The sequence below is a fragment of the Micromonospora sp. NPDC093243 genome (genome assembly GCF_044753725.1).
Classification (GTDB): Bacteria; Actinomycetota; Actinomycetes; order Mycobacteriales; family Micromonosporaceae; genus Micromonospora.
In genome coordinates, this window is the sequence record NZ_JBIVNT010000010.1 from 1 (window position 1) to 115,343 (window position 115,343).

A 115,343-nucleotide genomic window follows, 5' to 3' on the forward strand; every position below is an offset into this window, starting at 1 on the left:
GCGACGGTTCACTCCCGCGCTGATCACCAGTCACGGTCATCTGTGTACTCCTTCAGCTCACGCTGATCTCGTTACACAGACCATCTGACACGCCCTCCCGGCGGGCGGGGGTCGATCCCCGGGGCCGGCACGGCGGCGAGGCCGCGCGGCACGTCATGTTCAACGACCCGGGCGCCGCCATGATTCCGCCACCGGGGTGGCCCCGCCCACGGGACAACCACCCCGAACCGGACACCGCACCCAACCGGGCAGCCCACGAACCGGACAGCCGGCTCAATCGGGACCGACCCGGCGACCGGGCGAGCCGGCGGGCATCAGGGTGATCGACTCCAGATCGCCGAAACGGGGGTATCCGACGCGCGGCGATACCCCCAGGTCGGCGAACTAGAGTTGATCACTCACCCCGCCCGCCGCACCCGCGCGCCGCACGACGAGGCTGATCCACCCGGGCTCCGTGAGGTCGGAGGTGTCCCCGGTGCCTGGATACCGCGAGACGGAGCCCGGGTCGATCACGGGGCGCGCCCGGCGGCGGCGGGGGCGTCGTCATTCGCACCAACCGGGCATGTATTGACAACTGTCGACATCGGGGTGAGTCTGGACGTGAGAGCGCTCTCTCACACGGGCACAGCCCCCACCACCAGTCTGGCCAGGGATCTCCGACGTCTTCGGCGGCGGCGCCGGAGGTGTTCCTGACCCGTACCCCGACAGGAGTCACGAGATGGACAGGGCCGCACCCCTATCCGGCACCCGCCGCCGGCTGCGCCTCGCCACGGCGATCGGCGCCCTGCTGGCACTCCTCGCCACGTACGTCGCGTCCACCACCACCCGGGCCGACGCCGACCCGGGCCCGAACGTCATCCGCGTCGCGGAGTTCCCCGCCGACTGCACGTACAGCCACCGACTGCCGGACGACCCGATCATCTACCCCGGGCTGCCCGGTGCCTCGCACATGCACAGCTTCTTCGGCGCCACGGTGACCAACGCCCACACCACGCTCCCCGACCTGGTGCGCTCGCCGACCACCTGCAACCCGCGAGTGGACGTCTCGTCGTACTGGGTGCCGACGCTCTACAACAACAATGTGCCGGTCGAGCCCACCATCGTCACGTTCTACTACCTGGGCGAGGGCGTACGCGCCGACGTCGTCGCGAACACTCAGCCGATCCCGCAGGGGCTGCGGATCGTCGCCGGCAACGCCCGGGCCACCGGGCCGAGCGAGAGCATCGCCCGCTGGTCCTGCCTGCACGCCGGTCAGGTACCGCCGTCGAAGGACTTCGTCACCTGCCCGGCCGGCACGATGATGGAGTCGTACCTGGACTTCCCGCAGTGCTGGAACGGCCGTGACCTGGACTCGCCGGATCACAAGAGCCACATGGCGTACCCGGTGAACCAGGCCTGCCCGGCGACGCACCCGGTGCACGTGCCGAAGCTGCGGCAGGTGCTGCGCTACCCGGTCAACGGCAACCCGGCGGCGTTCCGGCTGGCCTCCGGGGCGGGCTACACGATGCACGGCGACTTCTTCAACGCCTGGCCGACGGCGGAGATGGCCCGCCGGGTCAACGACTGCATCCGCCCGGTCATCAAGTGCGGCCACGACGGCCGACCGATCTGATCCGACGGACCGTCCCCCCGGGAGCGGGCCCGATGGCACGGGGCCCGCTCCCACCGGGACGGAGAGGAGGCCAGGGTGCGCGTCGTGATCACCGCACCGTTCGTCCTAATCGCCGCGACGCTGCTCGTCGCGGGCTGCGCGAACGACGCCGGATCGCCCTCGCTGTCCGCCAGCACCGCGCCGATCCCCGGCGCCGCGCCGAGCGCCAGCGCCGCGCCGGTCGGCACGGCCCCTGGTGGTACGACCATCGGAGCCTTCAGTGCCACCGACGTCGCCTGGCTCCAGCTGACCGTGGCGATGAGCGAGCGGCTTCTGCCCGTACTGGACCTGGTGCCGGACCGGACCACCGACCCGGCCTGGCGACGGCTGGCCGCCCGCGTCGGCGACGCCTGCGAGGCCAACCTGGCCCGCTCCCGTCGGCTGCTGGCCGAGTCCGGCGCACCAGAGACCAACCCGCACGAGGGCCACGACATGCCGGGCATGGTCACCGCCGAGGAGTTGGCCACGCTACGCGCCACGACCGGCCCGCGGTTCCACCGGCTGGTCGCGGCGCACCTGCGCGCGCACCTGACCCAGGCCGTCCGTATCGCCCGCGCCGAGCAGCAGGCCGGTGCCAACCCGGCGACCAGGGCGCTCGCCGCCACCGTGGTCGGCGACGGCACCGCCGAACTCGCCCGGCTCGACTGAGGCGTGTTCCATAAGCGGGTCAGAGCCATTCGGAGATGATCGCGATGGTGAAACGGCTTGGAAGCGGACGGCGAGCTTCGAGGGCGTGCACGGCCCCCGGAACCTGGTGCTGCTCCCGCCACCCTGGGCCGGACGCCGACGGCCGCCGCTCCGCCGGCGGCAAGTCCCTGTGGGACGCCACCGGGGCGGCGGGCCCGCCGCCACCCGGTCACCGTGAAGCTGGTTCGCCCGTGACGAGGTCGAGTGCCGCGATGTGCTCCGGGTCGGCCACCGCCTCGATGCCGATGATCCGGTCGCTGACGATGAAGGTGAGCACGATCCGGACCCGCCCACCGATCACCACGACCGCGCCCGGCGCGGCGTCCACGTACGCGGGCACGGCGCCCTGCGCCCGTCCGTTGAAGAAACCGGCGACGGCGGCCGAACCGCGGGTCTCAGTATGCGATCCCAGGCCGACGGCCACCGGGTCGGCCCGCAGCACGACGTGCGGGTCCAGCAGTGTGACCAGGTCGTCGAACCGGCCCTCACGGGAGGCGGCGAGGAACGCCTCGACGACCTGCCGCTGACGCGCCGGATCCGTCTCCCGGACGGTCCCGCCGAGCTGTATCCGACGGCGGGCCCGGCTGGCGATCTGTCGCACGGCCGCAGGGCTGCGGTCGACGACCGACGCGATCTCGTCGAAGGAGACCGCGAACATGTCGTGCAGCACGAACACGAAGCGCTCGGTGGGCGCCAGGGTGTCCAGGACGACCAGAAGCGCCCGGCCGACCGACTCGGTGATCACGGCCTCGCGCTCGGGGTCGACGGGCTCGCCATCAGCCGGGCCGGGCTCACCCTCACTCGCGTCCCACGGCTGCTCGGGCCGCGTCGTCCTTGCGCGCAGCCGGTCCAGACAGACCCGGCCGACCGTGGTCGTCAGCCAGCCGGCAAGGTTGTCGATCCCGTCGACGTCGGCCCGGCTGAGCCGGAGCCAGGTGTCCTGCACGGCGTCCTCGGCCTCGGCGCCGGAGCCCAGCACCCGGTGGGCGACCGCGCGCAGGCGCGGCCGGTGCTCCTCGAAGCGCTTGGCCAGCAGGTCCGCGTTGCGCATGGTCTCCCCACCCCGTTTGCCGTGCGAGTGCCGATGTGACCGCGGCCACGTCTGTCACGCCGTTCGGCCGGCTGCCGACATACCGGTGAACCCACCGGGACGTCGCGCCGCGACGGCCCGGCAAGCCTAGAGGACAGGACGGACGACACATGACCATCGAACCGCGTATCGCCAACCCCGCCGGGCTGCTGCCGGATGCCGTGAAGGCCGTCAACCTGCTGTACAAGGCGGCGCACTCGGCCGGCGTGCCCGAGAGCACCCTGGAGTTGGTGCACCTGCGGGCCAGCCAGATCAACGGGTGCAGCGCCTGTGTCGACTCGGGGGCCCGGGCGATGCGGAAGGCCGGCGAGACCGACGACCGGCTGTTCGCAGTGGCGGTCTGGCGGGAGACGCCGTACTTCACGGACGCCGAGCGGGCCGCACTCGCGCTCGCGGAGGCCGCCACCCGGCTCGCTGACAAGGCCGACGCCGTGCCGGACGACATCTGGGCGGAGACGGCCCGGCACTTCGGGGAGAAGGAACTGGCGGCGATCGTGCTCTGGATCGCCACCACCAACTTCTTCAACCGACTCAACGCCACCACCCGTCAGCCGGCCCCCCAGAACTGGGGCTGACCCGCCGCGGCTGACCGGGACGGGCGGCGGCTTTCGGCCGCCACCCGCCCGGTCCGCCGGCGGACCGGGCGGCGCCCAGGGTCCCCACCGCGGTCGCGTGACCGCCGTTTCGTGCCGGCTCAGCCCTGGGCGGCGAGGGCGCGCGGGGCCGCCGTGACGAGCGGCGGTGATGCTGGCCGACATCCCGCCCACCGCTCATGAGGTGGGTGCGCTCAACGGTCAGGTCAGGCCGGCAGACACGGTAGTCATCGTGGGTGCAGATCGAACGCCGACCCGTCGGGGACGCTCGTCACGCCAAGCGGGCGGCCAGGTCCACGACGCGCTGCGCGGCGGCGACCATCGCCCGGTCGGCGAACCGTCCGTCCGGCAGCACCACCGTGCCCGAATCCCGCCGCTGAGCGTCGGCGACCGCGGCGAGCAGCTCCACCGCCCGGGCCACCTCCCGCTCGGCCGGCCGAAACGCCTCGACGATCACCGGGAGCTGGCGCGGGTGGATCGCCGTGCGGCCGAGGAAGCCGAGCCGCCGGCCCACCGCACAGGAGGCGGCCAGGCCGTCGACGTCGGCGACGTCGGCGTACACCGACATCGCCGGCGGGGCCAGGCCGGCCGCGCGGGCCGCCACCACGACCCGGCCGCGCGCCCAGGCCAGCCCGTCGTCGTCGCTCACTCCGAGATCGGAGCGCAGGTCGGCCTCGCCGAGCCCGAGCGAGGCCACCGCCGGGTGGGCGGACGCGATCGCGTACGCGGCCTCCAGCCCGAGCGCCGACTCGACCAGCGGGTGCAGTGGCGCGTCGACCCGATCGGCGAGCGCCGTCACCGTCGCGGCCGACTCCACCTTCGGCAGCCGCAGCCCGGCCAGCCCGGGCCGACCGGCCACCGCGGTGAGGTCGGCACCGACGTCCGGCCCGGTCAGCTCGTTGACCCGGACCTGCACCGGCACCGGGTGCGCCTCGGCGAGGAACTCGGCGACCGCGTCCCGGGCGTACGCCTTGCGCCCGGCGACCACCGCGTCCTCGAGGTCCAGGATGACCGCGTCGGCGCCCGAGGCGACCGCCTTGGCGAACCGGTCCGGCCGGTCGCCGGGCACGTAGAGCCAGCTGATCAGCATCAGAGCACGCCCCGCTCGCGCAGCGAGTCCAGCTCCTCGGCGCTCAGCCCGAGCGCGCCGAAGACCGCGTCGGTGTCCTGGCCGTGCCGGCGCCCGGCGTGCCGGATCTCGCCCGGCGTTTCGGCGAGGCGGAACGGCACGTTCTGCATCCGCACCTCGCCGAGCTCCTCGTCCGGCACGCTGCGCACGGTGCCCAGCGCCGCGTACTGCGGGTCGGCGAGGATGTCCCGCACGTCGTAGACCGGCGCGACCGCCGCCTGCGCCGCCTCGAAGGCGGCCACCACCTCGTCGCGGTCCCGCTGCGCCACCCAGGCGCTCACCGCCGCGTCCAGCTCGTCGGCGTGCGCGGCCCGGCCGCTGCCGGTGGCGAACCACGGCTCGGCGACCAGCTCGGGGCGGCCGACCAGCGTCAGCACCCGCTCGGCGATGCTCTGCGCGCTGGTGGAGACCGCCACCCAGCGCCCGTCCGCGCAGCGGTAGGTGTTGCGCGGTGCGTTGTTGTTGGACCGGTTGCCCAGCCGGGGCTGGATGTAGCCGAGCTGGTCGTACCAGGTGATCTGCGGGCCGAGCATCGCCATGATCGGCTCGATGATGGCCAGGTCGACCACCTGCCCGGCGCCGGTGGCGTCCCGGGCCCGCAGGGCCAGCATCACCGCGTACGCGGCGGCCAGCGCGGTCACCGAGTCGGCCAGTCCGAACGGGGGCAGGGTGGGTGGGCCGTCGGGTTCCCCGGTGGCTGCGGCGAAGCCGCTCATCGCCTCGGCGAGGGTGCCGAAGCCGGGCCGGCGGGCGTACGGCCCGACCTGCCCGAACCCGCTGATCCGGGTGATGACCAGCCGCGGGTTGACCGCGTGCAGCTCGGTCGGGCCGAGCCCCCACCGCTCCAGCGTGCCCGGGCGGAAGTTCTCCACCAGCACGTCGGCGTCGGCGAGCAGCCGGCGCAACAGGGCGGCGCCGTCGGGGTCGGAGAGGTTGAGGGTGACCGTCCGCTTGTTGCGGCCGAGCACCTTCCACCAGAGCCCGACGCCGTCCTTGGCCGGGCCGTGCCCGCGCGACGGGTCCGGCTTGACCGGATGCTCCACCTTGATCACGTCGGCGCCGAAGTCGCCGAGGAACGCCGCCGCGAGCGGCCCGGCGAAGAGGGTGGCCAGGTCGACCACCTTCACCCCGTCCAGGGGGCCCGGGGCGTTCGGATTCGCGCTGGTCACGGCGTTCCCTTCGTCGGGTCGAATGCGGCGAGGAAGACGTCGCCGTTGCCGAGGGCGCCGCCGCCCACCGGCGCTCCGGCGGTGAGCCCGCTGACCAGCAGCCGGCCGTCGGCGCCGAGGGTCGCGTAGACGTTCTCCTCGCCGAACGGGTCGGCCGCGTCGTCCCGGGCGGTGCCGTACTGGGCGACGCCGAGCTGGCGTCCCCGGGCGTCGAGCCGCACGGTCAGCACGTCCGCGCCGCCGACCGGCAGCCCGAGCGTGCTGCCGGTGAACCCGACCACGGCGACCGCGCCGTCGGGCAGTGCCACCACCTCCGCGCCGGCATCGGCCCCGCGGCCGCCGGTCACGGTCCGCCAGCGTTGCCGACCGGCCGGGGTGTACCCGACGGTCAGCACGTCGCTGCCGCCGGCGGTGGCCTCGCCGCCGGTGGAGCCGGTGGCCACGAGCGTGCCGGTGGAGTTGATCGCGAGGCCGCCGAGCAGGTCGTCGCCGGGGCCGCCCACCGAGGTCACCCAGCTGCGGGTGCCGGCCGGGTCGTAGCGGGCCAGCCAGCCGTCGGCGGCGCCGAGCGCGGTCGTGCCCGGCAGGCCGGCCGTGGTTCCGCCGGCCACGTACACGCCCTGCGCGTCGGCGGTCACCGCGTACGCCTTGTCCTCGCCGGACCCGCCGAACTGCCGGCTCCAGACGACTCGCCCGTCCGGGCCGATCCGGGCCAGCACGGCGTCCTTGTCACCGGCGCCGGTCTCGCCGGCGAACGAGCCACTGGTGTAGCCGGCGACGTACGCGCCGCCGTCCGGCGCCGGCGCGACGGCGTAGAACCGGTCCGCCTTCGTCGGGTCACCGGCCTGGGTCAGCCAGGCCCGCTGCCCGGACCCGGTCAGCCGGGTCACGAAGGCGTCGTCGGCCGGGCTGCCGGGGTGCGTTCCGTCCAGGTCGCCGCGGGTGTAGCCGGCGGCGATGACCCCGCCGTCGGCGAGCGGCACCAGCCCGTAGAGACGGTCGTTCGCGGCGGTGCCGAACTGGGTCGTCCACCGCGCGGTCGTGCCGTCGGTGGCGAGCCGGCTCACCACCGCGTCCAGCCCGCCGGCGTACGGCTGGCCGTCGACCGGCCCGGACGCGGCGTAGCCGATGGTGCTCGTGCCGCCCGGGTGGGCGGCGACGCCGCCGGCCCAGTCCGTGCCCGTGCTGCCGTGCACCGGCCCGGGCAGCCCGGCCGGCGGGGTGACGCTCAGCGTGCCGGCGAGGTGCTTCAGGCCGTCCACGAAGGCGGGTCGCCACACGTCCCAGTCGTGCCCCCCGTCGAGCACCCGCAGCTCGGCGGCGACCCCGTCGGCGCGGCGCACCGTGTTGTAGAGGGTGGCCGCTTCGTAGTCGAGGTCGTGCGCGGCGTCGGCCGGGTCGGGGTTGGCCCACTCGTCGTCGCCGACCGCGACGTACATCCGGACCGGGGTCTCCGGATCCAGGCCGGGCAGCAGGGCGGGGTAGTTCAGCCGCTGGTAGACCTCGTCGGAGAAGCGCTGCGCGCCGGAGCCGAAGGCGCCGTACTCGCGCGCCGACGAGTCGGCCGGCGGCAGCGGCCGGTAGACCGCCGGGCTGAGCACTAGCGCGTTGGCGAAGAGGTCGGAGTGCGCGAGGGCGTAGCGCAGCGCGCCGGCGCCGCCCATCGAGTAGCCGCCGACCAGGCGGGCGCCCCGGTGCGCGGCGGTGCGGTAGGTGGCGTCGACATGCGTCACCAGGTCGCGGGTGAGCGCGGTCTCCACGGGCCGGCCCGGGTCGTCCGCGCCGGTGTAGGCGGAGTCGACGTACCAGTTGCCCCGGCTGCTCCACGGCGCGTCGGGCAGCACCGCGATCACCGGGGGCACCTCGCCGTCGGCGATCATCCGGTCCAGGTCGGCCTTCACCCGGGTCCACGCCTGCATGGTGTCGCCCCGCCCGTGCAGCAGGTACAGCACCGGGTAGCGGGTGGCGGTCGCCTTGGCGTACCCGTACGGCAGATAGACGGTGTAGTCGATGGTCCCGTCCAGCGCCGGGGACGGCGCGGAGGCGGTGGTCAGCGTGCCCGCGCGGAGGCGCTCCGCGCTCGCCCCGCCCGGCACCGCACCGGCCAGTCCCAGCGCGAGGAGTACGGCGGCCACGCCGCCGCCGATCCGCCAACGTCTGCCCATCAGGTCACTCCTCGGTGGTCGGCAGGTCGGCTGCGCAACGGAAGCCGACCTGGTCGGAGCGGGTGAGGCCGGCCCCGGTGAGCAGCAGCTTCACCGAGACCTCCGGCGGCTGCGGGCCGCCGTCGAGGTACCAGTCGGAGCCCTCGGCGCGGTACGCGGCCCCGCCCTTGAGGATGGCGAAGCGGGTGCGCCCGTCGGAGTGCTCGCTCTCGGTCAGGTTCCACACCAGCGGCTCCCGGCGGTCCAGCAGCCCTGCCTCGGCGGCCACCTGCCACTCGTCCTCGGTGGGCAGCCGCAGCCCGGCCCACGCCGCGTACGCCCGGGCGTCGGCCAGCTCGACCCCGGTCACCGGCGCGTCGGCCGGCCCTCGCCCCGCGGTGAACCGTTCCGGGCGCACCGGCCGGTAGCCGGTGGCGCGCAGGAATCCCGCGTACTCGGCGTGGGTGATCTCGTGGGTGGCGATGGCGAACCGGCCGAGCGAAACGCTGCGGCGCAGGGTGCCGGTGTGGTGCAGCCGGGGTGGCAGCGGCTTCCACTCGTCGACGTAGGGCGTCTCGCCGTAGAGCCCGGTCTCGCGCACCCGGTGCCGGACGACGAGGTCCCGCCGGCCGGCATCGACGGCCACCATTCCCGCTGGCAGCTGCGGCCGGGGCGCCCACGGGGTGCGGACGCGCACCGCGGCGCGGGCCGGGAACGACGGATCGCCGGTGGGCGGCTCGTGCTGGTCCACGGCGGCGTCGGTGACGGCCACGGCGGCGATCGCGCCGGCCGGCAGCGCGCCGCCCACCGTCACCCGGCCGTCGGCGGCCTCGGTGACGGTCAGCTCGACGCCGGTGACCAGGTCGACGAAGCGCCGGCCCGGCCGGGCCTCGGTGACCAGCCACGGTCCGTCGTGGTCCGCGCCCCGGTTCGCCACGGTCCAGAGTGGCTCGCCGTCGTGGGTCCAGCGGGACGCGTACACCTGCCCGGAGCCGGGGTGGTCGGCGAGCGGAACCCAGTCCTCGGCGCGCAACCACGCCGCGTGGCTGGTCTGCACCCGACGCATCGCCCGCAGCACCGCCCGGTCCCGCTCGTTCCAGCCGACCCAGACGCCGAAGACGCTCTCCCAGACCAGCACCCCGACCCCGTTGAGCCAGGCGGAGTGCAGCTCGTCGAGGTGGTCGCGGTGCCAGCGGCGGGTGTGGTGCAGCACGTGCCGCCGCTCGAACCACTTGGCCCGCAGCACACCGGGCACCTCGGAGTCGGCGAACCACTGCGCCCAGGACATCGCGTGGTCGGCGATCCGGGCCAGCGGCACCCGGCTCTCGCCTTCGAGGACCAGGCCGGGCCGGGCCGCGTCCAGCGCGGCGCGCAGCTCTCCGGCGCCCTCCTTGAGGGTGTCCAGGAAGACCCCGTCGACGCCGAGCTTGCCGGCCAGCGCGGCGACCTCCTCGGCGTCGCTGCCCGGCTCCCGACGGGTGCCGGTGTCCCACGGGTTGTAGTCGACGAACACCCGCACACCACGCTCCTGGAACGCCCGCACGACCTCGGGCAGCTCCGGCACGTCCCGGTACCAGTCGAACTGGTTGCGGTCGTCCAGGCCGATCACCGGGTAGGCGTGCCAGAGCACCACCCCGTCGAAGCCGCCGAAGTCCCGCCCGGCGGCGTCGAGGAACTCGTCCACGGTGAAGACGCCGCGCTCGTGGTCGTAGAGCGTCTCGTCCCAGAGCCAGGCCAGGCAGACGCTGAAGCAGTCGCCGGTGATCTCGTCGTAGTGCTCGCCGGTGTAGCCGATCCGGGCCCGGGCGTCGGCCCGCCAGTGGGCGAGCTGCTCCCGCCAGGCGGGCCAGTCGGCCGGGTCGTCCGGCGCGGCGAAGATCTTCGCCTCGTCCAAGGTGGTCAGGTCGGCGTGCGCGCCCAGCGGAACCTCGGTCGGCCGGTCGATCGGGCGCGGGACATAGGGGTTGAAGCTCACGGGGTACCTCGGTAGGTCGCGTCGTGGAGGGCGTCGATGGCGGCCCGCTCGGGCAGGGCGGTGGACGCGCCGGGCCGCTGGGCGCAGGCCGCGCCGGCGGCGCAGGCCCAGCGCAGGCTCGCCGTGACGGTGTCTTCGGTGACGGCGCCGCCGCGCTCGGCCCAGCCGACGGCGAGCGCGCCGGTGAACGCGTCACCCGCGGCGGTGGTGTCCACCGCGTCGATCCGCGGCGCGGGGACCGTCAGCCGCAGGCCGCGCCGGTCGCCGTACGCGGCGCCGCGCGCCCCCAGGGTGAGCACCACCCGGGGCACCAGCTCGAGCAGGGCGTCGAGCAGCACCGGCGGGTCGGTGGAGAAGACCCCGGCCACGACCGCGGCCTCGTGCTCGTTGACCACCAGCACGTCGACCAGCGCCAGCAGCTCCGCCGGCAGTACCGCGGCCGGTGCCGCGTTCAGCACTACGGTGGTGCCCTCGGCCCGGGCCCAGTCGGCCGCGCGCACCACGGTGGACAGCGGCACCTCCAGCTGGAGCAGCAGCACGTCGGCGGCGGCGATCGCCGACCGGTCGGCGGCGTCCAGTTCGGTGAGCGCGGCGTTGGCGCCGGGCGCGACCACGATGAAGTTCTCCGCGTCCCGGTCGACGGCGATCAGCGCGACGCCGGAGGCGCCGGGAACGGTGCGCAGACCCCGCACGTCGACCCCCGCCCCGACCAGGCTCGCCCGCAGCTGCGTACCGAACGCGTCGTCGCCGACCGCGCCCACGAAGTCGCAGCCGGCGCCGGCCCGGGCGGCGGCAACCGCCTGGTTGGCGCCCTTGCCGCCGGGCACGGTCCGGAAGTTCTCGCCGAGCACCGTCTCACCGGGGCGGGGCAGCTGCGGCGTCGTCACCACCAGGTCCAGGTTGGTGCTGCCCACCACCACCACGTGCGCGCTCATCCCCTGCTCCCTTCGGTCCGCCTCGCGGCCGCCGGCATGCACCCGCCGGACGGCCGCAACCCGATCACTCCCCCGCTCCGGCCAGGGCGCGGGTCCGCTCGGCCAACTCGTCGAAGCCGATGCCGTCGAAGCCGCCGATGCTGCTGGCCAGCCGGTTGCGCAGCGGGGCGACCCAGCGCGCCGGCAGCCCGGACGCCCCGGCGAGGGCCCCGGTGACCGCGCCGACCGTCGCGCCGGTCGAGTCGGTGTCCCAGCCGCCGCTGACCACCGCGGTGATCGACCGTTCCAGGTCACCGCGGCCGTACGCGAGCGCGGCGGCCACCAACGCGGCGTTGTTGCGCACGTGCACCCAGTGCAGGTGTCCGTGCCGGGCGTACAGCTCGTCGACAACCGGTTCCCAGTCGTCGGCCCCGGCGCCGAGGGCGCGCGCCTCGCGGACCGTGGCGGCGAAGCGGCTGCGCGGCGGCAGCACCGCCTCGGCGGCGTCCAGCACCTGATCGACGCTCGCGGCGACCGGCGCCGCGGCGGCGAGGGCCGCGGCCCAGAGCGCGCCGTGCACCCCGCCGCGGACGTGGCTGACGGTGGCGTCCCGCCAGGCCAGCTCGGCGGCCCGGTCGGGCCGGCCGGGATTGACCCAGCCGTACACGTCGGTGCGGATCTGCGCGCCGATCCACTCCCGGAACGGGTTGTGCCGACGCGCGGTCTCCGGCGGGGCCAGCCCGAGCAGCAGGTTCCGGTAGGCCACCCGCTCGGCCGTGAAGACCCGCCCGCCGGGCAGCCAGTCCAGCCAGGCCTGCGCCACGTCCGCGCTGGTGAAGTCCCGACCGTGCGTCTCCAGCACGCGCAGCGCCAGCAGCGCGTAGTTCAGGTCGTCGTCCTCGGGCATGCCGTCGATGTTCTCGGCGAGGCTGGTCGGTGCGCTGCGCCGGTTCCACGGCCAGCGGGCGGCCACCTCGGGCGGCAGCCCCTTCGCGGTGAACCAGTCGCGCAGCGGCCACCGGCCGGTCGCGGTGAGGATCTCCCGGATCCCCTCCCGGGGGATCTTCTCCACCGGCTTGCCGAGCAGGCAGCCGACCGCCCGACCGAGCCATGCGCCGTGCAGCCGGTCGTACGACACGTCGGTCGGCAGCGACCAGCCCGCCGGCCAGCCGGCCCGGATCGCGGCCAGGTCGTCCGGCTCGTCGTCGGCGGCGACGGTGGGCAGCGCGTCGGCGGCGTCCAGCAGCTGCGCGGCGAGCGCCCGCAGCGCCGGTGACGCCGGGGTCGGCGACGCCCCGCTGACCGGCGGGGTGGGATCCCCGCCGGCTGCCGTCCACCGCTGGGCGAGCGCGGTCACGTCCCGCCCCTCGTCCCGGCTGGCCGCCAGCTCGTGCGGCAGCAGGTCCTCCGGCTGCACCCAGGTGATCCTCACCGGGTCGGCTCCGCGTCCCGACGGTCCGCGCCGCTCGGCGCCCGGGTCGCGCCACCGGCCAGCCCGGCGAAGCGCTCGGCCCGCCGGGCGAACCGGACCTGGTCCCGGTCGAAGACCTCGCCGGCCACCGCCGCGAGGACGTGGGCCGGCTCGACCAGATCGGTCCGGGAGGCGGTGGCGACGGTCTCGGCCCACTCCGCCGGCACCGCCGCCGAACCGCCGAGCGCCCCGGCGATGGCGCCGGCCATGGTGGCGGTGGAGTCCGCGTCGCGGCCGTAGTTCACCGCACCGAGCACCGCCGGACGGAACTCGCCGCCGGCCACCACGAGCATGCCGATCGCCACCGGCAGCTCCTCGATGGCGTGCAGTCGGCTGGGCCGCCGCGCGCCGAGGCCGGGGCTGCGGTACTCCTCCCCCACCGTGTCGTAGGGGGCGACCGCGGCCCGCAGCGCCGGGATCGCCGGCTTCCAGTCGTGGTGCCCCCGGGCCTCCTTGACCACCGCGTCGATGGCCGCCCGGGTGCCGTCGCGGGCCAGGTCCAGCGCCGCGGCGACGACATCCTCGACGCCCGCGCCGGGGGTCGCCGCCGCGGCGACCGCGGCCGCGAAGACCGCGGCGGCCTCCCGCCCGTAGCTGTGCTGGTGCGCCCCGGCGACCTCCACCGCCTCGGCGTACGCCCCGGCCGGATCGCCCGCGTTGACGATGCCGACCGGGGCCATGTACATGGCCGCCCCGCAGTTGACGATGTTGCCGACCCCGGCCTCGCGCGGGTCCGCGTGGGCGTGGTGCAGGCGGGTGACCAGCCACCGCTCGGCGGCCGCGAGCCGGTGGAAGGTCACCCCGTCCCGCTCCAGGTCGGGGATGTGCACCACCCGCTCGATCAGGTCGGGGACCAGCAGCTCCACCACGTCGTACGCGTCGAGGTGGTCTCGCTTGGCCGCGTAGGCGCGGACCAGGGCATGGGTCATCAACGTGTCGTCGGTGATGTGCCCGTCGCCCTTGTGGTACGGCGCGAGCGGCCGCGCGGTGGCCCAGTCCGCGTGGTACGGGGGCACGATGCCCTCGACCCAGCCGCCGAACCGGGCGCGGATCTGCTCGGGCAGCGCCGTCTCGGTGGCGCCACCGAGGGCGTCTCCGACCGCGGCGCCGACCAGGCAACCGACCGACTTATCGAGCAAGAGTGACATGTTCTACCTCAGAACCTGCTTGCCACCGTCGACCAGCTGCGTGCCGAGCTGGTCGAGGGTGATCTTGTTGGCGAAGTACTGCTGGAGAGCCGGGGTGGCGTACTTGGTCTTCCACTCCGGGTAGCCGTCGGCCTGCTGGAACGGGGCGACGGTCAGGTCCGCGGCGCTGTCCGCGGCGACGTCCCAGCCCTGCTTGCCGTTGGTGAGCTTGACCAGTTCCTCGTTGGCCTGTTTGCCGGTCGGTACCAGCCAGTCACCCTTGGCCAGTGCGGCCATGTTCGTCGGGTTCAGGAAGTACTCGAGGAACTGCGCGGCCTGCTTCTTGTGCTTGGAGTCCTCGGAGACCGACAGCGTCTGCGGGTTCGCCGCCTGCTTGGCGGAGAGCCCCTTGACCGGCGGCAGGGTGACCCACTGGAAGTCGGCCGGCGCCTGCTCGACCATCTGCTGGCGCAGCGACACCGAGCCGGGCAGCATCGCGTACTTGCCGCCGAAGAAGCCGGGCAGGGTGTCCGCGCCGCTCATGCCGAGGGCCTCCGGGGAGGCCGACTTGGCGGTGTAGATCATGTCGTGGATCCGCTTCGGGATTTCCTTCTCCGCGTCACCGATCTTGACCTCGGTGCGACCGCCGTCGGTGTAGAAGAACTTCCCGTCGTAGTTGAGCGCCAGGTTCAGCACCCGGTTGGTCGGCGACTTCAGCGCCCACGCCACGCCGTACTGGCCGGGCTTGGTGAGCTTCTGCGCGTTGGCCTGGAACTCGTCCCAGGTCCAGCCGCCGTCGGCCGGCGGCACCGCGACGCCCGCGGCGTCGAGCAGCTTCTTGTTGGCGATGACGACCTGCGACTCCAGCAGGAACGGCACGCCGGTGACCTTGTCGTCGGTGGTGACGGTGTCCCAGACGCCCTGGTCGATCTGGCCCTTCAGGTCGTCGGAGAGCAGCCCGGAGAGGTCGGCCAGGTAGCCCTGCTTGCTGAACTCGCCGATCGCGGACGCCTCGTAGTGCACGATGTCCGGCGCGTCGCCGCCCTCGAACGAGGTGAGCAGCTGGTCGTGCACCGAGTTCCAGTCGCCCTGGACGTACTCGACCTGGATGTCCGGGTGCTCGGCGTTCCACTTGGCGACCAGGTCCTTGTTGACCTGCAACGACTCCTTCTGCCAGGCGAGGCTGAGGAAGCGCAGCTTCACCGGGCCGGACGCGGCCTCGTCGTCGCCGCTGTCACCGCACGCGGCGAGCGCGCCGAGGCCGACGACCGCGACCGCGGTGGCCGCGGCGAGTCGACGGAATCGGGTAGGGAGCATGGGGGGTTACCTCCTTGGTGGTGGATGGGGGACGGTTCAGCCCTTGACCGCGCCGGCGAGCGACCCGGACGAGAGCCGGCGTTGCATGAACGCGAAGAAGATCAGGCTGGGCAGCGTGGCCAGCAGCGAGCCGGCCGCGAGGGGCCCGAGACGGGCGGTGCCCTCGATGCCGACGAACCGGGCCAGCGCGACCGGCAGGGTGGCCAGCTCGGGGGTCTTGATCAGCACCAGGGCGAAGAAGAACTCGTTCCAGGCCGAGATGAAGGAGAACAACGCGGTCGCGACCAGGCCCGGGGCGAGCAGCGGGAAGACCACCCGGCGCAGGACCTGCACCCGGGTCGCCCCGTCCACCGAGGCGGCCTCCTCCAGCTCGCGGGGGATGTTGCGGACGAAACCCTGCAGCATCCAGAGCGCGAACGGCAGCGCCCAGACCACGTAGATCAGCACCAGTCCGGCATGCGTGTTGGCCAGGCCGGCCTGGCGCAGCACCAGGAAGATCGGGATGATCAGCAGTACGAACGGGAAGAGCTGGGAGAGCAGCACCCAGCCCAGCGCGGCGGTGCCGAGCTTCGAGCGGAACCGGGCCAGCGCGTACGACGCCGGCATGGCGACCAGCACGGTCAGCACCGCCGAGGCGAGCGAGACCTGCAGGCTGTTCAGCGCGGCCCGCCCCAGCTCCTGCTCGGTGAAGGCCTGGACGAAGTTCTGCACGGTCGGGTTGGTGGGGATCAGCGTCGGGTGCAGCTGCACCAGCTCGCGCGGCGGCTTGAACGCCGTGGAGACCAGCCAGATCAGCGGAAACCCGAGGAAGATCAGGTAGCCGGCGAGCGCCACGTACTGCAAGGCCCGCCCGGTGCGGCTCGGCTTACCAAACATCTCAGTTGGCCTCCCTCAACCGGCGGCGGAGATAGACGGCGAGCAGCGCGACGATGATCACGACCATCACGTTGCCGAGCGCGGCGGCGTAGCCGTAGTTGCCGTAGCGGAACGCCTCCTCGTACGCGAAGAGCATCGGCAGCATGGTCTTGCCGCCCGGTCCGCCGGCGGTCAGCACATAGACCAGGCCGAACGAGTTGAAGTTCCAGATGAAGTCCAGCGACGTGATCGCCACGATCACCGGGGCCAGCGCGGGCAGCGTGACGTGCCGGAACCGGTGCCAGGTGCTCGCGCCGTCCACCGCGGCCGCCTCGTGCAGCTCCTGGCCGACCCCCTGCAGGCCGGCGAGCAGCACCACGGTGGTCTGCGGCATGCCGGCCCAGACCCCGACGATGATCACGGCGGGCAGCGCGGTGCTGAAGTCGCCGAGCCAGTTGGCGCGCAGGCCGTCGGCGCCGATCCGGTGGAAGAACTCGTTGAGCAGGCCGGCGTCCGGGTGGTAGACGAGCTTCCAGAGGATGCCGACCACGACCGGCGGCATCGCCCAGGGCACCACGGCCAGCACCCGCGCCACGCCCCGGAACCGCAGCTGCTGGTTGAGCAGCAGGGCCAACCCGAGGGCGAGCAGGAACTGCAGCACGGTCACCCCGAACGCCCAGAGCAGCCCGATCTTGAACGAGTTCCAGAACAGGTCGTCACCGAGGAGTTCCCGGTAGTTCGCCAGGCCGGTGAAGCTGACCTCGGCGTTGCGCCCGGCCCGGGCGTCGGTGAAGCCGAGGTAGATGCCGCGCAGCAACGGGAAGACCGACAGCAGCAGGATCGGCAGCAGCGACGGCAGGAGCAGCAGGTAGATGGCGGTCCGGTCGGAACGCGACCGGTTCGGGCGGCGGGTCTTGCCGGCCGGCTCGACGTCCGGCCGTTCGGCCAGCGTGGTCATGAGATCACCCCTTCGCTGGACGGTCGGGAGGGCGGTCGCGGGGCCGGCAGCGTCGGGCTGCTGGACGCGCGGACGGCGAGGCTCGGCAGCACCTGCTCGCGCCGCGGCGGCAGGGCCGGCTCGGCGATGCGTTGCAGGAGCAGTTCGGCGGCTCGGCGACCTCGCTCGGCCGAACCGAGCGAGACGCTGGAGAGCTGGGGAAACATCATCTGGGCCAGCTCGGTGTCGTCCATGCCGACCAGGGCGACGTCCTCCGGCACCCGGCGACCGGCAGCCAGCAGGGCGTGCAGCGCGCCGACCGCGATCAGGTCGTTGGCACAGACCAGGGCGTCCGGGGCGGTCCGGGCGAGCAGCCGCTCGGCGGCGGCGCGGCCGGCCGCGTACTGGAAGTCGCCGACCTCGATCAGGTCCTCGTCGAGCGTGATGCCGTGCCGGGCCAGGGCGGCCCGGAAGCCGGCGTCGCGGGCGGCGCCGGGGACGGTGTCGAGCGGGCCGTTGACGAAGCCGATCCGCCGCCGTCCCGTGGCGACGAGGTGGTCCACGGCCAGCGCCACGCCCTGCCGGGAGTCGGTGCGCACGTTGTCCACCGCGGCGTCCGCGCCGAGCTGGCCGACCACCACCACCGGCACCGGGCTGGCCACCAGCGCGGCCAGGTGGTCGTCGGTGACCCGGATCGGCGAGACGATCATGCCGTCCACGTAACGGTTGGCCAGGCGGCGCAGCAGGGCGGTCTCGTTGTCGATCCGCCCGCCGGTGGCGTGCACCAGCAGCTGCCGTCCGGAGGAGGCGACCACCGCTTCGATGGCGCGCATCATCTGCACGTAGACCGGGTTGCCGATGTCCTCCACGGCGAGCGCGACGAGGCCGGTGCGCTGCGACTGCAGTGACCGGGCGATCGCGTTCGGCACGTAGCCCACCTCGGCCGCCGCGGCGCGTACCTTGCGGACGGTCTCCGGGCTGCCGCCGACGCCGTTGAGCACCCGCGAGGCGGACGCGATGGAGACACCGGCCCGGGCGGCGACGGTGTGCACCGTCGGTCGGCCGTCCGCCGTCTCCTGTAAACGTTTACGACCCACGCCCTGGCACCTCCACCCGATAGCTGTAAACGTTTCCGGGAGTCTGCGCCGTGGATGGCGGAGAGGTCAAGGGCTCGTTACGAAAACGTTTCCAAGCGGGATGAGGGCCGGCGATCCGACCCACGCGGTGGGTCGGATCGCCCTCGACGGCCGGTCAGCGGCGACCGAGGACCTCGGTGATCCGAATGAACCCGTCGCCGCCGTGTCCCAGCCCGATGGTGCGGCGGGCCAGACCCTCGGCCGCCCGCATCACGCTCGCGTCGATTCCGTGCGCCTCGGACGCCTGCACGATGTGGGCCATCGACGAGACCGCGGAGGTGATCGGATTGTCCTCGCCGGAGAAGCTGCCGCTCTCCACGTCCTCGGCCAGCTCCTCGAAGAGCGGCGGGATGATCGCGCCGATGCCCTTGGCGAAAGGTGCCAGCTCCCGGGCGGTGACGCCCTCCGCCCGCGCCACCGCCAGGGCGTGCGCGTAGCCCGCCATCGTCGTCCAGAAGATGTCGAGCAGGGCGATGTCGTAGGCCGCCGCCCGGCCGATCTCCTCGCCGAGGTGGGTGTGGACGCCGCCCAACGCGTCCAGCACCGGCCGGTGCCGCCGGTAGAGCTCGGCCGGGCCACTGTGGATGAACACGGCGGCTGGCGTACCGATCGTGGTGGTCGGCGTCATGATCGCGCCGTCCAGGTAACCGATGCCGTGTCCGGCTGCCCAGTCGGCGGTGTCCCGGGCCCGGTCCGGCGTGTCGGCGGTCAAGTTCACCAGCACGCGACCCTTCAGCGCACCGGTGACCGCCTCCGGTCGCAGGATGGCGTCGCTGGCGTCGTAGTTCACCACGCAGACGACAGTCAGCCCGCTCGCCGCGACCGCCTGCTCGGCCGATCGGGCGAGGACCGCGCCACGCGCCACCAACTCCGCGCCCCGGCCGGGCGTCCGGTTCCAGACCGTGGTCGGCAGACCGGCGGCCAGGAACGCACCCGCCAGGGACCGGCCCATCGGCCCCAGCCCGAGAACGGTGACAGACTTCTCGATGTCCGAGGACATGCCTCAACTCCTCATCGGTAAGCATCAACAAATAGGGATGAACAGGACGAAGATGACGCGCAGTCGTGCCCAGGACCCGAACGTCTGCGGAGTGACCGCCGCGATCGCCGTGATCGACGGCAAGTGGAAGACCGCTCTGCTCTGGCTGTTGGAATCCGGTCCGTGCCGCCCCGGCGAGCTGCGCCGGAAGCTGCCCGGCCTCACCGAGAAGGTGCTGACTCAGGCCCTGCGCGAGATGGAGTCGGACGGTCTGGTGCACCGCGAGGTGCACGACGTGCTGCCCCTGAAGACCGAGTACTCCCTGACCCCGTTCGGCCGCGACCTCTCCGAGGCGCTGACACCCGTCGCCGACTGGGGCCACCGCCGCCTGGCCAAGCTCACCGGGGAGCCCACGTCCTCCTGAAACACCGACGACCCCCCGCCCTGCTCGGTACCGGCGGTCCCCCGACCGCTCACGACCAGCTTCACCCCGCCCGCCGTGGCCGCCAAGTACCCACAAAAAGGTGGCCAGGCCGCCCGGGCCGCCCGGACCGGGCGGCGGCCAGGGCGACCGGCCTAGCCCTCAACCAGTGAGCGAGCGCCAGAACGCCACCCGGTGGTCGCGGGCGAACTCCGTCCGGCCGATGCCGGCGTGCCCGGGAGCGAGCCGCTGCACGTATTCCGACCGGACGTCGATCCGCGGCCAGGACGGCAGCCCGGACCGGTTGGGGTCACCCCGGTGCGCGAACGCGGTCCAGTAGCCGACCATCGCGTCGGACAGGCGCTCCTGCCCGGCCGAGAACGGTCGCACGTAGTCGACGGTGAACAGGTAGGGCAGCTCCGCCGTGTGGTACGCCCCGGTCGGGAAGGTCACCGGCGCTGCCTCGGCGAAGAACGGAGCGTCGCGGTCGGCGAACTCGTACAGGTAGGTCGGCACGTACCGACTGAACGCCAGCGCGGTGTCCAGGACCGGTTGTGCGTACTGGAAGCCGGTCATGGCCGCGGAGAGCGCCTCCGACGGCGTATTGAAGTCGGCCAGCGGATAGCGGGCGAGGACCTGCGGCGCCCGCACGCCGAACGCCGCCCTGATCTGTTCCCGGTACTGCCGCGCGGTGAGCCCGCACGGCCTCTCCTGGTCGGGTGCGCAGAGCATGTCGGTGCGCTCCATGCCCCACACCTGCGCGCGGTACTCGTCACGGGTCACGCCGACGAGTACCGGCACCCGATGGAAACGGCCCGTGGCGACCGCCTCGGCCGGGTCGACCGGAAGCACCGGCCCAGCGGCGACCGGGCCGGCCTCCCACGCGGACTGCCCCGGGTATCCGGCAGCGGCCACCAGTTCCTGCGCCGAGCGGCGACGCAGGCAGGCGGCGACGCCCGCGCCGTCATCCTCGCAGCCGACCGCCGTGACCAGCGCCCGCGTGCCAGCCAGCGCGTCTTCGCGGCTCGGCAACGGCGTGACGCACGAGTTGCCTGCAGCATCGCGCGGTGGAACAGCCCGACCGAGCCGGGTGCCGCGAGGTGGGCGCAGACGCTGGTGGCACCGGCCGACTGCCCGGCGAGCGTGACGTTGCCCGGGTCGCCACCGAACGCCGCCGCGTTGGCCTGTACCCACCGCAGCGCGGCCTGCTGGTCCTCCAGCCCGAAGTTGCCGGACCCGCCCACGTCGGGCTGGCTCAGGAACCCGAGCGCGCCGAGGCGGTAGTTCATCGTCACCACGACGACGTCGCCGTCGACCGCCATCCTGCGCCCACCCCAGGTGTCGCCCTGCCCGAGGAAGAAGTGCCCACCGTGGAGCCACACCAGCACCGGAAGCGACCTGCTGTCGTCGCGTACGGCGGGTGTGGTGACGTTCAGGTACAGGCAGTCTTCGGCCGCGCTCTGCCGGTCCATCGGCAGGCCGGCCGGCTGGGCGCACCCCGGTGCTGGCTTGGTGGCGTCGCGTACCCCGGTCCAGGCCGCCGCCGGTCGCGGTGACCGCCACCGCAGCTCACCGACCGGCGCGGCCGCGTACGGGATGCCCAGGAACGAGCGGTGGTCCGCGGCGACCACGCCACGCGTCTCCCCGTGCGTGGTGCGGACCACCGCCGGCGCACGCGCCGGCTCCGTCGGGCCGGCCACTGCGGTGCCGACGGGGAGCAACGCCGCGCCCACCACGGCCGCGGCGATCCAGGATCGCATTCTCGACACGTCCATCCGGTGCCTCCAGTCTCCCTGTGTACGCGGTACGCGTACCGACCTGAGCATCCGGGCGCCTGTTACAGTCCTCAACCTGGGCACTAGTGCACCCCGTCGAGCCATCCTGGACGGTGCCCTGGCGCACTAGTGCGGTGGAGGTGGATGCGGTGGGGATCGACGAGGCCGGGCCGGCGTCCGCCCGCATCGCCGCGCAGCTGCGCGGGCGGATCGCCGCCGGCGACCTCAAGCCCGGTGACCGCCTGCCCTCCACGCGACAACTCGTGAGCGAGTGGGGGGTGGCGATGGCCACGGCGAGCAAGGCCCTCGCCGCGCTCCGGCTGGAGGGCCTCACCGAGGCCGTGCCCGGCGTCGGCACCGTCGTCGCGGCCGGGCGCGGTCGCCGCACCGGCACCCCGCGCCCCGTGGGTCAACACGGTCGCCGCGACGCGGACGAATTCCGGGATCGAATCGTGCGCGCCGCCACCGCGATCGGTGACGCCGAAGGGTTGGCCGCCACCACGATGCGCCGCATCGCCACCGATCTCGACGTGGCCACCATGGCGCTCTACCGTCACGTGCGGGGCAAGGACCACCTCGTCATGCTGATGGCCGACGCGGCCTTCGCCGAGCATCCACTGCCCGACCGGCCGACCGGCGACTGGCGGGCCAAGCTGGAGTTGCTGTGCCGCACCCAGTGGGCGATGTACCAGCGTCACCCGTGGCTCGCCCACGTGGTGTCCTTCACCAGGCCACTGCTGACACCCCACGCCATCGCGCACACCGAGTGGACAATGCGCGCGGCCGCCGACCAGGGACTCGCGCCCACCACCCTCATCCACGTCGCCGCCACCGTCGCCAATTTCGTCCGCGGCACCGCCGTCAACCTGGAGCGAGAGGCCGAGGCGGTGCGGGACACCGGCATCACGGACGACGAGTGGCTGCACGCCCAGGGCCAGACGCTCGCCGCGACCCTGCGCAGCGGGGCGTTCCCGATCCTGGCCGGCATATCGGCTCGCACCGACGTGGACCTCACCCTCGACACGCTGTTCGAGTTCGGCCTGCAGCGCATGCTCGACGGCATCGAGCCGCTCTGCCGAACGCGCTCAGGGGTCGAACGCTGACGGGTGCGGGCACCCGCGCCAGCCAGGGATGAGCGCCGCCGGTGGTGAGTTCCGGCCGCGTCGGACGACCAGCCACCGGGGCGATGCGCCCCGTGGCGTCAGGAGCGACGTTCGCGCTCCTGGGCGAGCCGCTCGTCCAGCCGGCCCAGCTCGTAGATCGCGTTGAGGTTGGTCGGCAGCCGGGTCACGTTGTCGGCGCTCAGCTCGGGATCGCCCGGCGGCACGGGGCCACCGGCCACGACCGGGGACGCGGCGGCCGGCGCCGGCTGACGCCGGCGGACGAGCAGGATCAGCGGCACCGCGATCGCGCCGACCGCGATCACCAGCACCGCCAACCGCATCAGGTCGTCGTCGCCGGCTGCGGGCGCGGCGAGCTGGTCCGGGCCGACCGGAGCGCCGTCGCGAGCGCCGGGTTGGGGCGCCAGCGGAACGCCGACCAGTGAGTCTTCGGCGTCGCCCTGCGAGCCGACCCGGGCCGGCATGCGGGACGTCGGGTCGGACGACCCGCTGGGCAGTGGCACGGCGCCCGGCGAGCCGGGCGGCCCCGACGGGCCGGGCGGACCGGAGGGACCGGGCGGGCCCGACGGGCCGGGCGGCCCGGTTGGCGCCGCGCTCGGGGTCGCGCTCGGCGTGCCGTCACCCCCGCCGAGCAGGCCGTCGACGAGCTGCCCCAGGCCGCCGAGCAGGCCACCGACCGGGCCGGTGGACGCCGGCGGCGACGTGGACGGGGAGGGCGCGGGAGCCAACGCGAGGGTCAGGGCGAGCGCGGCGACGGCAGACATGGGCCACCTCAGAAGGGGTCGATATGTGAGGCACCGTACCGCACGGTGGGTGGCTGCGGGATGACCCCCGGCGCGGCGACGCGTCGGCGGGCGACGGCGGAGCGGAGGGGTGCCGCCGCAGCCCTCCGCTCCGGGTCCCGGGTGGCGTCCGGTCAGGACGGCAGGCCACCGACCTGGGTGTTGATCCAGGACCGGATCGACGACAGGTCGCCGTAGATGGACGGGCCGGTCGCGCAGGTCGAGTTGTTGTTACCGGCTCGGCTGGTCGCGCCGATCAGGTTCCACACTCCGTTGATCCGCCGCACCTGGGGGCCGCCGGAGTCGCCGTAGCAGGCGCCCGAGTTGCCGTTCGTGTTGTTGGTGCAGATCTCGTACGGGCCGTTGATGCCCGAGCAGCGACTGTCCGACACGATCGAGGTGTCCAGTTCGTTGGCGACCGCGGGCGCGGATCCGCAGCCTCGGGGAGCGCAGGTCTGCCCCCAACCGATGATCCGGGTCGCCGTGCCGACCGCGCCCGAGGTGCTCGGGATCGGCGCCGGCGCGTAGCTCACCGAGCTGGCCAGTTGCAGCAGCTTGACGTCAATGCTGGGGTGGTTGACTCCCCGCGTCACCCGGACCACCGTGCCGCCGCTGGTGCGGTTGGTGCTGCCCACCCGGACCGAGGAGGGGGTCGGGCAGTGCTTGGCGGTGACCGCCCAGTTCGCCTTGATCAGCGATCCGGTGCAGCCGGAGACGTACACCATGAAGGGGTAGTTCTCGGTGGCCGGCCGACCACCGACCACGAGCGGCGCGACGTCCGCGCCGTCCTGCCAGGTGTAGGTCCGGGTGTCGGCGGGGGCGGCCAGCGTGCCGGCGAAGAGCGAGTTCACCTGGGTCGCCTCGGCGGAGCTGGGGTAGGCGTTCGTGCAGGAGACCGGCGCGCTGCTGCCGGACATCAGGTCCGAACAGAGGCCGGTACGCCGGTCCGGCAGGCCGAGGATGTGACCGAACTCGTGGGTGGCGATGCGGGTGCGGTGGTAGCCCTGGTTGACGGCGGTGCGGCCCATCCAGATCCGACCCGAGCCGAGCCCGGTCACCTGCGCCCGGGGCCAGCCGTCGTCGACGTAGACGGTGATGCTGGCCGGCGTGCCGGGCAGCAGCCGCACGGTGCTGACCCGGCTGTTCCAGATCTGCGCGGCCTGGTCGAAGTTGGTGCGGAACTCCCCGGTCCGGCTGGCGTCGTAGTAGAGGGTCCGCACGGCGGAGGCCGCCGTGCCGGTGGCGACCCGCATCCCGGTCGCCGCCAGGACCGCCACCAGTACGGCGATCGCCGCACGTAACAGTTGTCGTCGGATCATCACGCACTCCCCTGGTTCCGGACGGCCGTGCCGCCGTCCATTGACATGCGTGAATGTTAATCGGCCGCTGTCGATATGCGACATAGCGGATACGTCATACCGCGTGCCGTCAGCGGGTGGCAGCGCCGGTCGCGGCGAGCAAAGCCTCCGCGGCTGTGGTCCGGGCGTAGAGCACGAAGCGACCGGCCCGATGGGCGCCGACCAGCCCGGCGTCACGCAGCGCGCCTAGATGCGCGGATACGGTGCCCGGGGTCAGCCGGCAGCGCTCGGCCAACTCCGTGGTCGAGGTGGGCACCGCCAGCTCGTGCAGCAGTGCGGCCCGGGTCTTCCCCAGCACCCGGGCCAGCCCGCGGCCTGGCGATAGCGGGTCCCGTTCCCAGAGCGTGGCCACCGCGCGGGCCGGGTAGCGCAGCACCGGCTGGCCCGGCGAGCCGAAGTTCGACCAGACCCGCGGGCCGCAGAAGACCGAGGGGACGAGCAGCAGCCCTCGCCCGTCCAGCCGCACCGCACCGGAGAGCACCAGGTGCTCCACGTGCAGGGTGTCGCCGTCCAGCCGGACGTACGGGTCGAGGTGGTTCAGCAGGCCCTGCACCCCGTCGGTGGCCATTCGTCGCGCCCCGAGCAGCACCTCCCGCTCCAGCAGCGTCCGCATCCTCGGCCAGTACGGCCCGATGGCGGCATCGGCGTACGCCCGGACAACCTCCGCCAGTCGACGCAGGCCCTCCGTCGGGCAGTCGTACAGCTCGGCCACCCGAGGCGACCGTGGCCCGGGCACGCGGTCCAGCTCGGCCCGGACCACCTCGGCCGGCGTGGCGGCGAGGGCGGCCAGCTCGACGTCGAGCGTCGGCTGTGAGGTGGACGGGGGTGGGCACACGAACCCCGGGATGATGCCGGTGGGCATCGACACCAGGTCGGTGAGGAGCCGCCAGTCCACGGTGGCCAGGCGCGGCCGGGCCCGCTCGACCCAGGGCAGGTGCTCCGGGAACCACTGGGGCCGCGTGATGATCCGGACGCTGCCGACCGCCTCCCACAGCGGCGACACCGCGAACCGGGTCGTCGCCAGGTCCCGCGCGTCCAGTCCGACCAGCAACATCGGCGCCTCCGTTGGATTTGACAGGCGCCAAATCTATCGCCGCCGGCAGGCCGGGCCGGCACGGTGGGCGGCATGACGACCGCCTCCACGGCGACGGCTGCCGGCCACCGTCCGGCCGGCCGCTGGCCGCGCCCCTTTCGGTTGCTCTACACGGCGACGGTCGTGCACGACGTCGGCTTCCACGTCAGTCACCTGGCCGTGCCGGTGCTCGCCGTCTCCGTGCTCTCCGCCAGCCCCGGCCAGGTGGGGTTGCTCGGCGCGCTGAGCACCGCCGCGTTCCTGCTGATCGGCCTACCGGCCGGGGTCTGGATCGATCGCTGGCCCCGCCGTACCGTGCTGGTCGGCGCGGACCTGCTGCGCGCGGCACTGGTCGCCTCGGTGCCGGTGGCCTGGTGGGCCGGTTGGTTGACCATTCACCAGCTCTACGTCGTGGTGGCGCTGAGCGGTGTCGGCGCCGTCTTCGCGGACGTGGCGGCGCAGAGCGTCCTACCCGAGCTGGTCGGCCGGGACCGGCTGGTCGCGGCGAACTCGCTGCTGATGACCACGAGCGGCACGCTGCAGATCGCCGGACGCGGGCTCGGCGGTCTGGTGGTGCAGGCACTCACCGCGCCGGTCGCGATCGTGGTGGACGCGGTCGGCTTCGCGGTCGCCGCGGCCGTCCTCCGCCGGATCCCGACGCCGCCGCGAACGGCGCCGACCCGGCGACGCGGCGGATTCGGTCGGCAACTCGGCGCCGGCGTCCGGCACGTGCTCGGCAACCCGCTGCTGCGCCCGCTCGCCGTCTCGACCGCGAGCACCAACCTGACCATGCAGCTGACCACCACGATGCTGCCCGTCGTCTTCCTCCGCGACCTGGGCCTCGGTCCGGCCACACTGGGGCTGTTCCTCGCCGCCGGCGGGGTCGGCGCGCTGCTCGGGGCGGTGAGCGCCCGACCGATCGCGCGGCGGATCGGCCACGGTCGCGCGCTATGGCTGCCCGGACTGCTTGTCGCGCCGCTCGGCCTGCTCGTCGCACTGGTCGACACCGGCCCGATGCTGTGGCTGGCCGGCGTCGGTTGGCTCGTGCTGGCCTGGCGGACCGGCATCGGCAACGTCGTCGGGGTGAGCCTGCGGCAGGGCGTCACCCCCGACGCGCTGCTCGGGCGGATGAACGCCACCTTCCGGTTCCTGCTCACCGGGGCGCTCACCGTGGGCGCCGCGGTTGCCGGGTTGCTGGCCCAGTACGTCGACGTGCGCACCTCGCTCCTGGTCGGCGCGGTCGCCAACGGGCTCACCTGGCTGCCGGTCCTCTGCTCGCCGCTGCGGGCGCTGCGCCACCCCCCGGCGGCGACGACATCGGACGTCGACTGACCAGGTGCGTTGTTACCCGGGTGTTACGGCACGGCGAAGCTGCTGCCGCGCAGGGCCTCCACCGTGGATCCGACGACGCCGGCGACGAGGCCGGACACCGCTACGGAATCGAGGGGAAACGACGATGAGGATCAGGAGCGCACTGACTGCACTGGCCGTCCTGGTCGCCGGCCTGGTGGCCGGCGCGGGCACCGGCACGGCGGCCACCACCAGCCGGGCGGCGGCCACCGGGGCGCCGTACTGCGGGATCACCTGGGGCAGCGGGGAGAAGGCGGCCGGCACGCTGAGCAGCGCCCCGCTGACCGACGTGCGTACCGGCCGGCACGAGTGCCACGACCGAGTGGTGTTCGAGTTCGCCGGGCCGGTGAACGGCTACACCGTGGGCTACGGCGAGACGTGGACCGAGGGCGAGGGGCTGGCGCTGTCGCCGTACACCGCTGGCGGCGCGCTGCTGCGGGTCTCTCTGCAGGCCCCGGCGTACGACGACGCGCACGTGGGCACCGTGCCGTACCGGGTCGGCGAGCACGCGGCCAACGTGCTGCGCTACCAGACCCTGCGGGACGTGGTCTTCGGCGGCAGCTTCGAGGGCTACAGCACCTTCGCCGTCGGCGTGCGGGCGCGGCTGCCGTTCCGGGTCTTCGTCCTGGCCGGCCCCGGCACGCACAGCCGGATCGTGCTGGACGTGGCACACCAGTGGCAGGAGTGAACCACCGCGCGGACGAGGGTCCGGCACCGGCCGGACCCTCGTCACCGTCCGTTGCGCCAGGGCTCCCCGGCGTCGCCCGGGGCTACGCTGGTGGCGTCATGGACGGCCGCGTGCTGCTGGTCGAGGACGATGCCTCCATCAGGGAGGTCACCGCCCTCGGGCTGCGCCGGGCCGGTTTCCGGGTCGACACCGCAGTCGACGGCCGGGCGGCGCTCGCCGCCTGGCGGGCGCAGCCGGTGGACCTGATCGTGCTGGACGTGATGCTGCCCGGCCTCGACGGCCTGGAGGTCTGCCGCGAGGTGCGGCGCAGCAGCCCGGTACCGATCCTCATGCTCACCGCCCGCACCGACATCATCGACGTGGTCGTCGGCCTCGAGTGCGGCGCCGACGACTACCTGCGCAAGCCCTTCGACCTGCCGGAGCTGATCGCCCGGGTCCGGGCGGTGCTGCGCCGGGCCACCGCGCCGGCCGAGCGCGGCACGCTCACCGTCGGCGACCTGGAGATCGATCCGGCCAGCTTCGTGGTCCGCAAGGACGGCCGGGAGCTGCCGTTGACCGCCACCGAGTTCCGGCTGCTGCTGGAGCTGGCCCGCCGCCCCGGCCAGGTCTTCACCCGCGAGATCCTGCTCGACCGGGTGTGGAGCCACAGCTATCTCGGCGACTCCCGGCTGGTCGACGTGGCCGTGCAGCGGCTGCGCGCGAAGGTCGAGCAGGACCCGGCTCACCCCCGGCTCATCCGGACCGTACGCGGGGCCGGCTACAAGCTGACGACGCCGTGAGTGTGACGCGATGGCCGCGGACCGCGTACCCCCGGGCCGGCTCCGGCGCCGGCTGACCATCGCGTTCGTGCTCGTCGCCGGGGTCTCCGCCGGGCTGCTCGCCGGCGGGTCGTACCTGCTGCTGCGGCAGACCCGGCTGGACGCCTCGGTCCAGCAGGCCGCGGCCGACGCCCGCTACCAACTCGTGCTGGCCGCCCAGTTCCAGCCGCTGACCGCGCAGCGCCGCGCCGAGCTGTTGCGCAGCTTCGAGGCGAGCGGCCGGCACGTCCTGCTGGCCGACGGCGACGACGTGCGTGCCGCCAACCCCGCGTTCGCGCCGGCGCTCGGCGCGCCGCTGCGGGCCACCGTCGCCGCCGGCGAGCTGGGCTACGAGCGCTCCGCGCCGTCGGCCCGGCCGCGCCTGCTGGTGGTCGGCGGCCGGATACCGGGGTCGAGCAGTGAGCTCTACGTGGTCACCGCCGAGGAGGAACTGCTCGCCGACCTCGACCAGCTGCGCACGGCGCTGCTCGCCGGCTGGGCCCTGGTCGTGCTCACCGCGGCCGGCGTGGGACACACCCTGGCCCGGCGGACCCTGGAGCCGGTCGGGCGGGCGAGCCGCGCCGCGCAGGCGGTCGCCGAGGGGCTGCTCGCCACCCGGCTGCCGGTCCGTGGCCGCGACGAGTTCAGTGTCTGGGCCGCGTCGTTCAACGGCATGGCCGAGGCGCTGGAGGCGAAGATCCACGCGCTGTCCCAAGCCCAGGCCCGGGAGCGGCGGTTCACCGCCGACGTCGCCCACGAGCTGCGTACCCCGGTGACCGCCCTGGTGGCGGCGGCCTCGCTGCTGTGCGACCACCTCGATCAGCTGCCCGGCGACGCCCGCCGCGCGGCGGAGCTGCTCGTCGCCGACGTGGTCCGGCTGCGCCGGCTGGTCGAGGACCTGATGGAGATCTCCCGGCTGGATGCGGGGCAGGAGCCGCTCGCGGTCCAGCCGGTGGAGCCGCTCGCCCTGCTGCACGCCCTGGTCAGGGCGCACGGTTGGCGTGACCGGGTGGTGGTCGCCGGTGGGCCGGCTCCGCTGCGCACCGACCCGCGACGGCTGGAGCGGGTGCTGGCGAACCTGGTCGGCAACGCGGTCGAACACGGCGGCGGCGAGGTCCGGGCCGGCGTCGAGCGGGACGGGTCGAGCGTCGTCTTCGACGTCGCCGACCGCGGACCCGGCATCCCCGCCGCGCACCTGCCCCGGATCTTCGACCGCTTCTACAAGGTCGACCCGGCCCGCTCCGGCCGGGGCAGCGGGCTCGGGCTCGCCATAGCGCAGGAGAACACCCGACTTCTCGGCGGCCGGCTGACCGTCCGCAGCGAGCCGGGACTCGGCACGCTCTTCCGTCTCACGCTGCCCGCCGCCGGCCCGGACGCCTCCGACCCGCCCGCCGGCACGCCATCCGCCGGCCCGCCCGCCGGACCGCACGAGCCCCGGGACGGCGCTGTGGCGCCGCAGCGGTCCGCGGCCGGCCGGGAACGGTCCGGCGACGCCGGCCCGGACCTGCGGGAGGAGGCCCGATGAGACGACCACTCGCCAGCCTGCTGCTGATCTGCGTGCTGCTGCCCGCCGGTTGCGCGCCCGCGCGCTCCGGGTCGCTGGGCCCGGCCCCCACGGCGGCACCGCCGACGTCCGCCCCGGCCACACCGACCCCCACCGCCGACGGGGTCACGTCGCCGCCCGCCCCGGCCACGTCCGGCGCTCCCCCGGCACCACCGGCCCCACCGCCGGTCGGTGGCGACCCCGCTCCCGCCGGCACGATCACCGTCGAGCTCTGGTTCGTCCGCGACGGGCGGCTGGCACCCACCCGACGGACCCGGCCGAGCACCCCGGCCACCTCGCGGCTGGCGCTCGCCGAGCTGGCCGCCGGGCCGACCGGCGCGGAGGCGGCCACCGGGCTGAGCACCCTGCTGCCCGCCGGCGCCGAACCGATCGGGGTGGCCGGCGGGGTCGCCACCGTTCGGCTGCCGTCCGCGACCGGCGACCCGGCGACCCGGCGGCTGCGCCAGGCACAGGTGGTGTGGACGCTCACCCAGTTCCCCACCGTGCGGCGGGTGCGCTTCGACCCACCGGCCGAACCCGCCGACGGCCCGGTCGACCGCACCGACTACGCCGATCTGCTGCCACCGATCGTGGTGACCGGCCCGACCATCGGCCAGCGGATCGACAGCCCGCTGACCGTCGCCGGGACGGCCGACGTGTTCGAGGCCACGGTGAGCGTCCGGCTCCTCGACGCGGACGGTCGGGAGATCGCCACCACCTTCACCACCGCCACCTGCGGCACCGGCTGCCGAGGGGACTACCGGGTGGCGCTTCCGTGGCGGGTCACCCGAGAGCAGCGCGGCACCGTCGAGGTCTACGAGGTCTCCGCGCAGGACGGCTCCCGGGTGAACGCGGTCAGGGTGCCGGTGACGCTCGTCCCCACCGGCCGCTGAGCCGTCGGCGGATGACCCGGTTGGACACCTTGCGGCACGGATATCCCAAGCCGCTGCGCGGACCGGATGCGGCCCGCTAGCGTCGGATCCGAAGTCGTTTCGCGGGTCCGGCGCCAACGGGGTGGGCAGCCGCGGGCCCAGCCCCGCCCGCCGACGGGACCTCGCTGACCGGGGTCGTCCGTGCCTCCCGCTCCGCCCCGCCTGACCGTCCCCGACGCACAGAGCCGGCACCGAGTCCGCACGGAAGGCTTCACCATGCCCGGAGCAACCTCGACCTCCCCCGGTGCCCCCGACGCCGAGACAGCGACCGGGGGGCACCCGCGGCGCTGGGTCGCGCTGGCGGTCATCGCGATCGCCCAGCTGATGGTCGTGCTGGACGCCACCATCGTGAACATCGCGCTCCCCCACGCCCAAGCCGACCTGCGCATCAGCGACGCCGACCGGCAGTGGGTGGTCACCGCGTACACGCTGACCTTCGGCGGGCTGCTGCTGCTCGGCGGGCGGATCGCCGACTACTGGGGCCGTAAGCGGGCCTTCCTGGTCGGCATGGTCGGCTTCGCCATCGCCTCCGCCATCGGCGGCGTCGCCAACACCGGCGAGATGCTCTTCGCCGCCCGAGCGTTGCAGGGCGCGTTCGGCGCGCTGCTCGCCCCGGCCTCGCTGGCGCTGCTCACCGTGCTCTTCAGCGAGACCCGGGAACGGGCCAAGGCTTTCGCCGTGTACGGCGCAATCGCCGGCGGGGGCTCGGCGGTCGGTCTGCTCCTCGGTGGCGTGCTCACCGAGTACGCCTCCTGGCGCTGGTGCCTGCTGGTGAACATCCTGATCGCCGCGGTGGCGCTCGCCGCCGCGATCCCGCTGGTGCCGGAGAGCCGGGCACACGGCAACACCCGGTACGACGTGCCCGGCGCGGTCGTCGTCACCGCCGGCCTGGTCAGCCTGGTCTACGGCTTCACCAGGGCGGCCGAGGACGGGTGGAGCGCCACCAGCACGCTCGCCTTCATCGCGGTCGGCCTGGCCCTGCTGGCCGCGTTCGTGGTGATCGAGCTGCGCTCCGGGCACCCACTGCTGCCGATGCGAATCCTGCTGGACCGCAACCGCGGCGGGGCCTACCTCACCTCCACGCTGATCGGTGCCGGCCTCTTCGGCGCGTTCCTCTTCCTGACCATCTACTTCCAGGTGGTGCTCCGGTACACCCCGCTGGAGGCCGGGCTGGCCTCGCTGCCGGTGACCGCCGGCGTGCTGATCGCCGCGGGCGGCGCGAGCCAGCTGCTGCCCCGGATCGGGGCGAAGCCGCTGATGCTGTCCGGCGCGGTCCTCGCCGTCGTGGGCATGGCGGTGCTCACCCAGGTCGAGGCGGACACCTCGTTCGTCACCCACCTGCTGCCCGCCCAGTTCATCCTCGGCCTGGGCCTCGGCTTCACCTTCGTGCCGTTGTCCAGCCTCGCGCTGTACGGGGTGCCCGAGCACGACGCGGGCGCGGCCAGCGCCACGCTCAACGCCACCCAGCAGGTCGGCGGCTCGCTCGGCACCGCGCTGCTCAACACGATCTACACCAGCGCGGTGGCCGGGTATCTCACGAACCGGGTGCCGGACCAGACCAACCAGGTCAAGGCGTTGGTTCACGGCTACTCGACGGCTTTCGTCTGGGCCGCCGGCCTGATCCTGCTCGCGGGTCTGGCCACCCTGGTGCTGGTCCGGGTCCGCCGCGAGGACGTCCCCACCGGCGGCGCGGTGCACATGGGCTGAACCCCGCGGCGTCTCGACACTCACCCCCGCGCGCTGGTGGTCGCCGGGGACGCGGCTCAGACCGAGTGTTGCAGCACCGGGACGATGCGGAAGTCGACGCTGCCCTGGTCGATCGTCGCGTGCACCGGCGAGGCGGCCATCTCCGTCATGATCCCGGACGCGCTGCGCCGCCCGTCGGCCGCGGTCTCCCAGGCCACGATATCGATGATCGTGCCGTCGTCGCCCTGCGCCATCCGACGCCAGCGGAAACCGGGCTGGCGCCGGAGGTAGTCGTTGATGTCCGCGTTGGCCGCGACGAAATCGGCCCCGGTGCGGCCGGCGACAAGCCGGAACGTGGTCACTTCGAGCGCTTCAGCCATGGCAGTGCTCCTTCTCCTGGACGTCGTCAGCCCTGCGCGGTGGGGCGGACGACCAACTCGTTGACGTCGACGTCGCCGGGCTGGGCAACCGCGTAGCCGATCGCGTCGGCCACCGCGGCGGCCGGGATCGCCAGGCTGTCGGAGGCGGCCCGCACGGCGGCCCGCACCTGCGGGTCGCCGCCGTGTTCGAGGAGTTCCGACCGGGTGTAGCCGGGGCTGACGACGGTAACCCGGATGTCCCGGTTCTCCTGGCGCAATCCTTCCGACAGCGCCCGGACGGCGTACTTGGTCGCGCAGTAGACCGCGGCCGTCGGGTCGACCCGGTAGGCGGCCGTCGAGCCGACGTTGACGACGTGGCCGGCACCCCGGGACCGCATCAGCGGCAGGACGGCCGCGATGCCGTGCAGGACGCCCCGCAGGTTCACATCGATCATCTGGTTCCACTCGTCGACCCGCCCGGCGTCGAGCGTCGACAGGGGCATCACGCCGGCGTTGTTGACCAGTACGTCGATGCGGCCGTGCCGCTCGTACGCGCCATCGGCGAAGGCCCGCACGCTGTCCAGGCGGGTCACGTCGAGCTCCTGGTGCTCGGCCCTGCCGCCGGCGGCGCGTAGCTCGGAGACCAGGGCGGCGAGCCGGTCGACCCGCCGGGCGCCGAGCACGACGTGGTGGCCGTCGGCGGCCAGCCGGCGCGCGGTGGCCTCGCCGATGCCGCTGCTCGCGCCGGTGATGAGGACGATCTTGGATGCTGGGGTGTTCATGGGGACTCCCGATCGGTTCTGCCAGCTGTGGGGTGGCTCGGGCCAAGGATCAGTCGGTCGCCGGGGCGCGAGAAGGCCGCGTCTTCCTGGGTGCGCCGCACCCTGGCAGTTGGCCGACGAGGCGACCTACGCTGGTCGGATGCCAACCGCCACCAGCAGGCTCGGGGAGTTCCTGCGGGCTCACCGCGCCCGGGTCGACCCGACGGAGGTCGGCATGCGCGGCGGTGGCGACCGCCGGGTGCCCGGGCTGCGCCGCGAAGAGGTCGCCGTGCTGGCCGGGGTGAGCGTCGACTACTACGCACGCCTGGAACAGGGCCGGGAACGGCACCCCTCGCCGCAGCTTCTCGATGCGATCGGGCGGGCCCTCCGGCTCGACGGCGACGCCCGTGGTCATGTCTTCCGGCTTGCCGGGCTCAATCCCAGCCTTGCCACGAGCAGCTCCCGGGACCTCGTCCACCCGGCGTTGCGGCAACTGTTGGACGCCTTTCCCGCCTCGGCCGCCTACGTGCTCAGCGCCGCGTTCGACGTGCTCGCCAGCAACGGCGTCGCCGCCGCGCTGCTCTCGCCGTTCCCCGGCATGAACAACATGGTGCGGGTGCTGTTTCAGCACCCGCAGGCGCGCGCCGTGTTCGTGGAGTGGCCGACCCTGACGGAGAATGTCGTCCACGCCCTGCGGCTGAACGCCGGCCGGTTCCCGGACGATCCGGACATCCGCGCGCTCGTGGCCGAACTCCGGCAGACCTCACCACGGTTCCGGTCGCTGTGGTCGGATCAGACCGTCCGCGGGCTGACCCGACTGTTCAAGGTCTTCGTCCACCCCGAGGTCGGTCGGGTCGAGTTGACCTACCAGAGCTTCGACGTCCGCGACGCCCCCGGTCAGCAACTGCTCGTCGGCACGCCGGAGCCGGGGAGCCACAGCGCCCAGGCCCTCACCTACCTGGCCGGCATGCACGTCGCGGCCTGACCAGGCCGGTCCCGTCGACCGACCTGGCCCGCCGCGCCACGAGCAGGCACGGGTGGCAGCCGTAGCCGCCAGCCGGCTCAACCCTTCACGCAGACCACCTGCTTGAGGTGTGCGACCACCTCGACCAGGTCCTCCTGCTGGGCCATCACCTCGGTGATGTCCTTGTACGCGCCGGGGATCTCGTCCACCACCCCGGCGTCCTTGCGGCACTCCACGCCGGCCGTCTGCGCCGCGAGGTCGGCGGTGCTGTAGGTCCGCTTCGCCTGCGCCCGGGACATCCGCCGACCCGCCCCGTGCGAGGCGGAGCAGTAGGCGTCCGGGTTGCCCTTGCCGCGCACGATGTACGACCCGGTGCCCATCGAGCCCGGGATGATGCCCAGGTCTCCCTTGCCGGCCCGGATCGCGCCCTTGCGGGTGACCAGCACCTCCACCCCGCCGTAGCTCTCCTCCGCGACGTAGTTGTGGTGGCACGAGATCGGCTCGTCGTAGCCCACCTGCGGGAAGCGCTCGCGGACCACCTCGCAGAGCACGGCGAGCATCATCGCCCGGTTACGCCGCGCGTACTCCTGCGCCCACCACAGGTCCCGGCGGTACGCGGCCATCTCCGGCGTGCCGGCGAGGAACACCGCCAGGTCCCGGTCGGGCAGGTCGGCGTTGTGCGGCAGCCGCCGGGCCACCGCCATGTGCCGCTCGGCCAGCTCCTTGCCGATGTTGCGGGAGCCGGAGTGCAGCATCAGCCACACCCGCCCCTCGTCGGCCCCGCCCTGCTCCAGGCAGACCTCGATGAAGTGGTTGCCGCCGCCGAGGGTGCCCAACTGCCGCTGCGCCCGGACCTCCAGCTGGGCCACGCCACGATCCAGGTCGGCGAAGCGCCGCCAGAAGTCGTCCCAACCGCGCTGCTCCAGGCCGCGTACCCGGCGCGGGTCGACGGGCCGCTCGCGCTGGGCGAACCCGACCGGGATGGCCGCCTCGATCGCGGAGCGCAGCCCGGCGAGGTCGTCGGGCAGGTCGGCGGCGGTGAGCGAGGTCCGCACGGCGGACATCCCGCAGCCGATGTCGACGCCGACCGCCGCCGGCGACACCGCCTGCCGCATCGCGATGACCGAGCCGACCGTGGCGCCCTTGCCGAAGTGCACGTCCGGCATCACCGCGACACCCTCCACCCAGGGCAGCGTGCCGATGTTGCGCAGCTGCCGGGCGGCCTGCGGCTCGATGCCGTACGGGTCGGTCCAGACCCGGACCGGCGCCCGGGTGCCGACCAGCGGGCTGTAGCCCATCGTCGTCTCCTTCTGTCGTGCGTGACGGTGTCGGAGCGGCTGGCCGGATTCGAACCGGCGATCTTCACCCTGGCAAGGTGACGCGCTGCCTGGCTGCGCTACAACCGCGATGCGGTACGACGCCCTTGTGGCGTGGTACGCGTAGGCCGTACGGGATTCGAACCCGTGACCTCCCGGGTGAGAACCGGGTGAGCTTCCGCTGCTCCAACGGCCCGTGCCCGGGCGGGGGACCCCCCGCCCCGCCCGGATCCGGGGTCACGGACGAAAAAGCCGCCCGGACCCCGGTGGGGTGGGCGGCTGCGCGTGCGCGCTGGCGCTAGTCGCGCCGCCTCCCCCGACGCCGGCCCGAACCGGACCGGCGCCCACCCAGGGCTGGTTCGCCGGTGAGGCCCGACGCACCACCGCACGGCACAAGCCGTGTGGTTCGGGTATTGGTGCGCTGCGACACGACGTACTCCCTGGGTCTGGTCAGTTGACCTTGCACGGATGACGGTATGCGGGCCGACGGACCGCGGCAATCGATATTCGCCACGGCGACGTTTCGGCCGGGACCGCACGGTCCGGCGGCTAGCGTGCCCGGGTGGCGGTGCTGGTCCGACGGGGAGGCGATGATGGATCTGAAGCAGCAGGTGGACGACCGGTTCCGCGAGGTCAACGGGGACCATCCGATGACCATTGCGGACGACGCGTACGTCAGCCGGCAGTTCGTGGTGCTCGACGACCTCTGCGCGGCCCACGGCCGCGACCCCCGAGAGGTACGCCGGCTGATGCTGGACCGGCGGTTGCCGCTGCCGGGATATCTCCGCTCGGACGGCGCGCAGATGGTGCCCGCCGACCTGTTCGCCCTGGCCGACCAGGCCGGCGGTCCGGAGCGGCTGGCCGACTGGTTCGTCGGGCACTGGGCGGATCCGGCCGTCGGCGAGGCGGAGTGGAACGACTACCTCAACGGTCATTACGTATGTCTGCACTCGGTCACGCCGGGCGCCATCGTCCGGAAGTCCGAGCTGGTGGCCGCGATCTCGGCCGCCGCCGCCGAGTTGGACGCCAACCCGGTGCGCGACGCGGGCACCGACGACCGCCTGGCCCGGCTCCACGCGCTGGTCGACGAACTGGACGCTCTGGAACCCGCGTTCACCGGATATGACCGGCTCCGGTTCGGCGGCCCGACCTCGCGGGACCGTTGCATCGACGCGGTCCGGGTACGCCACCCGCGCCGGCGCTGAGCGCGGCGCCGGGCCGGTGGCTCAAACCACCGACCCGGCCGGGCTCACCGCCCGGATCGCGCGGCGAGCATCTCGAGGTAGTGCGGATTGCGCATGACGCCGAGGATGTTGCCGAACGGGTCCACCACCGAGGCGGTGACGAAATCTCCCTCGCCGCGCGGGGTGGGCGGCTGGTGCTCGCGGGCCCCGGCCTTGAGCAGGGTCGCCACCGTGGCGTCGAGGTCGTCGACGTGCCAGTAGGCGATCGCGCCGCCGGGCGCGGCCGGCGGCCCGTCGGGCGCGTAGCGGCTGTCGATCAGGCCCAGCTCGTGCTGGTGGTCACCGAGCCGGAACTCGTAGTACGCCGGCCGGCCCGCGCCGTCGCGCACCTCGTAGTACGGCTCGACGCCGAACAGGTCCGCGTACCAGTTCTTCGCGGCGGTCAGGTCGGCGGCCCAGAAGCTGACGGTGGCCAGTCCTCGCAACTGCATGGGATTTCCTCTCGTCGGTCGATTCCGCTGACCTCGACGCTACGGGGGCTTGCGGAACGTGCGGTTCCGCAATTGCTGGCAGACTCGCCGACATGCTGGAAACCTCGGTTCGACTGCTGCGGCTACTGGCCCTGTTGCAGGACGGGCGGGACCGCTCCGGCCCGGATCTCGCCGCCCGCCTCGACGTGACCACGCGGACCGTCCGCAATGACGTCGAGCGCCTGCGCGTCCTCGGTTACCGGATCGACTCCCAGCCGGGCACCGGCGGTGGCTACCGGCTCGGGGCCGGCTCGGAGTTGCCGCCGCTGCTGCTCGACGACGACGAGGCGGTCGCCGTCGTGGTCGGGCTGCGCGCCGCGGCCGCCGGCACGGTCTCCGGCATCGAGGAGACCTCGCTGCGGGCGCTGGCCAAGCTGGAGCGGTCCCTGCCGTCCCGGCTGCGGCACCGGGTGGACGCCCTGCGGGCGGCGACGGTCTCCGCCGCCGGCGGCGGACCGACCGTCGACGCGGCCACGCTGACCGCCGTCGCGACGGCCATCCACCGCCACGAGCGGCTGCGCTTCGACTACGTCGGGCACGACGGCGCCAGCAGCGTGCGCACCGTGGAGCCGCATCGGCTGGTCTACACCGGACGACGCTGGTACCTGCTCGGTTGGGACCCGGACCGCGCCGACTGGCGCACCTTCCGGGCCGACCGGCTCCGGCCGCGGATCCCGACCGGTCCGCGCTTCGCGCCCCGGGAGCCGCCGGGCGGGGACGCCGTCGCGCACGTGCTGCGCGGCGTCGGCTCGGCGGCCTGGCCGCACCCCGCGCGGGTACGCCTGCACGCCTCCGCCGCCGTGATGGCGCAGCGGCTACCGGCCACGGCGGGGGTGCTGGAGGCGGTCGACGAGCGGAGCTGCCTGTTGCAGACCGGCGGGGAGTCGCTGGCCAACCTGGCCGCCTTCCTGGGCACCCTCGACGTGCCGTTCGAGGTGCTCGACCCGCCGGAGCTGCGGGAGCTGCTGCGTCAGCTGGCCGGCCGCTACGCCGCGGCGGCCGACGCCGGCCCGTCGCGCTGACCGCCGCCGCGGCGACTACCGTTGGCGGTCGTGGCCCTGATGCGCGTCGACTTCTACTCCGAGGTGCTGACCCTCAGCACGTCGATGACCGTGATCCTGCCGCAGCGCACGTCGTCCCAGATCGGCCTCTCCGGCGGGACGACCGGCGGCGACCCGCCGGTGCTCTATCTGCTGCACGGGCTGACCGACGACGACACCATCTGGCTGCGCCGCACCGCCATCGAACGGTACGTGGCGCCGCTCGGGCTCGCCGTGGTGATGCCCCGGGTCGCCCGCAGCTTCTACAGCGACGAGGCGCACGGCAACCGCTACTGGACCTTCCTCAGCACCGAGCTGCCGCAGCTGTGCCGGTCGTTCTTCCGCCTCTCCGACCGCCGCGAGGACACCTTCGTCGCCGGCCTCTCGATGGGCGGCTACGGCGCGGTCAAGTGGGCGCTGCGCGAGCCGGCCCGGTTCGCCGCCGCGGCCAGCCTCTCCGGGGCGCTGGACGTCGCGCACCGGCATCGGCACCCGACCAACCCGATCGATCCGGCGGTCTGGCACACCGTCTTCGGCGACCGGCCGGTCGCGGGCAGCGACGACGACACCGTCGCCCTGCTCGACCGGGTGCCCGACGCCGACCGGCCGGCGCTCTACGTCGCCTGCGGCACCGAGGACTTCCTGTACGAGGACAACCTGCGCTTCGTCGACGCGGCGCGGGGGCGGGGCGTGCCGCTCACCGTCGACTTCTCCCCCGGCAGTCACGACTGGGCGTACTGGGACGCGAAGATCCAGGACGTGCTCGCCTGGCTGCCGCTGCGGGCCGCCCCGGACACGGCCGCCGCCACCCAGGTCAGCGGCGCGACGGACTGAGCCGGCGTCAGGCCCCGACGGTGCCGTCGATCGCCTCGCGCAGGAAGTCGGCGTGCCCGTTGTGCCGGGCGTACTCGTGGATCAGGTGCAGCATCACCAGCCGTAGCGACACGTCCTCGCCGGACTTGGCGTGGTGGGCGGTGACGTCCAACGACTCCGCCTCCCGCTCGATCCGCCGGGAGTGCTCCACCTCCCGCCGCCAGGCGGCGAACGCCTCCGTCCGGCTCGCCGAGCGGGCGTCGTACGCCTGCTGGAAGTCGCCGGTGCTCGACCACACCAGCGGGATGTCCTCACGGTTGATGGTCCGCCGGAACCAGGCCCGCTCCACCTCCGCCATGTGCCGCACCAGCCCGAGCAGGGAGAGCGTCGAGGGTGGCGACGACTGCATCCGCAACTCCTCGTCGGAGAGCCCGTCGCACTTCAGCGCGAGCGTCGCCCGGTGATAGTCGAGGAAGGCACGCAGCATCTCCCGTTCCCCGCCGGTCACCGGTGGGCCGATCCGCTCGGTGGTCACTGTGCTCCCCCTTCCATCCGGCCGGGTCGTCCGACCCCGGCGTCACGCAGCCGATCATGCCGGGTCCCCGTCGTGCCGGCGGGGCCGGTCGGTTCAGCCCACCGAGGACCGGGCCACCGGGGCGTCGAAGTAGCGCTTCGGGTGCGGTTCGTCCTGGAGGCGGTAGTGCCACCACTCGCGGTCGTAGTTGACGAACCCACCGGCGGTCATCAACCGTTTCAGCAGCATCCGGTTCTCCCGGGCGGTGCCGGTGATCCTCGGGTCGGCGGTGTGCGCCCGGCTGTCGAAGCAGTCGAAGCCGGTGCCCATGTCGACGCTGTTGTCCGGGAAGCGCTGGGCGCGTGGCGCGGTGCACGCCACCAGCGGCTGGCCGGGCACGTACGGCGGCTGGCTGGCGGCGGGCACGTCGACCAGGGTCAGGTCCAGCGTGCTGCCCCGGCTGTGCGCGGTCGGCGCGCCGATGTAGCCCTCGTCGAAGAGCCGGGACTTGGCCACCCGCGGATAGAACTCGGCCTTCGTCTGCTGCTCGCCGGGGCGCTTGGCCCAGGCGACGAAGTCGTCGACGGCCGGCACCGGGCGGTAGCAGTCGTACACCTTGAGGCTGTGCCCGCCGGCCAGCGCGGCGTCCTGGACCCGGCGCAGCGCGTCGGCCGCCTCCCGGGTGAGCAGGCAGAGCGGCTCGGCGTAGCCGGTGATCGGCCGGCCGACGAAGTTGTGCGGGGTCGCGTAGCGGATGTCGCTGCCGATGCGGGGGTCCGCGTCGCCGAGCACCACGAAGCCGGGCAGTCTGGCCGCCGGCCGGCTGGTGGCGGCCGAGGCGGACGGGGTGGGTGCGGCCGGCGTCGGGGCGGCCGGCGTCGGCGCCGGGCGGGGCTCCGGTCGCGAGCAGCCGGTGAGCGGCACGGCCAGTGCGAGCAGGGCGACGGCGGCCCGGGTCCGCAGCGGCAGTGGACCCCGGCGGGCTGTCGCCGCGCCGGGGTCCGCCGGGCCGCGCAATCGGTCTGACCTGCGCACCCGTCCTGTCTACCAGTCCATCCCGGGTGCTGCGCCGGGTCGGCGACGACCAGCCCCGACACCCGACACCCGACACCCGGTGTCGCCGGGTGAACCGCGACGAACTCGGCGCGGCAGCCCGGGCGCGAACGGCCGCTAGGCGTCGGAAGCGTGGTTGAGGATCCGAGCCAGCCAGTCGTTACGGGTCCGGCGCGCCGCGGCCGAAACCTGCGCCTGCGGGTACAGCGCGTCGAACCCGTGGAAACCGCCCGCCCAGATGTGCAACTCCACCTGGCCGCCGGCCGCCCAGATCCTGCTGGCGTAGTCGACGTCCTCGTCGCGGAAGACCTCGGCCGAGCCGGCGTCGATGTAGGTGGTCGGCAGGCCCGAGAGGTCGTCGGCCATTGCCGGTGACACGTAGCTGGGCACGTCGGCGTCGGCGAGGCCGCCGAGGACCGACCGCCAGGCGAACTCGTTCATCTCGCGGGTCCAGACACCGGAGTCGCCCGCGTACTGCCGGCTGGAGGTGGTGCTGTTGCGGTGGTCGAGCATCGGGTAGATCAGCATCTGGGCCGCGATCGCCGGGCCGCCGTGGTCGCGCGCCATCAGGGTGAGCCCGGCGGCGAGGCCACCGCCGGCGCTGGCGCCCGCGACGACGACGCGGCTGGGATCGATGCCCAGCTCCTCGGCGTGCCCGACGGCCCAGCGCAGACCGTGCAGGCAGTCGTCGACCAGGGTCGTGCCGGTCGCCTCCGGCGCCAACCGGTAGTCCACGGAGACCACGACGGCGCCGAACAGGTCGAGCCACTCCAGCGGGATGTCGATGTTCGAGAAGCGGTCTCCCATGACCATGCCGCCGCCGTGGATCCAGTAGACGCACGGGGCCGCCGTGGCACGATCCCCGGCGGGAGCGAAGATCGACAACGGGATCTGCGCGCCGTCCGGGCCGGTCACGATGACCTCTCGCCGGTCGACCGCGCGACCGTTCAGGAGGGTGTCGACCGGCGTCGGCGGGAGTTGGCGGAGCTGCGCGAGCACCTCGGCGTCGAGCCGGGGCATGAGCTGCATGTCGGCGAGTAGCGGGCGCAGCTCGGGGTCGATGTCGGGTCGGGCGAGTTTCACGCTGGGTTCCCTTCGAGGGGTGATCAGGGAAGAAGGAGGATCGATCTGCCGGTCAGCGGTCTGCGAAGGCGGCCTTGCCGCCGACCGGCACCTCGTCGAGGTACCGCGACTCGCCGGCGAGCAGCGGCTGGAGCTTCGCGACCAGCGCGGTGGCGCCCTCGGTCGCGAAGAACCTGCGGTGGGCGGCTTCGCTGGTCCAGCCCTCGGTGACGTGCACGACGTCGCGGTTGGCGGCGGAGCGACCGACCAGGAAGACGACGCAGTCCTCGTGGGTCATGGCGGGCGCGTCGAGCAGGAGTTCGACCAGCTCGTCGCCCTTGCCAGGCTGGGCGGTCATGGTGGCGTGGAAACCGTGGTGGACGGGCATCGGAGCAGATCTCCTCGATCGTGGAGCCGCTGTGCGCTCCTGGGATATCGACTCACCCATCAAACCGCCACGACCAGTGGAAACCCTAGATCGATGCTCCTTGCCTCTTGCCTGATCCTACCTTTGAAGGGAGTAATGACGACTCAGCGGCGGGTCAAGCCCAACTGCTCGTCGAGGAACCGCAGCGCCGCCGCGTCGTCGTCGATCCCACCGCCCTCGTGGCCGTTGTACCGCCATACCGACAGCTCCGTCGGCCCCGCGTGCGCGTTGACGGCGGCGAAGACCGTCGACGGCGGCACCACTTCGTCCATCAAGGCCACCGAGTACCGGGCCGGCACCCGGCACCGCCGGGCGAAGTTGACCCCGTCGACGTACGCCAGGGTCGCCAGCACCCGTTCCTCGGCGTCCCGGTGGATCGCCAGGTAGTCGCGGACCTCCCGGTACGGGCGGGCGTCGGTGACCACGACGGCGCGCGGGATGTCGCAGAGGAACGGCACGTTGGCGACCACAGCCCGCAGGTCGGGCGCGAGCGCGGCGGCCGCGAGCGCCAGTCCGCCTCCCTGACTCTGCCCGAGCACCGCGACCCGGGTCGGGTCGACCAGCGGCAGGGTCCGGGCGGCGTCCACCGCCCGGACCGCGTCGGTGATCAGCCGGCGGTAGTAGTAGGTGCGCGGGTCGGTGATGCCGCGGGTCATCACCCCGGGCGCCTGCGGACCGGCGGCGGCGGCGTCCGGGGTGTCGCCGCGGCTCCACCCCGAACCCTGCCCCCGGGTGTCCATCTGCAGGTGCACGAACCCGGCTGCCACCCAGAGCAGGTTCTCCAGCGGGTGCCCGCGCCCACCGCCGTAACCGGCGTACTGCACCACCGTCGGCAGCGGGGCCTGGGCGCCGCGGGGCACCCGCAGCCAGGCCCGGACCGGTTGGCCGGCGAAGCCGGAGAAGGTCACGTCGAGGACCTCGATGCCGGCCAGCCGGGTGGCCACCGGCTCGGTGTGGACATCCGAGCCGGCGGCCCGGGCCTCGGTCAGGGTGTCCGACCAGAACCCGTCGAAGTCGGCCGGTTCCCGCACGTCGCCGCGATACCCGCGGAGCTGCTCCTCGGGTAGATCGGTGTACATCGGGCGTTCAGCCCGCCACCGGCGTGGCGGTGATCACCGGGTGCATCCGCCGGGTGTGGTCGACGTGGCGCGCCGGCCCGCGCAGTGCCACCTGCGCCACCAGCCGGGGCTCGGTGCTGGACGCGGCCAGCCGCAGCTCCAGCTCGCCCGGCTCGACGACCCGCCGCCCGTCGCGTCCGGTGAACGAGAACACGTCGGCCGGCACGGCCAGCGCGACCCGGCAGGACGCGCCGGCTTCGAGCGGCACCCGCAGGTAGCCGATCAGTCGCTGCACGGGCTGCACCACCGAGGCGACCGGGTCGTGCGCGTAGACCTGCACCACCTCACTGCCCCACCGGGCGCCGACGTTGCGCAGCGTGAACGCCAGTCGCAGCTCACCGTCGGTCTGCGCGACCGCCCGTTCGACCGTCAGCTCCGACCAGTCGAACGTGGTGTAGGTGAGCCCGTGCCCGAAGCCGTACGCCGGGGAGGGGTCGACGTTGGAGACTTCGCTGGCCTGCCCGAGCCGGGCGGCGAGGTAGGTGGTCGGCTGGCCGCCGGTGCTGCGGGGCACGCTGACCGGAAGCCGCCCCTGCGGCTCGACCCGCCCGCTGAGCAGCCCGGCGATCGCCGGAAATCCCTCCTCGCCGGGGAAGAAGGACTGCACGATGGCCGCCGCCTCGTCGAACGCGCGGCCCAGCGCGTACGGCCGGCCGGCGACCAGCGTCACCACCACCGGCGTGCCGGCGTCCACCAACGCGTCGAGCAGCTGCTGCTGCACGCCGGGCAGGGCCAACGACTCCGCGTCGCATCCCTCACCGCTGGTGCCCCGGCCGAAGAGCCCGGCCCGGTCGCCGAGGGCCGCGATCACCACGTCGGCGTCTCGGGCCGCCTCGACGGCCGCGGCGAACCCGTCGGTCTCCGGGCCGTCGACGCTCGCGCCGGCCGCGACGACGATCTCGCTGCCCGGGAATTCGGCACGCAGCGCCTCGGCGAGGGTGGGCAGCTCGATCCCGACCGGAATCTCCGGGTGGTGGGCACCGACGTGCAGCGGGAACGAGTAGCAGCCCAGGACGGCCGTCGGGTTGTCGGCCTGCGGCCCGACCACCGCGATGCGCGCGGGCCGGGACAGCGGCAGGGCGCCGTCGTTGCGCAGCAGGACGACGGCCTGCTCGGCCACCTCGCGGGCGAGCGCCCGGTTGGCCGGCGGGTCCAGCTCGACGCTGCCCCGCACCGCCTCGGGGTCGGTGAGATCGATGCCCTCGAGCGCCGGCGGCACCGGGTCCCACCCGGCGTCGAGGAGCCCGAGCTGCGCCTTCTGCAGCAGCACCCTCCGCAGTGCCCGGTCGACCAGCGCCTCGGGCACGTGACCGGCGGCGAGCGCCGCGTGCAGCGGCTGACCGAAGGTCTTCACCGTCGGCAGTTCGACGTCCACTCCGGCGGCGAGGGCGGTGCCGGCCGCCTCGCTCCAGCTGCCGGCCACCCCGTGCAGGGTGTGCAGGAAGGCGATGCCGAAGTAGTCGGCGACCACCGTCCCGGTGAACCCCCAGGTCTCCCGGAGCAGGCCGGTGAGCAGCTCCTCGTCGGCCGCCGACGGCACCCCGTCGGTGTCGGTGTAGGCGTGCATCACCGATCGCACGCCACTCTCCCGTACCGCCATCTCGAACGGCGGCAGCATCACGTCGGCCCGCTCCCGCGGACCCATCCCGACCGGCGCGTGGTTACGCCCGGCTCGGGAGGCGGAGTAGCCGACGAAGTGTTTGAGGGTGGCCACCACGCCGGCGGACTCCAACCCCTGGATGTACGCGGTGGCAACTGTGCCCACCAGGTACGGGTCCTCGCCGACGGTCTCCTCGACGCGCCCCCAACGGGCGTCGCGGACCACGTCGAGCACCGGTGCCAGCCCCTGGTGCACACCCAGGCGGTGCAGGTCCGCACCGATGAGGGTGGCCATCCGCCGGATCAGACCCGGGTCGAAGGTGGCCCCCCAGGACAACGGCACCGGGTACGCGGTCGCGCCCCAGGTGGCGAAGCCGGCCAGGCACTCCTCGTGGGCCAGGGCCGGGATGCCGAAACGGTTCGCGGCGGCGATGCGTTGTTGGGTCCGCACCAGCGAGAGCGCGCCCAGCGCCGGGTCCACCGGTGCGGTGCCGAACGGCCGGGTCAGCTGCCCCAGCCCGGTGGCGAGCAGCTCGTCGAGGTCGACTGGCTCCTCCATCTCGTGCTGGTGGGGCGCGACCTCACCGCCGTCGGCGGACGCGCCCACCCACACGCCGTAGAGCTGCGCCACCTTCTCCGCGAGGGTCATCTCGGCGATCAGGGCGTCGACCCGGGTGGTCGGGTCGAGTGACGGGTCGTTCCAGATCGCGGTGCCAGGTTCGATGTCCAGAGTCACGTTGTCGGTCACTTTCCTCCGACGCCCATCGGCCCCCGTAGGAGGGCCCGCCGGGCGAACAGGTAGACGGTCATGCGGTGTTTCACCTCTGCGCGTACCGGTGCTGTTCAGCCCTTCACCGCACCCTGCAGGCCACCGACGATCTGCTTCTCGGCGAAGGTGAAGAACAGCAGCGCCGGCAGCATCGCCAATGACGTGAAGGCGAGGATTCCGGCGGTGTCGGAGGTGTACTGGCTGGAGAAGTTCTGCACGCCCAGCGGCAGGGTGTGCAGGTCGGCGTCGCCGAGCACGAGCAGGGGCAGGAGGAAGGCGTTCCAGCTCGCCACGAACGCGAGGACCCCGACGGTGACCAGCGCGGGTCGGGACAGCGGCAGCATGATGCGCCACAGGAAGCCCAGCCGACCCGCACCGTCGATCGCGGCGGCGTCCTCCAACTCGCGGGGGACGGCGGCCAGGAAGGGACGCAGGATCACGATCGTGAGCGGCAGCGAGAAGGCGACCTGCGGGAGGATCACCGCGTAGTAGGAGTTGATCAGGTTGAGGTCGCGCAGCATGAGGTAGAGCGGCAGGATCGCCGCCCCGGAGGGGAAGAGCAGGCCGAGGGTGAAGAAGGTGTAGAGCGCCTCCCGGCCGCGGAAGGCGTACCGGGCGAGCACGAACGCCGCGCAGACACCGAGCAGCACGACGCCGAGCGTCGTGCCCAGTGCGATCACCGCGCTGTTGAGCGCCTGCTGCCAGAAGTCGCTCTGCGTCAGCACCCTGGCGTAGTTGTCCCAGACCCACGGGTCGGGCAGCCCGGCCGGGTCAGCGATGATCTGCGGGGTGGTGCGGAAGCCGCCGACGATCACGTAGACCACCGGGGCGATCGAGACGGCGGCGATCGCGAGGGCCAGCCCGTAGGTCAGCGGACTGCCCCATGAGAACGGACGGCGGTTCCGCGACGAGGGGGACGTCAGGGCGTTCTCGGCCACGGTCAGTTCCTCCTTCCGGTGACGGCGCCCTCGATGTCGCGACGGAGGAGGAAGCGCTGGAACAGCAGCGCCGCGATGAACGAGATGGCGAACAGGATCACGGCGACCGCGTTGCCGTAACCCCACAGCCGGGCGAAGAAGCCGTTGTCCACCATGTAGGTGGCCATGGTGGCCGAGGCGCCGAGCGACCGGACCGCGGGCACCGACGTCACCCAGATCACCTCGAAGGCCTGCAACGAGCCGATCATCGACAGGAACATCCAGATCCGGATCGTGGGGCCGAGCAGCGGAAACATCACGTGGCGCTGCGTCTGCCACCAGCTCGCGCCGTCGATCGCAGCGGCCTCGGTCAGCTCGGGCGGCACGTTCGACAGGCCGGCGAGCAGGAGGATGATCGCGAAGCCGACGTATTTCCAGGTGAGGACGAACAGCATCGTCCAGATCACGACGTCGAGGTCGGCGAGCCACGCCTGCACGAAGCTGCCCAGGCCGATCTGCTTCAGCAGGGCGTCGACAGTGCCGCCGCCGGTGAGCAGCAACTTCCACATGATGCCGACGGTGACCTCGGCGAGGACGTACGGCACGAACACGAGCAGGCGGAACACGGCGCGCCCGCGGAAGCGCCGGTTGAGCAGCAGGGCCACCGCCAGGGCGAGAGGGCCCTGGATCACCAGCGAACCCACCACGATGTTGGCGTTGTTGCGCAGCGCGTCCAGGAAGACCGGGTCCTGGAAGGCGAGGACGTAGTTGTCGTAACCGACGAACTCGGTCGGGGGTCCGACTCCGCGCCAACGGAAGAGGCTGTAGTAGACAGCGAACCCCATCGGCACCAGCACGAACATCACGTAGACGACGATCGCCGGGGTGGTGAGCCCGATGATCTCGTACCACTTGCGTCTGGTCTCGGCCGCCCGGGCGGACGAGCGCCGGGCCGGCCGGGGGCCCGCCGGCGGCGCGTCCGCGCCGCCGACGGGGGTCCGGGTCGGGTTGGTGGAGGTCACTTCTTCGCGGCCGCCTTCATCGCCTCGACGACCTTCTCCGGAGTGCCGTTGCCGGCGAAGATGGCGACGACCGCGTCGTTCATCGCGTTGCCGACGGTGCTGCCGAAGGCCGTGTCCAGCCAGAGCTGCACGTACGTCGCACCGGAGGTGGCCTCCAGGATGGACTTCAGGGCAGGGTCTGCCACGCCGGACTCCGCACCCTTGGCTACGGGCAGGCCGGTGCCGGTTTCGGCGTAGCCCTTCTGCACCTCGGGGCTCACGATGTACTTGAGGAACTCGACGCACTCGGGCGGGGCGTTCTTGGCGCAGGCGAACCCGTCGCCACCGCCGAGGGCCGCCTTCGGGTCACCGGCCGAGCCGGCGATCGCCGGTACGGGGAACCAGCCGAGGAACTTCTTGAGCGCCTCCGGGTCCTCGGCGACGGTCTCCAGGGTGCCCCGGTTCCAGTCGCCCATCAGCTCCATCGCGGCCTTGCCGTTGGCGACCAGCCCGTTGGCGCTGGTCGGGTCGTTCTGGCCCGGCGTCGCGATGAAGTTCGGCTGGAACGGGTTGGTGCCGATGAAGGTCTTCAGGTCCTGGCCCGCCTTGACGAAGCACGGGTCGTCGAAGACCGGGTCGACGGACGCCTTCTTGAGCGTGTCGACCGAGCAGGCACGCAGCGCGAAGTTGTACCACCAGTGCGCGGCGGGCCACTTGTCACCGGCACCCAGCGCGATCGGGATGACGTTGATGGCCTTGAGCTTCGTGACCGCCTGGTTGAGCTCCTCGAACGTGGTCGGAGGAGCGGTGATGCCCGCTTTCGCGAACATGTCCTTGTTGTACCAGATGCCCTCGATCCCCATCCGGTACGGCAGGCCGTACTGCTTGCCGTCCACCTGCCAGATCTCGGTCGCGCTGCCGATGTTGGCGACATCGTCCTTGACCTGGTCGGTGAGGTCCTTGAGGTAGTCGGCCTCCACCTGCTCACGCATCTCGCCGCCGCCCCACGCCTGGAAGATGTCCGGCGGGTCGCTCGAGAGCAGCGCGGCGGGGAGCCGGGTGCGCTGGAGTTGGTTGGTCTCGATCGCCTCGATCTGGATCGTGACGGTCGAGTGCAGTGCGGAGAAGTCCTTCGCGACCTTCTCCCAGTACGTCTTGCCAGGCCCGTCCTGGGAGGCGTTGTGCCACCAGGTCAGGGTCACCGGGTTCTTGTAGAGCTCACTCTCGGCGGGTGCCTCGCTGTCGCCGCCGTTGCACCCGGCGACGAGCAGTGCGGTGGTCACGAACAGCGCCAGGGTGGCGCCCGCGCGGTGCTTCATCGCCATCGACACGTCTCCTCGACTAGCAGTGGCGGTGCTTAGGTGCGGCGAGTTTTACAGTCCTGTAACGGAGTGTCAACCGTTGTCGATAACGTTTTCGACTCCCTCGCGACGAGTCCCAGGTGGCCCTCTATCATCATCGGCGTGACCTTCCCGGAGCGTGTCAAGATGTCGGACGTGGCCCGTACGGCCGGCGTCTCGGTGGCGACCGTTTCGAAGGTCGTCAATGGTCGCTACGGCGTGGCGCAGGCGACCGTCAAGCGCGTCCGGGAGGTCATCCACGAGCTCGGCTACGAGGCCAGCCTGGGAGCGCAGAGCCTGCGCAGCCACCGGACGAACGTCCTCGGCATCCTGGTCGCCGAGTTCGAGCCGTTCTCGACCGAGCTGCTCAAGGGCGCGTCGAAGGAGGTCGCCGGCACCGGTTACCAACTGCTGGCCTACTCCGGCGGCGATGGCGACGGCACGGCCGTCGGCTGGGAGCGTCGCTCGCTGGCCCGCCTGTCCGGGACGCTCATCGACGGGGCCGTGATCGTCACGCCGACGGTGGTCGAGACCAAGCAGGGCTTCCATGTCGTGGCCGTCGACCCCCACACCGGCCCGTCGGGGCTGCCCACCGTCGACTCCGACAACTTCGCCGGTGCGGTGCTCGCGACCAACTACCTGCTGTCACTCGGTCACCGCCGCATCGGCCACATCAGCGGTCGCCCCGACCTCGAGTCGGCGCGCCTCCGCGAGGCCGGCTTCCGCCGGGCCATGGCCGACGCGGGCGTCGCGGTCGACGAACGACTCGTCCGTGTCGGCGGTTTCCGGGTCGAGAGCGCCGCCGCCACGGCCACGGAACTGCTGGCACCGCCCGACCGGCCGACCGCCGTCTTCGCCGGCAACGACCTCTCCGCGATCTCCACGATGGACGTCGCCCGGACCATGGGCCTCACGGTGCCCGACGACCTGTCCGTGATCGGCTTCGACAACATCCCCGAGTCGGCGCTGGTCACCCCGCAGCTCACCACGATCGCGCAGCCCCTGCAGCGCATGGGCGCCGAGGCGATGCGGCTGCTCATCGACCTCGTCGGCGGCGTCGAACGCGACCCGCACGTCCGGCTGCCGACCGAACTGGTCGTCCGGTCTTCCTGCGCCCCGTATCCGCCGTCCCCCGGGCCCGGCCGGCCGCCGTCGGCCGCGGGGGCGGCGAGCGGCTGAGCGGCGAGTCACGGGGGCTTCGCCGGGCCCGGCGACGCGGCGGCCCGTGCCGATCAGCCGGACTTCCGGGAATTCTTGGCAACTTCCCGGAACACGGTGGCGATCCGCCCTGTCGCCAGCCTCCGGTCCGTGCGGCAAGATGACCGGGACGGGGCAGCGGCGACGGGCCTTCCGGACCCGGCCCGCCGGGTCCGGCGCCGAGCCGGGGAGGGAGACGCCGGTGGACGCCGACGAGGGACGCAGGGTGACCATCACCGCCATCGCCCGGGAGGCCGGGGTCTCGGTGCCGACCGTGTCGCGGGTGCTCAACGGACGATCGGACGTCGCGCCCGGCACCCGGGAACGGGTCGAGGAGCTGTTGCGCCACCACGGTTACCGGCGTCGGGCCACCCGCGCGGTACGAAGCCCCGGCCTGCTCGACCTGGTCTTCAACGACCTTGACAGCCCCTGGGCCGTGGAGATCATCCGCGGCGTGGAGGACGTCGGCCACGCCGCCGGTCTCGGCACCGTCGTCTCGGCGATACACCGACAGTCCACCGCCGCCCGGCAGTGGCTGCAGAACCTGCGCGCCCGGGCCACCGACGGTGTCATCTTCGTGACCTCGCACGTCAGCCCCCCGCTCTACGCCCAACTGCGGCGGCTGAACGTGCCCGTGGTGGTGGTCGACCCGGCCGGCGTGCCCGCCATCGACGTGCCCACCATCGGAGCCACCAACTGGGCCGGCGGGCTCGCCGCGACCGAGCACCTGCTCTCGCTCGGGCACCGGCGGATCGGGTTCGTGGCCGGGCCGACGCACCTGCTGTGCAGTCGGGCTCGGCTGGACGGCTACCGGGCCGGGCTGGAGGCCGCCGGCGTGCCGCTGGAGGAACACCTGCTCCGGCCGGGCGACTTCTACCACGCGTCCGGCTTCGCCGCCGGGTCCTCGCTGCTCGACCTCGACGAGCCGCCGACGGCGATCTTCGCGGCGAGCGACCAGATGGCGTTCGGCGTCTACGAGGCGATCCGGCAGCGCGGACTGCTGGTCCCGGGCGACGTCAGCGTGGTCGGCTTCGACGACCTGCCCGAGGCGCGGTGGGCCTCACCGCCACTGACCACCGTGCGGCAGCCGCTGGTCGAGATGGGTCGGCTGGCCGCGCGAACCGTCCTGCGGCTCGCCCAGGGCGAGGCCATCGACTCGCCCCGGGTGGAGCTCGCCACCGAACTGGTGGTCCGCGACAGCACGGCCGCGCCGCCGGTCGGCTCGTCGCGGTCGTCGTGACGGCCCGAACCGTGTCCGGCGGGCTCCCCGAGCAATCGTCCGGCCTCAGCTCACGGTGAGCAGCAGCTTGCCCGAGTAGGAGGTCTGCAGCCGGCGATGCGCCTCCGCCGCCCGCCCGAGCGGGAACTTCTCGGCGACGTGCACCTGGAACGGTCCCGCCTCGATCAGCTCGTTGAGCCGCCGCAGCTGCCCCGGTCCGGTCTCGCCCTCGTACGCCTCGACCGTCACGCCGGGTCGCTCGTTCGGTGCCGGCTGCACACCGTTGGGGTACGCGAGCACGGCACCGTCGCGCAGCGCCTCGGCGAGCCGGTCCAGCGTCTTGCCCCCCGCCATCGCCAGCAGACCGTCGACCCCGTCCGGAGCCACCTCCCGGATCCGCGCCAGCACCTCGGCGATCTCGCCGTGGCCGTCGAGCGCCACGTCCGCGCCGAGGCGGGTCACCAACGCCACGCCCTCGGCCCCGGACGCCACGGCGATCACCTTGAGCTCCTGCCGTTTGGCCAACTGCACGGCCAGATGCCCCTGGCCGCCACTCGCGCCGAAGATCAGCAGCCACGCGCCGGCCGGCAGGCCCAGGAGATTCAGCCCCGACAACGCGGTCAGCGCGTCGGTGGGCATGGTTCCGGCATGTTCCACCGGCACTCCCGCCGGCAGCTTCGCGACGTACTCCGCCTTCGTCGCCGCGTACTCCGCGTAGAAGCCGCCCTTCGGCCGGGTGTGGGCGTACGCGTAGACCAGGTCGCCCACGGTCACGTTGGTCACCTGTCCCCCGACGGCGGCGATCGTCCCGGCCGCCTCGGCACCGGGAACGATCGGGAACGACGCGCCCTCGGGCACCAGCTTGCCCTCGCGCTCGGCGGCGTCCCACACCCCCACCCCGGCGCTCCACACCTTGAGCAGGACCTCGTCGTCGGCGATCTGCGGCACCGGCAGGATGCGCGGGGTGATCACCTCCGGACCGCCGAACTCGTCGAAGGCCGCGGCCTGCATCCGCTCGGGCACGTCGCCGTCTGGCATCTGGAATTCCTCTCCGCCCTGCTGTCTCGGGGGCACCGGTCGGCCGCGGGATGGCCGTGGTGCGAGCCTCGCGGCTCGGCGCCGCCGCCCGGCCGTCGTCGAGTCGGATGGCGAGCGCGACGGGTGCCGACAGCCGCGGGTGGACCCGGTGTCCCCGGCCGCGCCGGCATCATCGATCGCAGCATGCCGCACCCCCACCCCGGCTGGTCGGCGCTCTGCGCCGTTCACCCGGTCGGGGTACCGCGCCCGACGCGTGGCGAACGGCTCCGCGGGCTGCCCGCCGCGCTGGAGACCGGCGGCTATGAGCGGATGGCGCCGTTCGGGTGCGCCCGGCCGAGGAAGTCGCGGGCCAGGACGACGATCTCGTCCAGGTTGGTCTCCAGTGCCCAGTGCCCGCCGTCGAGCAGATGCAGCTCGGCGTCGGGCAGGTAGGCCCGGGCCGCCGCGGGCGGCATGTAGCCGTCGTGCGGTCCCCACACGATCAGCGTTGGCGGCCGGTGCTCCCGCAGGTACGACTGCATACGGGGAAAGTCGGCCAGGGTGTTGGCCTGGTCGGTGAAGATCCCGAGCAGGATCTCCGGCCGCGGTGGGGTGCTCAACTGCGCCCAGGCGAGCGTCCAGAGGTCGGGGCTGACCCGCTCCGCCAACCGCGCGGGCAGCTCACCGATGAACTCGTCGCGGAACCCCGCCGCGCTGACGTTGCCGGCCAGTTCGGCCCGCCCCTGCGGGGTGGGGCGCGACCAGTAGCGCAGCAGCGGGGCGTACTTCGGGCCGAACTCGTCCCGATAGATGTCGCCGTTCTGGACGATCAACGCGGCGACCCGCTCCGGCGCCGACATGGCCAGCCGGAAGCCGTGCTGCGAGCCGTAATCGTGCAGGTAGATCGCGTACCGGGGCAGGTCCAGGGTGTCGACGAAGCGGCGCAGGAAACGGCCGTAGCCGGCGAAGGTGTAGTCGAAATCCGCCGGGTCGGGGGTGGCGCTGTAGCCGAAACCTGGCAGGTCCGGCGCGATCAGCCGCCAGCGGTCGCCCAGCGCGGCCATCAGGTTGCGGTACTGGAACGACGAGCACGGGTAGCCATGCGGCAGCAGCACCACCGGCGCCTGCGCCGGCCCGGCCTCCCGGTAGAAGACGTCCACGCCGTCCACCGACACCCGCCGGTGCCGCACCGTTGCCGCCACCACCCGCACCTCACTCCCCCGCCGTGGCCAGGTTGATGCCCGCTCTCGCGCCGGTCATGCCGGGCGAGCAGGCACCGGCCGGTCCCGCGCCGGTGGTCCCCTACTGCGCCGGCCGTCCGGCGCCGGACCCTCGGCGACCGGCAGCGCCGCGCCGGCCGGATCGGTTCCCGGTCGGCGCGGCGCGGACGTGAGCCGTCAGCGGTGGTGGTGCCGAAGGGCCTTGCGGATGTCGACCGGCAGCGCGGGCGCGCCGTCGACGGGTGCCGGGTCCTCCTCGGTCGGGGCCACTCCCCCGGCGGCGATCCGGTCGAGCGTGGCCAGCCCGGCGCGGTCGACCGAGCCGAAGACGGTGTAGTTCGGCCGCAGCGCCGAGTCGGCGTAGACCAGGAAGAACTGGCTGCCGTTGGTGTCCGGGCCGGCGTTGGCCATGGCGAGCGTGCCCCGGGCGTAGAGCCGGCGCTCGCCCGTCGGGTCGGTGGGCGCCGGCGGCAGGTCGGTCGGCAGCTCGTCGGCGTAGCGGTAGCCGGGCCCACCCGAACCGGTTCCGGACGGATCTCCGCACTGCAGCACGCTGAGCGTGGGATACGCGGTGAGCCGGTGGCAGGAGGTCCGGTCGTAGAAGCGGTGGCGGGTCAGGTGCAGGAAGCTCTGCACCGTGCACGGCGCCGCCGCCCGGTCCAGGAGCAGCCCGATCGGGCCGTGGTTGGTCCACAACGTCACCCGGACGATGCCCCGGTCCGGCGTACGGCGGGGATCGGGCGGCAGCGGGACCGGCCGGGCCGCCGGCTCCTCCGGGGTGGCGAGGTAGCCGCACGGGCCGTGGGTGGCGCCCGAGCCGGCCGGGGCGACCGCCGGGGCGGCGGAGCCGGCGGGGGCGGCCACCGCGGCGGCGCCGGCGGCGGCGACCAGCGCCCCGGCGACCAGCGCCACGCTGGCGAGCCGGGTCAGCGTACGGGTCGGACGGCGCGCGTCGGGAATGGACTGCGGTCGTGGTTCACGCGACACGGGATCCTCCTGGACTCGTGGTACCAGAGCGACCGGAGTCTATGGATACCGTCGGTGCTTGTCGATCCGTGGCCGACCGCCCGGCGACTGGTCCGCCCGGCCGGGGTACCTGCCCGGTGCGCGCTACGCGCGGGTCAGGGTGCCTGCCTGCGGGCGACCCGACGGCGCCACACCAGCCCGGCGAGCAGCAGGACGGCCGCCGCGCCGGCCAGCCCGGCCACCGCCCAGAAGCCCGACGTCCCACCGCCCACCGGCCCGCTCGCGGCGGCCGGTCGCGGCTGGCCGGGCACTGCCGGCGGGGACGGGGTGGCCGACGGCGTCGCCGACAGCTCCCCGGGCTCGACCAGCCGACCGACCGAGGCCGACCGGGGCAGCGCGAACCCCCAGTCGAGCAGCGCCGCGCCCTGCTCCCAGCCGCGCATCGGCTGCGGCTCACCGCCCAGCAGCGTGACCACCAGCCGGCGGCCGTCGCGCTCGGCGGCGCCGACGTAGGTGTGCCGGGCCAGGTCGGTGAAGCCGGTCTTACCGCCCAGCGCACCCGGGTAGCGGTAGATCAACTGGTTCTCGTTCTGGATCTGGAAGCCCTTGGTCCGCTGCGCCGGCTGGGCGGGGATCTGGGTCAGCTCGGTCAGCGCGTACCGGCGGAACGTGGGGTCGGCGAAGCAGACGCGGGCGATCAGGGCCAGGTCGTACGCGCTGGTGAACTGCCCACGCCCGTCAAGCCCGGAGGGGGTGACCGCGTGCGTCTGGAGCGCGCCGAGCCGGCGCGCGTACTCGTTCATCGCCCGCACCCCGCCGGCCGCGCCATCGGCGCCCCCGCCCAGTCGGGCCAGCACGTTCGCCGCCTCGTTGCCCGAGTTGAGCAGCAGCCCCAGCCAGACCGTCTCGACGCTGTACCGGCCCCCTTCGACCAGTCCGACCGCCGACGAGCCGGGCTCGATCCGCATGTCCGCCGCGGTGACCGTGACGACCTGCTTCGGGTCCAGCCGCGGCAGCATGGTCGCGGCCAGCAGCAGCTTCTGCACACTGGCCGGGGTCGCGTACTCGTGCGGGCCGCAGCCGCCGAGCACCTGCCCGGTGTCCAGGTCGGCGACGAGCCAGGAGGTGGCGGTGATCTTCGGCGGCGCGGGCACCCCCACCGGCACGGCCAGCCCGGCGGTGTCCAGCTCCGGCCCGCCGACGACCCGGTCCTCGGGCACCACCGGCGGTGGGGACGGGCGCGGCGGGCGGGAGACCGCCGGGGCCGCCACGCGCGGGCAGGGCACGGCCCGCGCCGCGCCGCCCTGGCGCAGCACCGACCCGCCGGCCACCCCGGCGGGAGCGACCCGCTCCGAGGCCCCAGCGCCGGCGGCCGGGGCGGTCACGACGGCGGAGAGCAGGACGGCCGTCGCCGTGGCCGCCAGCAGCCGAACTCTCATGCCAGCACCCTAATCGGGGACCGGACCTCGCTGCCGGGCCATGGCGAACGACGATCCACTCCGGGCGTTCCGCGAGATCTTCACCCAGAGCTGCGACATGAACAGCCAGCCGGGAGGGCCGCGCCGTCGGCCGGGGCCTCGGCCGCCGCGGGGTCAGGCCGGGCCGAGCGATTCCCGGTGGCGCAGGTAGTCGTGCAGCGCGGCGGAGGCGCGCAGCCGCCGCAGGCTGCGCCGGTGCAGCTCCTGCTCCCGCCGGCCCAGCTCGGCGCGGACCCGCTGGGCGCTGCCGGTGGTGCGCAGCTCGGCCAGCACCGCCGCGATGATGTCGAACGGATAGGCGCCTCGGCGCAGCAGCGCGACCACCTGCGCCGCGCGTAGCTCGGCGTCGTCGTACACCCGGTAGCCGGTGCCCCGGGCCCGGACCGGGCGCAGCAGGCCGCGCTCCTCCCAGAGCCGAAGCTGCGAGGTGCGGACGCCGACCAGCGCGGCCACCGCGCCGATCCGGGCGCCACCGCGGGGCGCGGGCGCGACCGCCGCCGGGCTGGTCACCACCGTCTCGAACGCGCCGAGAACCCGACGTATCTCGGCCCGCTCGCGGTCCAGCTCGGCGTGCCCGCCGTCGAGCGCCGCCAGCGCGGCCGGCAGGTCGTCGCGGTGCACCGCGGCCATGATCTCCCGGGTACGCGCCCAGCCGTGCCCCTCCGCCATCCGGCGCGCCACCGCCAGCGCGCGGGCGTGCTCGGCGGTGAAGATCCGGTAACCGCTCTCGGTGCGCCGCACCGCGGGGAGCACCCCCAGGTCCACGTAGTTGCGGACCTGCTGCACCGAGATCCCGGCGGTCGCCGCCAGATCGACCGCTCGCAGCCGCTCACCGGTGTGCACGGCGACCACTGTACCGGTTACCACGTCGTTTGAGACTTTCCCCCCTATCCCGCCGCCCGCCACGCTCGGTAGTTCGCGAAACCCTCTACGAGGGCTTGAATGAGAGAATTGAAGCCGTCAGACCCCGATGCCAGGGTGGGCGTTCGCCTGCCCCACCGATCTCGTGAAGGGTTCGCATGCCGCAGCCAGCACGGTCCGTCGCCGACAGCCACGACATGATCGAGGTACGCGGGGCGCGGGAGAACAACCTCGCCTCCGTATCGGTGGACATCCCCAAGCGCCGGCTCACCGTCTTCACCGGTGTCTCCGGATCGGGCAAGTCGTCGCTCGTCTTCGGCACCATCGCCGCCGAGTCGCAGCGCCTGATCAACGAGACCTACAGCGCCTTCCTGCAGTCGTTCATGCCGAACGTGAGCCGGCCGGACGTCGACTCGCTGCGCAACCTCAGCGCCGCGATCGTGGTCGACCAGGAGCGGATGGGGGTCAACTCCCGCTCCACCGTGGGCACCGCGACCGACGCGTACGCCATGCTGCGGCTCGTGTTCAGCCGGCTGGGCACCCCGCACGTAGGTGGCGCCGGCGCGTTCAGCTTCAACCTGGCCGAGGGCATGTGCCAGACCTGTGAGGGGCTGGGCCGGGTCTCCGACCTCGACGTGCACGAACTGGTCGACATCGAGCGGTCACTCAACGACGGCGCGATCAAGGTGCCCAACTTCGCCGTCGACTCCTGGTACTGGCAGACCATTGTCGGCTCCGGCCTGTTCGACCCCGACGCCAAGCTGCAGGACTACACCCCCCAGCAGTGGGAGGACTTCCTGCACAAGCCCGCCACGAAGATCAAGATGGGCAGCAACAACTGGACGTACGAGGGTCTGGTGGTGAAGGTCCGGCGGCTCTTGCTCGCCAAGGACCGCGAGTCGATGCAGCCGCACATCCGGGCCTTCGTCGACCGGGCGGTCACCTTCACCACCTGCGCCGCCTGCGGCGGCACCCGGCTCAACGAGGCGGCGCTCTCCTCCCGCATCGCCGGCCGCAACATCGCCGAGTGCTCCTCGATGCAGATCAGCGACCTCGCCGAGTTCGTCCGCGGCATCGACGACCCGGCGGTGGCACCGCTGACCGGCAACCTGCGCGGCCTGCTGGAGTCGCTGGTCGAGATCGGCCTCGGCTACCTCAGCCTCGACCGGGAGTCGGCCACCCTCTCCGGTGGCGAGGCGCAGCGGGTGAAGATGGTCCGGCACCTGGGCTCCAGCCTCTCCGACGTCACGTACGTGTTCGACGAGCCGACGGTCGGCCTGCACCCGCACGACATCGCCCGGATGAACGGCCTGCTGTTGCAGCTGCGCGAGAAGGGCAACACGGTGCTGGTTGTCGAACACAAACCGGAGACCATCGCGATCGCCGACCACGTGGTCGACCTCGGACCGGGCGCCGGCACGGCCGGCGGCCAGATCTGCTACACCGGCGACGTCCCCGGCCTGCGCCGCTCCGGCACGCTCACCGGGCGCCACCTCGACCACCGGGTCAACCTCCGGACCGACGTACGCCGGCCGACCGGGCAGCTGCCGATCCGCAACGCCGACCTGCACAACCTGCGCGACGTCAGCGTCGACATTCCGCTCGGAGTGCTCAGCGTGGTGACCGGAGTCGCCGGTTCGGGCAAGAGCTCACTGATCCACGGCTCGCTGCAGCGGCGCAACGGGGTGGTCATCGTCGACCAGTCCCCCATCCGCGGCTCCCGACGCAGCAACCCGGCCACCTACAGCGGCCTGCTCGACCCGGTGCGCACCGCGTTCGCCAAGGCCAACGGGGTGAAGCCCGGCCTGTTCAGCGCGAACTCCGAGGGCGCCTGCCCGGCCTGCAAGGGCATCGGCCTGATCTACACCGACCTGGCGATGATGGCCGGGGTGGCGACCGTCTGCGAGCGGTGCGAGGGCCGGCGCTTCACCGACGAGGTGCTCACCTACACGCTGCGCGGAAAGAACATCAGCGAAGTGCTCGCCATGTCGGTCGTCGAGGCGTACGACTTCTTCCCCAGCGGTCCGGCCCACGTCATCCTGGGCCGGCTGGTCGACGTCGGGTTGGGCTACCTCAGCCTGGGCCAGCCGCTCACCACCCTTTCCGGCGGCGAACGGCAACGGCTCAAGCTCGCCATCCACATGGCCGAGAAGACCAGCACCTACGTCCTGGACGAGCCCACCACCGGCCTGCACCTGGCCGACGTCGACCAGCTGCTGGCGCTGCTCGACCGGCTCGTCGACGCCGGCAACACCGTCATCGTGATCGAGCACCATCAGGCGGTGATGGCACACGCCGACTGGTTGATCGACATGGGCCCGGGCGCCGGGCACGACGGCGGAAAGGTCATCTTCACCGGTACGCCCGCCGAGCTGGTCGCGCGCGGCGACACGCTGACCGCCCAGCACCTGCGGGAGTACGTAGCCGCCTGACGCCTCTCCTACCCGGCGGTGAGCAGGCCGGGACGCCCGGCCTTTCGGTTTCGCGCTCCTGGGTGGGCAGCCACTGAACCCGGGCGCTGGGCGCCGTCAACCCAGCCGGCGCAACCAGCGCCGTTGCCAGGGGGTCTCCACGGCCCGCGGCCGATAGCTGGCGCGTACCCAATCCACCGCCCGCTCGGCGGGCAGACCGTCCAGCACCGCGAGCGCGGCCAGGGCCGTACCGGTACGGCCCTGGCCGCCTCGGCACGCCACCTCCACCCGCTCGCCGGCATGCGCCCGGCGCAGCCCCTCCCGTAGGGCGTCCAACGCGTCGGCCCGGTCCAGCGGCACCCAGAAGTCCGGCCACCGGATCCGCCGGTGCGCCCACGCCGGCGCCGGACCATCTGCCAACAGCAGGGCGAAATCGGCCGGCGACGCCACGTCGGCGATCCGGCGCCCGCGCACCGGGGCCCCGCTCGGCAGCATGACCACGCCCGGCTGCTCCGACCACGCCACGTCCACGCTCATCCCGGCATTCTCCCCCGGGAACTTCACGTCTCCCTGCCGGGACTTCACGTGTTCTCTGCCGGGACTTCAGCTGTCCCTGGCGGCCCGAAGACAGTGCCGCCCCCGGCCGGGTGGCCGGGGGCGGCACTGGGGTGTCGGTGTGCAGGTCGCCTCGCGGCGAGTGGCACGAACGCGGCTCCAGCCGAACGGTAGTCCGCGACGGCAATTATCAGGTGAGGCCCGGGGACACAGGACACACCGACACCCCGTACAACCTACCCACGCCCGCGACCATTCCCACCCCGCTTCTTCACATCCCCGACCACTCACCGTCCGCCGCCGCTACCATCCCCCACCGCCCCCGGTTGATGGCCGCGACGATCCGCTCGGTGTGCCGACGCCCGTCCACAGCGCGTGCCGGGTGCCGGCGTCGACCACCTCGACTCGCCCCGCGCGACCCCTTGGCGCCGCACCACAGCGACCCGCCCGCTTGTCCGCCGCCCGCAGGTCCACCGATCCGCCGCCCGCGCGTCCGCCGGTCCGCCACCCACCGGTCCACCGCCCTGCACGTCCGCCGCCCGCAGGTCCACCGATCCGCCGCCCGCGCGTCCGCCGGTCCGCCGCCCACCGGTCCGCCGCCCTGCGCGTCCGCCGCCCGCAGGTCCGCCGCTTGCGGGTCCGCCGCTTGCGGGTCCCCCGCCTGCGGTCGGCCGGAGCCACCCCGCCCTCGCCCCCGGGTGAGCTCTCCATAGCCCGAGATCTTGGACAGTTTCCGTTAGGTCCTAACGGAAACTGTCCAAGATCTCGCCTCCGCGAGGCCAGGCAGGCCCGGGCCGGGGTCGTGTCGCCGTCCGAGTGCAGCTCGTTCGGCAACCGCGATCAGGAAGTCCCGCCCAGAGGTCCGCCGGGCGGGCCTGCGGCCGGTGGCGAGAGGCGCCCGATCCGCCGGCCGCCGGATGCCGACAATAGGGTGCCGTCACCACGGGACTCCTGGCCGACACCCGAATCGGGCTGCCGGCCCAACACCGCTCTGGAGGCGCTCCTGGCCGGCACCCGGGTGGGGTGCCGGCGGATGTGACCGGGATATGACGCCGGCCGGCGACCCCGGGTGGGGTGCCGGCCGAAGTGTTCGGGATACGCCGCTGGCCGGCACCCGATACGGGTGCCGGCCAGCGGTCAGATCGTGCTGTGTCAGCTGTTCCAGTGCTGGGCGACGAGGTCGGCGGCCTGCTGCTCCCACTGGGCGTAGGCGTCCGGGTAGGCCGACACCTGCACCGTCTGGGCGGCGTCGGTCAGCGGCATGTCCTGCCACCCGTCGACCTGCTTGAGACCCTTCTGGAACGCCATCGTCGAGTACTCAGGATCCGTGATCTGCTCCGGCGTACCCCAACCCGAGGACGGGCGCTGCTGGAACAGACCCAGCGAGTCATGATCATTCATGTCGCCGAGGTGGCCCAGGTTCTCCAGCTTCGACTCCTGCAGGCTCGTCGCGATCGAGATGACCGCAGCCCGCTCGTCCAGACCCGACTTCTTCGTCGCGGCGATGATCGCCTTGACGTTGGCGGTCTGCTCGTCGTTGAGGTCGATGTGCGACTGGGTGCCCTGGGTGCCGTGCGGGATCAGCTTGGCGGTGTCCACACCCGGCTTGTCGACCTGCACCACGGCTACGGGCTTGGCGTCCACGGCCGGCGCGGCGGCGTGGGCGGCGACGGGGCCGGCGAAGATCCCACCGGCGAAAGCCAGACCAGCAACACTCAGAACGCTCTTACGCATGATCGTGTTCATCGGGAAGCTCCAATTCGGGGGTAGACACCCACCGCCGACAGAGGTCGGCATACGTGCGTGGGTGTGCGGCACCTCGACAAGGCGCTCATGAATCAAGGGGGAAGTCTTCAAGGCCGGGCCACACGTCAGGGGCTCATCGACCAGGGGATCCGACGTCCGGGGCGGGGGCCTCACGGTGCCGGGTCCAGGTGTAACGACCGGCGGCCCACCATCATTCCGGGGTCGGCTCGTCGGCCGGGTCCAGGTGTAACGACCGGCTGCCCGCCATCATTCCCGGGGCGCCGGGCCACCGTCAGCGACCGGATGAACCGGCCGACCGAACGGGCTGCTACCTCGGCCGTCGGGGGTATTCAACGACGCCCGGCCGCCCGCCATTCCGGCCCCGGGATGCCACCGGTCACACCCCAAACCACCCACACCCACCCAGCCGACCGGCATCGGCGTACCCACCCGGACGGATCGGACCGGACAATCACCCCAAACGCGCCGGCAAGCAAGCCTCTGGACCTGCACAGCCGGCCCCCGTCCTCATGGATCACCGGCCGAAGCCGCCGACGGTCGAATGATCGACTCGAGATCTGTGAAGTCGGGGAGATGGAGCCGAGGGACACCCCGACTTCACGGAACTCGAGTCGACCAACCCCGACAACCCGCCTGATCCACTCCAGATCGCCGACATGGCGGTATCCACGCGGCCGGAACACCGCCATGCCGGCGACATGGCGGAAGGCCGCCGCCGCGGGCCCCATGGACGGCGGCGACGGCGGGTCGGCGGGGCCGAGGGGCGGGATCCGGCGAGGGGTCCAGCGCGGATCCGGCGCAGGGTCCGGACGCGGAACCCGGCGCAGGGCCCGGACGCGGAACCCGGCGCGGAGCCTGGCGCAGGGTCCAGGCGCGGAGCCCGGCGCACGGTCCAGGCATGGCGCGGACTCCGCGCCCCGGGGCGCAGGGTCCGGACGCGGAGTGGACGCGCGGGATCCAAGGCGCGTGGGGCGCAGGGTCCGACGTTCGGGGCGAATCCGGGGCGCGTGGTCGGTCAGCTGCCCAGGTAGCGGAGGATGGCCAGGACGCGTCGGCTGTAGCCGACCGCGCCGGACAGGTCGAGCTTGTCGAAGATGGCGTTGACGTGCTTTTCCACCGCGCTCAGCGACACGTGCAGTCGTTCGGCGATCGCGGCGTTGGTGTGGCCCTGGGCCATGTGGTGCAGGACGTCCTGTTCGCGCGGTGTCAGTCGGGTGAGCGGGTCGGCGCGGTCCGAGCCGGCCACCACCTGACGGACCACCTCGGGGTCGAGCGCGGTCGCTCCGGCGGCCACCCGGTCCAGTGCGTCGAGGAAGTCGTCCACCTGGGCGACCCGGTCCTTGAGCAGGTAGCCGACGCCCTCGGGACGGTCGGCCAGCAGCCGGGCGGCGTACCGCTTCTCGACGTACTGGGAGAGCACGAGAACCCCGGTGGTGGGCCGGCGTCGGCGGATCTCCAGCGCGGCGCGCAGACCGTCGTCGGTGTGGGTGGGCGGCATCCGGACGTCCGTGACGACGACGTCGGGATGTTCCTGGTCGACGGCGGCGACCAGTTCGTCGGCGGTGCCGACCGCAGCGACGACGTGGTGGCCCTCCTCGGCGAGCAGCCGGACCAGACCCTCGCGCAGCAACGTCGAATCCTCGGCGAGGACTATCCGCACGGCAGTTCCGCCAGCACGGTGGTCGGGCCGCCGGTGGGGCTCTGCACCCGCAACTGCCCGTCGAGAGCGGCCACCCGGCGGGCCAGCCCGGACAGGCCCCGCCCGGAGGGGTCCGCCCCGCCCGCGCCGTCGTCGCGCACGCGCATCCGGACCCGCCCCTCCCGTACGTCGACGTCGATGGTGACCAGGGTAGCGGCGGCGTGTTTCGCGGCGTTGGTGAGCGCCTCGCAGGCCACGAAGTAGAGCACCGTCTCGATCTGCCGATCGGGGCGTACCGCCAGGTCGTAGCGGATCCGCACCGGAACGGTCGAGCGCTGCGCGACCATCCCGAGCACCTCACCCAGGTCGCTGTCGTCGAGCGCCGACGGGTAGACCCGCCAGGCCACCTCCCGCAGCTCCTGCACCGCCCGCTGGACGTCCTCGTGGGCCTGCGCGATGAGGGCGGACGTCCGCTCGGCGTCCCGGCTACGCCGGGCCCGGCCGAGCAACATGCCGAGCGCGACGAGTCGCTGTTGCAGCCCGTCGTGCAGGTCCCGTTCGATGCGCTGGCGTTCGGCGTCCACCGCGGCGATCGCCCCGGCCCGGCTGGTGGTCAGCTCGCGGACCCGCGCCTGCAGCGCGGCGCGCGAGTCGGGGTTGAGCAGTCGCCGGGCCAGCCGGACGTCGAGCGCGCCGACGCTGGCGATGGCCTGCACGTTGAGCAGCAGCAGCACCGCGCCGACGACGAGTTGCAGCAGGGTGTCGGTCACGGTCAGCTCACCGCGTACCGCGGCGCGCACCACGATCGAGGCCAGCACCGTCCCGACGGCGAGCACCGCGAACGCCAGCCCGCCCAGCGCTCCGGGCAGCAGCCGGGCCACGAGATAGCCGACCTCCCGCCCGCCGACGGTACGCACCGGCGGCACCTCGTCGCCCGCGGCGAGCAGCCCGGCCAGCCTGCGGCGTTCCCACCGGAGCAGCGTCACCGCGTACCGCGGGATCGCCGCCGCAACCCGGCGGCGGGCCGCCGGTACCGGCGCGGACCCGGCGGCGACGACCGCCGCGGCCAGCAGGAAGAGCAGCTCCCCGACCGCGGTCAGGACGCCTGCGGCGACACCGAGGACGACCCGTCCGCTCGGCACGGTCAGCGCGCCCCGCCGCCGGTCCGCTCGTCGGCGCCCCAGGAGCCACTGCGGTAGATGGTGCCGCGTCCGCCGGGATCGGGCACGCCGAACGACGGCCCGGCCGGGTTGGGCGCGGCCGGCTCCTCGGGGTTGCGGGCGGCCCGCCGGGCGCGGAGCACCCGGGACACCACGAACCAGCCGACCGCCGCCACGCAGACCACGATGACGATGTTCTGCAGGACGCCGACGTAGCCCTCGACCAGGTGCCAGTTGTCGCCGAGCAGGTATCCGGCGAGCACGAAGGTGGTGTTCCAGATCAGGCTGCCCAGCGTCGTGTAGAGCGCGAAGGTGGCGACCGACATGCGCTCGACACCCGCCGGGATGGAGATCAGACTCCGGAAGATCGGGATCATGCGGCCGAAGAAGACCGCCTTGACGCCGTGCCGGAGGAACCACGCCTCGGTCCGGTCCACGTCGCTGAGCTTCACCAGGGGCAGCCGCGCGGCGATCGCCCGGATCCGGTCCCGGCCGAGCGCCGCACCGATCCAGTAGAGGGCGAGGGCGCCCACCAGCGAGCCGAGCGTCGTCCAGAAGATCGCCCCGATCACACTCATCCGCCCCTGGCCGGCGACGAAGCCGGCGAGCGGCAGGATCACCTCGCTCGGGATCGGCGGGAAGAGGTTCTCCAACGCCACCGCCAGTCCGGCGCCCGGGCCGCCGAGCCGTTCCACCAGGTCCGTGACGTAGCCGACCAGTCCATCCTGAGGTGGCTCGGCGTCCGCCGCGAGGCTTCCGGTGGCGAGCAGGACGTGCGAGGTTCGAATCATGCCCCCACGCTACGAACCGATCCTGAGAGGCCACCATGAGGCCGGCCCCCCGACCGGTCGGCGGGACCACACCCGCAGGGGTGCGGAAAACCGCACCCCGCTGCGGCTCGCGGTGGCGCAACCGCCCTGCGTACCGAAGGACGTCGCGGCGAACGCGGAGACGCACGCCGCCGCGGTCCGGGCGGCGGGCGCCCGGGTGGTGGTCTTTCCGGAGCTGTCGTTGACCGGGTACGAGCTGGATGCCGCCGTCGTCGCGGCGGACGATCCCCGGTTGGCGCCGCTGGTCGAGGCCTGCGCCGAGACCGGGACGCTGGCGCTGGCCGGCGCGCCGGTGCCCGGGGAGCACATCGGGGTGCTCGCGGTCGACGGCGACGGGGCCGCGGTGGCGTACCGGAAAATGTGCCTCGGCGGGGACGAGGGCCGCCGCTTCGTCGCGGGCGACCGGCCCGCGGTGCTCGACGTCGACGGCTGGCGGTTGGGGCTGGCCGTCTGCAAGGACACCGGCGTGCCGGAGCACGCCGCCGCTACGGCGGCGCTCGGCATCGACGCCTACCTGGCGGGCGTGGTCGAGGCGGCACAGGATGCCGCGGTGCCGGACGAGCGAGCGCGGCGGATCGCCACCGAACACGGGGTGTGGGTGGCGGTGGCCAGCTTCGCCGGGCCGACCGGTGGCGGCTACGCCGAGACGGCCGGCCGGTCCGCGATCTGGACGCCGCAGGCGGCGTTGGCGGCCCGGGCGGGCAGCGCGGCAGGCGAGACCGTGCGGGCCGTCCTCGACTGAGCGGCCACGTGGCATCGGACCCGTCGACGGCCCGGCCAGGTCAGTCGTCGCGGTCGCCGGGCACGTCGAGCCGGTCGAGCAGGGCGTTGAGGCGGTCCGCGGTGTCGTCCGAGAGCTGTCGCCGCTCGACCTGCTCGGCGATCCGCTCCCGCAGGTCGTCGACCCGCTTGGCCCGGTCCTTCGGCTTGCCCCGGCCGAGGTCGGCCAGCTCGTCGCGCAGGTCCTCGACGGCCCGTCGGTCGATCTCGCCCCGCATCTGGGCCTGGGCCAGGATCGCGGCGAACTCGGCGGCCATTTGACGCAGCCCGACCGGGGCGGGCGCGGCGGTGGTCGGCGCCGGTGCCGTGCTCGACGGCGGCACGGATTCCGGGCTGTCGGCGGTCACCGGCGCCTGCGGTGCAGCGCTCGTCGGGCCGGCCACCTGCGGGGTCCGTGGGTCGTCGTCGCCGAGGGTGAGCGCCGCGCCGAGGCCGAGCAGGAGCGCGAGGCCGGCCGCCACGAGGGCGACGAGCGGGCCCCGGGACCGTCGGGTCGGGCGCTCTGGCGCGGCGGCGGCCGGACGCGGCGTGACGGGTGTGCGGTCGATCAGGGTGGGCGGGTGCGCGGACGCGCCGATCGTGCGTCCGGCGGGCGGGGACACGGGTGCGACGGCCGCCCGCCCGGCCGGCAGGGTGGGCAGGATCGCGGTGGGCGGGTCGGCCGGCGGGCCGGCGCCGAGCCGGCTGGCGAGCTGCGCCGCGGTCGGCCGCCGGGCCGGGTCGGTGGCCAGACAGGCGAGGGTGAGGTCGGCGATGTCGGCCGGCAGGCCGGGGATCCGCAGCGGTGGCACGGGGGTACGCCGCTCCCGCACCTCCAGCGCGTCCTCCCAGGTCTGCACGGGCAGCGGGGCGCGCCCGGCGAGCGTGCGGTAGAGCAGCGCGCCGAGGGCGTAGATGTCACTGGCCGGGTCGGGCGGCCCGGCGGCGAGCCGCTCGGGGGCGAAGTACGCCGGGGTTCCCATCAGCAGCTCGCCGGTCTGGCCGGCGAGCGGGTGGTGCGGCCCGGCGAGCGCGGCGATGCCGAAGTCGAGCACTTTCGCGCCGGTCTCGGTGAGCATCACGTTGCCCGGCTTGATGTCGCGGTGCACCACCCCGATCCGGTGGGCGGCGGCGAGCGCGGCGGCGACCTGCCCGGCCACCCGGACCGCGTCGGGCCAGGCGAGGGGGCCGCCGGTGAGGCGGTCGGCCAGGTTGCGCCCCTCCACCAGCTCCATCACCAGGTACGGCACGACCTCGCCGTCGGGCAGCGTCGCCTCGCCGTAGTCGTAGACCTGGGTGATGTGCGGGTGGGTCAGCCGAGCGGCGGCCCGCGCCTCGCGCTGGATGGTGGCCCGCAGGTGCGGGTCGGTGCCGAACTCCGCGACGAGCGCCTTGACCGCGACGGAGCGTCCGAGCACTTCGTCGTCGGCGCGCCACACCTCGGACATCCCGCCGAGGCCGATGCGCTCACGCAGAACGTATCGATCGTGCAGTCGGAGGGTGGGTGTGAACGGCGACATGGGCATCCAGTGTGCCTGCCGCGGGCGGTGGCCCACCACCCGCCGTGCCGGATTACGCGCCTCACGGCGCGGTGCGTGCCCGGATGATCGGTTCCGGACGTGGTGTGGGTCACTCCGGCACGGCGGACGGTTCGGTCAGGAGCACTGGGTCACGGTCGGCGCCGGCCGGGGCTGGATCCGGTCGGCGAGGCGGCGCAGGGCGCCTGCGGCGGCCAGTCGGGTGGGCGCGAGGCGGGCCGGTCGGGGGCGTTCGGCCTGGATGGGGGCGTTCGGCCGGGCCGAGTTGACGTGTCGGTGCACCGCGTCGATGGCGGAGATGAAGCCGGCGGGCTGTTCCATGGTCAGCTCCTCTGGACGGGTCCGGTGGAGGTCCGGACGACGAGTGTGGTGGGCAGCAGCACGTGCCCCGCCGCGGGATCCGCGGGTGGGTCGAGCAGCAGTTCGGCGGCGATCCGGCCCTTTTCCTCGGCCGGCTGTCGCACCGTGGTCAGGCCGACCGCGGCGGCTTCGGCGATGTCGTCGAAACCGGTCACCGACAGGGACGACGCCCCGGAGGCGGCCCGCTCGGTCAGGGCGTCGAGGACGCCGAGCGCGAGCACGTCGGAGCAGGCGAGCACGGCCGTCGGTGGATCGGGGCTGTCGAGCAGGCCGGCGACCGCGGCGGCGGCGGCCGGCCGGTTGTTGCCGGCGGCGCTGAGGACGGTGAGTTCGGGCCAGGTCACCCCGACGGCGGCGAACGCGTCGGCGAACCCGGCGAGCCGGCCTCGGGTGGTCGGATGCGGCACCTCGTCCACTCCGGACAGTCGCACCGGCCCGGCGGGCAGGTTCGGCAGCACAGCGTCGGCGAGCAGCGCCACCCGTCGGTGACCGAGACCCGCCACGTGCGCGGCGATCCCCCGGGCGGCGGCCCGCTCGTCGATGCCGACGTAGCGTTCGGCGTGCCCGCCGTCGACAGGTGCGGCGGTGGTGACGAAGGGCAGGCCCCGAGCACGGATGGCGTCGACAGCCCACTCCTCGTCGCCGACACAGTAGACGCAGAAGCCGTCGACGGCGGCGTTCTCCACGGCCTGCCGGGCCTCGGCGTGCGCGCCCGGCATCGGCACCAGCAGCAGGCTGGTGCCGTGCCGCTCGGCCGCCGTGCTGAGCCCGGCGAGGAAGCGCACCGCGAACGGGTCGGTGAAGGCGTACGACAGCTGCGAGGTGAAGAGCACGCCGATCGAGCCGACGAAGCCGCGGCGCAGCGAGCGGGCGGTCGGGTTGGGCCCGGGGTAGCCGATCGCCTTGGCGGTCTCCAGGATGCGCTGCCGCAGCGCCGCCGAGAGCTGGTCGGGGCGGGCGTAGGCGTTGGAGACCGTGCTGCGGGAGACGCCGACGGCGTCCGCCACGGCTTGGAGCGTCGGCTTCACCGATTCCCCCTTCTGTATCGATCCAGTTTCTGTATCGATCCAGAGACTAGCCGGAAACGTCGATGTCGGTCAACACCGAAAAAGTCGGCACGGGCCGGCGCCGTACGCGGCGGGGCTGGTTGTGCGGGATGCGCGCTCAGGCGGGGTAAAGCTCGTCCCGCAGGCGCTCGAGCAGCTCGGGGGTCCGCTCGGGCGGCTCGGCCTCGACGCAGAGCCGCTCCATGGCCAACGCGTAATAGTCCAGGTCGTCCCGCTTGTCGAGGTAGAGCGCGCTGGTCAACTGTTCGATGTAGACGATGTCGGGCAGGTCCTGGTCGCCGAAGCGCAGGATGGTGAAGGCGCCCCCGGCCGCGGCGTGCCCGCCGGCGGTGAACGGGATGATCTGGAGTCGGATGTGCGGCGATCGGGTCGCCTCGATCAGCGCGGTCAACTGCTCACGCATCACGGCCACGCCGCCGATGGGCCGACGCAGCGCCGCCTCGTCCAGCACGGCCCAGAGCTGTGGCGGATCGGCCCGCCGCAGCAGTTCCTGGCGCCGGATCCGCAGGTCGACCCGCCGGTCGATCTCGCCGGGGGTGGCCGCGCCGTGCCCGAGCAGCACCACCGCCCGGGCGTATCCGGGGGTCTGCAGCAGGCCGGGGACGAACTGCACCTCGTAGCTGCGGATCAGCGCGGCGGCGGCCTCCAACCCCAGGTAGGACTGGAACCAGGTGGGCAGCACGTCACCGTAGCGGTGCCACCAGCCGGGGCTGTTCGCGTCGCGGGCGAGCTTGAGCAGCAGCTCGCGCTCCTCGGCGTCGGTGACGCCGTAGAGGGTGAGCAGATCGGCGACGTCGCGCTCCTTGAAACCGACCCGGCCCAGCTCCATCCGACTGATCTTCGACTCGGAGGCGCGGATCTCCCAGCCGGCACCCTCCCGGGTGACCCCGGTGGACTCCCGCAGTCGGCGAAGCTGGGAGCCGAGCAGCATGCGCAGCACGGTCGGCCCGGTTGTCGGGCCGCCGTCGGCGGGAACCATCGTCACGTGCCGACCTCCGCGTACGGTCGGGCACCCGGCCCGGCCGACGTGTAAGCATGCCATGGACCGACAGTGAGGGATACTCCCGCGCACCCGCGGGTCGCGGCGCTCGGACGGCTCCGCGTCGGGGACGGGGGCGACCGGTCAGGCGATCAGATGGTCGAAGTCGCCGTCACGGGCGCCGAGCACGAAGGCGGCGATCTCGTCGACCGTGTAGATCAGCGCCGGCCCCTCCGGGTGCCGCGAGTTACGCATCGCGATGCCGGCCCCGCCGGGCAGCTCGGCCAGCTCGACGCAGTTTCCGCTCGGGTTGCTCCGACGGCTCTTCTGCCAGTTCACCGGCGGAAGCTGGGTAGCGGGTACGCCGTTCGGCGGTTGCTGCATGTGGAGCGTCCTCTTTGCTCAGAAGCCGGCCGATGCCGCGGGAGGAGCGGTGACGGCGCGGAAGAACTGTCGATATCGGACCGTGCTGCACGTGCATCTGCTATTGCATCTGCATCGGACGGCGAGCATGATAACGCACGTGATCGGTACGCATCCGTTCACAATGAGTTACCTGACCTGGGCCACCACCAGGGAAAACGTGGACCTGTCCCGGTATGTCGGCCGCGGCGGGAGGCAGGCGGTCGCGGATGGGAGGGCCTGTGCCGGATCCGGTGAGTGTCGCGTCCGGCATCTGCGCCGCCGGGGCCCTGCTCTCCACCTGGCAACTGCGCCGTCGCGCGTTGCGGGCCGAGGCGGAGATGGAGCATCTCCAGGCCGAGCTGGCCGCGGAACGGCACGCCGCCAGTCACGACCCGCTCACCGGGCTGCCCAACCGCCGCGCCTTCTACCGGCTGGCGGCGACCCTGCTCACCGACGCGGCCGGGCGGCCGCTGATCGCCGTGGTGCTCGACCTCGACGACTTCAAGCAGGTCAACGACCGCTACGGGCACGCCGCAGGCGATCAGGTGCTGATCAGCGTGGCCGAGCGTCTGGCCGCGTTCGCCGGCGACAACCTGGTGGCTCGGCTCGGCGGCGACGAGTTCGCCGGCCTGCTGACCACCCCGACCGTGGACCGACGCTGGATCGAGCACGCCACCGGGCGGCTCTGCGAGATGCTCGCCGCCCCGATCCCGCTCGGCGGGCTCAGCATCCGGGTGACCGCCTCGGTCGGGCTCGCGCCGGTCACCGGCCCGACCCAGCTCACCGAGGCATTGCATCGCGCCGATGCCGCGATGTATCGGGCGAAGAGCCTGAGCGCCAGCCGCCCGGCCCGCCAGCTCGTGGAAACCGCCTACCTGACCGAGTGACCTCTCGGGCGCCGGCAGGCCCACCGGACGGCCCCTGCGACGCGGATCCTGTTCGCCATGAGCCCGGTGGCGCCCTCCGCACGCACCGCCGGGGAGGATCGTGCCCTGTTGGGCATGATCGGCGATGAATGCGAGTTGTGTGCCTGCTGCCGACTTGCCCTCCTGTTCATCCGGTTCTTCTGATTCCGCGCTCAGTGTCACTTCGACGCATCGTTACTCCTGTTGTTCCGGGTCCGTGCTTGTTGCCGCCCCTGATCCGTCGTTCATCCGGTTGTTCGGATGGCGAAATCAGGCGACGGTCGAGGGTTGACAAAGTGGACATAAGGTTCCTATCGCCCTCCTAGCCTCGTCCGGGTGGTCGCACATATTCAGGATGGCGAGTCGCCCTCCCCAGCCGACGAGGCTCCCGCCGTCTCCGCCGTCTCTGTCCCGGTCTTCGTCGATGCCACCGGGCGACGACGGCGCCTGGTACACCGTTGCGCGGCACTCCTGGCGACCGCTGCCCTCGTGTACGTACCGCTCGTCGCGGTGGCCGTCCTGGTCGGACCGATGGTCCCGGCCTCCGGTCCACCGCCCGCCGCCAGCGAAGCCCGGATGGTGACGGGCGACCAACCTTCCGCACCGGGGGAGGCCGACATGCCGGCGCCACCTGTCGCGCCGATCGGCAACGAGCCCGTGGAGGAGCCCTTCCCGGCCGCGATCGGGACTCTCCCGGCCTGGCCACCCACCGGCGAGGCCCCGCCCGGGCCGGACGCTGCACCGGAGCCCGATCCGGCGCCCGGCGGACCGATCCCGAACCCGGCCCCGTCGACGACGCCACCCGGCGGTTGGACCCCCACGCCGACGCCGTCGACCCCACGGCCCACCGCGACGACGACGCCAGCGCCATCTGCACCCACGCCGACGCCAACGCCGTCCGGGCGGACACCGGACCTCGCCGACGATGCCGGATCCATCTGGAGGTACCTGGTCTGATGACCTCGTCAACGACGCGTCCAACGGCCCCACCGGTCCCCCAGCGCGGCCGGAGCCGGTTCCGGCCGCGTACGAGCTGGGTGATCTACGGTGCGCTGATCTGCGTCCTGCTCAGCGTGCTGCTGGTCGAGGCGTACGCGAACTCCGAGTTCACCCCCGACCACGTCCGGGAGACGGGCGACCAGGCCGGGGTACCCTCCGAGATCCTTTCGGGGGGCCCGGTGATCGACACGACCGGCGCACAGCCGACGTCCTACCGGATGCCTCCGCGAACCATCGCCCTCACCTTCGACGACGGCCCGGATCCGGTATGGACACCTCGGGTGCTGGACGTGCTGCACCGGTACGGGGCCCGGGCCACCTTCTTCACCGTTGGCAGCCAGGTGGCCCGCCACCCCCACCTCGCCGGGCGGATCGCGGCGGAGGGACACGAGCTGGGCGTGCACACCTTCAGCCACCCGGACGCGAGCGTGCTGCCGGGTTGGCAACGGCGGCTCGAGTACACCCAGACCCAGAAGGCCATCATGAACACCGCCGGCGTCCGGACCAACCTGCTGCGCTTTCCCTACTCGTCGACCGCCGACGCGATCGACGACGGGGCCTGGTCGGTGATTCAGGAGGCCGGCCGCCTCGGCTACCTGACAGCGGTGAACGACACCGACAGTCAGGACTGGGCCCGGCCCGGTGTGGACGCCATCGTACGCAACATGACACCACCGGACGGCCAGGGCGCCGTGGTGCTGCTGCACGACGCGGGTGGCGACCGAGCCCAGACGGTCGCTGCCCTGAAGCGGTTCATCCCGGCCATGGCGGCACGCGGGTACGAGTTCACCACCGTCAGCGACGGGGTCAACCGGGGTCGGGTAGAGGTTGATGACGACGCGATCCAGGCCGTCCCGGGGAACCAGCCGGTGTCGGAGCTCGAACGCTGGCGCGCGGGTTCGCTCGTCCTCGCGGTGCGGATCGCCGATCTGTTCGTCAGCGGACTCGGGGTGCTGTTCGTGGTGGTCGGCCTGCTGATGCTGGCCCGGACGCTGCTGCTGCTCGTCCTCGCGCCCCGGCTCGCCTGGCGCCGCCGCCGTTGGTACTGGGGCCCGCCGCTGGACCAACCGGTGTCGATCATCGTGCCGGCCTACAACGAACAGGCGGGAATCGTCGCCAGCGTGCGATCACTGGCCAACGGCGACCATCGCGGGATCGAGGTCATCGTGGTGGACGACGGCTCGACCGACGGAACCGCCGACCTGGTGGAGGCGATGGGGCTGCGCAACGTCCGGGTGATCCGCAAACCCAACGGCGGCAAGTCGAGCGCCCTCAACACCGGCATCGCCCACGCCAGCCACGAGATCATCGTGATGGTCGACGGGGACACCGTGTTCGAGCGGGATTCCGTCCGCCGGCTGGTGCAGCCCTTCGCGGACCCGTCGGTGGGCGCGGTCGCCGGCAACGTCAAGGTGGCGAACCGGCGGGGTCTGCTCGGACGGTGGCAGCACATCGAGTACGTCATCGGCTTCAACCTGGACCGCAGGCTGTACGAGACGCTCGGCTGCATGCCGACCGTGCCGGGGGCGATCGGCGCGTTCCGTCGTCGGGTGCTGCTCGCCGCGGGCGGGATGAGCAACGACACCCTCGCCGAGGACACCGACATCACCATGGCGATTCTCCGGGCGGGCTGGCGGGTGGTGTACGAGAAGCGGGCCCGGGCCTGGACCGAGGCGCCCGCCTCGCTGACCCAGCTGTGGCGCCAGCGGTACCGGTGGAGCTACGGCACCATGCAGGCGATGTGGAAGCACCGCCGTGCGGTGCTCGACCGTGGCCCGTCCGGCCGATTCGGCCGGTTCGGCCTGCCGATGCTCGCGCTGTTCGGAGTGGCGCTTCCCCTGCTCGGGCCGGTCCTGGACCTGATGGCGCTCTACGGGCTGTTCTTTCTCGGCACGACCGAGACCGCCGTCGCGTGGGCGCTGATGCTGGCCGTGCAGGCGATCACCGCGCTGGTGGCCTTCCGCCTCGACCGGGAGCGGATCGGCCCGCTGCTGGCGCTTCCGTTGCAGCAGTTCGCCTACCGCCAACTGATGTATCTGGTCCTGCTGCGGTCCACGGTGACCGCCCTGACCGGCACCAGGCTGGGCTGGCGGAAGCTGAAACGAGCCGGCGACCCCGCGAGCGGTCGCCCGGCGCGCCCGTCCGAAGAAACTGCGAAACATGCCGAGGAGGTGGGTCGGCCACCGGAGCAGACTCGCCCCGGAGGCGACCGGGACCGGTGGTTCGACGCACTGAGGGCGCTGGCTCTGGCCCGGGTGATCACCTACCACATGTTCGGCGCCGCCTGGATGAGCTTCGCCTTCCCCGCCATGGGGGTCATGTTCGCGCTCGGCGGCTCGCTGATGGCGCGGTCCTTGGACCGTGCGCCCGGGCAGGCCGTGAACAGCCGGCTCCGGCGGCTGCTGCCGGCCCTGTGGGCGATGGGCGCGCTGCTCGTACCGGTGATGATCTGGCACGGCTGGCCCGACCGGCCGGCCTGGCCCGCGCTGTTGACCTGGCTGGTGCCGATCGCCCAGCCGCCGGGCAGCGCCTGGGCGGAGGACGTCACCGGCGTGTTGTGGTACCTGGTCACCTACCTCTGGCTGGTCCTGCTCTCCCCCGCACTGCTCGGGCTCTACCGCCGCTGGCCGCTGCCGACCCTGCTCCTCCCGCTCGCTGCCGTGGTGCTGCTGCAGACGGTGCCGCCGGCGCTCGGCAGCGCCGTCGACTCGGTCGTCACCGACCTGGCGACCTTCGGGGCCTGCTGGGTCGTCGGCTTCGCGCACCGCGACGGATGGCTGCGCCGGGTCCCGCTGGCGGCGCTGATCGCCATGGCGGCCCTGTGCCTCGGGATCGGAGTCGGGTGGACCCTGACCCACGCCGAGGACGGATTCGACCTGAACGACATTCCGTTGGCCCAGGCGTTCTATTCGCTCGGTTTCGTGCTGCTGCTACTGCGCGTGTCACCGCCGATGGCCTGGCTGGCCCGGGTCCGACCGCTGGACCGGCTGGTCAGCGCCCTCAACGGCCGCGCCCTGACGATCTACCTGTGGCACAACGCGGCCATCGCCGTCTGCTTCGTCGTCGGCGACCTGGTCGACGCCTGGCGGATCGGGCAGGTCGGGTATCTGACGGTGGCACTGGGGCTGCTCTTCGCCGTCGTGCTGGCGCTCGGCTGGATCGAGGATCTCAGTGCCCGGCGCAGACCCCGGCTGGCGCCCTGGCCGGCCGCCATTACCGCGAAACCGAACCAGACCCGGCAGCCGTCCGTCTCCCCGGCGGCGCCCAGGGTCCGGGTGCGAGCCCGGACCTGACCGTACTGCCTGCGAGAAAGGAGGCGCCAACTGCGGGACGGGCTCCACCGGCCGATCGGACGGAGCCCGTCCCGCCACTTCAGAAGCGTCGCGACTGCCGGGGCAGCCACCCGGTGAAGCGGTGCTGCAGCGCCAGCACCGGCGTGCCCCGCAGGTCCTCGGACGCAACGGCGAGGCAGGAGGCCAGATAGACGCAGAGTGTGGCGGGCTTCCCCTGGTACTCCTCCAGCAGCCGGCTGCGCCTTGTGGGGCAGGGCCACTCCGCCCCACAGGTGGCACAGTTCCAGGCCGGTGTCACCGGCAGGTGGTCGTCGGGAGGAGTTTGGTCCCGTGGCGCGTGAGCGGTCATCGCGGCATTCCTCTCCTCCAGGACGACGACGTGGCCGCCGACCCTCTGTGGGCGGAAAACCGGTGCAGCTCCCCAAGTGGCACCTCGTGAGCGTCTTCGGTCGCTCCGGTGTTACATCCGGCGGCACGTCGACCGGATCGTACGGCCGGCGGCGGCGGGGACGCCGCATTGGGCGTCCCCCCGCCGAGTCCTCAGAGCAGTGTGGCCAGGTACCGGTCGAGCGCGGCGTACGACTCGGCCGCCCCCTGGCTCATGCCGGAGTCGAGCATGCCGTCGCGCTCCTGTCGGGTGTCGAAGCGGGTGGTGCCGGTGACCACGGTGCGGCCGTCCTGTTCGGTGAAGACCAGCGTCTCCACCGCGATGTGCCCCGGCATGCCTTCGAACTCGAAGGTCTGCACGATGCGCTCCGGCACGGCGATCTCGCGGAACTCGCCCCGGAAGGCGTAGTCGTTGCCGTCCTGCGCGTGCTCCACGAAGCGGTAGCGCCCACCCTCCCGGAAGTCGATCTCGACGTCGAGCGGGTTGCCCCGCCCCCACCACCGCTTGAGGTGCTCGGCCTGTGTGTGCGCGGCGAACACCAGGTCACGCGGCGCGTCGAAGCTACGGGTGAGGCTGATCTCGTGGTCGGACGGCAGCTCCACCACGACGTCACCGAGCTGGCTCATCTTTCTCCTCCTTCAGGTCACGCAGGTATGCGTCCAAGGTGTCGTAACGGTCGTCCCAGAGCCGGCGGTACTGGTCGACCCATTCGGCGAGGGTGCGCAGCGGGGCCGGATCCAGCCGGCACCGCCGCCACTGCGCCTCCCGGGTGCGCACGATCAGCCCGGCCCGCTCCAGCACGTTGAGGTGCTTGGAGATGGCCTGGACGCTCACCGGGAACGGCGCCGCCAACTCGTTGACCGTCGCCTCGCCGGCGGCCAGCCGGGCCAGGATCGCCCGGCGGGTCGGATCGGCGAGGGCGGCGAAGACGAGGCTGACCGGATCTGCTGTCATCGCTCGCTCTCAACCATTTGGTTTATAAGCCGATAGGTTGAATCTACTCTCGGTGGCGGCGTTGTCAACCGATTCCGCTGATCCCAAGGTGTTTCCCGGCATCCGGCGGGGAACAGGAACTGCACCGCGTCGCCGGCCGAGAGGAACCAAACGTGGCGAGCATCCGGGCGCTGATCCTCAACTGCACCCTCAAGCGGTCCCCCGCCCCGTCGAGCTCCGAGGTGCTCGGACGCGAAGTGCTCGACGCCCTCGGCGAGCAGGGCGTCGAGAGCGAGCTGATCCGGGTCGTCGACCACGACGTGCGGTTCGGGGTCTCCACCGATGAGGGCGACGGCGACGGGTGGCCCGCCATCCGGGACAAGCTGCTGGCCGCGCAGATCCTCATCATCGCCACGCCGATCTGGCTCGGCCAGCCCTCGGCGGTCTGCAAGATGGTGCTGGAACGCCTCGACGCGGAGCTCTCCGAGACCGACGCGCAGGGCCGCCTGCTCACCTACGGGAAGGTGGCCGGCGTCGCGGTCGTCGGCAACGAGGACGGCGCCCACCACACCGTCGGCCAGGTGCAGCAGGCGCTGAACGAGGTCGGTTTCACCTGCGCCGCCGCCGGGGCCACCTACTGGGTCGGCGAGGCGCTACACACGCTCGACTACATCGATGCCGGGCCGAAGCCGGACACCACCGGCCGGACCACCAAGGCGCTGGCGCTGAACTCCGCGCACCTCGCCCGGCTGCTGGCCGACCAGCCCTACCCGCCGCCGGAGGCCAAGTCCGCCGCGGTCAGCCCGAGCCGGAAACCGTCCTGACCGTCAACGTCGCCACACCGCTCGAGGTGGCCGGGCTGACAGAGTCGGCCACGTCCGCGCGGATCGGCCCTGCCCGGGTCGACCCGATCGCTGATCAGCGCCAGCCGTAGCCGGCGCGCAGGGCCCGCCCGATCCGGTCGAAGCGGGCCCGGTCCAGCACCGCGCCCTCACGGCGGATGCTGTCCTCCCGCATGGTCAGCACCCGGTCCAGCCGGATCCAACTCGGCCGGTTGTCCCGGTCCCAGGAGCCCGGCCCGAGCGCCAACCAGTGCCGCTGGCCGTCGCGCTCGCTCTGACTGGAGAGCATCAACCCGAACAGGGTGCGGCTGTGCCGGCCGACCACCAGCACCGGACGGTCCTTGCCCTGCCGCGGATCGTCCTCGTACGGCACCCAGGTCCACACGACCTCACCCGGGTCGGCCTGCCCGTCGAGCTCCGGGGCGTACGTCAACTCCCGGCGCTGCAGCGCGGCGACCTGGCGCCGGCGGGCGACCTGGGCCGGACCCGGACCCGGGCGGCGGGGGGACGGAACGACCGCGCCGATCCGGGCGGCCACACTCCTCAACAGACCTGCCACGGCGGGCAGCCTATCCCTCCCCCACCGGTGCCAGCCGCCGGGCCCGGGGTGTCGACCGGCGAGCGCCACGCCCCTCCGGTCGGGCGTGCTTGACTGGACGCCGTCGGTGCCGGCACTCCCCGGAGGCGATCACGGATGACCATCGAGGTACGCACCCGCAGCCTGCCCGGGCAGCCGGCGGCGATCGGCTCGGCCGGCTCCTACACCCTGGTCGTGGACCGACCGGCGGACGGCGGTGGCGACGGGATCGGGTTCAACGGCGGCCAACTGCTCTACCTGGCGGTCGCCGGCTGCGTCTCCAACGACCTGTTCCGCGAAGCCGCGGCGCTCGGCATCAACCTGCACCGGGTGGAGGTGACCGTGCGCGGCGACTTCACCGGCGACCCGGCGGTGTCCACGGAGGTGACCTACGACGTACGGGTCGAGGGTGACGCGCAGACCGATGAGCTGCGCGAACTGGTCGACCGGGTCGACGCCATCGCCGAGATCCCCAACTCGCTGCGTAGGGGCACGGCGGTCCGGCTGCGGCGGGCCGAGGTGACCGGCACCGACCGGGCGGGCCCCGGCGTCTGACAGGCCCGGGGCGCAATCCCGGTGGATCGGCGCAGCGAGATCGCGCATGATCGACTTCGTGACCGTCCCCGTCCACCAGATCCGCGCTCGCTTCGACGCCGACACCATCACGGTCTACCAGGCGTACCCGCCGGAGATCGCCGAGCCGGCGCTGGCCGCCGGGCGCTTCGTCGCGCCGTTTCGGCGCGAGCGGATGACGTGGATCAAGCCATCGTTTCGGTGGATGATGTACCGCTGCGGCTGGGCCACCAAGCCCGGCCAGGAACGGGTACTGGCCGTCGGGATCAGCCGCGCCGGCTTCGAGTGGGCGCTCGCGAACGCCTGCCTGAGCAGCTTCGACCGTGACCGGCACGCCGACCGGGCGGCCTGGTCACGGCAGTTACGTTCGAGCCCGGTGCGGGTGCAGTGGGATCCGGAGCGCTCCCTGCGGCTCGCGCCGCTGGCGCACCGGTCGCTTCAGGTTGGCCTTGGCGGCGAGGCGGTCCGCCGGTACGTCGACGAGTGGCTGGTCTCCCTCACCGACGTGACCGCGGTCGCCCGCACGCTCCGGGAGCGCCTCGACGCCGGCGACCCGGCCGCCGAGGACCTGCTGCCGCCCGAGCGCCCCTACCCGCTGCCGCCCGACGTGGCGGCCGTCATCGGCGCTGACCCGCACTGATGCGACCGGCGTCGTCGGTCCTCGCGTGTCGGAGGCGGTCGCTACTGTGCGGCCATCGCGACGAAGGAGAGAAGATGGGCGCCAAGACCGGTCTGCTGGCTTTCGGGGGCGGCGACCTGCGGGCCGCGATGCGACACGCCGGCCCGGCCGACCTCTCGGCGAGCGAGGCACTCGTCCGCCGGATCCACCCGGGCCATGCCGTCGAGCGGACAGCGGACAACACCCTCCTCGACGGCACCTACCCGCCCGCCGACGTCACGTACGCGGCGGTGACCGACCGGGTGAGCGTCGTCTGTGACCAGCGGCTGATGCTCGACCATCCCAGCCGCCTGCCGGCCCACCTCCTCGCCCTGGCGGGAGGTGGTCGGATGGTCCTGCACGCCATGCACTCGGTGGTGGATTTCCTCGCCTTCGGGGTGTGGGAGGACGGCCGGATCGTCCGGTCGTTGAGCCTCTCCCCCGACTCGGGCGTCCTGGAGGACATCGGCACACCACTACCGTTCGAGGCGCCGTTCTGGGCGGGCAGCCACCCGGTGGAGCCCGTCCCGGGCTGGCCGGACCAGCGCCCATATCCGTTGCCGTTCCATCCGCTGCACCTCGGTGAGGAGGCGTTGCGGGCACTGGTCGGCTTCATCATCGAGGGGCAGCCGGACGAATCAGATGTGGACGCTGACGCGATCACGATGTACGGCTTCCAGGTCACCGATCCGAGCGGCCAGGAGCAACGGTCGCGCGAGGCGGCGATGGCTCGGGCGCAAGCCGCCATGGGCCCAGCGCGACGCTTCCGCATGGGGCCGGACGGCAACCTCGTCGAGGTGGAGCAGTGGTGATCCCGCCGGACCTGCCGAGGGATCTGCCCGTCATCGAGCGCAGCGCGGTGCGGCTCGTGGTGCTCGACGCCGATGAGCGGGTGCTGCTGTTCCACACCCGCGATCCGGACCATCCGCGGCTGGGCACCTGGTGGGAGCTGCCCGGCGGCGGTCTCGACCCGGGCGAGACGTACCTGGAGGCGGCGGTACGCGAGCTGAGGGAGGAGACCGGGATCGTGATCGCGCCGGCCGAGGTCGGCGCACCGACCTGGCGCCGCCGGGCGAGCTTCGTACACCGGCAGCTGCGGCACGTCCAGGACGAGGTGATCGTGCTGGTCCGGCTGCGCGGCCCGGGGCCGGATGTGGACGAGGCGCACCGGCTGGACTACGAGCTGGAGGACTACTTCGGCTTCCGCTGGTGGCCGGTTGCCGAGGTGGTGGCCGGCGGCGAGCGGTTCTATCCGGGGCGGCTACCGGAGCTGCTGACCGGGTTCCTCGCCGGCGAGGAGATCGACGAGCCCTTCGAACTCTGGTCGTGACCTGCTGACCCGGTAGCTCGCCGCACGCGTGTTGATCAACTCCGTGTCGCCGACGTGGCGCCGTCCGCGCCTGCCGGACCCCGCCCTTACGGCGATCCGGTGCGGATCAATCCCCGGGCCGACACCGAGGCCCGGACCGCGGGATGATCGCGCGGATGCCGCGATGGCACAGGTGCGCGCAGCGCCCCGGACGTGTCACGAGACGCGCGGCAGCGCAAGCCAGTCCTGCCAGCTGATGTCGCGGCCCAGATAACGGGGCTGCTTGAAGGGCCAGTCGGCGGCGATCCACTGCGGCACCAGCGCGTCGAGTGCGCGCTCCACCTCTCCGCCGACGAGGTCGTCCACGACCCACCAGGAGACCTCTCCGTCGGAGCCGGTGCGCTCGGGCGGGTCGATGTAGACGCAGCCGAGGATCGCCGTCTCCTCCTCGTCCAGCAGCGCGTAGTTGAACGACTGGTGCGCGGCTATCTCGTTCTCGTGCCGCAGCAGGTCGACGCGGTCCTCTTCGTAGGTCATCGTCTCCTGGGGCCAGGCCCAGGCCGGGCCGAAGATCTCCCACAAGCGCTCTCGGGAGCCCATCACGGCGGGGTAGTCGAGCGCGGTGTCCGCCTCCCGGATCGGCCGCAGGTGAAGCGCGGTGTCGGGCACCGGCACGTGGACGGGGTGGACGAAGTCGTCAGGCAGCCAGCTCACAGGGGCCGAGGCTACAGCGGGTCGGACAACTGCCCACCACTCGACCGGGCTCCGACGATCGCGCGCGGATCGCCTCGGTCCTGTTTCGGAGGTAGCGGCCGCCGACGTGGAACCCGCCGCCCGGGGGCGGACAGGGCTGACGCTTGCGCGATCAGCGGGCACAGTGGAGCGGTGACAGTTCCCAACGGGCCCGTGGTCCGATACGCGCAGCGGATGCACGGCCTCGTGGACGACGGGCACCACATCGCCTCGCCGCTCGGCGCCTGGCTGCTGCTCGCCCTCGTGGGCCCCGCCGCGGCCGGCGACACGCGGGCGGCGCTGGCGGAGGTGCTCGGCGTCGACGTGGACACGGCCGCCGCCACCGCCGAGGCCCTGCTGGTGGCGCCGCATCCCCTGGTGGCGTCGGCGAGCGCCCTCTGGGAGCGGACGCCCTTCGAGCAACTGGCCACGTGGCGGGCGACCCTGCCGGCGAGCACCGAGACCGGACCGCTGCCCGATCAGCCGACATTGGACGCGTGGGCCCGGGAGCGCACCGCCGGCCTGATCGAGAGCTTCCCGCTCGTCGTCGACCCGGAAACGCTCCTGATCATGGCCACGGCGCTGGCCACCCGGGTCGCCTGGGAGACGCCGTTCCAGCTCGCGCCCGGTGCCGAGCTCGGCGCCGGCAGCCCCTGGGCGGGCCGGTTGCGCCACATTCTGCGCGCCCCCTGGCACGGCCACGACTGCTGGATCGCCCCCACCCCCCGGGCCGGGGACGTGGCCGTGCACAGTGTCGCGGCCCGACCGGAGACCGTCGACGGTCGAGAGGCCGGGCTGCTGGTCGTCTCGGTCGCCGCCACGCCGGGCGTGCCCGCCGGGGAGGTGCTCGCCGCCGCGCACGAGGTGGCGACCGGCGCCGTCAGCGCACCGCCCGGCACGCCAACCGCTCGGCGCTCGCTGTTCGACCTACCGCTCGGCGACACGCCGCTCTGGACGTTGCGGGAGGTGCCCACCCGGGCGTACGGCGGGCGGGAGGAGCGGTTGACCGCCGTGCTGCCCTGCTGGTCGGCGGAGAGCCGGCACGACCTGACGGCGGCCGGGTTCGGCTTCGGCGTGGCCGCACAGGCCCTCGGCGAGCTGATGCGGGCACCGTCGCTGCGCTTCGACGCCGCTCAGACCGCGATGGCCCGCTACGGCCGCTACGGCTTCGAGGCCGCCGCGGTGACGGCGTTCGCCGCGGCGACCGGGCTACCGCCGGAGGGCGTCGCCCGCGTCGCCGAGCTGCGCTTCGGTCACCCGTACGCGGTGGTGGCGGTGGCCACCGACAGCCGCGACGGCCTGCCGGCCGGGCCGTGGCACGGCCTGCCGGTCTACTCGGCCTGGGTGGCGGAGCCGACGGAGCTGCCGGAGTCGGACCTGGCCGACCCGCCGTCCGCGTGGTGAGGTGGGGGCCTCCGGGTGACCGGAGGCCCCCGTGCCTCACGCGGCGGCGGGCACCTTCTCCGCCTCCCGCTCGGCGGCCCGGGCGGCGAGCCGACGCTCCCGTTCCTGGGCGCCGATCAGGTCGTCCGGCAGCGAGTCCTCGACCTCGACGTCGAAGCGACGCAGCAGCCGGATCGCGAAGCCGCCGAGGGTGATCAGCACCAGCGCCGCGCCGAAGCAGACGTACGCGAACCCGATCCCCCGGCCCGGACCGGTGCCGATCACCGCGCCCACCGACCCGGCCAGCGCGCCACCCGGGGCGAGCAGCGGCTCGAAGAGGCTGGTGGCGGCCGGGGCGAGCAGCGCGAAGCCGATCGGCAGGGTCGACCAGGAGATGGTCTGGTTCAGGCTGAACACCCGCCCGTGGAAGCGCTGCGGCACCTTGACCTGGACGATGGTGGCGTAGATGGACTGCGCCGTGGTCATCGCCATGGCCAGCCAGAACGCGCCGACGCAGATCACCGCCACCGAGGCGTCCAGGCCGATGACGATGCAGCCGACCGCGGTGCCCAGGTTGCCGATCAGCACCCCGATCATCCGCCGGTGTCGGGGACCGCCCCAGAGCGACATGAGCACACCGCCGGCCACCGCCCCGCACGCCTCGGCGAGCGCCACCTGGGCCACCTGGGTCGCCGTGCCGAAGGAGAGCACCAGCGGCGTGACGAGCACCAGCGCGGGGGCGAGGAAGATGTTGCCCAGCGCGAAGTAGCCGAGCATCAGCCGGAACCCGCGGTGCTGCCACGAGTAGCGCAGCCCGTTCGCGATCGCGACCAGCAGCCGCTCCCGCGGTTGCCAGCCGAGCAGGTCCGGGAAGCGGACCAGGGCCAGGGTGAGCACCGCGAGCAGGTAGCTGGCCACGTCGATGAGCAGGATGCCCTTCAGCTCGATGGCGGCCAGCAGACCGGCGGCGAAGACCGGCATCAGCAGCATGGCGAAGCCGTTGGAGAGCTGGGTGATCCCCATGGCGTGGCCCAGGTAGCGCTTGGGCACCAGCTGCGGCACGGCCGACTGGAACGCGATCCGCTGGAACGAGCCGGCGACCTGGCTCAACGCCACCAGGGCGTAGATGTGCCAGAGCACCAGGTTGTCGGTCCACAGCAGCGCGGCGAGGACCAGCTGGATCGACCCGGCGGCGGAGCTGGCGATCAGCATGATCCGGCGCCGACTCACCCGGTCGGTGATCGCCCCGGCGACCGGCAGCATCAGTACGCCGCAGATCAGCGCCAGGGCCCAGAGCAGACCCAGGTTGGCCACCGATCCGGTCTGGGTGAACAGCCAGATCGGCAGCGCGAACGCGGTCAGCGCCGAGCCGGTGGTGGAGACGAGCTGCCCGGCGGTGACTGCCACGAACCGGGCCATGCTCGGCTTCACCGTGTCGCGCCCGGACCCGTCGTCCACGCCGACCCGTAGCGTGTCGTGGACCGCCCAGCCGGCGTCCTCGCCTCGCGCCTCGCGACTCAGGTCGGCGACGTCGCCGGCGGCCACGGCCCGGTGGGTACGGGTGACGATCTCGGCCAGCTCGTCGGCGCGGTACTTGAGGAAGAAGTGCCCGGCCTGGTCGAGCACCACCAGCGCCAGCCGGTCGCTGAGGAACTGCCATTCGGTGTAGCGCTCGCTGTGGTAGTCGGTGACCGGGTCCTCGGAGCCGACCACCGAGACGATCGGTGCGCGCAGCTTGGTGGCCCGCCGGTCCAGCAGACCGGTGAAGTACTCCTCGGAGGCCCGGGAGTCGGCCCGCATGTTGCTGATGATCCGGTCCGCCTGCTCCGGATCCAGCTCGTCGGTGTCCACCCCCATCGACTTGAGCCAGCTGGCGTAGTGCCGGTTGCTGCGCAGCTTCTCCAGCCGGGTGCGCACCGCGGCGAAGAGCCCCTTGGGGCGGGCGAACGGGAACATCGCCCCGATGTAGAGCACCTCCAGTTCCCGCCCGGCGGCCTCCACCTTGCGGGCCACCTCGGTGACGATGGCGCTGCCCACCCCGCAGTGGCCGTACAGGGCGAGCGGACCCTCCACCCGCTCCAGGATCTCCGAGGCGACCCGGGTGGTCAGCTCGTCGAAGGGCAGCCCGTCCTCGTTGAGCCCGACGTCGTGGCCGGGAATGGCGAGCGACCAGAGCGCGTGCCCGGCCGGCAACGCGTCCGCGAGGGGCTGGTAGACGATGGCGCTGCCGCCGCCGTACGGCACGCAGACGTACGTCAGCACCCGCTGCGCCGCCGGGATCGGCTTGGTCAGCTCGTAGAGCAGCCGGCGCGGTCCCTGCTCGCCGGCCGAGCCGGACATGAAGGCGGCCAGCTCGCGGATGGTCCGCTGCTGGAACAGGTCCATCACGCCGACCTCGCGGCCGCCGTGCTCCGCCTTGCGGATCTTGGCGACCACCTGGGTGGCGAGCATCGAGTGCCCACCGAGGTCGAAGAAGTCGTCGTCGATGCCGAGCGTCGGCACGCCCAGCACCTCGGACCAGATCCCGGCGAGCAGCCGCTCGGTGTCGTCGCGCGGCTCGACCAGCGCCACCGAGGCCTCGCGGGTGACCACCGGCGCGGGCAGCGCCTTGCGGTCCAGCTTGCCGTTGGGGCTCAGCGGCAGCGCGTCGAGGGTGACAAAGGCCGCCGGCACCATGTACTCGGGCAGCGTCTCCTTCAGCGCCGCCTTCAGCTCGGCGTGCTCGGCCGTGCCGACCAGGTAGGCGGTCAGCCGCTTGTCGCCCGGGCTGTCCTCGCGGACGATCACCGCGGCCTCGGTCACCCCGGGCCGCTCGCGCAGCGCGCTCTCGATCTCGCCCAGCTCGATCCGCAGACCGCGCAGCTTGACCTGGTGGTCGATCCGGCCGAGGAACTCGATGACCCCGCCCGGCTCGGCACCGTCGCCGGCCCTCGGGGCGATCCGCCAGCGAGCCAGGTCGCCGGTGCGGTAGAGCCGGGCGCCCGGTTCGCCGGAGAACCGGTCCGGCACGAACCGCTCGGCGGTCAGCGCCGGCCGGCGGTGATAGCCACGGGCCAGCCCGACCCCGCCGATGTGCAGCTCACCGGCCACCCCGACCGGGCACTCGTTGCCCGCGGGGTCGAGCACGTGCAGCCGCAGGTTGGCGATGGGCGCGCCGATCGGCACGCTGGCCAGCCCGGCCAGCAGCGCCGGGTCGCACGCCCAGGAGCTGACGTCGATGGCCGCCTCGGTCGGGCCGTACAGGTTGTGCAGCCCGCACCAGGGCAGCCGCGCGGTGAAGTCGGTCGCGGTGGCCAGCGGCAGCTCCTCGCCCGAGCAGATGACCCGACGCAGCGCGGTGGCCGTCTCGACGCCGTCCTCGGCGAGGAAGACGGTCAGCATCGACGGGACGAAGTGGGTCGTGGTCACCGCCTCGGCGACCAGCAGGTCACGGAGGTAGCCGGCGTCCTTGTGCCCGCCGGGCTTCGCCAGCACCAGCCGGGCGCCCACCCGCAGGGGCCAGAAGAACTCCCAGACCGAGACGTCGAAGCTGGCCGGCGTCTTCTGCAACACCGCGTCGTCGGGGCCGAGCCGGTAGGTCTTCTGCATCCAGTCGAGCCGGTTGACGATGCCCCGGTGGGTGTTCGGCACGCCCTTCGGTCGGCCGGTGGAACCGGAGGTGTAGATGACGTACGCCAGGTGCTCCGGGCCCACCGTCGGGGTCGGGTCGACGGTCGGCTGGTCGGCCCAGACCCGGTCGTCGTCCAGCGCCAGCACGGTGGCGTCGGTCGCCGGGAGCACGTCGCGCAGGTGCTCCTGGATGAGCACCACCGGCGCGTCCGCGTCGGTGAGCATGAACGCCAACCGGTCCGCCGGGTACTCCGGGTCCAACGGCAGGTACGCGCCGCCCGCCTTGAGCACGCCGAGCAGGCCGGCGACCAGCTCGACCGAGCGCTCAGCGCAGACCCCGACGAGGGTTTCCGGGCCGACCCCGGCCGCGCGCAGCCGGTGCGCGATCCGGTTCGCGGCGCTGTTCAGCTCGGCGTACGTCACCGAGCGGCCCTCGAAACGGAGCGCTACCGCGTCCGGGGTGCGCGCCGCCCGTTCCTCGATCGACCCGTGCAGGGTCTCGGTGCGCGGGAAGTCCGCGGCCGTGTCGTTCCAGGCCGCCAGCAGCTCCCGCTCGGCCGGGGCGAGCAGACCGAGCGCGGAGATCGGGGTGTCCGGCGCGGCCACCACCGCGCGGAGCAGCGCGGTGAGCCGCCCGGCCATCCGCTGCGCGGTGTCCCGGGTGAACAGGTCGGTGTTGAAGACCAGCTTGCCCCAAAGCCCGTCGAGGGTCTCGACGGCGTGCAGCTCGAAGTCGAACCGGGTGGCCCGCAGCTCCATCGGCGTCCAGTCGAACGTCACGTCGCTGACGCCGGGAACCTCGGCGTACCGGCCCATGTCGTAGTTCTGCAGCACGAACATGGCCTGGAACACCGGCGAGCGGCTGACGTCGCGGGGCAGCCCCAGCTCGTGCACCACCTTGGCGAACGGCACGTCGGCGTGCTCCAGGCCGTCCAGCACACCGCGCCGGGTCCGCTCCAGCAGCTCGGCGAAGGTCGGGTCGCCGGCCAGCTCGGCGCGCAGCGGCAGCATGTTGATGAACATGCCGACCACGTTCTCCAGCTCCGGCGCGGACCGGCCGGCGACGGAGGCGCCGACGGCGAAGTCGTCCTGCCCGGCGTGCCGGGCGAGGAAGACCTGGTAGGCGGCGAGCAGCGTCATGAAGAGCGTGCCGCCGTAGGCACGGGTCAGGGCGTTCAGCCCGTCCGTGGTCGCCTTGTCGAGGGTGAACTCGACGAAGTCACCGGAGTAGGTCTGAGTCGCCGGGCGGGGCAGGTCCAGCGGCAGCTCCAGCGGAGTGATCCCGGCCAGCCGCTGCTTCCACCACGCCAGGTGCCCCTGCGCGGCCGGGCCGGCCAGCTCCCGGGCCTCCCAGACGGCGAAGTCGCCGTACTGCACGGGCAGGGCGGGCGGCTCGCCACCCCGGTAGAGGGTGATCAGGTCGCGCAGCAGCACGTCCACCGACCAGCCGTCGCCGACGATGTGGTGCTTGCCGAGGAAGAGCACGTGCTCCTCGGGCGCCAACCGGATCAGCAGGGCGCGCAGCAGCGGGCCGTGCGCCAGGTCGAACGGCTCGGCCGCGGCGGCGTCCACCAGTTCCTGCGCCGCGGCCGGATCCGGCGCGTCCACGATGGTCAGCGGCACCTCGACGGTCTCCTCGACCACCACGCTCGGCCGGCCGTCGGCGTCCGCGGGGAACCGGGTGCGCAGCGACTCGTGCCGACGGGTCAGCCCGGCCAGCGCCGCGCGCAGCGCCGGCACGTCCAGCGGGCCGTGCACCCGCAGCGGCACCGCGATGTGATAGGCCGCCTCGCCCGGAGCGAGCTGGTCCATGAACCAGACCCGCTCCTGGGCGTACGACAGCGGCAACTCGGCGTCCGGCGGACGCGGCGTGATCCGCGCCGTGGCCGCGGCGGGCTGTCGCCGCCGCAGCCGCTGCGCGATGAGGGCCTGCCGGGCGGCGTCCCGGGCCGGGTCCTTCAGGTCGGTCATCAGGGAGTGTCCTTCTCCGCCGCGAGTAGCGCGGCGACCTCGGTTTCGGAGAGCCCGTCGAGCTCGGCGGCGATCCGCTGCTCGATCTGGGCGGCCAGGTCGGCCACCACCGGGCTGGCGAACAGCGCCCGCATCGGCAGGTCCACCTCGACCTCGGCGCGGATCCGGGCCATCGCCCGCATGCCGCGCAGTGAGTTGCCGCCGAGGTCGAAGAAGTCGTCGAGCGCGCCGACCTTGTCCACCTGGAGGATCTCGGCGTAGACCTCGGCGACCAGCACCTCGGCGTCGGTGCGCGGGGCGACGAAGCCGTCGGCGGCGGCGGTGGCCACCGGGGCCGGCAGCGCGGCGGTGTCCAGCTTGCCGTTCGGGGTGAGCGGCAGCGCGTCCAACCGGACGAACGCGGTCGGCACCAGGTGCGTGGGCAGTTCCCGGGCCAGCTCGGCGGCGAGGGTCGCCGGGTCGGCGCTGCCGACCAGGTAACCGACCAGCTCCGCCTCCCCGGAGTCGGTGCGGACCAGCACCGCCGCCTCCCGCACGTCCGGGCGGGCCAGCAGCACCGACTCGATCTCACCCAGCTCGATCCGCATGCCGCGGACCTTCACCTGGCTGTCCCGGCGGCCCAGGTACTCCAGCGTGCCGTCGACCCGCCAGCGGGCCACGTCCCCGGTGCGGTACATGCGCTGCCCCGGCGACCCGTACGGGCAGGGCAGGAAGCGCTCCGCGGTGAGCGCGGGCCGGCGCAGGTAGCCGCGGGCCAGCTGGTCGCCGGCGACGTACAGCTCGCCGGCCACGCCCGCCGGCACCGGGTTGAGCGCCGCGTCGAGCAGGTACGCCCGGGTGTTCCAGGTGGGACGGCCGATCGGCACCGGGCCGGCCGGCAGCGGTTCCCCCGGCGCGATCCGGGCGGCCACGCAGCCGACGGTCGCCTCGGTCGGCCCGTACTCGTTGACCACCGCGACGTCCTCGTGGCCGACCCGCCAGCCGGCGAGCTGCTCGCCGGTGAGCGCCTCGCCGCCGATCACCAGGTCAACGGTGGGCGACAGCTCGGTCGACAGCAACGGCAGGTGACTCGGGGTGATCTTGAGGAAGGTCGGCCGCCCGCCGGCCGACGCGCCGCCGTCGTCGAATGCGGCCAGCCGGACGGTGCCGCCGGCGCTCAGCGTACCGAGCAGGCCGGTGACGGTGAGGTCGAACGACACCGGCGAGTGCAGCAACGCGGTGCCGGTCAGCCCCGGGTAGGTGTGCCGGGCCCAGGCGAGGTAGGCCGCGAGCGCCCGGTGCTCGACCACCACGCCCTTCGGCCGGCCGGTGGAGCCGGAGGTGTAGAGCACGTAGGCCGGGTGCTCCGGGCGCAGCGGGGCGCGCCGGTCGGCGTCGGTCAGGTCCACCTCGGCCAGGTCGGCGCCGGTGCCCGCGTCGAGCACCAGCGCGCCGGCCGGGACCAGCCCGGCGGTCGCCGTGGTGGCCAGCACCAGCGCCGGCTCGGCGTCCTCGATCAGGTAGGCGATCCGGCCGGCCGGGTAGCCGGTGTCCACCGGGACGTACGCGGCGCCGGCCTTCAGCACCGCCAGGATCGCCACCACCAGCTCCGCCGAGCGGGGCAGCGCCAACGCCACCCGGGTCTCCGGACCGGCGCCACGCTGGACCAGCAGCCGGGCCAGCCGGTTGGCCCGGGCGTTCAGCTCGGCGTACGACAGCCCGACGCCGTCGTGGACCAGGGCGGGGGCGTCCGGGTCGGCCGCCACGCGCCGCTGCACCTCGTCCACCACCGTGCCCGCCGGCACCTGGTGCGCGGTGTCGTTCCAGGTCACCAGCACCCGCTCCCGCTCGGCGTCGTCGAGCAGCGGCAGCGCGGAGACGCGCTGCCCCGGGGCGCCGACGGCGGCGTCGAGCAGCCGGACGTATCGGGCCGCCAGGGTCTCGGCGGTGGCCCGGTCGAAGAGCGCGGTCCGGTAGACCAGCCGGCCGGTCGTGGTGGTGATGTCGAAGGCCAGGTCGTCCTTCGTGGTGCCGAGCGCCACCGGGTCCAGCCCGGAGTCCGGGATGAAGTTCAGCGCGGTCTGGAAGATCGGCTGCACCGACGGGTCGCGCTGCGGGGCGACCGCCTCGACGATCCGCTGGAACGGCGTCTGGCCGTGCTCCATCGCGTCGACCAGACCGGCCCGGACCCGCCCGAGCAGATCGGCGAAGCTCGGGTCGCCGGAGAGGTCGCAGCGCAGCGCCACCGGGTTGACGAACATGCCGATCAGCGAAGCCAGCTCGGGGGTGTCCCGGCCGGCGGTGGAGACCCCGACCACCACGTCCTCGTCACCGGAGATCCGCGACAACAGCGCGGCGAACGCCGCCAGCAACACCATGTACGGGGTGGCGACCGCGTCGGTGGCGAGCTGACCGACCCGGTCGAGCAGTCCCTCCGGCAGCTCGAAGTGCACCTCGTCGCCGGCGAAGCCGAGCTGGGCCGGGCGGGGCCGGTCCAGCGGCAGACCGGTCACCGCGGGCGCCCCGGCCAGGTGGCCGCGCCAGAAGTCGAGCTGCCGGTCCAGCTCCGCGCCGGCGAGCTGCCCGCGCTGCCAGACCGCGAAGTCGGCGTACTGGATGGGCAGCTCGGGCAGCTCGGCGGGCGCACCGGTCAGCGCCGCGCGGCTGAACGCGGCCAGATCGGCGGCGAAGAGCACCGCCGAGTGGCTGTCGAACACCGCATGGTGCACCACGAACATCAGCGTGAAGCGGTCGTCGGCGAGCCGGGCCAGCCGGGCGCGCCACAGTGGCGGGGCGTCCAGCGGGATCGGCGTGCGGGCCAGCTCGGTCAGCGCCGCGTCGAACCGGCGCGTCCGCTCGCCGGCCGGGCAGTCCCGCAGATCCAACTCGGGCAGCTCGACCGGCCCGGGCGCGCACACCACCTGCACCAGCGTGCCGTCGTCGACGCGCAGGTAGGTACGCAGCGCCTCGTGCCGGGCGATCACCCGCTCGAGCACCTCGGTGGCCTGCTCCCGGGTCGTTCCCACCGGGAAGCTCCACGGGTTGGAGACGTTGTAGACCGGCGAGCCGGCGTCGAGCTGGTTGGCGATCCAGACCCGCTCCTGCGCGAAGGAGGCAGGAAAGGTCCACTCCTGTGCGGTGGTCATGATGCCGGCTCCCGTACCGAGCGGGGACGCATGTCGGTCCAGACGGTGTCGATGTGCGCCAGGCACTCCTCGCGGGTGCCGGCGAACCCGGCCTCCTGCCAGCCCGCCGGTAGCTCCCGGTCGGCCGACCAGATCGAGTACTGCTCCTCGTCGTTGCGGACGACCAGGAATCGGGATTCGGCCATTACTTCGCTCCGTTGCTCTCGGGGGTGTGCGGCTCGGCCATCGCGACGGCGATCTTCCGGGCTCCGGTGAACGGCTCCCGGCCGTGCGCGGCGGTCATGTTGTCCACCACCAGCACGTCGTCGCGCTGGTAGTCGAAGCGGACGCTCGCGGCCCGGTACGCGGCCCGCAGGTGCTCCATCACGTCGGCGGGGATCTCCGCGCCGTCGCCGTAGTAGGTGTTCGAGGGCAGCCCGTCGGCGCCGAACATCGCCAGCAGCCCCTCCTGGTAGTCCTTCGGAAGGGTGCTCAGGTGGAAGAAGGTGGCGTGGTTGAACCAGCGCGGGACGTCCGAGCCGGGGCGGTGGTGCACCACGTCGCGCACCGCCCGGGTACGCAGCCCGTCGGCGCCGCGCCAGTCCAGCTCGATCCGGTTCGCCGCCGCGTACGCCTCGACCTCGGCCCGGTCGTCGGTGTTGAACACGTGCTGCCACGGGGTGCCGAAGTCGGCGTGGAAGTTGCGCACCAGCATCCAGCGGCGCCGGATGAACTCCTCCCGCACCGCCGGGTCGATCTCCTGGTAGACCCGACGCACGTCGGCCAGCGGCGTCGCGCCGAGCGTCTCCGGCGCGGTGATGCAGTAGAAGAAGAGCGTCAACGGCCAGCGGGCCTGGTACGAGTTCTCGTTGTGCAGGAAGATCTCCTCGTCCGGCGGGTAGTCGGTCGAGGTGTAGACCCGGCCCTTGATGGCGTGCCGGGGCGAGGAGCGCTCGGTGTAGGTCAGCGGCTCACCGGAGAGGGCGCGGACCACCCGGTCGAAGCCGTCCACCCCGCCCACGTCGAAGCCGCGGAACAGCAGCCCGCCGTGCTCGGTCAGGGTGGCGCGCAGCTCCGAGCGCCGGTCGGTGATGAGGTCGGTGAGTTCGCGGCCGTCGTTCTCGACGACCACCGGCAGCGTGGCGATCGTGTCGCTCATTGCTCTCTACTCCTGTTGTCTCGTGGTCAGCCGCGGGGCAGCCGCGGGATGGCGGGGATCGCCGCCGGCGCCGCCGGCTCGTCGGTGGTGGGCGCGGTCGCCCGCATCTCCTCGATCCGGGCGGCCAGGCCGGACACGGTGGGCGTCTCGAAGAGGCTGCGCATCGGCAGCCGGACCCCGGTGGCCTTACGCATGGCCGCGATCAGCTGCACCGCCACCAGCGAGTTGCCGCCGAGGGAGAAGAAGTCGTCGTCGACTCCGACCTCGGCCACCCCGAGGGCGTCGCGCCACACCTGCGCGATGGCGATCTCCAACTCGGTGCTGGGCGCCGCCGAGCCGCCGCCGGTGGCGGCCGGGGCGGTGCGGGTCGCCTCCGGCTCGTCGGCCAGGCTCTCCGTGGTCACCCGGCCGGCCCGGTCGCGGATGTCGGCCACCGTGCGGGTGGCGATCACCACCTGGGCGCCGAGGCCGGCGGTGAGGCTGCGGCGGAACGCCTCCGCCCCGTCCACCGGCCGGATGTCCTCGCTCGGCCCGGCCGGCGCGGTCTCGGCCGCCCCGGCCGACGCGGCCGGGGCCAGCCCGCCGGTGACCGCCCCCTGGTCGACGCGCCGCAGCACGAAGTCGCTGATCGCGACCAGTTCCCGGCCGTCGGGGTCGAGCAGGGTCAGGTCGGCGGCGACCACCTCGTCGGTGGCGCTGTCGCGGTGCCGCAGGTGGCTGGCGAAGCGCGCCGGCAGCGAGCCCCGCACGACGATCCGGCCGTAGGACAGCGGCAGGTAGGTGCCGGAGCCCTGGCCGCGGCCGAACGCGGTCGCCACGTCGAGCAGCGCCGGGTGCAGCCCCCACTCGGCCAGGTCGCCGATCGCCTCCGCCGGCGCCTCGATCCGGGCCAGCTCCTCGCCGGCGCCCAGGTGGTGCTCCCGCAGCGAATTCCAGCGCGGCCCGAAGGTCAGCATGCTGGTCCGGCCCCGGCCGAACGAGGCGTCGTCGTCCACCCGGCGGCCCGGGTCGGCGACCGGCCGCTCGGCCGGCGCGGGCTGCGCGGTCCAGCCGGCGGCGCCGCGCACGTGGGTACGCTCCTGGCCGCCGGCCAGGCTGCGCACCGCGAAGTCGACCCCGTCCTCGCTGGGGGTCAGCTCGACCCGGTACTGCGCGACGGTGCCGTCCGGCACCGCGAACGGCTCCAGGAAGACCACGTCGCGAAGCTCCACGGCGGCGTCCTGGGCGGGGGCGGGCACGGCGGTGGCCACCGCCGCCCGGACCGACTCAAGGTGTGCGGTGCCCGGCACCACCGGCACCCCACCGATCCGGTGCTCGTCGAGCAGCCAGTGCGTCGCGGCGGAGACGAGGCCGTGCAGCACGGTGCCGTCCGGCCCGGTGACCCGGGTGGTGAGCACCGGGTGGTCGACCGTGCTGGTGACGGTGTCCCGCCCGGCGGCCCGGAAGCCGGCCGGGGCGACGGTCTCCACGGCCATGCCGACCTCGGCCCAGCCGCCCCAGTTCTGCGACAGCACCGGGGCGGCCCAGCCGCGCCCGGCGCGGGCGTGCGCGTCGAGGAAGGCGTTCGCCGCGCAGTAGTCGACCTGGCCGAAGCCGCCGATCACCGCGGTGATGGACGAGCAGAGCACCACGAAGTCCAGCGGCAGGTCACCGAAGACCTGGGCCAGCGCGAGGGTGCCGGCGAGCTTCGGGGCGAGCACCCGCTCCGCCTCCGCCCGGTCCTTGATCTCGGCCATGCCGCCGCCCGGCAGGCCGGCCGCGTGCACGATGCCGTCGATCCCGCCGAAGGCCTCCTCCGCCGCCGTCCGTACCCGGCGCAGGTCGGCGGGGTCTGTGACGTCGGCGGCGAGCACCAGGACCTGCCCACCGGCGGCCTCCATCCGGCGGATCGCCGCGATGGCCCGGCCGGTCCGGTCGTCGCTGCCGTGCACGGCGAGGTGGTCGTCCCACTGCTCGCGCGGCGGCAGGCCGGTGCGGGCCAGCAGCACCAGTCGGGCTTGGGCCCGGCCGGCGAAGTCCTCGGCCAGGGTGATGCCGATACCGCCGACACCGCCGGTGATCAGGTACCGGCCGCCGTCGCGCAGCGCGCCCGGATCCCCCTCGGCGTCGACGGTGACCTGCTCGTAGCCGGCCACCCAGCGGCGGCCGCCGCGCAGCGCCACCTCGGCGTGCTCCGGGTCCGACCCTCGACGCAGCTCGGCCACCAGGGCCCGCCCGCCGTCGTCGGTCGGGTCGGCGTCGACCAGCCGGACCGCCAGGCCGGGCAGTTCGGCGGGGAGCACCCGGGCCAGTCCTGCGAGGGTGGCGTGCTCGGGGCGGAGCAGGTCGTCGCCGCGGACGTCGCCGACCCCGGCGGTGATCAGGTCGAGGGTGAACCCGCCCGGTTCGGCGGTCAGGCCGGCGCCGGCCAGGGCCTGCACCAGGTGCAGCGCGCTGAAGAAGCCCCGCTCCTGGGCCGCCCAGGTGGCCGCGATGTCGGTGCCGGTCGGCGCGCCGTCCAGGGTGAGCGCGTGCACCAGCCGGGTCGGCACCCCGTCGACGGCGAGCGCGGTCACCAGCCTGTCGTAGTCCTCCCGGACGCCGGGGCGCAGCTGGTAGCCATCCGGTGCGGCGGCGAAGGCGTCGCCGGGGCGTACCCGCACCGGGTCGGCGCCGGCGGCGCGCAGCCCGGCGACCAGCGCCTCGCCGCGTGGGCCGTCGGCGAGGACCAGGCAGCGGCCCAACGGCTCGGTACGCGGCTGCGGCGCGGCCTGCCGCCAGACCGGCACGGCGAACCACTCCGGCAGCGGTCGAGGCCCGGTCTCCACCGGCGCCGCCGTCTGCTGCTGCGGGTCCGGCTCCACCCAGTAGCGGCGCCGCTCGAACGGGTAGGTGGGCAGCGGCACCCGGCGCGCCTGCGGGTCGGCGCCGAGCCGCACCGGCGCGCCGGTGGACCAGAGCGCCGCCGCCGTGCTGAGCAGGGTGGCGAGGTCGCCGGTGGACTCGCCGGGGCCGGGCAGGCTGCCCAGCGGGGTGAGCTTGCGCTGCTCGGAGGAGGCCTTCGCGACCTGCATCCGGGCCAGGTTGGCCAGCTGCTTGCCGGGGCCGCACTCGACCAGCTGCCAGGTGCCCTCGCTCAGCAGGGTGGCGACGCAGTCGCCGAAGCGCACCGGCTGACGCAGGTGACTCGCCCAGTACGCCGGGTCGGTGGCCTGCTCGTCGGTGATCCAGGTGCCGGTGACGTTGGACAGGAACGGCAGCGCCGGCGGGCGCAGGGTCACCGACGCCATCAGCGCGGTGAACTCGCCCAGGATCGGCTCCATCATCGGCGAGTGGAAGGCGTGCGAGGTGCGCAGCACCTTGCTCTTGCCCTTGAGCAGCTCGGCGAAGGCCGCGACCCGCTCGGACTCGCCGGCCACCACGCAGGTGCCCGGCCCGTTGACGGTGGCGACGGAGATCCCCTCGGGCAGCCGTTGCGCGATCACCGACTCGTCGAGCGAGACGGCGAGCATCGACCCGGCCGGCAGGGACTGCATGAGCCGACCCCGGGCGGCGACCACCCGCAACGCGTCCGGCAGGCTCAGCACGCCGGCCACCGTCGCGGCCACGTACTCGCCGATGGAGTGCCCGATCATCGCTGCCGGCCGGGCCCCGGCGTCCTGCCAGAGCCGGGCCAGCGCGTACTCGACGACGAAGAGCGCCGGCTGGGTGTAGCGGGTCTGGGTGAGCTTCTCCCCCGCCTCCGGATCCCGGCCGAGGATCAGGTCGCGCAGGTCCAGGCCGAGGTCGGCGCGGAGCAGCTCGGCGCACTCGTCGACGGTGGCCGCGAAGGCCGGCTCCTCGGCGTAGAGCTGCGCGCCCATCCCGGCGTACTGCGCGCCCTGGCCGCTGAACAGGAAGGCCAGCCGGGGCGGTGGCCCCTCGGCCACGCCGCGCTGCACCCGGCGCGGGGTGTTCAGCGCCGCGACCGCGTCGGACACGTCGGTGGCGACCACGGCGGCGCGGTGCGGGTACTCCCGCCGGCCGACCCGCAGGGTGTGTGCCACGTCGGCGAGGTGCTCCGGCCCGGCGTCCACCGCCTCGGCCAGGTGCGTGGCGAGCCGCTGCACCGCGCTGTCCAGCGCGGTGGCGGTCTGCGCCGAGACGTGCAGCAGCTGCGCCGGGCGGACCCGCCGGGTCGACCGGTAGACCGCCGGCGCCTGTTCCAGGACCACGTGCGCGTTGGTGCCGCCGATGCCGAACGAGCTGACCCCGGCCCGCCGCGGCCCGCCGTCGGTGTCCCACTTGGTCAGGGTGTTCGCCACGTAGAACGGGGTCTCGGCGAACTCGATGGCCGGGTTCGCGGTCTCGTAGTTGACGGTCGGCGGGATCAGCCCGTGCTCCATGGCGAGCACCGTCTTGATCACGCTGACGATGCCCGACGGCTGGCTGAGGTGCCCGATGTTGGACTTCACCGAGCCGATGCCGCACCAGCCCCGGTCGTCGGTGTCCTTGGTGTAGACCGCGGAGAGGGCGGCCACCTCGATCGGGTCACCCATCGCGGTGCCGGTGCCGTGCGCCTCGACGTAGCTGATGGTCCGCGGGTCGACGCCGGCCATCGCCACCGCCTGCGCGACGGCCTCCATCTGACCGTCGATGCTCGGCGCGGTGAAGCCGACCTTGCCGGCGCCGTCGTTGTTGATGGCGTTGCCGAGCACCACCGCCCGGATCGGGTCACCGTCGGCGATCGCGTCGGAGAGCCGCTTGAGCAGGGTGACGCCCGCGCCGCTGCCCCAGACGGTGCCGTTCGCGCCGGCGTCGAACGGGCGGCACCGCCCGTCGGGCGAGGTGAAGCCGTCCATGCCGAGGTAGCCGACGTGCGGCAGCTCGATGTTCACCCCGCCGGCGAGGGCCATGTCGCACTCGCCGTTGCGCAGCGCCTCGCAGGCCAGGTGGAAGGCGACCAGCGAGGTGGAGCAGGCGGTGTGCACGGTGAGGCTCGGCCCGCGCAGGTCCAGCCGGTAGGACACGTTGGTGGCCACGTAGTTCGGCGAGTTGCCGGTGGCGAGCGACACCGCGCTGTGCGGGCTGCCGCCGACGCGCTTGTTGCGCAGCACGTAGCGGTGCAGGTAGGTGTTGCCGCCGGTGCCCGCGTAGACCCCGATCGCGCCGTCGTAGCGGGACGGGTCGTAGCCGGCGTCCTCGAGGGCGGTGTGGCAGGACTCCAGGAACAGCCGGTGCTGCGGGTCGGTGATCTCCGCCTCGCGGGCGGTCATGCCGAACAGCCCGGCGTCGAACTCGTCGTACCCGTCGACCAGCGGGGCGCGGCTGACCCAGCCGGGGTCGTCCACCTCGTCGGCGGACGCGCCCCGGGCCAGCTGCTCCTCGCGGGTGAGTTCGGTGACCGACTCCACCCCGTCGACCAGGTTGCGCCAGAACGCGTTCACGTCGGCCGCGCCGGGTAGGCGGGCGGCCAGACCGACGATCGCGATCGGCTCGATGCCGTCGCCGTCGCCGGACAGTTCGGTTGCGGTCGAAACGTCCATCACGGTGTCCTTCAGTGCGCGGTGCCGCCGGGGCGGCGGGGCGGGTTACGGCGGGTACGACTGCGGCGGGCGGCGGCCCGCAGGGCGGCGCGGGCCAGCTCCGGCCGGTCGGCGGCGCCGTCCAAGCTGGCGGCGAGCGCCCGGATCGTGGGGTGGCGGAACAGGTCGAGCATCTTGATGGAGCGGCCGGTCGCGGCGGTCAGCCGGGCGTGCACCGCGGCCAGGGCGAGCGAGTGCCCGCCGATGTCGAAGAAGTTGTCGGCGACGCCGACCCGGTCGCGCTCCAGCACCTCGCGCCAGATGCCAGCGATCAGCTCCTCGGTCTCGGTCAGCCCGTCGGGGCCGGCGGGCAGGGCGGTACGCGGAGCTTCGGCGGCGGCCACCGTCATCGCGCCGAGCTGGGCCACCCGGACGGTCGGCCGGGGCAGCTCGACGGCGACCTCGCGGGCCGCCGCGTCCGCGTCGGCGGCGAGCGCGCCGACCAGCGCCGCCAGGTCGTCCAGGAGCGCCTCGATCCGCTCGCCGTCGAACAGGTCGGGGTTGTGCACCACCTCGACGCCGATCCGGCCGGCCCGCTCCACCACGTAGACGGTGATGTCGAAGGGCGAACCGGGCTTCGGCACCGGGACCGGCTCGCCGACCAGCCCGGTCAGCGTCAGTCGGGGCGGCACGAAATTGAGTACGTTGAACAGCACCTGCACGAGGGGCGCGCGGGAGGTGTCCCGGCCGACACCGAGCGCCTCGACGATCCGCTCCAGCGGGGCGCCGGGATGGGTGGTCACCTCGTGCAGCTCGGCCGCGCACCGGTCGACCAGCTCGGTGAAGCTCGCCCCGCCGGTGCGGACCCGCACCGGCACGGTGTCGATGAAGAAGCCCACCACGTCGTCGAAGGCGGCGAGCCGGCGGTCCGCGACGATCGCGCCGAGCACGTGGTCGTCCCCGCCGGTGAGCCGGGCGAGCAGCTCACCGAAGCCGGCCAGCAGCACCGCGGCGACCGTGGTGGCGCGCCGCTCGGCCAGTTCACGCACCGCGCGGTCGGTCGCCTCGGTGAACCGCACCGCCGCCTCGGCGCCGGCGTAGGTCTGCTCCGCCGGCCGGGGACGGTCCCGGGGCAGCTCCAGCACGGTGGGCGCGCCCGACAGGTGCCCGGTCCACCAGGCCAGGTCCGCCTCGCCGCGGCGCCGGTCCCGCTCCGCCCGCCACACCGCGTAGTCCGCGTAGGTGGCGCTCAGCGCCGGCAGGGCCGGCACCCGCCCGGCCACCGCCTGGGCGTACGCGGCGGCGAGATCGTCGTAGAGGACCGCCTCGGACCAGCCGTCGAAGACCGCGTGGTGCAGGGTGACCGCCAGCACGTGCTCGTCCGGGCCGAGCCGGTAGACGGCCACCTGCCACGGCGGCCCGGTGGCCAGGTCGAAGGCGTGCCCGGCGCCGGCGGCGAGCATCGCCGCCAGCTCGCCGTCGGCGTCGGCGCGGTCGGTCAGGTCGACCACCGGCACCGCCACGTCGGTCGGCTCCTCGCGGACCGCGTACGGCACGCCGGCGGTCTGGGGGATCCGCCAGCGCAGGACGTCGTGGCGCTCGACCACCGCCCGCAGCGCCGCGCCGAGCGCGGTGGTGTCCAGCGGGCCGTGCAGGCGGTGCGCCACCGCGATGTTGTACGGCGCGCTGGACGGCGCGAGCTGGTCGACGAACCAGAGCCGGCGCTGCGGCGGGGAGAGGGTGGGCGGGTTGCCGGTGCTGAGACCGTCCGCTTCGGACGACTCGGCGGCGGCGACCCGGTCGACCAGGTTGGCGAACGTCCGGCCGGTGAAGACGTCCTGGGTGTCGACGTGTCGGCCCAGCTCGGCCCGGAGCGCGGCGACCAGTCGCATCGCCGCGATCGAGTTGCCGCCGGCGGCGAGGAAGTCGGTCTGCGGTTCGGGCGCCGCGCCGAGCAACCGGGCCCAGATCCGGGCGACCGCCCGGTCGACCGGCTCGTCCGCCACCGGGTCCACCGGCGCGTCCGGAGCGGGCCGGTCCACGGCGTCCAGCGCGCGCAACGCCGAGCGGTCCAGCTTGCCGGTGGTCGGGCTGACCGGCAGCTCGGCGAGGCGTAGCACCCGGGCCGGCAGCATCGCGGTGGTCAGCCGTGGCCCGGCGTACGCCCGCAGCCGCTCGTCGTCGGGCGCGTCGGCCGGGGTGAGGAAGGCGACCAGCTCGGTGCCGGCCGGGCCGGGAACCGCCTCGACGGCGACCCGGTCCACGCCGGGCAGGTCGGCGAGCACCGCCTCCACCTCGCCCAGCTCGATGCGCTGGCCCCGGATCTTCACCTGCCGGTCGGCCCGGCCGAGGTAGACGATCCGCCCGTTGCGGTCCAGCCGGACCAGGTCGCCGGTGCGGTACAGCCGCTCCCCCGGTAGCCCGGAGTACGGGTCCGGGACGAACCGCTCGGCGGTCAGGCCGGGCCGGTTGAGGTAGCCGTCGGCGAGGCCGGGGCCGCCGATCAGTAGCTCGCCGGTCTCCCCCGGCGGCACCGGGTGCAGCGCGTCGTCCACCACGTAGGCCCGGTGGTTCGGCAGCGGCACGCCGATCGGCACCGGATCGGACTCGGCGGCGGTCAGCGGGCCGCTGACCGCCAGCACGGTGGTCTCGGTCGGCCCGTAGCCGTTGAGGAAGGTGCGTCCGGGTGCCCAGCGGGCGGCCAGGTCGGCGGGCACCGCCTCGCCGCCGCAGAGCACCACCCGCCACTCGGGCAGCTCGGCCGGGTCGAGCATGGCCAGCACGGTGGGGGTGATGAACCCCCAGTTCACCTCGTGCGCGGCGATGAACCGGGCGAGCCGGACCGGGTCGGCCCGGTCGTCCGCGCCGAGCAGCTGCACCGCCCCGCCGAGCAGCAGCGGAACGAAGAGGTCCATGGTGGCCGCGTCGAAGCCGAGCGAGGCGATGCCGAGGCTGCGCACGCCGGCGTCGGCGCCGCTGAGCGCGACCACGCCGTGGACGAACTCGACGGCGTTGCGGTGGGTGGTGAGCACCCCCTTGGGGCGGCCGGTCGACCCGGAGGTGAAGAGCACGTACGCGGGGTCGCCGGGGCGGGCCGGGCAGGGCGCGAGCGGCGCCGGGCCGGGCAGGGCGATCGCGGTCACGCCGGGCACGTCGGCGAACTCGGCCTCGGCCGCATCGCCGACCACGACGGACACGTCCGCGTCCGCGGCGATCTCCCGAAGCCGCCGCCGCGGGCCGCCCGGCTCCAGCGGCACGTAGCAGGCTCCGGCGAGCAGCACGCCGATCACGGTGGCGACCAGTTCGGGCCGGCGGTGTCCGCACACCCCGACGCGGCTCTGCCGCCCGACGCCACGCGCGCGCAGGGCGGCCGCCACCCCGGCGGCCTGGTCCAGCAGCTCCCGGTAGCTCAGTCGGGCGTCCCACTGGCGCACCGCGACCGCGTCCGGCGTACGGGCGGCCTGCGCGACGATCAGCTCGGCCAGCGTCACGTCCGGCCAGGGCAGCGGCTCCCCCTGCACCACGCTGATGGACAGGATGTCGGTCACCCGTTCTCTCCCCGGTAGCTTCTCGGATCGGTGATCTGCAGGCGCAGCTCGCTGACGTAGCCACGGCCCTGCGCGTCGGTCACCCAGGCGTCGTCCGGGCCGGGCAGCAGCTCGCTGACCACCATGGACACGTCCGGGCCGGTCTTCGCGGCGGCGTCGGCCATGGCGCAGAGTGACTGGGCGTGCAGCGGGGCGGTCAGGTCGAGGTAGCAGGGCTTGACCTCGGTGCCGACCTTCACGAAGACCCGCTCGGGCAGCCCGAGGCGCTGCCGCCAGCGGCGGGCCGCGAGGAACCGCTCGGCGTCGCCGGCGACGCCGGCCATTCCGCTCTCCCCGACCGTGGTCCGCCAGGTGCGCCGGGCCACCACCAGCCGGTCGATGGTGATCCGCGGCGTGTGCGGGGCCGGCGCGACCAGCTTGAAGCTGTCCAGCAGCAGCGCGCCGAGCAGGTGCGCGAAGATCTCCACCAGCGGCCAGCGGCTGCCGTCGGGCAGCACCGCGGCGAGGTCGTCGCCGTCCGGCTCGACCCGCACCTCGGTGGCCGGGACGAGCTTGTCCACGTCGGCGCCGCGGGCGGTGTCGATGCCGAACTGCCGGTCGCCCGGTCGGGTGGACGCGTAGGTGGTCCGGGTGGTGATCCGGGGGAAGCCCGCCGGGTAGAGCACCCGGGCCCGGGCCGGCCCGAGGTCGGCGTCGAGTCCGCTGCGCAGCGCCGCCGGGTCGGGGTGGAACGGAACGAAGACCACCCCGTCGAACGGCGCGTACGCCGGGTGCAGCTCACCGAGGACGAGCAGGAACTCCCCCCGGTTGATCGCCGCCACGTCGGTGGCGCTGATCTGCACGTCAGGGCTGTGGATCCGGGCCGACGGCCAGCCGGGGCCGGACGCCGCGAATAGCGTGGCCGCCCGCTCGGCCAGCTCGGCGCTGCGCAGCCGCAGCTCCGGCTGGCCCGGAGCGGCGCTGTCGAGGTCGAACAGCTCGGCCCAGCGGGCGGTGAACTGCGCGCTGGCCGAGGCGAGCGGCCCGTCCGGGGTGACCAGCAGGCCCTGCGCCAGCGACCAGATGTCGGCCAGCCGGACCGGGCCGTCGCCACGCAGCTCGGCGTGCAGCTCGTCGAGGAGCCGCCGGATCGCGTGGCCGATCTCGGCGGTGAGCCAGCGGGCGGCCTGGAGCACGATCGCCAGCGGCGCGGCGAGCGCGTCCAGCACCGCCGCTCCGACGGTGACCTCCAGGTCCCGCGCGGTCTCCTCGTAGAGCACGGTGCGACCGACGTACATCTGCCCGCCCTGCCGGGTCGCCGGCCGGCCGGTGACCGCGGTGAACTCGGCGTTGAGCGCGGCGAGCGCGACGCCGAGCCGCTGCGGGTCGCCGGCGGCCTCGGCCACCGCGTCGCGGGTCACGCAGAGCCGGTCGAAATCGGCGGTGACCTCGGCGCGGACGGTGGCGTCGCCGATCGCGGCGAGCCGGTCGCGCAGGACCCGCTCGGCGCGTGGGCTGATCGGCAGGGCCGCGTCCCAGGCCAGCAGCGCCCGCTGCACCAGCCGGTCGAGCAGCAGGTAACCGTCGGCCTCGGTGCGCAGCCCGGAGTCGCCGTCGGCGAGGGCCTGCCGCACCACCGTCTCGGCCGGGGTCCGCCCGTCGCAGTGCGACAGCAACCGCGCCTCGGCGACGGTGAGTTCGGTCGGCGGGTGCAGCGGCCGGCGCAGCTGCCGACCCGCGACGCTCAGGTGCGGTGGCAGCGCCGGCGCCCACCAGCGGCGCACGGCCGGGTCCTCGGCGAGCCGGTCGGCGTACGCGATCAGCGCCCACGCCTCGAAGTGGACCTCCCGGCGGGCGACCAGTCCGCGGCCGGCCCGCAGCCGGGTCTCCGGGTCGTCGGGGTCGAAGCTCGCCCAGCAGACCGGCCCGAAGAAGCCGATGGTCTCGGCCTTGCCGCAGTAGCGCTGCCAGTACCGCAACAGGGCGGACTCCCGGTTGCGCCGGCGCCAGTTGCGCGCGGCCGGATCGCTGCGCAGCAGACCGTCGAGGGCGACCAGCATGTCCGGGTTCTGCCAGGTGACCGCCTCGCGCAGCAGCGGATCCGCGGCGATCGCGTCGGCCTGCGCGGAGGTGTCGAGCAGGGCCGCCTGGAACGCCTTGTCGAACAGCTCCGCGCTGCCGTCGCCGGCGAGCAGCGCGTCCGCGGCGGCCGCGGCGTCCGGCGCGGCGAACGCCGCCAACCCGGCGGCCGGGAAACCTGCGGTACGCAGCACGACGTCCCGCCAGACCCACCAGCCGGTGTCACCGAGCGGAATGCGGTGGCTCATCGGGGCGTCACCTCCGGCTCGCCGGCGGCCACGATGTGCAGCCGCAGCTCGCTGAAGTAGCGCCGGCCTGCCGCGTCGGGCACCCAGGCGTCGTCCGGGGTCGGCAGCATCTCGCTCACCACCAGCGAGGCGTCGTCGCCGCCGTCGGTGCGGGCGGCCCGCACCATCGCGCAGAACATGTTGGCGAACGCCGGGCTGCTCAGGTCGACGAAGCACGGCTTGGTCTCGGTGCCGAGCTTGACGTAGACCCACTCGGGCAGGCCGAGCCGGCGACGCCAGGCGCGCACGGCCAGGAACCGTTCCCGCTCCCCGGTCACCGTGCCCAGCCCGCTGCCGCCGACCGTGGTACGCCAGGTCTGCCGCGCCACGACCAACCGGTCGAGGGTGATCCGGGGCGTGTACGGCGCCGCCGCCACCAGCTTGAACCCGTCGACGGCGTGCGCGGCGAGCAGGCCGGCGAAGATCTCGGTCAGCGGCCAGCGCTGCCCGTCCGGCGCGGTCACCACCAGCCGGCCCGCCTCGTCGGTCACGGTCAGCGCGACCGTGGGCAGCACCCGGCGCGGGTCGGCCCCGGGCGCCGGCGCGAAGGCCAGTTGCTGGTCGGTCGGGCCGATCAGCGCCTCGGCGACCCGGCTGGTACGCCGCGGCCAGTCGGTGGGGAAGAGCAGCCGGATCCGCCGCTCGCCGAGGTCCTCGGCGAGCGCGGCGCGCAGCCGCTCCACGTCGGGGTGCGACGGGGTGAAGACCTGGCAGTCGAAGGAGGGCCAGGCGGCGTGCAGCTCGCCGAGGACGACGGTGTAGTCGCCGCGAGCCAGCGCGTCCGCGTCGGCGGCGCAGATCTGCAGGTCCGGGCTGTGCAGCCGGGCGTTGGTCCAGCCTGCTCGGACGTTGGGGAACGCCTCGGCGGCCCGGGCGGCGAGGTCGTCCACCCGCAGTTGGACCTCGGTCGTCCCGGCGGGCAGGGCATCCAGCCCGAACAGCCCCGCCCACCGGCCGGCGAAGTCGGCGGCGACCGCGTCCACCGGGCGCTCACCCCCGCCCCAGAACAGCCCCTGCACCAGGAACCAGAGGTCGGACAGCGCCACCGGGGCGTCGCCGGCCTCGGCGCGCAGCTCGTCGTAGAGCTCCCGGAACACCGCCCCGTAGGCCTGCTCGAGCGCGCCGGCCAGCCACTGGGCGGCCTGGAGCAGCACCCCGAGTGGGGCGGCGACGCTCTCCAGCAGTGGGGCGCCGAAGACCACGTCGAGATCGCGGCTGGTGTCCTCGTAGCAGAGCGTCCGCCCCGCGTACATCTGCCCGTCGCGGCGTCGGGGCGGCTGGCCGGTCAGCGCGGTGAACGTCTCGTCCAGGGCGTCCAGGGCGACGCGGAGCCGGTCCGGGTCGCCGGCTGCGGCGGCGACCGCGTCCCGGGCCGCGCAGAGCTGGTTGAAGCCGGCCCGGGCGGCGTCCCGGGCGGCCGGGTCGCCGATGGATCCGATCCGCTCCCGCAGCACCCCCTCGGCGGCGGGGCTGACCGGCAGCGCCGCGTCCCAGGTGATCAGCTCCCGCTCGACCAGCCGGTCGAGCAGCGCGTATCCGTCCTCCGGGCGGCGCAGCCCGATCGTCGGGTCGGCGACCAGCTCCCGGGCGGGACGGTCGCCGTCGGCGGCGGCGAGCAGCGCCGCCTCGACCGGGGAGAGCGGCACCGGCGGGCGACCGGGCCGGCGCACCTCCCGCTCGACCAGCCGCAGCTGCGGGGCGAGCCGCGGCGGCCACCAGCCGCGCACCGCGAGGTCCTGCCCGATCCGGTCGGCGTACGCGGTCAGCGCCCACGACTCGAACCACACCCACCGGCGGCGGGTGAGCGCCGGGCCGGGGCGGATCTCGGCAGTACCCGGGAAGCTCGGGTCGATGGTGGCCCAGCAGCTGGGGCCGAAGAAGCCGACCGTCTCGTTCTTGCCGCAGTAGCGCTGCCAGTACTTGAGCAGGGCGCGTTCCCGGTCGCGGCGGCGCACGTTGCGCGGGGCGTCCGGGCCGCCTCGGCGCAGCCCGTCCAGCGCGACCAGGGCGTTGCGGTTCTGCCAGGTCACCGCCTCGCGAAGCAGCGGGTCGCCGGCCAGCTCAGTCAGCCGACGGCCGGTGGCGGCGACCGCCTCGGCGAACTCCTTGTCGAACTGCTCGGCACCGGCGCCGCTGGCCAGCAGCTCGTCGGCGGCCGCCGCGGCCTGCGGGGCGGAGAGCATGGTGAGCCCGTCGGCGGCGAAGCCGGTGGTACGCAGGATCGCGTCGCGCCAGACCGACCAGCCACTGTCGCCCAGCGGCACCCGGTGCGCGCCGACTCCCGCCGCCGCGGTGGCGGGCGTGGCACTGTCCGCGACCACCGCGGCCTCGACGCTCGCAGCGCCGGCGGCGGGGCTGTGACCGGCCAGGGCGGCGGTGAGGTCGGCGCGGATGGCGGTGAGCAGCTCGGGCAGCGCGTCGTCCAGGAAGAAGTGCCCGCCGTCGATCTCGTGCAGGGCGAAGCCGCCCGCGGTGTGCTCCCGCCAGGCCGCGCTCTGCTCGGCGCTCACCGCCCGGTCCCGCCGACCGCTGAACACCACGATCGGCACCGGCAGCGGCTCGCCGGGTACGTAGCGGTAGCTGTCCACCCGTCCGAAGTCGGCGCGCAGCAACGGCAGCAGCAGCTCGACCAGCTCGGGGTGCTCGAGCACCTCGGCGGGAAGCCCGCCGCCGTCGCCGAGGCGGCGCAGCAGCTCGTCGTCGTCGACCGTGGAGAGCCCGTCGAAGAGGCTGGGCGCCGTGACGTGCGGGGCGCGGGCGCCGCCGACGTAGAGCCGCAGCGGCAACGGGTAGCCCTCCCGGCGCAGCTCACGGACCACCTCGAAGCCGAGCCGGCCACCCATCGAGTGGCCGTAGATGGCGTACCGGCCGGTGGCCCGCTCGGCGATGGCCCGCGCCACGTCGGCCACCCGGAACCGGGGGTCCTCGGTGATCCGGTTCTCCCGGCCGGGCAGCTGCACCGGCAGCACGTCGACGTCCGCGCCGATCCCGTCCTGCCAGCGGCGAAACGCGCTGGCGCCGGCGCCGGCGTACGGCAGGCAGAAGAGCTGGACCGGCGCCGGGTTGCGGCCTCCGGCGGAGACGAACCAGTTCACCGCGTGCCTTTCTGAGCAGGGTCGATCCAGTACCGCTGGCGCTGGAAGGGGTAGGTGGGCAGGCTGGTGCGGCATACCGCCCCGTCGGGGTGCAACGCCGTCCAGTCCACGTCCCGGCCGGCCACCCAGGCGGCCGCCAGCTCGCGCAGTTCCGCCGGCTCGCCGGCCACCCGGGCGTCGGTCGCCAGCAGGTCGTCCAGGGCGCTGATCGCCCCGGTCAGGTCCGCGGCGACCACGGCGGCCCGGCAGTCGAACGCCCGCCGGCCGAGCGCCAGCGTCGCGGCCACCTCGGCCAACGCCGGTGCGGCGCCGGCCAGGTGCTGCCGCAGCCGGGTCACCACGTCCCGCAGCGCCGCCGGGGTACGCGCGGAGACCGGCAGCAGGTGCGCCGTGGGCTGCGGACCGTCGACCGGTTCGACCGGGGGCGGCTGCTCGACCAGGACGTGCGCGTTGGTGCCGCCCAGCCCGAAGGAGCTGACCCCGGCGACCCGGCGCGGGGCCTCCGGCCAGTCGCGGGCCTTCGTGGGCACGTAGAACGGGCCGCTGGCCAGGTCGATCTCCGGGTGCGCGCGGGTGAAGTGCAGGTTCGGCGGGATCACCCCGTGCTGCACGGCGAGCACCGCCTTGATCAGCCCGGCGATGCCGGCGCCGGCGTCCAGGTGCCCGATGTTCGTCTTCACCGAGCCGAGCGCGCACGTCTCGGCCGGGCCGCCCGCGTAGACCTCGTGCAGGGCGGCCACCTCGATGGCGTCACCGAGCGGGGTGCCGCTGCCGTGCGCCTCGATGAACCGGACCTCACCGGGGGGCACCTCGGCGGCGGCGAGCGCACCGGCGACCGCGGCGGCCTGCCCGGCCGGGCCGGGCACGGCGAACCCGGCCCGGTCCGGGCCGTCGTTGGTGACCGCCCAGCCGGGCAGGATCGCGTAGATCCGGTCGCCGTCGGCCTGCGCCTCGGCGAGCCGGCGCAACGCGACCACGCCAACCCCGGAGCCGAAGCCGGAGCCGTTGGCCGCCTCGTCGAAGGCGCGGCAGCGTCCGTCGGGTGAGGCCAGGCCGCCGGGGGTGTGCCGGTAGCGCGGCCAGGTGACGTTGACGCCGCCGGCGATGGCGATGTCGCACTGGTAGTCGGCCAGGCTCTGCGCGGCGAGGCAGACCGCGACCAGTGAGCTGGAGCAGGCGCTCTGCACGGCCACCGCGGGCCCGGTCAGCCCCAGCCGGTAGGCCACCTGCCCGGGCAGGTGGTCGGTGAACTGCCGGCCGACCAGCCGGGCCTCCCAGTCGTCCGGGTCCACGTCGCCGACCACGGCCGGGTTGTCCATCAGGTGGAAGAGGAAGTAGCGGTTCGCGGAGGTTGCCGAGAAGACCCCGACCAGGCCCGGGAAACGGGCCGGGTCCTGCCCGGCGTCCTCCAGCGCCTCCCAGGCCGCCTCGAGGAAGAGCCGGTGCTGCGGGTCGGTACGGGCGGCCTCCTGCTCACCGAAGGCGAAGAACTCCGCGTCGAAGTCGGTGACGTCGTCGAGCCGGCCGGCGGCCCGTACGTGCCGGGGGTCGGCGCGCAGCCCGGGCCCGATGCCCAGCGCGGCCAGCTCCGCGTCGGTGTGGTCGTGGATCGCGTCAACGCCGGCGCAGAGGTTCCACCAGAAGGTGGCCACGTCGGGCGCGCCCGGGAAGCGCCCGGCGAGGCCGACGACGGCGATCTCGTCGCCGGTGTACTCGCGAGCGGCCACCGAGGGCGCGGGCGGCGCGGCGAGCGCCGGGGCCGGCGCCCGGTCGGTGGCCGACGGTTCGTCGACCAGTCGGGCCTGCGCGGCCACCGTGGGGTGCGCGAAGAGCCGCAGCATCGGCAGCCGGACCCCGAACCGCTCGGCGAGACGCTGCTGCACCTGGCCGAGGAGCAGCGACTGGCCGCCGATGTCGAAGAAGTTGTCGGTGCGGGCGACGGCGTCGCGGCCGAGGACCGCGCACCAGATGTCGTGCACGGCCTGCTCGGTCGGGCTCGCCGGCTGGGCGCCGGCCGGCACGGGGCGGGTCGGGTCGGGCAACGCCCGCTCGTCGACCTTGCCGCTGACGGTGAGGGGGAACTCGTCGACCGGCACGACGGCGCGCGGCAGGGCGTAGTCGGGCAGCTGCCGGGCGAGGGCGGCGCGCAGGGCCGCCGGGTCGACCGGGCCACCGGCCGGACGGACGTACGCCAGCAGTTCGCCGTCGCGGGCGATCGCCCGGACCGCGGCGACTCCCGCCTCGGCGGCGAGCAGCGACTCGATCTCGGTCAGCTCGACCCGGAAGCCGCGCACCTTGACCTGCCGGTCGAGCCGGCCGAGGCAGCGCAGCTCGCCGCCGGGCAGGCGCTCGCCCAGGTCTCCGGTCCGGTAGGCGGGCACCCCGTCCGGGTCGACGCCGAACCGGTCGCTGTCCTGGTCGAGATAGCCGGGGGCGAGGTGCTCGCCGCGTACCACGATCTCGCCGGTCTCGGCCAGGCGCAGCTGGTAGCCGGGGAGCGCGGTGCCGATCGGCAGCGGCCCGGTGGCGGCCGGGTCGGCCTCGGCGAGTGGCAGCGCGTAGCGGGCGGCGAAGGTCATCTCCGTCGCGCCGTAGCCGTTGACCAGCACGCAGCCGGGGGCGAACCGGCCGCGGCCGCGGGCGGCGTCGGTGTGGGTGGCCTGTTCACCGCCGAGCAGCACCACGCGGACCCGATCGAGCCGCTCGACGCCCGGGGTGTCCAACAGGAAGCGGTAGACCGTCGGGGTCGAGTGGTAGACGGTGGCGCCGTGCCGGGCGAGCAGCTCGACGGCGTGCGACAGCCCGTGCCGGCGCAGGTCGACCGGGATGACGGCGGCGCCGGTGAGCAGCGCCGAATAGAGGTCGGGGATGGCCGCGTCGAAGCTGAACGAGGCGAGCAGGCTGAGCCGGTCGGCGGGACCGATCTCCAGGGTGTCGATCTGGTTGCGCACCACGTGAAGCAGGTTGCGGTGGGTCTGCCCGACCGCCTTCGGCACGCCGGTGGAGCCGGAGGTGAACAGCACGTAGGCCAACGCGTCGGGGTCGACCGGCACGGGGCGCAGCGAAGCGGGGCGCACCTCGTCGACCGGGACCAGCCGCAGGTCCGGCCGGTCGGCGCCGAGGCGCCGGGCCAGCTCCTCGTGCTCCGCCGCGCACAGTACGGTGCGCACGTCGGCGGCGTTGAGCATGTGCCGTAGTCGGCGCGGCGGGAAACCCGGGTCCAGCGGCACGTACGCGCACCCGGCGGCGAGCGCGCCGAGGATGGCGGCGATGGTGCGGGCACCGTGCGCGGTCAGCAGCGCGACACGGTCCCCCGGCCGGGCTCCCGCGGACACCAGCGCGTCGGCGTACCCACCGGCCAGGCCGGCCAGCTCGGCGTAGCTGAGCTGTTGGGTCTCGCCGAGGACGGCGGTGTGCTCGGGACAGGCGGCGGCGACATCGCCGAAGCGATGGATCAACGTCTCGTGGGCCATGTCAGGACGCGGACGTCGCTCCATAGAGGACGGACGCGCAACGATAGACAGCCGTGATCATGATCCCCCCCAGGACTACACAATGGAAGCAGCATATGACTCAATGGGTGGGCTCAAAGATCATCAATAAGAGTCCGGCCGAAGAGTCGATCGGGGCTGAGCCGACGGCCGACAGAAATAGGCCGATCATCCCTCTAGCGGATTGAGGAAACACCGCTTAGACGCGTAGCTGCGGGGAATCCTTCGGCCTCAACGCCATATGACCGGCAAATTTCCGACAACGTGGGGCGATGTCGGACCTTGGACAGGATGGGTGGGCTGCCCGCCTCACCCATCGTACGGTGCAGGAGGCGTGGGCTCGATTCCACCGTCGGCACCGCGCGGCAGCCGAGTCACCATCTGCTGGAACTCGCCCACGGTGACCGTCTCGCGCAGGGTGGCGAAGACCGCCGCCGTGCCGGCCCGGGCCGCCACCTCGTCGATCCCGGCCCGCTCCCCCACCCGGCGCAGGAACTCCGCCGGACCGGACGCGGACTGCGCCGGCCCCGCCCCGGCGCCCAGATAGCCGTCCAGCTCGTCCGGCAGCTGCCCGGCGAGATCATCCGACTCGCCCCCGGTGACCCGTTCGGCCATCGTCTGCAGCACCGCACGGGCGACGGTGGCGGCCTGCTCCGGCGCGAGCCCGGAGCGCCGGGACACCGCGTCGATGAACCGGGGAAACTGCACGCCGCCCCTCCTTCGTGACCGGCACCGCGCATACCCCCGGCGGGTGGCGGCAAACGACGCCGGGCTGCCGGAAGCCGCCGGGACCGCCGCCCAGGCGGCCGACCGGGGCGGCGTCAGCGCAGCAGGCCGGCCGCGCGCAGGTGGTCGAAAATGATCTGGTCCACGGCGGAGACGCGGTGCCGGTCGGCGTAGCCCAGCCAGGCCGTCTCGGCGATCTCGCCGGCGGCCGCCAGTTGGCCCCGGTATCCGGCGGTGTAACAGGTCATCCGCACCGTCACGTGCGCGGCGTGCCCGTGCGCCGGCGCACTGAACGTGCCGACGTGCACGGCGCTCTCCGCGTCCACCTCGACGCTCAGCTCCTCGGCGATCTCCCGGCGCAGCGTGTCGCGGTCGCTCTCCCCCGGCTCCCGCTTGCCGCCCGGCAGGTACCACACGTCCTTGCCCTGCGAACGGGTGCTCAGGATGCGCCCGTCGGCCAGCAGGATCCAGGCCACCTTGTCGATGTCGGCCATCACGCCCCCCGTTCGGCTGCGGGCGATCACTTTAGACCCGGCGCCGGTTTCCCGACCATCCGGTGCGGGGCATCCACCTCGGGAAGCCGGGCGGATCGAGAGGAGTCGACATGGGATGGCTACGCAGGCGCTCCACTCGGCACGATCCGCCGCCGCAGGACGTGGCGGAGCGGCTGACCAGCCAGAGCATCTTCCGGGTGAGCAGCGAACACGTTCCGGTGACCGACCGGGAGACCGTCCAACGGTGGTTGCGGGACCTCGACCCGGACCTCGACCAGCAGGTGCACGTGCGCCGGCCGTGGGGCGCCATCGCGGCGGTCACCGACCACCGGCATCCCGTCGGCGTGGTGATGGCGGACACCGAGAACCGCAGCTGGGCCGCCTACCCGCCGGGCGGCGACGAGCGCGCGGAGCTGACGCCGGAGCAGGTCGAACGGCTGATGCTCGACGCGTTGACCTCGGCCCAGCGACCCGCCTGGCCGGACTGGCGGCGACTCGACTAGGACGGCGGTGCGGTCCGGCCGTGTCCACTGTGCGCCACGGCGTCAGGACGACGCGGCAGACCACCTGACGCGAGGCCGGAAGTGATCAATGCTCCTTCGCGTACGGCGGTTCGATCTGGAGGAGCCGCCGGGCGGGCGGGAGCACTGGGGGCTACCGCCCGCCCGGTGTCACCGGCCGGCCCGGGGGGTCAGCCCGGGCCGGCCGGTCCGCGTCCCACACGCCGGGCGGTGCCGTCTTCAGCCCGCGCCCGCCGGCTCGCGCGCGTCGGCCAGCAGGTCGAGCATGAGCGCCGCGGTCCACCCGAACGCCGGCGAGCCGAGGCCGGCGCCGGTGTCCGGATGGAAGTACTCGTGGCAGCCGGCGGTCGCCACCAGCTGCACCATCGACCGGCCGAGCCCGGCGGCCAGGGCGTCCCGGCCGTGGGTGAGGAGGCCGCGGCGGAGCAGCCAGTTGATGTTCATCCAGCTCGGGCCGCGCCAGTAGCGCAGCGGCTCGAAGTCCGGCGCGGTGCGGTCGTAGCTGGGCAGTGGCCGGTCCATCCGGGGCGCCACCCCGAACCGGGCCGAGCGGGCCTCGGCGACGACCGCCTCGACCTGCCGCGCCGGCAGGTCGGGCAGGATCAGCGGCGCCAGCCCGAGCACCGTCCGGGCCGGCACCAGGTGACCGGTCCGCAGGTCACGCGGTTGGAACGTCCCGGTGGCCGGGTCGTAGAGCCGGCGGACCAGCGCCTCGGTGATCCGGGCCGCCCGTTCCCGGTGCGGGCCGGGGTCCGCACCGGCCAGCGGCGCGATCCGGGCCAGAGCGTGCTCGGCGGCTCCCATCGCGGCGTTGAACAGCGGGCACTCCACCAGGAACGGGTGTCGTCCGGCCAGCCCGCCATCGCGGTAGCCGTCCTCCCGGTAGGACGCGACGATCGCCACGTAGCGCGCGTAGTCCAGGTCGGTGGGGCGCTGCGCGGCGTGGGCGTGGGTGGTGTCGTGCCGGCGGTAGGCCCGCATCACCGCGACGTCGGCCGCGACCGCCGCCATCGGGGTGTCCCAGGCGGGACTGTTGTCCAGCCCGGACTCCCACGGGTGCACGATGCAGGCCAGGCCGTCACCGCCCACGTCCCGCCGGGTGGCGAGGTAGTGCTGCTGGGCCACCAGCCGGGGATAGAGCCGGCGCAGCGCCGCGTGCGCCGCGTCGGAGGGCGCCCGACGGTACGCCAGCCAGGCCGCGAGCGCGTGCACCGGCGGCTGGATGATGCCGGAGGTGGCCGCGGCCGGCGCGCCCTCGGCGCCGGCCGAGCCCCAGAACTCCGGTCCGGGAAAGTACGCGCCGACCGGCAGCCGCGGGTTGAACACGATGTGCGGCACCCGGCCGTCGGCCCACTGGGCGTGGAAGAGGCTCTCCAGCTCCCGCCAGGCGCGCTCCGGCCGGACATGGGCCAGCCCGATGGCGATGAACGCCGAATCCCAGCTCCACTGGTGCGGGTAGAGGGTGCGCGACGGCACCGTGTGGTCGTGCTCCCAGTTGGCGTCCAGGGTGGCCACGGCGAGCCGGTGCAACCGCTCGGGGCTGCCGCCCGGCCCCTCGGTCGAGCCGGCCACGCCGACGCCGCGCGACGCCACACTGCGGTGCCTGATGGTCCGCTCGCTGCGCTCGCTCATGCCGCGGCCTGCCGGGGCAGGGCGTGCCGGAGCACGGTGGCGGCCTGCTGGAGCGCCCGGACCGGGTCGCCGCGCAGCCGGCACTCCAGGGCCAGCCAGCCCCGATAGTCGATCTCCAGCAGGGTCCGGACCAGGGCCGGCCAGTCGAGGTGGCCGGTGCCCGGCTGGTAGCGGTTGGAGTCGCTGACCTGCACGTGCCCGAGGTACGGCGCGGCCGAGCGCAGCGCGCGGTGCACGTCGTCCTCCTCGATGTTCATGTGGAAGGTGTCGGCGACCACCCGTACCGACGGCAGCCCGACCGCGGCGCAGAGCGCGACCGCCTCGTCGAGCCGGTTGACCATGTGGTCCTCGTACCGGTTCAGCGGTTCCAGGAAGAGGGTGACCCCCTCGGATCGGGCGTGTTCGCCGAGGGCGCCGAGCGCGTCGACGAGGATCTGCCGGTCCCCGGTCGGGGTGCGGGGCGGTTCGAACGGCGGCAGCCGCCGGGAGAACATGCCCCACGCGGCCGGGGTCATGGCCCCGACCCCGCCCAGCTCGGCGATGACCGAGAGCTGGGAGCGCAGGTTGCGGACCGCGTCGGCGGAACGGGCCGGGTCGAAGTCGCCGATGAAGTGGTCCATCTCGACGCAGACGGTGGGCATCACCACGCCGGCGGCTCGGGCGCGGCGCAGTTCGGGCA

General features: G+C 73.6%; 90 protein-coding genes, 2 tRNA genes and 1 pseudogene (1 of these 93 running past the window's edge). 28 read left to right on the forward strand and 65 right to left on the reverse strand.

Annotated features, from left to right (window positions below):
- Positions 1–718: 718 nt before the first annotated feature.
- Both ACIP9D_RS28415 and ACIP9D_RS28420 read left to right on the forward strand, forming a co-directional pair.
- Complete coding sequence (locus ACIP9D_RS28415; RefSeq protein WP_350874769.1) at positions 719–1,612, forward strand: DUF1996 domain-containing protein; 894 nt, start codon at positions 719–721, stop codon at positions 1,610–1,612.
- A 75-nt stretch (positions 1,613–1,687) separates the two neighbouring features.
- Positions 1,688–2,299 (forward strand): DUF305 domain-containing protein, encoded by a 612-nt coding sequence (locus ACIP9D_RS28420; RefSeq protein ID WP_350874767.1) that lies wholly within the window; start codon positions 1,688–1,690, stop codon positions 2,297–2,299.
- Positions 2,300–2,507: 208 nt separating this feature from the next.
- On the opposite strand, the gene ACIP9D_RS28425 is transcribed toward ACIP9D_RS28420, so the two are convergent.
- The gene (locus ACIP9D_RS28425) at positions 2,508–3,389 is read right to left on the reverse strand and encodes a sigma-70 family RNA polymerase sigma factor (RefSeq protein ID WP_350874765.1); all 882 of its coding nucleotides are present in this window, start codon (positions 3,387–3,389) and stop codon (positions 2,508–2,510) included.
- Positions 3,390–3,538: 149 nt separating this feature from the next.
- Between ACIP9D_RS28425 and ACIP9D_RS28430 the strand changes: the two genes are divergently transcribed.
- Entirely contained in the window at positions 3,539–4,003 is a 465-nt protein-coding gene (locus tag ACIP9D_RS28430) for a carboxymuconolactone decarboxylase family protein (RefSeq protein WP_350874763.1), read from the forward strand.
- A gap of 289 nt (positions 4,004–4,292) precedes the next feature.
- Here the strand turns inward: ACIP9D_RS28430 and ACIP9D_RS28435 are convergent, their stop codons facing one another.
- The 12 genes from ACIP9D_RS28435 to ACIP9D_RS28490 form a co-directional block, all read right to left on the reverse strand.
- Complete coding sequence (locus ACIP9D_RS28435; protein WP_350874761.1) at positions 4,293–5,111, reverse strand: CoA ester lyase; 819 nt, start codon at positions 5,109–5,111, stop codon at positions 4,293–4,295.
- Positions 5,111–6,319, reverse strand: a complete 1,209-nt coding sequence (locus ACIP9D_RS28440; RefSeq protein ID WP_350874760.1) for a CoA transferase — start codon at positions 6,317–6,319, stop codon at positions 5,111–5,113. The genes ACIP9D_RS28435 and ACIP9D_RS28440 overlap by 1 nt, the downstream gene beginning before the upstream one ends.
- Entirely contained in the window at positions 6,316–8,484 is a 2,169-nt protein-coding gene (locus ACIP9D_RS28445) for an alpha/beta hydrolase-fold protein (RefSeq protein ID WP_350874758.1), read from the reverse strand. Before ACIP9D_RS28445 ends, ACIP9D_RS28440 begins: the two co-directional genes overlap by 4 nt.
- 4 nt (positions 8,485–8,488) lie before the next feature.
- Positions 8,489–10,438: an SUMF1/EgtB/PvdO family nonheme iron enzyme gene (locus ACIP9D_RS28450; protein ID WP_350874756.1), complete on the reverse strand. Its 1,950-nt coding sequence runs from the start codon at positions 10,436–10,438 to the stop codon at positions 8,489–8,491.
- A complete protein-coding gene (locus ACIP9D_RS28455; protein WP_350874754.1) occupies positions 10,435–11,373 on the reverse strand; it encodes a ribokinase in 939 nt (312 codons plus the stop codon). The genes ACIP9D_RS28450 and ACIP9D_RS28455 overlap by 4 nt, the downstream gene beginning before the upstream one ends.
- Positions 11,374–11,437: 64 nt before the next feature.
- Positions 11,438–12,784, reverse strand: coding sequence for an ADP-ribosylglycohydrolase family protein (locus tag ACIP9D_RS28460; protein WP_350874752.1), 1,347 nt, complete (start codon positions 12,782–12,784; stop codon positions 11,438–11,440).
- Complete coding sequence (locus ACIP9D_RS28465; RefSeq protein ID WP_350874750.1) at positions 12,781–13,971, reverse strand: ADP-ribosylglycohydrolase family protein; 1,191 nt, start codon at positions 13,969–13,971, stop codon at positions 12,781–12,783. Before ACIP9D_RS28465 ends, ACIP9D_RS28460 begins: the two co-directional genes overlap by 4 nt.
- Before the next feature lie 3 nt (positions 13,972–13,974).
- A complete protein-coding gene (locus ACIP9D_RS28470) occupies positions 13,975–15,267 on the reverse strand; it encodes a sugar ABC transporter substrate-binding protein (protein WP_350874748.1) in 1,293 nt (430 codons plus the stop codon).
- A 36-nt stretch (positions 15,268–15,303) separates the two neighbouring features.
- On the reverse strand, positions 15,304–16,143 hold the full coding sequence (locus ACIP9D_RS28475; RefSeq protein ID WP_350874746.1) for a carbohydrate ABC transporter permease: 840 nt from the start codon (positions 16,141–16,143) through the stop codon (positions 15,304–15,306).
- A 1-nt stretch (position 16,144) separates the two neighbouring features.
- Complete coding sequence (locus ACIP9D_RS28480) at positions 16,145–17,080, reverse strand: sugar ABC transporter permease (protein WP_350874744.1); 936 nt, start codon at positions 17,078–17,080, stop codon at positions 16,145–16,147.
- A complete protein-coding gene (locus ACIP9D_RS28485) occupies positions 17,077–18,156 on the reverse strand; it encodes a LacI family DNA-binding transcriptional regulator (RefSeq protein WP_350874743.1) in 1,080 nt (359 codons plus the stop codon). The genes ACIP9D_RS28480 and ACIP9D_RS28485 overlap by 4 nt, the downstream gene beginning before the upstream one ends.
- 154 nt (positions 18,157–18,310) lie before the next feature.
- The gene (locus tag ACIP9D_RS28490) at positions 18,311–19,195 is read right to left on the reverse strand and encodes an NAD(P)-binding domain-containing protein (RefSeq protein ID WP_350874742.1); all 885 of its coding nucleotides are present in this window, start codon (positions 19,193–19,195) and stop codon (positions 18,311–18,313) included.
- A 52-nt stretch (positions 19,196–19,247) separates the two neighbouring features.
- On the opposite strand from ACIP9D_RS28490, the gene ACIP9D_RS28495 reads away from it, so the two are divergent.
- The gene (locus ACIP9D_RS28495; RefSeq protein WP_350874741.1) at positions 19,248–19,598 is read left to right on the forward strand and encodes a helix-turn-helix domain-containing protein; all 351 of its coding nucleotides are present in this window, start codon (positions 19,248–19,250) and stop codon (positions 19,596–19,598) included.
- Between the two features lie 159 nt (positions 19,599–19,757).
- Here the strand turns inward: ACIP9D_RS28495 and ACIP9D_RS28500 are convergent.
- Positions 19,758–21,475 (reverse strand): annotated as a pseudogene (locus ACIP9D_RS28500) (carboxylesterase/lipase family protein).
- Positions 21,476–21,519: 44 nt separating this feature from the next.
- Here ACIP9D_RS28500 and ACIP9D_RS28505 point away from each other — a divergent pair.
- Complete coding sequence (locus tag ACIP9D_RS28505) at positions 21,520–22,473, forward strand: TetR/AcrR family transcriptional regulator C-terminal domain-containing protein (protein WP_350874740.1); 954 nt, start codon at positions 21,520–21,522, stop codon at positions 22,471–22,473.
- Positions 22,474–22,571: 98 nt separating this feature from the next.
- Here the strand turns inward: ACIP9D_RS28505 and ACIP9D_RS28510 are convergent, their stop codons facing one another.
- From ACIP9D_RS28510 to ACIP9D_RS28520, 3 genes are all read right to left on the reverse strand, one after another.
- Positions 22,572–23,255, reverse strand: coding sequence for a hypothetical protein (locus ACIP9D_RS28510; protein WP_350874739.1), 684 nt, complete (start codon positions 23,253–23,255; stop codon positions 22,572–22,574).
- A gap of 152 nt (positions 23,256–23,407) precedes the next feature.
- Complete coding sequence (locus ACIP9D_RS28515) at positions 23,408–24,676, reverse strand: snapalysin family zinc-dependent metalloprotease (protein WP_400451267.1); 1,269 nt, start codon at positions 24,674–24,676, stop codon at positions 23,408–23,410.
- Positions 24,677–24,701: 25 nt separating this feature from the next.
- Positions 24,702–25,685, reverse strand: coding sequence for a DUF5937 family protein (locus ACIP9D_RS28520; RefSeq protein WP_350874738.1), 984 nt, complete (start codon positions 25,683–25,685; stop codon positions 24,702–24,704).
- Between the two features lie 72 nt (positions 25,686–25,757).
- Between ACIP9D_RS28520 and ACIP9D_RS28525 the strand changes: the two genes are divergently transcribed.
- The 6 genes from ACIP9D_RS28525 (at position 25,758) to ACIP9D_RS28550 (ending at position 32,720) form a co-directional block, all read left to right on the forward strand.
- Positions 25,758–27,035, forward strand: a complete 1,278-nt coding sequence (locus ACIP9D_RS28525; RefSeq protein WP_350874737.1) for an MFS transporter — start codon at positions 25,758–25,760, stop codon at positions 27,033–27,035.
- 124 nt (positions 27,036–27,159) lie between these two features.
- On the forward strand, positions 27,160–27,741 hold the full coding sequence (locus ACIP9D_RS28530; RefSeq protein ID WP_350874736.1) for a hypothetical protein: 582 nt from the start codon (positions 27,160–27,162) through the stop codon (positions 27,739–27,741).
- A gap of 98 nt (positions 27,742–27,839) precedes the next feature.
- A complete protein-coding gene (locus tag ACIP9D_RS28535) occupies positions 27,840–28,520 on the forward strand; it encodes a response regulator transcription factor (protein ID WP_350874735.1) in 681 nt (226 codons plus the stop codon).
- Between the two features lie 10 nt (positions 28,521–28,530).
- Positions 28,531–30,063: an ATP-binding protein gene (locus ACIP9D_RS28540; protein ID WP_350874734.1), complete on the forward strand. Its 1,533-nt coding sequence runs from the start codon at positions 28,531–28,533 to the stop codon at positions 30,061–30,063.
- On the forward strand, positions 30,060–30,974 hold the full coding sequence (locus ACIP9D_RS28545; protein ID WP_350874733.1) for a Gmad2 immunoglobulin-like domain-containing protein: 915 nt from the start codon (positions 30,060–30,062) through the stop codon (positions 30,972–30,974). The genes ACIP9D_RS28540 and ACIP9D_RS28545 overlap by 4 nt, the downstream gene beginning before the upstream one ends.
- Positions 30,975–31,229: 255 nt before the next feature.
- Positions 31,230–32,720, forward strand: coding sequence for an MFS transporter (locus ACIP9D_RS28550; protein ID WP_350874731.1), 1,491 nt, complete (start codon positions 31,230–31,232; stop codon positions 32,718–32,720).
- A gap of 56 nt (positions 32,721–32,776) precedes the next feature.
- Here the strand turns inward: ACIP9D_RS28550 and ACIP9D_RS28555 are convergent, their stop codons facing one another.
- Positions 32,777–33,079, reverse strand: coding sequence for a hypothetical protein (locus ACIP9D_RS28555; RefSeq protein WP_350874730.1), 303 nt, complete (start codon positions 33,077–33,079; stop codon positions 32,777–32,779).
- A 26-nt stretch (positions 33,080–33,105) separates the two neighbouring features.
- Positions 33,106–33,840, reverse strand: coding sequence for an SDR family oxidoreductase (locus ACIP9D_RS28560; protein ID WP_350874729.1), 735 nt, complete (start codon positions 33,838–33,840; stop codon positions 33,106–33,108).
- 139 nt (positions 33,841–33,979) lie between these two features.
- Here ACIP9D_RS28560 and ACIP9D_RS28565 point away from each other — a divergent pair, with 139 nt between their 5' ends.
- The gene (locus ACIP9D_RS28565; protein WP_350874728.1) at positions 33,980–34,804 is read left to right on the forward strand and encodes a helix-turn-helix transcriptional regulator; all 825 of its coding nucleotides are present in this window, start codon (positions 33,980–33,982) and stop codon (positions 34,802–34,804) included.
- 77 nt (positions 34,805–34,881) lie between these two features.
- Here the strand turns inward: ACIP9D_RS28565 and ACIP9D_RS28570 are convergent, their stop codons facing one another.
- From ACIP9D_RS28570 to ACIP9D_RS28580, 3 genes are all read right to left on the reverse strand, one after another.
- Positions 34,882–36,081, reverse strand: a complete 1,200-nt coding sequence (locus tag ACIP9D_RS28570) for an RtcB family protein (RefSeq protein WP_350874727.1) — start codon at positions 36,079–36,081, stop codon at positions 34,882–34,884.
- A 34-nt stretch (positions 36,082–36,115) separates the two neighbouring features.
- Positions 36,116–36,189: transfer RNA gene (locus ACIP9D_RS28575), tRNA-Gly, on the reverse strand.
- A 34-nt stretch (positions 36,190–36,223) separates the two neighbouring features.
- Positions 36,224–36,295, reverse strand: a tRNA-Glu gene (locus ACIP9D_RS28580).
- Between the two features lie 397 nt (positions 36,296–36,692).
- On the opposite strand from ACIP9D_RS28580, the gene ACIP9D_RS28585 reads away from it, so the two are divergent.
- Positions 36,693–37,304, forward strand: a complete 612-nt coding sequence (locus tag ACIP9D_RS28585; protein WP_350874726.1) for a DUF6058 family natural product biosynthesis protein — start codon at positions 36,693–36,695, stop codon at positions 37,302–37,304.
- Positions 37,305–37,348: 44 nt separating this feature from the next.
- On the opposite strand, the gene ACIP9D_RS28590 is transcribed toward ACIP9D_RS28585, so the two are convergent.
- The gene (locus ACIP9D_RS28590; protein WP_350874725.1) at positions 37,349–37,774 is read right to left on the reverse strand and encodes a VOC family protein; all 426 of its coding nucleotides are present in this window, start codon (positions 37,772–37,774) and stop codon (positions 37,349–37,351) included.
- 92 nt (positions 37,775–37,866) lie between these two features.
- Between ACIP9D_RS28590 and ACIP9D_RS28595 the strand changes: the two genes are divergently transcribed.
- Complete coding sequence (locus tag ACIP9D_RS28595; protein ID WP_350874723.1) at positions 37,867–38,835, forward strand: YafY family protein; 969 nt, start codon at positions 37,867–37,869, stop codon at positions 38,833–38,835.
- Between the two features lie 30 nt (positions 38,836–38,865).
- Positions 38,866–39,687, forward strand: coding sequence for an alpha/beta hydrolase family protein (locus tag ACIP9D_RS28600; RefSeq protein ID WP_350874722.1), 822 nt, complete (start codon positions 38,866–38,868; stop codon positions 39,685–39,687).
- A gap of 7 nt (positions 39,688–39,694) precedes the next feature.
- Here ACIP9D_RS28600 and ACIP9D_RS28605 read toward each other — a convergent pair whose 3' ends face one another.
- From ACIP9D_RS28605 to ACIP9D_RS28645, 9 genes are all read right to left on the reverse strand, one after another.
- Complete coding sequence (locus ACIP9D_RS28605) at positions 39,695–40,201, reverse strand: DinB family protein (RefSeq protein ID WP_350874721.1); 507 nt, start codon at positions 40,199–40,201, stop codon at positions 39,695–39,697.
- Between the two features lie 93 nt (positions 40,202–40,294).
- Positions 40,295–41,119: a M15 family metallopeptidase gene (locus ACIP9D_RS28610; protein ID WP_350874787.1), complete on the reverse strand. Its 825-nt coding sequence runs from the start codon at positions 41,117–41,119 to the stop codon at positions 40,295–40,297.
- Between the two features lie 231 nt (positions 41,120–41,350).
- Positions 41,351–42,316, reverse strand: coding sequence for an alpha/beta hydrolase (locus ACIP9D_RS28615; protein WP_350874720.1), 966 nt, complete (start codon positions 42,314–42,316; stop codon positions 41,351–41,353).
- 52 nt (positions 42,317–42,368) lie between these two features.
- Entirely contained in the window at positions 42,369–42,683 is a 315-nt protein-coding gene (locus ACIP9D_RS28620; RefSeq protein WP_350874718.1) for an antibiotic biosynthesis monooxygenase, read from the reverse strand.
- 143 nt (positions 42,684–42,826) lie between these two features.
- The gene (locus ACIP9D_RS28625) at positions 42,827–43,801 is read right to left on the reverse strand and encodes an acetylxylan esterase (RefSeq protein WP_350874717.1); all 975 of its coding nucleotides are present in this window, start codon (positions 43,799–43,801) and stop codon (positions 42,827–42,829) included.
- Positions 43,802–43,808: 7 nt separating this feature from the next.
- Positions 43,809–46,187: a glycoside hydrolase family 3 N-terminal domain-containing protein gene (locus ACIP9D_RS28630; RefSeq protein ID WP_350874716.1), complete on the reverse strand. Its 2,379-nt coding sequence runs from the start codon at positions 46,185–46,187 to the stop codon at positions 43,809–43,811.
- Between the two features lie 95 nt (positions 46,188–46,282).
- Positions 46,283–47,146, reverse strand: a complete 864-nt coding sequence (locus ACIP9D_RS28635; RefSeq protein WP_400451270.1) for a carbohydrate ABC transporter permease — start codon at positions 47,144–47,146, stop codon at positions 46,283–46,285.
- A gap of 2 nt (positions 47,147–47,148) precedes the next feature.
- The gene (locus ACIP9D_RS28640; RefSeq protein ID WP_350874715.1) at positions 47,149–48,147 is read right to left on the reverse strand and encodes a sugar ABC transporter permease; all 999 of its coding nucleotides are present in this window, start codon (positions 48,145–48,147) and stop codon (positions 47,149–47,151) included.
- A complete protein-coding gene (locus tag ACIP9D_RS28645) occupies positions 48,144–49,451 on the reverse strand; it encodes an extracellular solute-binding protein (protein ID WP_350874714.1) in 1,308 nt (435 codons plus the stop codon). Before ACIP9D_RS28645 ends, ACIP9D_RS28640 begins: the two co-directional genes overlap by 4 nt.
- 66 nt (positions 49,452–49,517) lie before the next feature.
- Between ACIP9D_RS28645 and ACIP9D_RS28650 the strand changes: the two genes are divergently transcribed.
- Together ACIP9D_RS28650 and ACIP9D_RS28655 are read left to right on the forward strand one after the other, a co-directional pair.
- Complete coding sequence (locus tag ACIP9D_RS28650; RefSeq protein WP_350874713.1) at positions 49,518–50,645, forward strand: LacI family DNA-binding transcriptional regulator; 1,128 nt, start codon at positions 49,518–49,520, stop codon at positions 50,643–50,645.
- 220 nt (positions 50,646–50,865) lie between these two features.
- Positions 50,866–51,903 (forward strand): LacI family DNA-binding transcriptional regulator, encoded by a 1,038-nt coding sequence (locus tag ACIP9D_RS28655; RefSeq protein WP_350874712.1) that lies wholly within the window; start codon positions 50,866–50,868, stop codon positions 51,901–51,903.
- 45 nt (positions 51,904–51,948) lie between these two features.
- On the opposite strand, the gene ACIP9D_RS28660 is transcribed toward ACIP9D_RS28655, so the two are convergent.
- From ACIP9D_RS28660 to ACIP9D_RS28680, 5 genes are all read right to left on the reverse strand, one after another.
- Positions 51,949–52,920, reverse strand: a complete 972-nt coding sequence (locus ACIP9D_RS28660; RefSeq protein WP_350874711.1) for an NADP-dependent oxidoreductase — start codon at positions 52,918–52,920, stop codon at positions 51,949–51,951.
- Positions 52,921–53,219: 299 nt separating this feature from the next.
- The gene (locus ACIP9D_RS28665; protein ID WP_350874710.1) at positions 53,220–54,101 is read right to left on the reverse strand and encodes an alpha/beta hydrolase; all 882 of its coding nucleotides are present in this window, start codon (positions 54,099–54,101) and stop codon (positions 53,220–53,222) included.
- A gap of 195 nt (positions 54,102–54,296) precedes the next feature.
- On the reverse strand, positions 54,297–55,106 hold the full coding sequence (locus ACIP9D_RS28670) for a peptidylprolyl isomerase (RefSeq protein ID WP_350874709.1): 810 nt from the start codon (positions 55,104–55,106) through the stop codon (positions 54,297–54,299).
- Between the two features lie 134 nt (positions 55,107–55,240).
- Positions 55,241–56,524, reverse strand: coding sequence for a D-alanyl-D-alanine carboxypeptidase (locus ACIP9D_RS28675; protein ID WP_350874708.1), 1,284 nt, complete (start codon positions 56,522–56,524; stop codon positions 55,241–55,243).
- A 153-nt stretch (positions 56,525–56,677) separates the two neighbouring features.
- Positions 56,678–57,406 carry a MerR family transcriptional regulator gene (locus ACIP9D_RS28680; RefSeq protein WP_350874707.1) on the reverse strand — a complete coding sequence of 243 codons (729 nt, stop codon included), beginning with the start codon at positions 57,404–57,406 and terminating at the stop codon, positions 56,678–56,680.
- Positions 57,407–57,582: 176 nt separating this feature from the next.
- Between ACIP9D_RS28680 and ACIP9D_RS28685 the strand changes: the two genes are divergently transcribed.
- Positions 57,583–59,856 (forward strand): excinuclease ABC subunit UvrA, encoded by a 2,274-nt coding sequence (locus ACIP9D_RS28685; RefSeq protein WP_350874706.1) that lies wholly within the window; start codon positions 57,583–57,585, stop codon positions 59,854–59,856.
- A 96-nt stretch (positions 59,857–59,952) separates the two neighbouring features.
- On the opposite strand, the gene ACIP9D_RS28690 is transcribed toward ACIP9D_RS28685, so the two are convergent.
- From ACIP9D_RS28690 to ACIP9D_RS28710, 5 genes are all read right to left on the reverse strand, one after another.
- Positions 59,953–60,372, reverse strand: coding sequence for a protein-tyrosine phosphatase family protein (locus ACIP9D_RS28690; protein WP_350874705.1), 420 nt, complete (start codon positions 60,370–60,372; stop codon positions 59,953–59,955).
- A 1,170-nt stretch (positions 60,373–61,542) separates the two neighbouring features.
- On the reverse strand, positions 61,543–62,136 hold the full coding sequence (locus tag ACIP9D_RS28695) for a hypothetical protein (RefSeq protein WP_350874704.1): 594 nt from the start codon (positions 62,134–62,136) through the stop codon (positions 61,543–61,545).
- Positions 62,137–63,172: 1,036 nt separating this feature from the next.
- Positions 63,173–63,817, reverse strand: coding sequence for a response regulator transcription factor (locus tag ACIP9D_RS28700; protein ID WP_350874703.1), 645 nt, complete (start codon positions 63,815–63,817; stop codon positions 63,173–63,175).
- Complete coding sequence (locus ACIP9D_RS28705; RefSeq protein ID WP_350874701.1) at positions 63,808–64,938, reverse strand: histidine kinase; 1,131 nt, start codon at positions 64,936–64,938, stop codon at positions 63,808–63,810. The genes ACIP9D_RS28700 and ACIP9D_RS28705 overlap by 10 nt, the downstream gene beginning before the upstream one ends.
- 2 nt (positions 64,939–64,940) lie before the next feature.
- Positions 64,941–65,747, reverse strand: coding sequence for a DedA family protein (locus ACIP9D_RS28710; protein ID WP_350874699.1), 807 nt, complete (start codon positions 65,745–65,747; stop codon positions 64,941–64,943).
- Between the two features lie 100 nt (positions 65,748–65,847).
- Between ACIP9D_RS28710 and ACIP9D_RS28715 the strand changes: the two genes are divergently transcribed.
- Positions 65,848–66,528, forward strand: a complete 681-nt coding sequence (locus ACIP9D_RS28715) for a carbon-nitrogen hydrolase family protein (protein WP_350874783.1) — start codon at positions 65,848–65,850, stop codon at positions 66,526–66,528.
- Between the two features lie 40 nt (positions 66,529–66,568).
- Here ACIP9D_RS28715 and ACIP9D_RS28720 read toward each other — a convergent pair whose 3' ends face one another.
- The 5 genes from ACIP9D_RS28720 to ACIP9D_RS28740 all read right to left on the reverse strand — a co-directional run bounded on the left by ACIP9D_RS28720 (position 66,569) and on the right by ACIP9D_RS28740 (position 70,873).
- The gene (locus ACIP9D_RS28720) at positions 66,569–68,065 is read right to left on the reverse strand and encodes a protein kinase domain-containing protein (protein ID WP_350874698.1); all 1,497 of its coding nucleotides are present in this window, start codon (positions 68,063–68,065) and stop codon (positions 66,569–66,571) included.
- Positions 68,066–68,200: 135 nt separating this feature from the next.
- Positions 68,201–68,404 (reverse strand): hypothetical protein, encoded by a 204-nt coding sequence (locus ACIP9D_RS28725; RefSeq protein WP_350874697.1) that lies wholly within the window; start codon positions 68,402–68,404, stop codon positions 68,201–68,203.
- Positions 68,405–68,406: 2 nt separating this feature from the next.
- Positions 68,407–69,471, reverse strand: coding sequence for a LacI family DNA-binding transcriptional regulator (locus ACIP9D_RS28730; RefSeq protein ID WP_350874696.1), 1,065 nt, complete (start codon positions 69,469–69,471; stop codon positions 68,407–68,409).
- 136 nt (positions 69,472–69,607) lie between these two features.
- Complete coding sequence (locus ACIP9D_RS28735; RefSeq protein WP_400451305.1) at positions 69,608–70,489, reverse strand: helix-turn-helix domain-containing protein; 882 nt, start codon at positions 70,487–70,489, stop codon at positions 69,608–69,610.
- 144 nt (positions 70,490–70,633) lie between these two features.
- Entirely contained in the window at positions 70,634–70,873 is a 240-nt protein-coding gene (locus ACIP9D_RS28740) for a DUF397 domain-containing protein (protein WP_350874693.1), read from the reverse strand.
- 260 nt (positions 70,874–71,133) lie between these two features.
- Here ACIP9D_RS28740 and ACIP9D_RS28745 point away from each other — a divergent pair, with 260 nt between their 5' ends.
- Entirely contained in the window at positions 71,134–71,781 is a 648-nt protein-coding gene (locus ACIP9D_RS28745) for a GGDEF domain-containing protein (protein WP_350874781.1), read from the forward strand.
- A gap of 974 nt (positions 71,782–72,755) precedes the next feature.
- Complete coding sequence (locus ACIP9D_RS28750; RefSeq protein WP_400451272.1) at positions 72,756–76,091, forward strand: glycosyltransferase; 3,336 nt, start codon at positions 72,756–72,758, stop codon at positions 76,089–76,091.
- Positions 76,092–76,170: 79 nt separating this feature from the next.
- Here ACIP9D_RS28750 and ACIP9D_RS28755 read toward each other — a convergent pair whose 3' ends face one another.
- The 3 genes from ACIP9D_RS28755 to ACIP9D_RS28765 all read right to left on the reverse strand — a co-directional run bounded on the left by ACIP9D_RS28755 (position 76,171) and on the right by ACIP9D_RS28765 (position 77,433).
- Positions 76,171–76,440: a hypothetical protein gene (locus ACIP9D_RS28755; RefSeq protein WP_350874691.1), complete on the reverse strand. Its 270-nt coding sequence runs from the start codon at positions 76,438–76,440 to the stop codon at positions 76,171–76,173.
- 191 nt (positions 76,441–76,631) lie between these two features.
- On the reverse strand, positions 76,632–77,105 hold the full coding sequence (locus tag ACIP9D_RS28760) for an SRPBCC family protein (RefSeq protein ID WP_350874690.1): 474 nt from the start codon (positions 77,103–77,105) through the stop codon (positions 76,632–76,634).
- Positions 77,089–77,433 carry a metalloregulator ArsR/SmtB family transcription factor gene (locus tag ACIP9D_RS28765; protein WP_350874689.1) on the reverse strand — a complete coding sequence of 115 codons (345 nt, stop codon included), beginning with the start codon at positions 77,431–77,433 and terminating at the stop codon, positions 77,089–77,091. Before ACIP9D_RS28765 ends, ACIP9D_RS28760 begins: the two co-directional genes overlap by 17 nt.
- A gap of 152 nt (positions 77,434–77,585) precedes the next feature.
- On the opposite strand from ACIP9D_RS28765, the gene ACIP9D_RS28770 reads away from it, so the two are divergent.
- Positions 77,586–78,236 carry a flavodoxin family protein gene (locus ACIP9D_RS28770; protein ID WP_350874688.1) on the forward strand — a complete coding sequence of 217 codons (651 nt, stop codon included), beginning with the start codon at positions 77,586–77,588 and terminating at the stop codon, positions 78,234–78,236.
- 94 nt (positions 78,237–78,330) lie between these two features.
- Here ACIP9D_RS28770 and ACIP9D_RS28775 read toward each other — a convergent pair whose 3' ends face one another.
- Positions 78,331–78,813 carry a type II toxin-antitoxin system PemK/MazF family toxin gene (locus tag ACIP9D_RS28775; protein WP_350874687.1) on the reverse strand — a complete coding sequence of 161 codons (483 nt, stop codon included), beginning with the start codon at positions 78,811–78,813 and terminating at the stop codon, positions 78,331–78,333.
- Positions 78,814–78,948: 135 nt separating this feature from the next.
- Between ACIP9D_RS28775 and ACIP9D_RS28780 the strand changes: the two genes are divergently transcribed.
- The 4 genes from ACIP9D_RS28780 (at position 78,949) to ACIP9D_RS28795 (ending at position 81,392) form a co-directional block, all read left to right on the forward strand.
- On the forward strand, positions 78,949–79,386 hold the full coding sequence (locus ACIP9D_RS28780) for an OsmC family protein (RefSeq protein ID WP_350874686.1): 438 nt from the start codon (positions 78,949–78,951) through the stop codon (positions 79,384–79,386).
- Between the two features lie 58 nt (positions 79,387–79,444).
- On the forward strand, positions 79,445–80,044 hold the full coding sequence (locus ACIP9D_RS28785) for a DUF4291 domain-containing protein (RefSeq protein WP_350874685.1): 600 nt from the start codon (positions 79,445–79,447) through the stop codon (positions 80,042–80,044).
- Positions 80,045–80,118: 74 nt separating this feature from the next.
- A complete protein-coding gene (locus ACIP9D_RS28790) occupies positions 80,119–80,874 on the forward strand; it encodes a DUF6928 family protein (protein WP_350874684.1) in 756 nt (251 codons plus the stop codon).
- Positions 80,868–81,392 (forward strand): NUDIX domain-containing protein, encoded by a 525-nt coding sequence (locus tag ACIP9D_RS28795; RefSeq protein ID WP_350874683.1) that lies wholly within the window; start codon positions 80,868–80,870, stop codon positions 81,390–81,392. Before ACIP9D_RS28790 ends, ACIP9D_RS28795 begins: the two co-directional genes overlap by 7 nt.
- Before the next feature lie 195 nt (positions 81,393–81,587).
- On the opposite strand, the gene ACIP9D_RS28800 is transcribed toward ACIP9D_RS28795, so the two are convergent.
- Positions 81,588–82,085, reverse strand: a complete 498-nt coding sequence (locus ACIP9D_RS28800; RefSeq protein WP_350874682.1) for an N-acetyltransferase — start codon at positions 82,083–82,085, stop codon at positions 81,588–81,590.
- Between the two features lie 171 nt (positions 82,086–82,256).
- On the opposite strand from ACIP9D_RS28800, the gene ACIP9D_RS28805 reads away from it, so the two are divergent.
- Entirely contained in the window at positions 82,257–83,507 is a 1,251-nt protein-coding gene (locus tag ACIP9D_RS28805) for a hypothetical protein (RefSeq protein ID WP_350874681.1), read from the forward strand.
- A gap of 36 nt (positions 83,508–83,543) precedes the next feature.
- Here ACIP9D_RS28805 and ACIP9D_RS28810 read toward each other — a convergent pair whose 3' ends face one another.
- The 11 genes from ACIP9D_RS28810 to ACIP9D_RS28860 all read right to left on the reverse strand — a co-directional run bounded on the left by ACIP9D_RS28810 (position 83,544) and on the right by ACIP9D_RS28860 (position 112,511).
- Positions 83,544–89,066: an amino acid adenylation domain-containing protein gene (locus ACIP9D_RS28810; protein WP_350874680.1), complete on the reverse strand. Its 5,523-nt coding sequence runs from the start codon at positions 89,064–89,066 to the stop codon at positions 83,544–83,546.
- On the reverse strand, positions 89,066–92,191 hold the full coding sequence (locus tag ACIP9D_RS28815; RefSeq protein ID WP_350874679.1) for an amino acid adenylation domain-containing protein: 3,126 nt from the start codon (positions 92,189–92,191) through the stop codon (positions 89,066–89,068). The genes ACIP9D_RS28810 and ACIP9D_RS28815 overlap by 1 nt, the downstream gene beginning before the upstream one ends.
- A complete protein-coding gene (locus ACIP9D_RS28820; RefSeq protein ID WP_350874678.1) occupies positions 92,188–92,376 on the reverse strand; it encodes an MbtH family protein in 189 nt (62 codons plus the stop codon). Before ACIP9D_RS28820 ends, ACIP9D_RS28815 begins: the two co-directional genes overlap by 4 nt.
- Positions 92,376–93,329: a TauD/TfdA family dioxygenase gene (locus ACIP9D_RS28825; protein ID WP_350874677.1), complete on the reverse strand. Its 954-nt coding sequence runs from the start codon at positions 93,327–93,329 to the stop codon at positions 92,376–92,378. The genes ACIP9D_RS28820 and ACIP9D_RS28825 overlap by 1 nt, the downstream gene beginning before the upstream one ends.
- A gap of 26 nt (positions 93,330–93,355) precedes the next feature.
- A complete protein-coding gene (locus ACIP9D_RS28830; protein WP_350874676.1) occupies positions 93,356–98,833 on the reverse strand; it encodes an SDR family NAD(P)-dependent oxidoreductase in 5,478 nt (1,825 codons plus the stop codon).
- Positions 98,834–98,844: 11 nt separating this feature from the next.
- A complete protein-coding gene (locus ACIP9D_RS28835) occupies positions 98,845–102,360 on the reverse strand; it encodes an amino acid adenylation domain-containing protein (RefSeq protein ID WP_350874675.1) in 3,516 nt (1,171 codons plus the stop codon).
- Positions 102,357–104,666 carry a lantibiotic dehydratase gene (locus ACIP9D_RS28840; protein ID WP_350874674.1) on the reverse strand — a complete coding sequence of 770 codons (2,310 nt, stop codon included), beginning with the start codon at positions 104,664–104,666 and terminating at the stop codon, positions 102,357–102,359. The genes ACIP9D_RS28835 and ACIP9D_RS28840 overlap by 4 nt, the downstream gene beginning before the upstream one ends.
- Complete coding sequence (locus ACIP9D_RS28845; RefSeq protein WP_350874673.1) at positions 104,663–107,800, reverse strand: thioesterase domain-containing protein; 3,138 nt, start codon at positions 107,798–107,800, stop codon at positions 104,663–104,665. Before ACIP9D_RS28845 ends, ACIP9D_RS28840 begins: the two co-directional genes overlap by 4 nt.
- Positions 107,797–111,273: an AMP-binding protein gene (locus tag ACIP9D_RS28850; protein WP_350874672.1), complete on the reverse strand. Its 3,477-nt coding sequence runs from the start codon at positions 111,271–111,273 to the stop codon at positions 107,797–107,799. Before ACIP9D_RS28850 ends, ACIP9D_RS28845 begins: the two co-directional genes overlap by 4 nt.
- A 327-nt stretch (positions 111,274–111,600) precedes the next feature.
- Positions 111,601–111,999, reverse strand: a complete 399-nt coding sequence (locus tag ACIP9D_RS28855; RefSeq protein ID WP_350874671.1) for a DUF2267 domain-containing protein — start codon at positions 111,997–111,999, stop codon at positions 111,601–111,603.
- A gap of 113 nt (positions 112,000–112,112) precedes the next feature.
- A complete protein-coding gene (locus ACIP9D_RS28860) occupies positions 112,113–112,511 on the reverse strand; it encodes an NUDIX domain-containing protein (protein WP_350874670.1) in 399 nt (132 codons plus the stop codon).
- Positions 112,512–112,621: 110 nt separating this feature from the next.
- On the opposite strand from ACIP9D_RS28860, the gene ACIP9D_RS28865 reads away from it, so the two are divergent.
- Complete coding sequence (locus ACIP9D_RS28865; protein WP_350874669.1) at positions 112,622–113,014, forward strand: hypothetical protein; 393 nt, start codon at positions 112,622–112,624, stop codon at positions 113,012–113,014.
- A 237-nt stretch (positions 113,015–113,251) separates the two neighbouring features.
- On the opposite strand, the gene ACIP9D_RS28870 is transcribed toward ACIP9D_RS28865, so the two are convergent.
- The gene (locus ACIP9D_RS28870) at positions 113,252–114,664 is read right to left on the reverse strand and encodes an MGH1-like glycoside hydrolase domain-containing protein (protein ID WP_350874668.1); all 1,413 of its coding nucleotides are present in this window, start codon (positions 114,662–114,664) and stop codon (positions 113,252–113,254) included.
- On the reverse strand, positions 114,661–115,343 hold the 3' portion of the coding sequence (locus ACIP9D_RS28875) for a sugar phosphate isomerase/epimerase family protein (protein WP_350874667.1). Its footprint extends 136 nt past the window's final position; the window shows 683 of its 819 coding nt (coding positions 137–819); its start codon lies off the right edge, out of view; the stop codon is at positions 114,661–114,663. The genes ACIP9D_RS28870 and ACIP9D_RS28875 overlap by 4 nt, the downstream gene beginning before the upstream one ends.

What these genes read in the sequence shown, in the direction of transcription:
- ACIP9D_RS28415 (WP_350874769.1), top strand. Translation starts at nt 719, where the DNA reads ATGGACAGGGCCGCACCCCTATCCGGCACCCGCCGCCGGCTGCGCCTC.
- ACIP9D_RS28425 (WP_350874765.1), bottom strand. Translation starts at nt 3,389, where the DNA reads ATGCGCAACGCGGACCTGCTGGCCAAGCGCTTCGAGGAGCACCGGCCG.
- ACIP9D_RS28430 (WP_350874763.1), top strand. Translation starts at nt 3,539, where the DNA reads ATGACCATCGAACCGCGTATCGCCAACCCCGCCGGGCTGCTGCCGGAT.
- ACIP9D_RS28435 (WP_350874761.1), bottom strand. Translation starts at nt 5,111, where the DNA reads ATGCTGATCAGCTGGCTCTACGTGCCCGGCGACCGGCCGGACCGGTTC.
- ACIP9D_RS28445 (WP_350874758.1), bottom strand. Translation starts at nt 8,484, where the DNA reads ATGGGCAGACGTTGGCGGATCGGCGGCGGCGTGGCCGCCGTACTCCTC.
- ACIP9D_RS28455 (WP_350874754.1), bottom strand. Translation starts at nt 11,373, where the DNA reads ATGAGCGCGCACGTGGTGGTGGTGGGCAGCACCAACCTGGACCTGGTG.
- ACIP9D_RS28465 (WP_350874750.1), bottom strand. Translation starts at nt 13,971, where the DNA reads ATGTCACTCTTGCTCGATAAGTCGGTCGGTTGCCTGGTCGGCGCCGCG.
- ACIP9D_RS28470 (WP_350874748.1), bottom strand. Translation starts at nt 15,267, where the DNA reads ATGCTCCCTACCCGATTCCGTCGACTCGCCGCGGCCACCGCGGTCGCG.
- ACIP9D_RS28475 (WP_350874746.1), bottom strand. Translation starts at nt 16,143, where the DNA reads ATGTTTGGTAAGCCGAGCCGCACCGGGCGGGCCTTGCAGTACGTGGCG.
- ACIP9D_RS28480 (WP_350874744.1), bottom strand. Translation starts at nt 17,080, where the DNA reads ATGACCACGCTGGCCGAACGGCCGGACGTCGAGCCGGCCGGCAAGACC.
- ACIP9D_RS28490 (WP_350874742.1), bottom strand. Translation starts at nt 19,195, where the DNA reads ATGTCCTCGGACATCGAGAAGTCTGTCACCGTTCTCGGGCTGGGGCCG.
- ACIP9D_RS28495 (WP_350874741.1), top strand. Translation starts at nt 19,248, where the DNA reads ATGACGCGCAGTCGTGCCCAGGACCCGAACGTCTGCGGAGTGACCGCC.
- ACIP9D_RS28510 (WP_350874739.1), bottom strand. Translation starts at nt 23,255, where the DNA reads ATGTCTGCCGTCGCCGCGCTCGCCCTGACCCTCGCGTTGGCTCCCGCG.
- ACIP9D_RS28515 (WP_400451267.1), bottom strand. Translation starts at nt 24,676, where the DNA reads ATGTCGCATATCGACAGCGGCCGATTAACATTCACGCATGTCAATGGA.
- ACIP9D_RS28520 (WP_350874738.1), bottom strand. Translation starts at nt 25,685, where the DNA reads ATGTTGCTGGTCGGACTGGACGCGCGGGACCTGGCGACGACCCGGTTC.
- ACIP9D_RS28525 (WP_350874737.1), top strand. Translation starts at nt 25,758, where the DNA reads ATGACGACCGCCTCCACGGCGACGGCTGCCGGCCACCGTCCGGCCGGC.
- ACIP9D_RS28530 (WP_350874736.1), top strand. Translation starts at nt 27,160, where the DNA reads ATGAGGATCAGGAGCGCACTGACTGCACTGGCCGTCCTGGTCGCCGGC.
- ACIP9D_RS28535 (WP_350874735.1), top strand. Translation starts at nt 27,840, where the DNA reads ATGGACGGCCGCGTGCTGCTGGTCGAGGACGATGCCTCCATCAGGGAG.
- ACIP9D_RS28540 (WP_350874734.1), top strand. Translation starts at nt 28,531, where the DNA reads ATGGCCGCGGACCGCGTACCCCCGGGCCGGCTCCGGCGCCGGCTGACC.
- ACIP9D_RS28545 (WP_350874733.1), top strand. Translation starts at nt 30,060, where the DNA reads ATGAGACGACCACTCGCCAGCCTGCTGCTGATCTGCGTGCTGCTGCCC.
- ACIP9D_RS28550 (WP_350874731.1), top strand. Translation starts at nt 31,230, where the DNA reads ATGCCCGGAGCAACCTCGACCTCCCCCGGTGCCCCCGACGCCGAGACA.
- ACIP9D_RS28555 (WP_350874730.1), bottom strand. Translation starts at nt 33,079, where the DNA reads ATGGCTGAAGCGCTCGAAGTGACCACGTTCCGGCTTGTCGCCGGCCGC.
- ACIP9D_RS28560 (WP_350874729.1), bottom strand. Translation starts at nt 33,840, where the DNA reads ATGAACACCCCAGCATCCAAGATCGTCCTCATCACCGGCGCGAGCAGC.
- ACIP9D_RS28565 (WP_350874728.1), top strand. Translation starts at nt 33,980, where the DNA reads ATGCCAACCGCCACCAGCAGGCTCGGGGAGTTCCTGCGGGCTCACCGC.
- ACIP9D_RS28570 (WP_350874727.1), bottom strand. Translation starts at nt 36,081, where the DNA reads ATGGGCTACAGCCCGCTGGTCGGCACCCGGGCGCCGGTCCGGGTCTGG.
- ACIP9D_RS28585 (WP_350874726.1), top strand. Translation starts at nt 36,693, where the DNA reads ATGGATCTGAAGCAGCAGGTGGACGACCGGTTCCGCGAGGTCAACGGG.
- ACIP9D_RS28590 (WP_350874725.1), bottom strand. Translation starts at nt 37,774, where the DNA reads ATGCAGTTGCGAGGACTGGCCACCGTCAGCTTCTGGGCCGCCGACCTG.
- ACIP9D_RS28595 (WP_350874723.1), top strand. Translation starts at nt 37,867, where the DNA reads ATGCTGGAAACCTCGGTTCGACTGCTGCGGCTACTGGCCCTGTTGCAG.
- ACIP9D_RS28620 (WP_350874718.1), bottom strand. Translation starts at nt 42,683, where the DNA reads ATGCCCGTCCACCACGGTTTCCACGCCACCATGACCGCCCAGCCTGGC.
- ACIP9D_RS28625 (WP_350874717.1), bottom strand. Translation starts at nt 43,801, where the DNA reads ATGTACACCGATCTACCCGAGGAGCAGCTCCGCGGGTATCGCGGCGAC.
- ACIP9D_RS28645 (WP_350874714.1), bottom strand. Translation starts at nt 49,451, where the DNA reads ATGGCGATGAAGCACCGCGCGGGCGCCACCCTGGCGCTGTTCGTGACC.
- ACIP9D_RS28660 (WP_350874711.1), bottom strand. Translation starts at nt 52,920, where the DNA reads ATGCCAGACGGCGACGTGCCCGAGCGGATGCAGGCCGCGGCCTTCGAC.
- ACIP9D_RS28675 (WP_350874708.1), bottom strand. Translation starts at nt 56,524, where the DNA reads ATGAGAGTTCGGCTGCTGGCGGCCACGGCGACGGCCGTCCTGCTCTCC.
- ACIP9D_RS28685 (WP_350874706.1), top strand. Translation starts at nt 57,583, where the DNA reads ATGCCGCAGCCAGCACGGTCCGTCGCCGACAGCCACGACATGATCGAG.
- ACIP9D_RS28690 (WP_350874705.1), bottom strand. Translation starts at nt 60,372, where the DNA reads ATGAGCGTGGACGTGGCGTGGTCGGAGCAGCCGGGCGTGGTCATGCTG.
- ACIP9D_RS28695 (WP_350874704.1), bottom strand. Translation starts at nt 62,136, where the DNA reads ATGAACACGATCATGCGTAAGAGCGTTCTGAGTGTTGCTGGTCTGGCT.
- ACIP9D_RS28710 (WP_350874699.1), bottom strand. Translation starts at nt 65,747, where the DNA reads ATGATTCGAACCTCGCACGTCCTGCTCGCCACCGGAAGCCTCGCGGCG.
- ACIP9D_RS28720 (WP_350874698.1), bottom strand. Translation starts at nt 68,065, where the DNA reads ATGTCGCCGTTCACACCCACCCTCCGACTGCACGATCGATACGTTCTG.
- ACIP9D_RS28725 (WP_350874697.1), bottom strand. Translation starts at nt 68,404, where the DNA reads ATGGAACAGCCCGCCGGCTTCATCTCCGCCATCGACGCGGTGCACCGA.
- ACIP9D_RS28735 (WP_400451305.1), bottom strand. Translation starts at nt 70,489, where the DNA reads ATGGTTCCCGCCGACGGCGGCCCGACAACCGGGCCGACCGTGCTGCGC.
- ACIP9D_RS28740 (WP_350874693.1), bottom strand. Translation starts at nt 70,873, where the DNA reads ATGCAGCAACCGCCGAACGGCGTACCCGCTACCCAGCTTCCGCCGGTG.
- ACIP9D_RS28750 (WP_400451272.1), top strand. Translation starts at nt 72,756, where the DNA reads ATGACCTCGTCAACGACGCGTCCAACGGCCCCACCGGTCCCCCAGCGC.
- ACIP9D_RS28755 (WP_350874691.1), bottom strand. Translation starts at nt 76,440, where the DNA reads ATGACCGCTCACGCGCCACGGGACCAAACTCCTCCCGACGACCACCTG.
- ACIP9D_RS28760 (WP_350874690.1), bottom strand. Translation starts at nt 77,105, where the DNA reads ATGAGCCAGCTCGGTGACGTCGTGGTGGAGCTGCCGTCCGACCACGAG.
- ACIP9D_RS28765 (WP_350874689.1), bottom strand. Translation starts at nt 77,433, where the DNA reads ATGACAGCAGATCCGGTCAGCCTCGTCTTCGCCGCCCTCGCCGATCCG.
- ACIP9D_RS28780 (WP_350874686.1), top strand. Translation starts at nt 78,949, where the DNA reads ATGACCATCGAGGTACGCACCCGCAGCCTGCCCGGGCAGCCGGCGGCG.
- ACIP9D_RS28790 (WP_350874684.1), top strand. Translation starts at nt 80,119, where the DNA reads ATGGGCGCCAAGACCGGTCTGCTGGCTTTCGGGGGCGGCGACCTGCGG.
- ACIP9D_RS28810 (WP_350874680.1), bottom strand. Translation starts at nt 89,066, where the DNA reads ATGACCGACCTGAAGGACCCGGCCCGGGACGCCGCCCGGCAGGCCCTC.
- ACIP9D_RS28815 (WP_350874679.1), bottom strand. Translation starts at nt 92,191, where the DNA reads ATGACCACCGCACAGGAGTGGACCTTTCCTGCCTCCTTCGCGCAGGAG.
- ACIP9D_RS28820 (WP_350874678.1), bottom strand. Translation starts at nt 92,376, where the DNA reads ATGGCCGAATCCCGATTCCTGGTCGTCCGCAACGACGAGGAGCAGTAC.
- ACIP9D_RS28825 (WP_350874677.1), bottom strand. Translation starts at nt 93,329, where the DNA reads ATGAGCGACACGATCGCCACGCTGCCGGTGGTCGTCGAGAACGACGGC.
- ACIP9D_RS28830 (WP_350874676.1), bottom strand. Translation starts at nt 98,833, where the DNA reads ATGGACGTTTCGACCGCAACCGAACTGTCCGGCGACGGCGACGGCATC.
- ACIP9D_RS28840 (WP_350874674.1), bottom strand. Translation starts at nt 104,666, where the DNA reads ATGAGCCACCGCATTCCGCTCGGTGACACCGGCTGGTGGGTCTGGCGG.
- ACIP9D_RS28850 (WP_350874672.1), bottom strand. Translation starts at nt 111,273, where the DNA reads ATGGCCCACGAGACGTTGATCCATCGCTTCGGCGATGTCGCCGCCGCC.
- ACIP9D_RS28860 (WP_350874670.1), bottom strand. Translation starts at nt 112,511, where the DNA reads ATGGCCGACATCGACAAGGTGGCCTGGATCCTGCTGGCCGACGGGCGC.
- ACIP9D_RS28865 (WP_350874669.1), top strand. Translation starts at nt 112,622, where the DNA reads ATGGGATGGCTACGCAGGCGCTCCACTCGGCACGATCCGCCGCCGCAG.
- ACIP9D_RS28870 (WP_350874668.1), bottom strand. Translation starts at nt 114,664, where the DNA reads ATGAGCGAGCGCAGCGAGCGGACCATCAGGCACCGCAGTGTGGCGTCG.